Source organism: Promicromonospora sp. NPDC019610 (assembly GCF_044389365.1).
Taxonomy (GTDB): Bacteria; Actinomycetota; Actinomycetes; order Actinomycetales; family Cellulomonadaceae; genus Promicromonospora.
The window spans coordinates 1,250,537-1,362,894 of sequence record NZ_JBIRXX010000002.1 but is presented as its reverse complement, the minus strand read 5'-3'; the positions used below and the strand labels follow the sequence as shown (position 1 = coordinate 1,362,894).

Here is a 112,358-nt window from a genome sequence, read left to right as displayed (position 1 = left end):
TGATCAGCACGGCCCGGTTGCGGAGGATCTGGGTCAGCTCGCTGCGTGCGATGGAGAGCATGGTGGTTGTCTTCCCTTTCTCTGGTCAGGCGGCGACGGGGTCGGCCTCGATGGCGCGGAACACGTCGTCGAGCCGGGTCGGAGCGGCGGACAGGCCCACCAGCTCGACCGAGTGCGCGTGCGCCCAGTCGAGGAGCAGCTTGAGGTCCTGCTGCAGGTCGAACGTCTCGATCTGGTAGGAGCCGTCGGCGAGCGGCGCGGCCTGCAGCAGCGGCGCGGGAGCGCCCGCCGGCAGCGCGAACCGGATGGCCGCCGGCAGGGTGCGGGTCAGCTCGGCCACGGTGCCCTGGTGGCGGAACGTACCGTCGTGCATCAGGCCGATGCGGTCGGCGCGCTGCTGCGCCTCCTCCAGGTAGTGCGTGGTCAGCACCACCGTGGACCCGTCCTCGCGGAGCTGCTCGACGGCGTCCCACAGCGCGTCGCGCGACTGGATGTCCAGCCCGGTCGTGGGCTCGTCCAGGAAGACCAGCTCGGGCCGGCCGTAGACGGCGGTGGCGAAGTCGAGCCGCCGCTTCTCGCCGCCGGAGAGCTGGGAGACCCGGGTGTCGGCCTTGCGGGTGAGGTCGACGACGCCCAGCACCCGCTCGGCCGAGTCGGCGCGGCCGCTGAGCTTCCCGATCAGGCGGACCGACTCGGCCACGGTGAGGTCGGGGGAGAACCCGCTCTCCTGCAGCATGATCCCCATGCGGGGCCGGACCGCGCGCCGGTCGGCGGGGTCCTTGCCGAGCACGCGCACCGTGCCCGACGTCGCCCGGCGGTGCCCCTCGACGACCTCCAGAGTCGAGGTCTTGCCGGCGCCGTTGGTGCCCAGCAGCGCGTACAGCTCGCCCTGCTCCACCTGGAACGAGAGGTCCTTGACCGCGTGGAAGTCGCCGTAGGTCACGTTCAGCCGGTCGATGTCGATGGCGGGGGTTGTGGTCATGCCCTCCAGCACACCCGCTGCGGGCGACCCGGGCCAGTGTGCTCACGTCAGGTCCGCGGCATGACATCCCGGGGCGGAACACATGACGCAGCGTCACTGCTGCGCCCGCGCGCGGCGACCATACTGGGAGGCGTTCCCTGCCCGCCGACGAGAAGACCCACCCATGAACGCCGGATCTGCTCGCCCGGGGCGCGGCCCGTTCCCCGCGGCCCCCTGGTCGCCCGCCGCCACGCGGCTCTCGCGGCGAAGGTTCCGCACGCTCAACCTGTCGATGATGCTGCCGCTGCTCGTCGCCGTCGGCGTGTTCATGCTGGTGCGCCAGGCGCAGACGCCGCTGGACGTCGTCGTCCTCGGGCTCGGCATCGTGGCGGTGGTGGTGGCCTTCGAGCGCTGGACGGTCGGGGAGATCAACCGGGTCGCGCTGCCGTGCCTCCTGGTCGCCGCGGCCGTCTGGCCCTACGGGGTGCTGGTGATCGACGGCGACCCGCAGGCCGCCTACTACGCGCTGGCCGTCATCGCCGGCATGAGCGTCGCCCAGCTCCCGCGCCACCGCGGGGCCGCGGCCGTCGCGGTGGCCGCGTACGTCGCCGGCGTCGGGGCGCTGGGCCTGGCCAGGACGCCGGACGCCGGGGTGGACACCCTGCTCGCGAACGTCGTCATCCCGACCGGCGTCACCGTGGTGCTGATCGGCCTGATGTTCCCCAACAAGGGGTTCTACGACGTCATGGCGGAGCTGGAGGAGGCGCGCGAGCGCGACGCCGAGCTCGCGGTGGTGCGCGAACGGATGCGGTTCGCGAGCGACCTGCACGACATCCAGGGCCACACCCTGCACGTCGTCAAGCTGAAGATCGCCCTGGCCCAGAAGCTGCTGCACAGCGACACCGCGCGCGTGGAGCAGGAGCTGCGCGAGATGTACACGCTGGTGGGCGACACGATCGCCCAGACCAAGGAGCTGGCCTACGGGCAGCGCAAGCTCAACCTGTCCGCCGAGCTGGAGAACGCGCGCAACCTCCTGGAGGCGGCGGGCATGCGCGTGCGCGTGGACCGCCGCGCCGAGGCCGGTGCCCGCGCGACCGACCTGCTGGCGCAGGTGCTCCGGGAGACGACGACGAACATCCTGCGGCACTCACGGGCCACGCTGGTCCGCATCGAGCTCACGGGGCACAGCCTCACCGTGGTCAACGACGGCGTCACCGACGACACGCTCCCGGAGCTGCGCGGGCTCGCCACCCTCTCCCGCCGCGTGGCGGACGACGGCGGCGAGCTCACCGTGCGGATCGAGGACGGCAGGTTCGTGACAGCCGCGGCTTTTCCTGAATGAACACCGTCCCGCGCCGCACGCGCCGCGCCGCTACGCCTGCGCCGTGACGCCGGCGGGCCGCCCGAACGGCCCGTCCTGGGCGAACGCGTGGTCGGCGAACCGCTCGCCGATCAGCCGGTGCGTCACGGTGTCGGGGTGCAGCGCGTCCGGCAGGGGATGGACGACGGCGTCGTCCGCCCCGTACAGGGCGGTGCCGTCCAGGTAGTGCAGGTTCGGGTCGTCCGCGCGGCGCTCGACCACCGAGGCCAGCGCGTCGCGGACGACCCGCAGGGTGAGCTTGCCCTGGTGCTGCTCCTCCGGGCGGCCCGTGGCGACGAACCGCACCTGGTCGGTGCCGAGGGTGGCCGGGTCGACGGCGCCCGGGCCGGGAGTGTCCTCGTGGATGCCGCAGAAGATGGGCGAGACGAGCAGGAGCGGCGTGGTCGGGTGCCCGTCCCGGATCGTGTCGAGGAACCCGTGCACGGCCGGCACGAAGGTGCGCAGCCGCATCCCGTCGAGGTTGACGACGTTGATGCCGAGCTTGACGCTGATCAGGTCCGCGGGAGCGTCCCGGATCGTGCGCGCGACGAACGGGTCCACGAGCGCGTTGCCCCCGAACCCGAGGTTGCGCAGCTCGACGTCCCCGCGGCGCGCGGCGACCGCGGGCCAGATCTGGGTGGGCGTGCCGGCGTTCGAGCCGTGGCTGATCGAGCTGCCGTGGTGCAGCCACACCCGGCGGTCCGGCTCCACCGGGGTGACCGGCTCGTCGGTGCGCAGGCCGACCAGCTCGACCGACTCGTTGTGCGGCAGCCAGATCTCGACGAGCTTGTCCCCGGCGGGCAGGCCGTCGAAGGTCGTGATGTGCGAGGGGCCGGGGATGAACTCGGTGCCGCCGGTCTGCAGGTCGGCCAGGATCACGTCGCCGTCGGCGAGCGGGCTGCTCGCCACGACGGCGCCGTCGACCACCAGGTCGACGCTGCCGCGCGGCCGGTCCGCGCCGCGGTAGGCGAGCCGCGACGGGTGGGTCTCGAGCGCGACGGTGCGCGCCGCCGTCCGGAAGGCCACGCGGACGCCGGAGGGCTGTGCCTCCATCATGAGCAGGTGCGGGTCGGGGAACTGCGTGCGGGCCCACTGTGGGAGCCGGTGCGGGCGCAGACCACGGGACGTGGTCTCGACCTCGGCCGCGCCGTGCACGAGGGACGGGGTCAGGGGTGTGCTGAGCATGGGATGTTCCTTGTTCACTCGGTGGGCCAGGCCCGCAGGAGGGCGTCGAGCGCGACGATCGTCCGGCGCCACGACACCTCGGGATCGGGTTGGCTGTGGTCGAAGCTGCCGATGCGCTCCAGGGTGAGGTATCCGTTGATCGTGCTGCCGAGCAGCCGGGTCACGTGCACGCGCTCGCCGGGCGGGATGTCGTAGCCGCGCAGGACGGCGTCGGTGAGGGCGACGATCGACCGGGCGGCGTCGGAGGCGACCACCGTGGGCCCGGCCCGGCGCTGGAGCGCCTGCCACCGGCCCGGCGACTGCCGGGCGAACGCGCGGTGCGCCTCGGCCAGGCCCTCCAGCGCGGGCAGCCCGGAACGGCCCGCGACCGCCTCGGCGACCCGAGCGGTCAGGTCTGCCAGGGCGACGGCGCTGACGCCGTCGAGGAGCGCCGCATGGTCCCGGACGTGCGAGTACAGGCTGGGCGTGCGGACGCCGAGGCGGCGGGCGACCGCCGAGAGCGTGACTGCCTCCAGCCCGCTCTCGTCGGCCAGCGCCGCCGCCTCGGCGATCACCGAGGCGGACGTCAGGGGTGTGCGGGTCATGCCCCAAGCCTACACCCTTTAGGCGTTTGCCTACTGTCCTTCGGCCACCGCGACCCGGCGCCGCATGCTCGCGGGCCGCAGCCAGGTCGCGGTGCGCCACAGCCACTCCACGGGGCCGTAGACGAAGTACCGGAGCCAGAGCCGGCTGAGCACGGACTGCACCACGATCAGCACCAGGGCCAGGACCACCACCGGCGCCGCGCTGGTCATGTGGCCGAAGTCGACGACCAGCGCGATCAGCGCGACCACGATCGCGGCGCCCACGTAGTTGGTCAGGGCCATGCGGCCCAGCGGCTCGAAGAAGGCGGCGATCGCCCGGCGTGCCGGCGTGCGCCAGAGCAGCGCCAGGCCGGTGGTGTACAGCACGGCCATGACCAGGCCGGCGACCGAACCCGCCGTCGAGAAGCGGGGGTCGCCGCCGGGCGTACCGAGCTGCCAGATGAGGGCCGGCACCGTCAGCACGGCGGCGCTCGCGAACACGATCGCGACCGCCCGGCCCGAGGACTCCAGGGCTCGCGGCAGGCCGTAGGCGGCGGCCCCCGCGCCGAGCAGGATGACTCCCGGGACGGAGGCGAGCCCGCCGCCGAACATCGCGTAGGCCACGACCGTGAGCGCCACGCCGCCAGCCAGCGTGACCCAGCGCGGGGCGAACGCCACGACGGGCAGCATCAGCAGTCCGACGACCCCGTACTCGATGAGCACGTTGCCGGGGTAGGCGATCATCAGCAGCCCACCGATGACCGACAGCGCCAGGAGCCGGCGCACCAGCACGAGCACCGGCCGCTGGGCGCGGGACCGGGCGCCGTCGAGCACGATCCAGAGGCTGATGCCGAACAGGAACATGAAGATGGGCACGAACCGGGTCTGCACCGTGAGGTAGAGCGCGTCGAGCACCGGGTCCTGGACCGGGGCGCCGCCCTCCATCACGCGGGCCATGCCGAGCCGGGTGATGTCCACCGCGTTGACCAGCAGGATCCCGAGCACGGCGAAGCCCCGCAGCGAGTCGATGAACCGCCAGCGGGGGCGGGCGGTGCCGGTCGGGGTGGGGGCCGCGAGGGCCGTGTCGGGTGCGCTCATGACGGCCATCCAAACAAGTGGGGGACGGCGGCGTCGTCCGACCCCGAGACGATCTTCTGCGTGGGGGAGTAGGGGTGAACCCTGGGTGAATCCCCGAGACACAATCCATGCGTTCGACGAGAACCGACCCGCCCCGACGAGTAACCTCTAAGACCTCGCCTCGTCCGGACACCAGCCACCTCGTTGCCCGAACCGTCGCGGGCAGCGAGCGGCTCCGTCCCTCGACCGAAAGCAGGCCGCATGGATGTCTCGCCGCTCGTCTGGACGCTCACGGTCGCAGGGATCGTGCTGCTGCTCCTCTTCGACTACTTCTTCCACGTGCGCAAGGCGCACGTCCCCGGGCTGAGAGAGGCCGCGATCTGGTCCTCGATCTACGTGGGGATCGCGCTGCTCTTCGGGGTGGGTGTGCTGGTGCTGGGCGGGGTCGCCGCGGGGTCGGAGTACTTCTCCGGCTACATCACGGAGAAGGCGTTGTCGGTCGACAACCTGTTCGTCTTCCTCATCGTCATGACGAGCTTCCGCGTGCCGCGGGAGGACCAGCAGAAGGTGCTGCTGTTCGGCATCACGTTCTCCCTGGCGGCGCGCACCGGGTTCATCTTCCTCGGGGCGGCCCTGATCAACTCGTTCGCGTGGGTGTTCTACATCTTCGGGCTCATCCTGCTGGTCACCGCCGGCAACATGCTCAAGCCGGAGAGCTCGGAGTCGCGGCACGAGGAGAACATCGCGGTGCGGGTGGCCCGCAGGCTGTTCCACACGAGCCCGGACTACGACGGCGACAAGCTGTTCACGATCCACGACGGCAAGCGGGCGCTGACCCCGATGCTCCTGGTGATGGTGGCGATCGGCGGCACCGACCTGCTGTTCGCGCTCGACTCGATCCCCGCGATCTTCGGCCTGACGCAGGACGTGTACATCGTGTTCACGGCCACCGCGTTCTCGCTCCTGGGCCTGCGCCAGCTCTACTTCCTGCTGGACGGCCTGCTCGACCGGCTGATCTACCTCTCGTACGGGCTGGCCATCATCCTCGCCTTCATCGGGGTCAAGCTCGTGCTCCACGCGCTGCACGAGAACAACGTGCCGTTCATCAACGGCGGCGAGCCGGTACCGGTCTTCGAGATCAGCACGGGTCTGTCCCTCGCGGTCATCCTGGGGGTGATCACGGTGACCGTGGTCGCTTCGCTGTGGAGCAAGGCAGGGCGGGCGCAGACGGCGATCGCCAACGCCCGCCGGCACGCGACGGAGTACCTGGACCTCGGCTACACGGCCGACCACGCCGAGCGCATCCGGGTCTACGCGGCGCTCTGCGAGGAGGAGACGACGATCAAGAACCTCGGCGAGAAGTACCGGCAGAAGGCCCGCGACGAGAGCGAGCTCATGGACCTCCTGCACCGGGCGCACGCCGAGCACGACGAGTCTGTTCGCCGGGCCGTCCGGGACGGGACGGCTTAGCGCAGCACTCTTTCCGGGGCCGTCCTGAGGTGCGTGCCATAGATCACGACTCCGACGAACACTAGTCCGCCGACGAGATTTCCGAGCACGGTCGGCAGCTCGTTCCAGATCAGGTAGTCGGCGATCGTGAAGTTGCCGCCGAGCATGAGCCCGATCGGGAAGAGGAACATGTTGACGACGGAATGCTCGAAACCCATGTAGAAGAACACCAGGATCGGCATCCACATCGCGATGACCTTGCCCGGCAGGCTGTCGGACATCATGGCGCCGACGACGCCGGTCGAGACCATCCAGTTGCAGAGGATTCCGCGCACGAAAAGGGTGAGCATGCCGGCTGCGCCGTGCTCCGCATAACCCACGGTCCGGCCCTCACCGATCACACCGATCGCCTGGCCGACCTCGCTCGGCGGGCTGGAGAAGCCATAGGTGAAGACGACGGCCATGAGCAGGGCGGTCGTCAGGGCCCCGGCGAAGTTTCCCAGGAAGACGAGCCCCCAGTTGCGGAGCACCGCCGCTCCCGTCACGCCGGGGCGCTTGTCCAGCCACGCGAGCGGGACGAGCGTGAACACGCCGGTCAGCAGGTCGTAGCCGAGCAGGTACAGCATGCAGAAGCCGACCGGGAAGAGCACGGCGCCCACAAGCGGCTGGCCGGTCTGCACGCTGACGGTGACGGCGAAGGCGGCGGCCAGTGCGAGGATCGCACCTGCCATGTAGCTGCGGATGAGGGTGTCGCGCGTGGACATCAGCGCCTTGGACTGGCCGGCGTCGACCATCCGGATCGCGAAGTCCTTGGGGGTTACGTAAGACATGAGGGGCTCCGTGTCGAGGTCTGGGTCACCACTGGTACTTCAGGAACTTGCCGTCGATGGTGACGCGCACGCGGTCGCCGTCCGGGTCCTCGCGCCGGGAGATCTCGACGTTGCAGTTGATCGCGCTCATGATCCCGTCGCCGAACTCCTCGTGGATGGCCTCCTTCAGGGCCGGGCCGTAGACGTCCAGGAGCTCGTAGAAGCGGTAGATCGTCGGGTCTGCGCGGAGGGCGTCGCCGTTCAGGCGGTACGGCTGCTCCTGGAGGGCGACGACGGTGTCCTCGTCGAGATCGAGCAGCCGGCCCACGGCCTCGGCGACGTCGGCGGGGACGGGGTGCGAACCCAGGAGCGCGGCGATGGTCCACAGGAGGGGGCGGTCGACCTGTTCGGCGATCTCCGCCCAGGTGGTTCCTGACCGGCGCAGGGATGTACGGACGTCCTGCGTCGCGGCCTCGCGTGTGCTGTTCCAGGTGGTCATCTGATCTCCGGTCGGAAAGGGGCGGCCGGGTACCGCCCGTGTGCCTTCATCTCAGCGAACGGGCACAGCGCACTCCTAGGCCGTTTGCGAACGGTGATGCGCAGAAAGCGCAGCCGCAGCGTCCTTTTACCCGCGTGAAACGTCGGCGCAACGGCTGCGGGATCGCCGTCCGCGTACCGTCCCCGGGAGAACGGAGGAGCCGATGGCCGGACTGGCGCAGTACCCGCCGACACCCACCGCCGAGCACGCCGCGGACCGGTTGCTGCTCGCGGACGTGGTCAGCGAGGCTCCCGTCCCGTTGTGGGTCATCGGACCTGAGGGATCCGTGGTCGTCGCGAACAGGGCAGCGGTCTCTTTCCTCGGCTACCGGAACGAGCTCGATCTGGTCGGTGGTCCCAGTCATGAGCTGCTCCACAGCAACCGGCTCGACGGGACCTCGTATCCACCCGACGAGTGTCCGATCATCTGCGCGCGGGGACCGGAGCATCAGGGCGAGGAATGGTTCGTGACCCGTGCGGGAGACCCACGCCCGGTGCGCTGGTCGACGAGAAGGCTCAACGGCACGGGCGCGACGGTCCTGAGCTTCACGCCCACGGCCCCCGACGCCGCACGGCACAGTGCCGAAGAACGTCTGCGCGACTCGGCGCCGGCGTCCGCTCGCCTCCGGTCGCGGGCCGTGCTGCGTGACGGGTTGTACGCGATCATCCACGAACGGTTCGCGGACCCCCTGTTCTCCGTGGCCGACCTCGCCGCCGAGGCGCACCTGTCGGTGCGGTCGCTGCAGGCCCTGTTCGCGGACGTCGGGCGATCACCCGCGTCCGAGGTGCGGCGGATCCGTCTCGAGTTCGCGCACAGCATGCTGGAACGGGGGCACGGCGTGCAGACGGCGTGCCAGCGCTCCGGGTTCCTCGACCCCGGCTCGTTCGGACGCGCCTTCCGCCGGCGCTTCGGCTACGCCCCGAGCCTGGTGCGTCCGACGGCGGGCTGATCCCCGTGCGGGGCTTCCGAGACGCGCCGACACGCGGCAGACTCTGGGGCCAGGAGCCCGACGACGGGAGGCGTGGCGATGGTGCTCGACGCGAGCGCCGGGACGGTGCCGGCAGCGCCGGAGCCTGGTGTGCCACCGGCGGGCGCCGACCGGCAGGCCGCGCGGTCCGCGGAGCTGCTGGCCCTGGTGCGGCGGCGCGGCCGGATCGAGGTGAGCGAGTCGGCCCGGATGCTGGCCGTCTCCCAGGAGACGGTGCGCCGCGAGCTGCGCAAGCTGGAGGCGCAGGGCCTGGTGCGGCGCAGCTACGGTCTCGCCTTCCCGGTGGAGACCAGCTCGTTCGAGACGGCGCTGTCCCAGCGTCGGGAGAGCTTCCCGGAGGAGAAGGCGCGGATCGCCGCCGAGGTGGCGCGGCGGCTGGGGGAGGCGCGGACGATCTTCGTCGACGAGGGGTTCCAGCCGTTGCTCGCGGCGCGCGCCCTGCCGACCGACCGCGAGCTGACCCTGGTCACGTCGTCCCTGCCGGTCGCGACGGAGCTGTCGGCCCGGCCCAACGTGCAGGTGATCATCATCGGCGGGCGGGTGCGGGGCAAGACCCTGGGCGTGGTCGACGGCGCGGCCGTGGACATGCTGCGCACCTTCCGCCTCGACCTCGGGCTGATCGGCGCGAACGGTGTGACCGTCGAGGACGGCCTGACCACGCCCGACCCGGCGGTCGCGAGCGTCAAGGCCGCGGCGATCGAGGTGAGCCGGCGCCGCATCTTCATCGGGGCGCACCACAAGTTCGGCGTGACCAGCTTCGTGCGGTTTGCCGGCCTGGACGACTTCGAGGCGATGATCACCGGCACGCAGCTCGGCCACGCCCGCGCACGGGCGTTCCACGCGGCCGGGGCGGAGATCGTCCAGGTCTGAGGGCCTGACCGGTCGACCCCTCGGGGCCAGCAGTTCGTGCCCGGTGCGGGATGCGTTTTCCCCGGTGACGGCGCGGCGTAGAACCGGTCAGAACGGACCCTCGGCGTCGGCCGTGCGGGCGTCCGGCGCCCGTGCCGGCCCCGCCGTCGGGCCCCGGGCCCCCGCCCCGCTGTGCGATACCACAGTCTCGCTGACCGTTTGGGTTTCACCCTCGTTGACCCGGTGTGTGGCCCGGCCCACGATGTGCGGCACCACGACACCTCACGACGACGTGACCAGAAGGGTCGAAGCAATGATGCTCACGAGAACTGCGCGCCGCCAGGCCGCGCCCACCGGCCTCGCGGCCGCGGCGCTCGCGCTGGCGCTGACCGCCTGCGCCGGAGCGGGAGGCGGCGGGAACGGCGACGCCGCCGGACAGGACGGCGGTCCCGTCGAGCTCACGCTCGCGACCGTCAACAACCCGCAGATGAAGGACATGGAGGAGCTGAAGTCCGCCTTCGAGGAGGAGCACCCGGACATCACGGTGAACTTCATCCAGATGGAGGAGAACGACCTGCGGGACGCCGTCACCAAGGACGTCGCGACCGACGGCGGCCAGTACGACATCGTCACCGTCGGGTCCTACGAGGTGCCGATCTGGGCGCAGAACGGCTGGCTCACCGACCTGACGGGCGACCTGGAGTCCGACGCGGACTACGACGTCGACGACCTGTTCGAGCCCGTCAAGGACGCCCTGACGGTCGACGACTCCCTGTACGCCGTCCCGTTCTACGGCGAGTCCTCGATGCTCATGTACAACAAGGAGATCCTCGACGCGGCGGGCGTGACCATGCCCGAGCACCCGACGTGGCAGGAGGTCGCCGACATCGCCCGCCAGGTCGACTCCGACGACGTCGACGGCATCTGCCTGCGCGGCAAGCCGGGCTGGGGCGAGGTCTTCGCACCCCTGACGACGGTGGTGAACACGTTCGGCGGGAGCTGGTTCGACGCCGACTGGAACGCCCAGGTGGACCAGCCCGAGTTCGCCGAGGCCGTCCAGTTCTACGTGGACCTGGTCGAGGACGCCGGCGAGGCCGACCCCGTCTCCACCGGGTTCACCGAGTGCCTGAACAACGTGAGCCAGGGCCGGTCCGCGATGTGGGTCGACGCGACGGTCGCGGCCGGCCTGCTGGAGGACCCGGAGTCGTCGCAGGTCGCGGGCAAGATGGGCTACGCCCACGCCCCGGTGGTCGAGACCGAGGAGTCCGGCTGGCTGTGGTCGTGGAACCTCGCGATCCCGGAGACCACGCAGAACCGCGACGCCGCGGTCGAGTTCGTGAAGTGGGCCACCAGCAAGGAGTACCACCAGCTCGTCGGCACGGAGCTCGGCTGGAGCCGGGTGCCCCCGGGCGCGCGGAACTCGACGTACGAGATCCCGGAGTACGAGGAGGCCGCGGCGTCGTTCGCGCCCATCACGCGGGACATCATGCTCGCCGTGGACCCGGAGCAGCCGGGCGTGGCGCCGCAGTCGTGGACCGGCATCCAGTACGTCACCATCCCGGAGTTCCAGGACCTCGGGAACCGAGTCTCGCAGGACCTGGCCGACGTCTTTGCCGGCCGCAGCGAGCTCGAACCGGTGCTGGAGCGGGCCCAGGGTCTCGCCCAGGAGGCGGGCGACGCCCAGAAGTAGGGACGCCCCAGAAGCAGGACGCCCAGAGAAGGAGGAGGAAGGAGGCCCCATGACCGTTCTGATGTCCGCCCCGACGCGCCGTCGGCCCCCGCGGACGACGCCCACCGGCGAGCAGAGCCGCCGACGCCGGCTGGCCGTCTCGCGCGCCCTGCTCTGGCCGGCGCTGGCCACGTCGATCGTCCTGACCCAGATCCCGTTCGTGCTGACGATCTACTACTCGCTGCAGCGCTGGAACATGCTGCGGCCCGGCGACCGCGGGTTCACGGGCCTCGACAACTACGTGAGCGTGCTGCGGGACGGCTCGTTCCTGTCCTCGCTCGGCGCGACGGTCGCGGTGACCGGCACCTCCGTGGTGGCCTCGACCCTGCTCGGCATGCTGTTCGCGGTGCTGCTGGACCGCAACTTCGTGGGGCGCGGCGTGGCGCGGACCCTGATGATCACGCCGTTCCTCGTGATGCCCGCCGCCGCGGCCCTGGTGTGGAAGTGGTCCATCCTGGACGCCGCCACCGGCATGGCCAACTGGGGCCTCGGCCTGGTCGGCCTGCCGCCCGTGGCCTGGAACACCGAGCTGCCGATGCTCACCATCATCCTGGTGCTGACCTGGCAGTACACGCCGTTCGCCATGCTGATCCTGCTGGCCGGGCTGCAGGCGCAGGACCGGGACGTCCTGGAGGCCGCCGCGGTCGATGGCGCCGGGGCGCTGCGCACGTTCGGCTCGATCACGCTGCCGCACCTGCGCCAGTACGTCGAGATCGCGGTGCTGCTGGCCTCGATCATGCTGCTCCAGGTCTTCGACCCCATCGCGATCATGACCCGGGGCACGGGCGGCACCAAGACCCTGTCCTACCTGCTCTACGAGCGGGCGTTCGTCGGCCTGGAGGTCGGCGAGGCCGCCGCGTACGGCGTGATGACCGTGCTCGTGACGATCGTCGTGGCGTCGGTCGCGCTGCGCACCCTCTTCAAGGTCTTCTCCACGGAAGGGATCGACCGATGACGTCCTCGCGCCTGCGCGCGGCCCTGATCACCGCGGCCACCTGGGCGCTCGTGCTGATGTTCTTCTTCCCCGTGGCCTGGATGGTGTTCACGGCCTTCAAGCCCGAGCACCAGGCCGCCACGATGCCGCCGACGTTCGCCCCCGACCTCACGCTCGACCAGTTCGACGCCGTCTTCGCGCGCGACATGCTGCCGTACCTGATCAACTCGCTCAGTGCGAGCCTCGGGTCCACGCTGCTCGTCCTCGTGCTGGCCGTCCCGGCCGCCTACGCGCTGAGCATCCGCCCCGTCGCCAACGTGCGCGACGCCCTGTTCTTCTTCATCTCGACCCGCTTCATGCCGGTGGCCGCCTCGATCATCCCGGTCTACCTCCTGCTGCAGTCCGTGGGCGGGCTCGACAACATCACCTGGCTGACCATCCTCTACGTGGGCGTCAACCTGCCCATCGCGGTGTGGATGATGCGGTCGTTCCTCGCCGAGGTGCCGCGCGAGGTCATCGAGGCGGCACAGCTCGACGGCGCCCGCCTCGGCACCGAGATCTTCCGCGTGGTGCTGCCCATCGTGCTGCCCGGCGTCGCCGCCGCGGGCCTGATCTGCTTCATCTTCGCGTGGAACGAGTTCTTCCTCGCCAACCTCCTCACGGCCCAGGTGGCGCGGCCCACCCCGCCGTTCCTCACCAGCTTCGTGGACGGCCGCGGCCAGTTCCTCGCCGTCCTGTCCGCGGCCGCGACCGTCGCCATCGTCCCCGTGGTGCTGGCGGGCTGGATCGCGCAGAAGCAGCTCGTCCGCGGCCTGGCGATGGGGGCGATCAAGTGACGCTGGACCTCGCCGTCCCGCTCGGCTCCGCGGCGGACGCCGCGCCCGCCGTCAGCCTGCCGCCCTACGACCGCGCCGGCGTCCGCGTCGGGATCGTGCACCTGGGTGTCGGCGGCTTCCACCGCGCGCACCAGGCGCTCGCGGTCGACGAGCTGCTGCGCCGCGGCGAGGCCCGCGACTGGGGCATCTGCGGCGTCGGCCTGCTGCCCGGCGACGCCGCCATGCGCGACGCGCTGCGGGCGCAGGACGGCCTGTACACGCTGGTGACCAAGCACCCGGACGGGCGCCTCGACGCGCGGGTGGTCGGCAGCATCGTGGAGTACCTGTTCGCGCCGGACGACCCGGAGGCCGTGCTGGAGCGCATGGCCCACCCCGACACCCGCATCGTGTCGCTGACCATCACCGAGGGCGGCTACGGGTTCGACCAGGTCACGGGCGAGTTCGACGCGACGGCGCCCGCCGTCGTCGCCGACGCCCGGCCGGGGGCCGTGCCGGCCACCGTGTTCGGTTACGTGGTGGAGGCCCTGGCCCGACGGCGGGCGCGCGGCCTGCCACCGTTCACCGTCATGTCCTGCGACAACGTGCAGGGCAACGGCGAGAAGGCCCGGACCGTCTTCGCCGCCTTCGCGGCCCTGCGCGACGCCGACCTCGGCCGGTGGGTGCACGACGAGGTTGCGTTCCCCAGCTCGATGGTGGACCGGATCACGCCCGTGACCACGGACGAGGACCGGGCCCTGGTCGCCGAGCGGCTCGGCGTCGCGGACCGCTGGCCCGTGGTGGCGGAGCCGTTCTTCCAGTGGGTGCTGGAGGACCGCTTCCCGCTGGGCCGGCCGCCGCTGGAGCACGCGGGTGTGCAGCTCGTGGCCGACGTCGAGCCGTACGAGCTGATGAAGCTGCGGCTGCTCAACGCGAGCCACCAGGCCATCGCCTACTTCGGGTGGCTGAGCGGCTACCGGTACGCGCACGAGGCGATGGCCGACCCGGTCGTGGCGCGGTTCGTGCGCGACTTCATGGACCGCGAGGCGACGCCGACCCTGCGCCCCGTCCCGGGCGTCGACCTCGACGAGTACAAGGCCACGCTCGTGGAGCGGTTCGGCAACCCGGAGGTGCGGGACACGCTCGCCCGGCTGTGCGCGGAGACCTCGGACCGCATCCCGAAGTGGCTGGTGCCGATCGTGCGCGAGCAGCTGCTCGCCGGCGGCGAGATCGTCCGGTCGGCGGCGATCGTCGCGAGCTGGGCCCGGTACGCCGAGGGGACCGACGAGCAGGGTGAGCCCATCGACGTCGTCGACCGGCTCGCGGACCGGCTCGTGCCGCTCGCCCGCGCGCAGCGGGGCGACGCCGCTGCCTTCCTGCGCAGCCCCGACCTGTTCGGGTCGCTCGTGACCGAGCCGCGCTTCGTCGCGGCCTACCTCGACGCGCTCGGCTCGCTGCACCAGGCGGGGGCGCGCGCGACGCTGGAGGCCCTGGTGGCGGGGGCGGCGGGGGCGGCGGGGACGGACCACCCCTGACTTTCGTCAGGGGCGGTCCGGACACCCGACCGATGTGCCCGGAGCTGGCCGCTCCCTAGCGTGCCGGACATGGAACGCACACCCCTGACCAGGCATCTCACGGCGGCGCTGCTCGCGCTGGGCCTCGCGACGGCGGGCCTCGCCCCCGCCGCGGCCGGCGCTCGTGCCGCGGAGCCGGGCCTGCCGGCCGCGCCCACCCCCGAGGCGATCGACACCTACCTCGCCGACCTCACCGAGGCCTCGGGGGTGCCCGGCCTGTCCGCCGTGGTGACCCACGACGACCGGGTCGTCCACGCCGCCGGGTACGGGCACGACGCGGACGGCTCCCCGGTCACCGCCGACACCCCCATGCGGGTCGCGTCGGTCACCAAGTCCTTCACCGCGACGGCGGTCATGATCCTCGCGGAGGACGGCCGGATCGACCTCGACGGCCCGGTCACGGACCAGCTCCCGGAGCTGCGGATGGCTGACCCGCGGGTCGACGAGATCACCGTCCGCCAGCTCCTGGACCAGACCTCCGGGCTCGCCGACACCAGCGTCGACGTCGCCGACCTGGCCGAGGCGACGTCCCGCACCGACTACGTCGCCCGGCTGCACGACGACGCCCTCGCCACCGACCCGGGTACCACCTACGCGTACTGCAACGTCAACTTCGACGTCGCCGCCCGGCTCGTGGAGGTGGCCTCCGGCCGGCCGTTCGGCGACTTCCTGGCCGAGCGCGTGTTCGGGCCGCTCGGCATGTCCGGCAGCGCCACCCGCGACGACGTCGTCCGGCCCGCCGACGGGTACACCTCCCTGTTCGGCTGGTGGGTCCCGCGCGAGGAGCCCCGGTGGTTCGACGACACGGGCAGCGCCGGCGTCATCACCACCGCCGCCGACCTGGGACCGTGGCTGATCAGCCAGACGGGCCACGGCCGCCGACTCGTTCCCGACGCGGACCTCGACGCGATGCACACGCCCTCCGCCGTCGGCGAGTACGGCCTCGGCTGGCACACCGAGGACGACGGGACCCGCTGGCACTCCGGCTTCGTCATGACCTACCGGGCCGTCGAGTGGATCGACCCCGCCACCGGGTACGGCATCGCGGTGCTGACCAACGGCGCGGGGCTCACCGACGTCACCCGGACGGCGCTCGACGGACTGGTCGCGCTGACCCGCGGCGAGGCCCCCGTGCCCCCGGCCGGGTCCCCAACCCTCGACCTCGGGCTCGCAGCCGTGCTGCTCGCCTCCGCCGCGCTCGGCGTCGTCGGCGTGCTGCGCGCGCCGCGCTGGGCGACGCGCCGCGCGGGCCGGGCCTGCTGGGCCACCGGGCTACGGCTGGCCTGGCTCGTGCTCCCCGCCCTCGTCCTCGCCCTCCTGCCGGCGCTCGCGACCTTCCTCACCGGCGGCCGCACCTTCCCGTGGCCCTCGCTGCTCTACTTCGGGCTGCCCGTGGTGCTGGTGCTGCTGGTGGCGGCGCTGGCGGGGCTCGCCGTGCTCGGCGCCCGGCTCCGGGCGCTGCTCCGGGGACTGCCCCGGACTCTGTCCCGGCGGCGCCCGGTAGGGTCGGCCGCGTGACCGAACACCGCCCCGACCGCCACGAGGTCGCCGGCGGCGTCGCCCTGGCGGCCCTCGCGGTGCTGGCGGTCCTGAACAGCGTCGGGGCCGACGCGCTGCCGCTCTGGCGGCAGCTCGTCTTCCCCGCGCTCGCGCCGCTCGCCTACCTGCACGGCAGGTACGTGCGCACCCGCGGCGCCGGCTGGCCGCTGGGTGGCGCGGCGGTCCTGGCGGCGGCGCTCGCGTCCGTGGACGTCGGTGCGGCCGCCACCGGGGCCATGCTCCTGGCCGTCTTCGTCGTGGCGCCGTGGCTGGCGGGCCGCAACCGCCGGCAGCAGGCCGAGCTGGCCCGGCTCGCCGCGGAGCGGGTGGCCCGGCTCGAACGTGAGCGGGAGCTGGTCGCCCGCAGCGCCCGGGCCGAGGAACGCGCCCGGATCGCGACCGAGCTGCACGACCTGGTGGGGCACGACCTCGCGCTCATCGCCGTGCGGGCCGGGGCGCTGGAGGTCTCCGCCGGCCTGGCCCCCGCCGACCGGCACGCGGACCGCGCCGCGGTCGCCGGGATCCGGGTCACCGCGACGGAGGCCACCGACCGGCTCCGCGGCGCGCTCGGCGCGCTCCGGGACGGGCCGGCCGGGGACGGGTCGCTCCTCCCGCCGCACGAGACGATCGCGGCGCTGGTCGCGCGGGCGGCGTCGGCGGGGCTGGACGTGCGGCTGGACGGCGCGCCGGACGCGGCGTCCGGCCTCGCGGGGAGCAGGGCCGGGAGCCTGGCGGAGCAGGCCGCGCACCGGGTGGTGCAGGAGGCGCTCACCAACGCCGCCCGGCACGCGCCGGGAGCCGCGGTCACCGTGCGCGTCCGGCGGGACGAGGACGCGGTGCGGGTCGAGGTGACCGACGCCGGGGGAGCGGCGGCAGGCCCCGGCCCGGGCGCAGGCCGGGACCCGGGCCAGGGCGGCAGCGGCCTGCTCGGCCTCGCCGAGCGGGTCCGGCTCCTGGGCGGGACGTTCGGCGCAGGGCCTGCGGGCGACGGCTTCGCCGTGCGCGCCCGCATCCCGGCAGCGCGGGAGGTCGCGTGATCAGGGTCCTGCTGGCCGACGACGACGCCATGCTCCGGGTGGGGGTCGCCGCCATCCTCGGCAGCGACCCCGAGATCGAGGTCGTCGCGGAGGCCGGGGACGGCGCGCAGGCGGTCGGGCTCGCCCGGCGGCACCGGCCCGACGTCGTCCTGCTCGACGTCCGGATGCCGACCATGGACGGTCTCGAGGCCGCTGCCGAGCTGCGGCGCGCGGTCCCGGAGTCCGCGGTCGTCGTGCTGACGACGTTCGACGAGGACGACTACGTCGCCCGCGCGCTGGACGAGGGCGCGGCCGGGTTCCTGCTCAAGGCCGCCGACCCGCGCGAGCTGATCATCGCCGTGCGCGCGGTGGCCGGGGGCGCCGCGTACCTCTCGCCGCGCATCGCGCACCGCATGATCACGCGGTTCCGTACCGGTCGCCCTGCCCGGCGGCGGGCAGCGAGCGAGCGGGTGGGCGTGCTGACCCCGCGCGAGACGGAGGTGCTCGCCCTGGTCGGCCAGGGGCTGGCCAACCAGGACGTCGCGGCCCGCCTGCACCTCTCCGAGGGCACCGTCAAGGCGCACGTCAGCACCATCCTGGCGCGGCTCGGGGTCCGCAACCGGGTGCAGGCGGCGATCCTCGCGTACGAGGCGGGGCTCGCCGGGGGCGGCTGAGGCCTGCTCAGCCGCCGGCTCGGCTCAGTCGCTCTTCTTGAAGACGTCCTTGACGTTCTCGCCGGCCTTCTTGAGGGAGGCCTTGGCCTGGTCCGTCCGGCCCTCCGCCTCCAGCTCCTCGTCGTCCGTGGCCTTGCCCGTGGCCTCCTTGACCTTGCCCGTCACGTCCTCGGCAGTGTTCTTGAGCTTGTCGTCGATGCCCATGGGTCCTCCTCGTCAGTGCGGTCGATCGTGCTCCTTCACCTTCACCCGGCTGCCCGGCACTCGCCACGGGAGCGGGGTATGCCCCGAAATCGGACCCATCCGGGCGGGACGTCGTTCCGAACCGTCTGTGTAGCCGAACAGAACGGAGAAAACGCCATGACTCAGTCCATGTCGCAGACGCGCACCCGCGGGGTGTCCCAGTGGCTCGCCCTCATCATCGGTGCGGTCTACCTGCTCGTCGGAGCCGCGGGGTTCCTCGTGACCGGGTTCAGCGGCTTCGCCGAGCACGATCACAGCCAGACGCTGCTCGGGTTCGCGATCAACCCGCTGCACAACATCGTGCACCTCCTGATCGGGCTCCTCGGCGTGAGCCTGTCGTCCACGCTCGGCCGGGCGCGCACGTTCGGCTGGCTGCTCGTGGCCGGGTACGGCGCCGCGTTCGTGTACGGCCTGATCGCGGTGGGCAACCCGGACATCAACGTTCTCAACATCAACGCGGCCGACAACGGGCTGCACGCCCTGAGCGTCCTGGCCGGCCTGGCCATCGCGCTCTGGCCGCACCGCAAGACCGCGTCCGCCGCCTACTAGGCCGGGACCCGGCCGGGGCCCGCACAGGCCTCGGACGGGCCGGCGCGCGACCCCCGTCGTGCGCCGGCCCGTTGTCATGTGCGGTCCCGGGTACCAGAGTGATGACCCATGGAACCGGTGCGGCGTCGGCTGGTGGTCGAGACCGCCTTCGTGCTGGGCGTCCTGGTCAAGGGTCTGGACGGCCTGGTAGAGCTCGTGGCCGGGACCGCGCTGCTGGTGCTGCACCAGGACCGGATCGTCGCGCTGACCCGGGCCGCCGTCGCGGAGGAGCTGCGGGAGGACCCGCACGACCTCGTGGCCCACCTGCTCCTGAACGAGGCGACCGGGCTCGACCACGGCGCCGCCGTCGCGGGCGGCCTGTTCTTGCTGCTGCACGGCGTGGTCAAGGTGGCGATCGTCGCCGCGCTCCTGGCGGGGTCCCGCCGGGTGTACCCGTGGGCCGTCGGCGCGCTGAGCGTGCTGCTGGCCGTGCAGCTCGCCCAGCTGGTGCTGAGCCCCGGCATCGGCGTCGCGGCGCTGGTGCTGCTCGACGCCCTGATCCTGGCGCTGACCTGGCACGAGTGGCGCATCGGCCGGTCCTTCCGCGACGCGTGGCGCAGCGTGGTGCACGGCTGGTTCCCGGGCGCGTCCCCACCCGCGTCCCCACCCGCGTCCCCGTCCGCGGGCGCGTGACGCACATCCGTACGGTGCCAGCGCGTGCTGCCCGACGTCGCGTACCGCCGTGCTGAGCCGCGCGCACGAGGCGCCCTCGATGCATGATCGACTGTGGCCACCTCGCAGCAGCGCGTCCCGCCGCCGTCCGTCCCGATGCCCGCCCCGGACCCGTCGGTCCGGGAGGCCGAGGACGTCGCCGCCGACCTCGGCGTCGACCCCGCCACCGGCCTGACCGCGGCCGAGGCCGCCCGCCGCCTGGCCGCCGACGGCCCCAACGAGCTGCGCTCGCGGCCGCCCGTGCCGCTGTGGCGCAAGGTGCTGGACCAGTTCCAGGACCCGCTCGTGGCGCTGCTGCTCGTCGCCGTGGCCATCTCGCTGGCCGTCTGGTGGGTCGAGGACGCGCACGGCGTGCCCGTCGACGCCGTCGTGATCGCCGCGATCGTCGTGCTCAACGCGGTGCTCGGCCTCGTCCAGGAGAGCAAGGCCGAGAGCGCCGTCGCAGCCCTGCGGACCATGACCGAGGCGATGTCCACGGTGCTGCGCGACGGGCGCCGCGTCACCGTGCGGTCGGCCGAGCTGGTGCGCGGCGACGTGCTCGTCCTGGCCGAGGGGGACGCCGTCGGCGCGGACGCCCGCCTGCTGAGCGCGACCGCCCTGCGGGTCCAGGAGTCCTCCCTGACGGGCGAGAGCGAGGCGGTGCTCAAGGACGCCGCCGCGCTCGCGGCCCCGGCGCCGCTCGGCGACCGGTTCGACATGGTCTACAAGGGCACCGCCGTGGCCCAGGGCGTGGGGCGCGCCGTCGTCGTGGCCACCGGCATGAGCACCCAGATGGGCGACATCGCGCGGCTGCTCGACTCGACCGAGGAGGAGGTCACCCCGCTGCAGCGCGAGATCGCGCACGTCAGCCGCGTGCTCGGCCTCACGGTGATCGGTATCGCCGTGGTCGTGATGGTCCTCGCGGCCGTCGTCAACGAGGTGCGCACCCCGGCCGACCTCGTGACCGTGCTGCTCCTCGGCGTCTCGCTCGCCGTGGCCGCCGTGCCCGAGGGCCTGCCAGCGATCCTCTCCGTCGTCCTCGCCGTCGGCGTGCAGGCCATGGCGCGGCGCAACGCCGTCGTCAAGAAGCTGCACTCCGCCGAGACGCTCGGCTCGGCGTCCGTCATCGCGTCGGACAAGACCGGCACCCTGACCAAGAACGAGATGACCATCCAGCGGGTCGTCACGGCGTCGGGCGAGGTCATGCTGACCGGCGTCGGCTACCGGCCCGAGGGGGAGGCACTGGCTCGCGGGGGCGTTGCCGGGGACGGCGACGGTGACGGCGACGCCGGGCCCCTGACCGACGAGCGGCTCACCCGCGAGGCGGTCATGGTGCTCGGGGGCGGCTCCCTCGCCAACGACGCCCAGCTCGTCGAGGCCGACGGCGGGTGGACCGTCCAGGGCGACCCCACCGAGGCCGCCTTTCTCGTGGCCGCGCACAAGCTCGCCGGCACCGTGGACCGCGTCGCCGGGTTCGAACGGCGCGGCGAGGTGCCGTTCACGTCCGAGCGCAAGCTCATGTCCGCGCTCGTGGACCCGCCCGGCGACGGCGCGTGGGCGCTCGTCACCAAGGGCGCGCCCGACGTGCTCCTGCCGCGCTGCACCGACCTCCAGGTCGGCGACGAGACCGTCCCGCTCGACGACGACCGGCGGGCCGCGGCGCTCGCCGCCGTCGAGCGCCTGAGCCGGCAGGCGTACCGCACGCTCGGCGTCGCCTACCGGCGGGTCCCCGAGGACACCGGGCCCGAGGGGCTGGAGGAGCACGAGTCCGACCTGGTCTACCTCGGCGTGGTCGGCATCATCGACCCGCCCCGGCCCGAGGTCGCCGCCGCGGTCGCCGAGGCCCGCCGGGCCGGCGTCCGCGTCATGATGATCACCGGCGACCACCCGGTCACGGCCACCCGGATCGCGACCGACCTGGGCATCGTGGAGCCCGGCGCCCGCGCCGTCACCGGCACCGAGCTGGACCGCCTGGACGCCGCCGGGCTGCGCGAGACCACGCGCGGCGTCTCGGTCTACGCGCGCGTGGCCCCGCAGAACAAGCTGCAGATCGTGGACGCGCTCCAGGCCGACGGGCACGTGGTGGCGATGACGGGCGACGGCGTGAACGACGCGCCCGCGCTGAAGACCGCCGACATCGGCGTGGCCATGGGCATCACCGGGACGGAGGTGACCAAGGAGTCGGCCAAGATGATCCTCGGCGACGACAACTTCGCCACGATCGTCGCGGCCGTGCGTCAGGGCCGGATCATCTTCGACAACATCAAGAAGTTCCTGCGCTACCTGCTCTCCTCGAACATGGGCGAGGTGTGCACCGTGCTGCTCGGCGTGGTGCTGGCCGGGGTGGTCGGCCTGGAGGGGGCCGCCGGGGGCGAGGCCGTGGTCGTGCCGCTGCTGGCGACCCAGATCCTGTGGATCAACCTCGTCACCGACTCCGGGCCGGCGCTCGCCATGGGTGTGGACCCGGAGACCGACGACGTGATGGCCCGGCCGCCGCGCGGCCCGGACGAGCGGATCATCGACGGCCGCATGTGGACCGGCGTGCTGAGCATCGGGCTCGTCATGGGCGTGGCCACCCTGCTGACCATCGACATCTTCCTGCCCGGCGGCCTGGTCGAGGGGAGCGACGACCTCACCGTCGCCCGCACCGCCGGGTTCACCACCCTGGTCCTGGCCCAGCTCTTCAACGTGCTCAACTCCCGCTCCGAGACCACGAGCGCGTTCCACCGCATGTTCGTGAACCGGTGGCTCTGGGGCGCGATCGTGCTCGGGGTGCTGCTCCAGGTGGCCGTCGTCGAGGTGCCGTTCCTGCAGGTGGCGTTCGGTACCTCTGGGCTCGACCTCGCGCACTGGGCGGTGGCGGTCGGGATGGCGTCGTCGGTGCTGTGGTTCGACGAGCTGCGCAAGGTGGTGTGGCGGTGGCGGCAGCGCTCCGGGGCGTGAGCCGTGGGTCATGGGGTGACGGCGGGGTCGGGCGGGTGTGTGTACTCGACCGGCTTTCCGGTCCGGTGCGCGTAGCTGATCTCGCGGCGCGTGGACTCCCCGGTGTAGCCGCCCGGGTTGACCACCACGACGCGGTCGGCGAGGTCGATCTTGGCGAGGTGCAGTGCGCCGAGCGCAGTCTTTTGTTCGTCGGTGAGCTGGTCGCCGGTGGTCTGGTCGTTGGTGGTTCGGTAGTTGGGGGTCCGGTCGCCGGTGGTCCGGTCGTCGGGGTGCCCGAGCTCAGCGGGGGCGAGGACGATCGCCCCGGCCAGGGTGAGGTCACGGTTCGCCGCGCGAAGCTCCTGGACGAACCGGGCCGAGCCGCACAGGCACACGATCTGCGGCCGTGATTCCATCGGACCTCCTTCGCCGGACTGCGCCGCCCTCTGGTGCGCTGCGTCATATTGGAGCGGTCAACCCTGACCATCCGCATCCGGGCCGAGCCCGTTTACGCGGCGGGCAGAAGAACGAGCGCATGTCAGTGGCCGAGCATAGGATCGAACAAATGTCCGCTGCAATGGTGTACGTGGGTAATGTTTGGCTGCGTCCAGGTTTGGGGGAGGTGTCAGCATGGGCAAGCAGGAGACAGGCGGCGGTGGGGGCTGGGCGACATCCCTGAAGGACCGCAAGCCCGGCGGGATGCTCACGCGGGAGGGTGTCCCGGTCGGGCCGGATGGCGACCCCAGGGCGATCCCGCCCGGCGGGCTTGCTCTGCCCATGGCGGCCGACGACGATCCGGCAGCCGGCACCATGCCCGACGACGCGTGGCTCGCCGGCTTGTTTGCCGAGGGCGACGCCCTGTTCGGAGACGGTGGCCATCGGCGCGTTCCGGACATCCCAGACGGGCGGGACTCGTACGGCCGGGCGTCTGACGGTTTGGCGTCTGACGGTTGGGTGCCTGACGGTTGGGTGCCTGACGGTTGGGTGTCTGGCAGCGCGGCGTCGGGCGGCCGGGCCGCCTTGTGGCCGGATGAATCGCTGCGGCGGGCACTCGGGGGTGCGCCCGGTGCTGAGCTGGCATGGGTCGTCGCGGCGAGCACGGGAATCGGAGCCGCGTCGAGTGACGGTGAGGACGGCGGATCCGCTGGTGCACTCCCGGCGGGGTGTGCCGCGATCGGAGACGGTTCCGGACGGCTTGTGGGTCTGTCCGGTGATGTGCTGGCCGAGCAGCCCGGCGATGCCTCTGCCGAGCAGCCCGGCGATGCCTCTGCCGAGCAGCCGGGGGATGCTCTGGCGGAGTTGTCCGACGATGCTCTGGCCGATCTGATGAGCGCCTGCGCGCGCCTGCAGTCGTGGGCGGCGGGTGTACAGGCGCTGGCAGTTGCGGAGCGGGCCGCGCGGGAGACGAGTCCGTTGGCGCACAGCTCGTTGGTCGGGCAGGTGACTGCCGAACTGGTGATCACTCAGGCTGAGGGGCCGGAGGTGGTGGTGCGCGCGGAGTCGGGTGCGGAGCATCCGACGGTGATCGCGGCGCTGGTCCAGGGGCGGATCGATGTGCGTAAGGCGCACACGCTGCTGCGGTCGGCGGCCGACCTGACGGTGGCCGAGCGGGGCGAGGCGATCACTCGGTATCTGCCGCAGGCCCCGTACCGGACGTGGCGGTGGTTGCGGAACAAGCTGTTGGCGTTCGCGAAGGCGCGGCACGGCGCGGAGGAGACCGCGAGGGCCGCGGCCGAGCACCGCAACGTCCAGATCGATCGGTCGGACAACGACATGGGCTGGGTGTCGGCGTATCTGCCTGCGGTGGATGCTGCGGCGGTGTGGGGTGTGGTGGACGATCTGGCGCACCAGCTGCGGTACACCGCGGGTGAGGAGCGGACGTTGGGTCAGCTTCGTGCGGACTGTCTGACCGGCATCGTGACGGGTCGGCTGCTGCCGGGGGACCGCTTCACGGTCAACACCCAGGCCGGGGGAAGCACGGAGGCGAATGTGACCCCGACGACGTCGACAACCGACACGAACATGAGCGCCGACGGCGCCACTCCGGTCTGTGGCTGCGGCGGTCGCGAGCCTGAGGCGCAGGAGACGGTGGTGCGGGTGACGCCCACGCGTCCGGTCGTTCGTGTCACGGTTCCGGCGAGCGCGCTCCTGGGTCTGGATGATGCCCCGGGTGAGCTTGATGGGTTCGGTCCGATCCCGGCGGAGACGGCGCGGCTGATCGCCCAGGACGCGACCTGGCAGCGACTGGTGACCGACCCGGTGACGGGAGTTCTGGTCGACTACTCGTCCCAGGCGTACACGCCGGGCAAGGTGCTTCGGTCGGCGGTGGAGGCCAGGGACGGGACCTGCACGTTCGTCGGGTGCGACACCCCGGCGACGACGTGCGACCTGGACCACATCGAACCCTTCGACCACGAGTGGAGAGAGCGGGCCGGGGCTGCGGGCAAGAACCAGCCTGGACAGACGAACGCCTCGAACCTGCACGCGCTCTGCCGCCGGCATCACCTGCTCAAGACCCATGCCGGCTGGGGTGTCGAACGCGACGCGGTCACCGGGATCACCACGTGGACCACACCCGCGGGCAGCACGCACGCACGGCCGCCCACGATCCTGGACACCCGGGTCGACCTGGACCGGGCCGACCCGGGTACCAGCCAGGACTCGACCCTGCGTGCTCTCACCGGGCGCCGCTTGCCTCGTGCCTACGGCACGGCCGGACCGGCAGCGGATGCCATCGAGCCGTCCGCGCCGGGGGTGCCACCGTTCTGAACGAGTGGACCGATCCGGAGTACGACGCCTACCCGGAGGGCGACCGGGACCGGCGCGCCCTGCTCCGGGAGGTCCCCCGCGAGGGGGCGGTCGCGGCCGGCCTCCCGGTCGACGGCCGCCACCTCACCCTGCCCGGCCTCCGGGCCGCCCTGGCGGACGGCGAGCGGGCGCTGCTCCTCGTCTCCCTGACCGCGATGCCCGGGTTCGACGTGCCGCACCGGGTGCCGTGCCACGCGGCGGTGCCCGGGGCGGTGGTGCTGGAGGACCCCTGGATCGGCACCACGGCGGGCGAGACCTGGGTGGACGCGCACCTGCTCCCGGTCGCGGACGCCGCCGTCGACGCCATGTCCCGCAGGGAGGAACCCGGGTGCCGGGCGGCGGTGCGGATCAGCTGAGCCCGGCGAGCTGCTCCCGCGCCGCGTCGGCCCGACGGCGGTCGCCCAGCGCCTCGCGGATCTCCACGACACGCTCCAGCGCGGCGGCCGCCTCGGCCCTCCGCCCGGACGCGGCGAGCGCCAGGGCCCGCGCGCGCAGGTACATGGCGCGGTGGGCGGGCACGTCGAGCTCGTCGACGGCGGCTGCGGCGGCGTCCGCGGCCGCGAGCGCGCCCGTGCCGTCGCCGAGCTCGACGAGGTTCTTGACGATCGCGGACGCCGCGGCGACCCGCGTGGTCAGCGCGATGTCCCGGGGGAACCGGTCCGGCTGCCGGTCGAGCAGGTCGATCGCGGCCCGGTCGGCGCCGATGGCGTCCGCACGCCGCCCGAGCAGCGTGAACGCCTCGGCGAGCATGCGGTGCGTCTGGAGCAGTCCGGCCGCCTCGTCGGCCTCGGCGAAGCACCGGCGGGCCTCCTGCGCGTCACGCACGACGTCGCCGGGGGAGCCGAGCAGCAGCTCGCACCAGCCCGTGTAGTACAGGGCCCAGCCCTCCTGGGCGCGGTTGCCCGCGCGCCGTGCGACGTCCCGGGCGCGCCGGGCGTGCCCCAGGCCGCGCGCCGGGTCGTCCCGGGTGTAGAGCTCGGCCCAGCTCAGGTACCCGAGCTGGGTGGCCAGCAGGTCGTCGTCGGCGAGGCGCTCCGCTGCCTGGACGGCGAGGTCGTAGACCTGGTGCCACTGGCCCCACTGCGCCCACAGGTCGGAGAACCAGTGCAGCGACTCGGCCACCCGGACCACCAGGGCGTCCTCCTTGTCGGCCGCCGCGGCGCGCAGCGCGTGGAACCAGTGGTCCGCCTCGTCGTGCAGCCAGGCGCTCGCGGCCGCGCGGGTCGACAGGTCGGCCAGCCCGGGCCGGTCCGGCCCGTGCCCGCGGGCGGGCTCGAACCAGAGGCCGGCGTCGACGGTGGTCGTCAGGATCCAGTGCCGCAGGCGCGCCGCGTGCCCGGCCTCCGCGTGCGGGCCCTCGTCCTGGCGGAGCCGGTCCCGCGCGTAGATCCGCAGCAGGTCGTGCAGGTGGTACCGGTCGTGGGTGGCGGCCTCCAGCAGGCCGAGGTCCACGAGCTCGTCGAGCAGGTCCACGGCCGGGTGCCGGCCGGAGTCGGCCAGGACCGCGCCGAGCTCGGCGGTGAACGTGGGCCCCGTCAGGACGCCGAGGCGCCGGAACAGGGTGCGCGCGGCGTCGGAGAGCTGGTCGTAGGACATCGCGAACGCCTTGCGCAGCTCGAGGTCGCCCGCGCGGAACCCGTCGAGGCGGTGGTCCTCGGACACCAGCCGGTCCGCCAGCCGGCCCGCGGTCCAGGCGCGATGGCTCGCCACGCGGTTGCCGGCGATGCGCAGGGCCAGCGGGCAGCCGTCGCAGAGGTCGGCGAGCCGGTGCAGGTCGGCCTCGGGCGCCTGCGCGGCGGGGATGATGCGGCGCAGGAGCGTCACGGCGTCGTCGTGCGCGAGCCGGTCGAGCTCCACGCGCAGGGACGCGTCCAGCCCCGCCAGCGGACGGCGGGCCGTGACGATCACCGCGGAGGGCCCGGTGGCGGGCAGGGCCGGGCGCACCTGCTCCTCGCCGGCGGCGTCGTCGAGGACCACCAGGACCCGCCGGCTGTCAAGGAGGGAGCGCCAGAGCGCGGCGGCGTCGTCCAAGCCGGGCGGCACCGACCGTACGGCGGGCTCGCACGCCTGGATCAGGCGGCGCAGCACCACGAGCGGGTCGAGCGGGCGCCCGCCGAACCCGCCCAGGTCGATGAACCGGACGGAGTCGAACCGGTCGCGCACGTCACCGGCGGCGCGCACCGCGAGCGACGTCTTGCCGAGCACCGCGGGTCCGGACAGCACCACGAGCGGCGACGGCGCGTCGCCGGTGCCCGACGTGACGTGCGCGCCGATCGCGGACAGCTCGGCGTCCCGGCCGACGAGGTCGGCGACGGCGCGGGGGAGCGGCAGCGGGGCGACGACGCCGGCCGGGGGCCGGTGCCGGCCCGCGCGGGCGGCCGCCAGCAGCGCGGCACGGTCGGCGGGCGCCAGGCCCAGGCCGTCCGCCACGAGGTCCACGGTGCGCCGCTGCGGACCCAGGCTGGCGCCGCGCTCGATGTCGCTGATCGTGCGGTCGCTCACCCCGGAGAGCTCCGCGAGCCGTTCGAGCGTCAGGTCGGCCTCGTGCCGGAACCGGCGGAGCAGCGGGCCCAGCGCGTCGGTCATCTCTCCCCATTCCTGCGTGCTTCCTTCGTGGACGCAGTCACCGGTGACGGCCTTGGATCGAAGTGTCTCATCGTGGCGGCCGTGCTCCCGCGGTCGTCCCGCGGAAAGGAACCTCCATGTCATCCACTCCCACCGTCGTGCTGGTGCACGGCGCGTTCGCCGACGCCGGCAGCTGGACCCCGGTCACGCGCGCGCTGCTCGACCAGGGCTTCCGGGTCGTCGTCCCGCCCGTGCTGAACCGCTCGCTGACCGGCGACGCCGCGTACGTGCGGTCCGTCGTCGAGGCGATCGACGGCCCCGTGCTCCTCGCCGGCCACTCCTACGGCGGCGCGGTGATCACGGTGGCCGGCGCGGCCGAGAACGTCGTCGGCCTGGTCTACGTGGCGGGCTACGCGCTCGCCGAGGGCGAGAGCCTGGGCGAGCTGCAGGGCGGCTTCCCCGACTCCGACCTCGCGGCCCATCTCGTCTACACGCCGTACCCGGTCGACGGCGGCGAGCCGGGCACCGACGTGTCCGTGGCCGTCGACGCGTTCCCCGCGGTCTTCGCCGCCGGGGTGCCGGACGACGTCGCGACGGTCCTCGCCGTGTCGCAGCGCCCGCTGTCGGCCGTGGCCTTCGGCGAGGCGGCGCCGATCGCCGCCTGGCGGACCAAGCCGTCGTGGGGGATCGTCGCGGCCGCGGACCACACGATCAACCCCGACGTCGAGCGCTTCGGCTACGAGCGCGCCGGCGTGCGCGAGAGCGTCGAGCTCGACGCACCGCACCTCGTGATGCTCACCCACCCCGCCGAGGTCGCCGCCCTCATCGCGCGGGCCGCGGGCCAGACCGCCTGACGGCACCGCCCGCCCCAGCACACCAGCACCACCCCCGGAACGAAGGAACCACCATGACCGCCAACCCCCACAACCTGTCCCTGGAGCCCGCCGCCCAGGCGTTCGCCGAGGCCACCGACAACCCGCCGTACCTGTACCAGCTCGCGCCCGAGGAGGGCCGCAAGGCCGTCGACGACGTGCAGTCGAGCGAGATCTTCAAGCCCGAGGTCGACGACGTGTGGGTCACCGTCGAGGGCGGGCCCACCGGCACCGTGCCGGTGCGGGTCGTCCGGCCCGCGGGCGCGCAGGGCCCCCTGCCCGTGGTGCTCTACGTGCACGGCGCCGGCTGGGTGTTCGGCGACGCGCACACGCACGACCGCCTCGTGCGGGACCTCGCGATCGGCGCGCAGGCCGCCGTCGTCTTCCCCGAGTACGACCGGTCGCCCGAGGTGCGCTACCCCGTCGCCGTCGAGCAGGCCTACGCCGTCGCGCAGTGGGTCACCAAGGAGGGTGCCGACCAGGGGCTGGACGGCAGCCGCCTGGCCGTGGCCGGCGACTCCGTGGGCGGCAACATGTCCGCCGCCCTCACCCTGCTCGCCAAGGAGCGCGGCGACGTCACGTTCCGGCAGCAGGTGCTGTTCTACCCGGTGACCGACGCCGCGTTCGACACCGGCTCGTACCGCGAGTTCGCCACCGGGTACTTCCTCACGCTGGAGGGCATGCGCTGGTTCTGGGACCAGTACACGACCGACCCGCAGGAGCGGGACCTGATCACCGTCTCGCCGCTGCGTGCCACCGAGGAGCAGCTCGCCGGGCTGCCGCCCGCTCTGGTCATCACCGCGGAGGCCGACGTGCTGCGCGACGAGGGCGAGGCCTACGCCGCCAAGCTCCGCCGGGCCGGCGTCGAGGTGACCAGCGTCCGGTACGGCGGCGTCATCCACGACTTCGTCATGCTCAACGCCCTGCACGACACGCACGCCGCCCGCGCCGCCGTCACCCAGGCGTCCGCGACGCTCCGGTCCGCCCTCCAGGACTGACCGGGCCGGCACCGACCGAGCCTGGCGCGGGGAGGGACGCCGCACCGCCGGCGCCCTCCCCGCGCCGACCCGCGCGGGCCGTGACAGTCTGCCTCGGGGGGCACACGCACGCGGCACGCGGGCCTCGCCGTCCACCGGACCCGGGAGGCACCGCATGACCGCACCGAGCGCAGCGGCGGAACCGCAGACGCTGCCGCAGGCCAGGGTCTGGGCCATCTTCGCCGGCCTCATGCTCGCGATGCTGCTCGCCGCCCTCGACCAGACGATCGTCGCCACCGCGCTGCCCACGATCGTCTCCGACCTCGGCGGCGCCGAGCACCTGTCCTGGGTCGTGACGTCCTACATGCTGGCCAGCACCGCCACCACGGTGCTGTGGGGCAAGCTCGGTGACCTGTTCGGCCGCAAGACCCTCTTCATCGCCTGCATCCTGATCTTCCTGGTCGGGTCGATCCTGTCCGGCACGTCGCAGACGATGGGCCAGCTCATCGCCTGGCGCGCCGTGCAGGGCGTGGGCGGCGGCGGGCTCATGGTGCTGTCCCAGGCGATCATCGGCGACGTCGTGCCGCCGCGGGACCGGGGCCGCTACCAGGGGCTGTTCGGCGCGGTCTTCGGCGTCTCCTCGGTCGCCGGCCCGCTGCTCGGCGGGTTCTTCGTCGACAACCTCGACTGGCGCTGGGTCTTCTACGTCAACATCCCCGTCGGGATCATCGCGCTGGTCGTCGTCGCCTCGGTGCTGCCCCGCATCATCACGGACACACGGCCCCGCATCGACTACGCGGGCATCATCCTGCTCGCCGCGATCTCGACGGCGGTCGTGCTGGTCACCAGCCTGGGCGGCACCACCTGGGAGTGGAGCTCCGCCCCCGTCTACGCCATGATCGCGCTCGCGGCCGGTGGGCTGGTCGCGTTCATCGCCGTCGAGCGGCGCGCGCCCGAGCCCGTGCTGCCGCTGCACCTGTTCCGCAACCGGGTGTTCTCCGTCTCCGCGGTCATCGGGTTCGCGGTCGGCTTCGCGATGTTCGGCGCCATCACCTTCATCCCCCTGTACCTCCAGACGGTCAAAGGCTCCACGCCCACCGAGTCCGGCCTGGAGATGACCCCGATGATGCTCGGGCTGCTCATCACGTCCATCGGGTCCGGCCAGCTCATCTCCCGCACCGGGCGCTACAAGGTCTTCCCGATCGCCGGCACGGCCGTCACGGCCGTGGGGCTGTACCTGCTCTCGCTCATGGACCAGGGCACCACCACGCTCGAGGCGGGCCTGAGCATGTTCGTGTTCGGCGCCGGGCTCGGCATGGTCACCCAGGTGCTCGTCATCGCGGTGCAGAACGCCGTGAGCTACCGCGACCTGGGCACCGCCACGTCCGGCACCACGTACTTCCGCACCATCGGCTCGTCGGTGGGCGTCGCCGTGTTCGGCACGATCTTCGCCAACCGGCTCGCGGCCGAGGCCGCGACCTCCGTGCCGGACGCCGCCCAGGGTGTCTGCGGACCCGCGGCGCTCACGGCGTCCACGCAGGCGCTCGCGCAGTGCCCGCCCGACGTGCAGACCTGGTTCCTCGACGCGTACACGAGCGCGCTGCACGTCGTCTTCCTGGGGGCGGTGCCCGTCGCGGCGCTCGCGTTCCTCCTCACGTGGCTGCTGCCCGAGGTGGAGCTGCGCACGGCCACGCGGGGCGGCGACGACGAGGCCGGCCACGCGACGGGCGCCACGTTCGCGCTCCCGTCGTCGCGCACCTCGCTGGAGGAGCTGCGCCTGATCCTGTGGCGCCGCGTCGGCAAGCGGGACCCGCTGCGCGTCTACGACCTCGTGGCGCAGGACGTCGGCCTGACGCCCGGCCAGGCGTGGATGCTCACCCGCGTCTCGCTCAAGCGCACCCGGTCCGTGCGGCTCATGGCCGAGCGGACCGGGCGCGCCGAGGACGTGGTGCGGGACGTCGCGGACACCCTGGCGACCCGCGGGCTCGTGACGGTCGACGGCGACACGGTCCGGGCGCTGCCCGCCGGCGACGTCGTCGCGGAGGCGATCCGGGAGGCGGAGCGGGAGCGGCTGCGGCGGTACGTCGAGCAGTGGCCCGGCGGCGACGAGCCGGAGGTCACCGAGCTGGTGGACCAGCTCACGCACCAGATCCTGGCCGACCGGACGGACCAGGCCGGCACGCCCGCCGGCTGACCTCCGGACCCCGGCCTCAGGTGCGCGACGGGACCACGGCTACCGGGCAGGGCGAGTGGTAGATCAGGGCCTGGCTGGTCGAGCCCAGCAGCAGGCCGCGGAACCCGCCCCGGCCACGGGATCCGACCACCACGAGCTGGGCCTTCGCGGCCTCGTCGAGCAGCGCCCGGTTCGGGGCGTCCCGGACCAGCACCTGCTCCACGTGCACGTCCGGGTGCCGGGCCTGTTCCTCGGCCAGGGACGCCTCCAACAGCTCGGCCTCCTGCTGCTCGATCACCGGCCACGGCCCCAGCTCCAGCTCCCAGCCGTTCGGTACGGGCAGGTCGCTCCAGGCGCGGACGGCGACCAGCGGTGCGTGGCGGGCGTCGGCGGCCTCGAAGGCGAAGGAGAGCGCCGGCCGGCCGGCCGGTGATCCGTCCACGCCGACGACCACGGGCGCGTCCGCGGCGGCCGTGGCCGCCCGCTCGCCACGCACGACCACGACCGGGCAGTACCCGTGGGCCGCGAGCGCCACCGCCGTGGACCCGATGACCAGTCCGCTGAAGCCGCCGAGCCCGCGCGAGCCGAGCACCATCAGGTCTGCCGACGCCGAGTGCCCGATCAGGCGCGCGGCCGCCGAGCCGGTCGCCTGGAGCAGCTTCGTGCGGACGCCGGGGGCGGCCTCTTCGGCGTCCGCGGCGGCGGCCTCCAGCCAGCGGTGGCCCTCCTTGACGAGCTCGTCCTCGTAGGACCCGAGCGCCGGCGCGTGGGGCACGGCGGCGGGGACCGGTGTCCACACGCTGAGGAGCACGAGGGGCACGCCACGGCGGACGGCCTCCTGTCCGGCCCACCGGACGGCCTGCGTGCTCGACGCCGATCCGTCCACACCCACCACGACCGGCCTGCTGGTTGCTTCCGTCATCGCTACGCGCTCCTCACGGACGTCCGGTGACCACCACGACCGTTCCTTCTTAGCACCGCGGGCGCGTTCCCGAGACCGGGAGGGTGGTCGTGGCCGTCACCGGGGGTCGCGCGGCAGCCGCACCGTGAACGTGGTCCCGGTCGCCGTGTCCTCGTCGGCGACGCCCTCGTCGGCCGTGCGCGACCGGACGGCGATGCTCCCGCCGTGCTCGGTCACGATGGCGTCCGCGATCGAGAGGCCCAGGCCGGTCGACCCGCCGTTGCGGTTGCGTGCCACGTCGCCGCGCGTGAACCGGTGGAAGAGCGAGGGGCGCAGCCCGGCGGGGATGCCGGGCCCGTCGTCGGTGACGTGCAGGACGACGGCGTCGCCGTCGCGCAGGAGCCGCACGCGCACCTGCGTGCCCACCGGGGTGTGGGTGCGCGCGTTGGCGAGCAGGTTGGCCACGACCTGGCGCAGGCTGGCCTCGTCCCCGGTGACGACCAGCTCGTCCGACCCGTGCGCGTCGTCGTCCGGACCGCCGCCGTCCTGACCGCCCGGCAGCTCCAGCCTCCAGCCGTGGCCGGGGCTGGCCGCGTGGGCGTCCATGACGCCGTCGACGGCGAGCGCGGCCAGGTCGACGGGCGCGCGGTCGAGCCCGCGCCCGGCGTCGAGCCGGGCCAGGAGCAGCAGGTCCTCGACGAGCCCCGTCATGCGCACGGCCTCGGACTCGATGCGGTCCAGGGACCGCGCCGCGGTGGGCGGGAGCTCCTCGGGGGCGCGGTGCACGAGCTCGGCGTACCCGCGGATCGACGCCAGGGGCGTGCGCAGCTCGTGGCTCGCGTCCGCCACGAAGCTGCGCACCTGCGTCTCCGAGTCGTGCCGGGCCTGGAGCGACAGCTCGACGTTCTCGAGCATGCGGTTCAGCGCGGCGCCGACCTGCCCGACCTCGGTCCGCTCGTCCGTGAGGGTCGCGGGCACACGGGGGATGGCGTCGATCGCGCCGCGGGAGAGCTCGAGCTCGGAGACGCGGCTCGCGGCGTCCGCCACGCCGTCGAGCGGCCGCAGGGAGCGGCGCACCAGCCACGCGCCGACGCCGACGGCGGCCAGCAGCGCGGCGACGCCGAGCGCCACCTCGACCAGCACGTAGCGGTGCACGGTCGCGTCGACGGTCGCGGTGCTGGTCGCCACGACCAGCGGCTGGTCGTCGTCCGTGGTGACGTGCACCGCGCGGAAGGTGCCGAGGCCGTCGAGCCGGACGTCGTGCGGGTGCCCGTCGGTGGGGACGGCCAGGAGCTCGGCGATCTGGTCGTCGTCGAGGGCCTCGCGCTCCAGCGAGGTCGTGACGTGGTCGGCGAGCACGGGCTCGCCGTCCACGTAGCGCACGACGGCGCTGCCGGGGCCCAGGCCCGGCGGGAACGCGGGCCGGGTGGTCGTGCCGGAGGCCTCGCCCGGCGCGGGCACCGGCAGGGCGGGGAGATCCCCCGGCTGGAGGTCGGTGGCGTCGTCGCCGGGGGCGGTGTCGCGGAGCTGGATCTGCACGGGGCCTTGCGTCAGCCGCTGGCTCGCCTGCTCCAGCTCGGTGTCGAGCTGGCTCAGGAGCTGGGAGCGCAGCACCGCCGTCGACGCGACGGCCAGGCCCACCGTGACCACGAGGACGACGGCGGCGAGCACCAGCACGAGGCGCCGCCGCAGCGCGGTGGGCCGGCGGGGCGCGGTGGGCGCGGTGACGTCAGGCACGCGCCTCGTCCGTGACCTGGGTGGGCCGCAGCACGTACCCGACGCCGCGCAGCGTGTGGATCATGGGCTCGCGCCCCTTGTCGATCTTGCGGCGCAGGTAGGACACGTACAGCTCGACGATGTTCGCCTGCCCGCCGAAGTCGTAGTTCCAGACCCGGTCGAGGATCTGCGCCTTGGACAGCACGCGCCGCGCGTTGCGCATGAGGTAGCGCAGCAGCTCGAACTCGGTGGCCGTCAGGTGGATCTCCTCGCCCGCGCGCCACACCTCGTGCGCGTCCTCGTCGAGCGCCAGGTCGCCCACGGACAGCACGCCGTTGCCGCTCTGCGCCGCCGCACCCCGCCGCCGCAGCAGCCCGCGCAGCCGGGCGACCACCTCCTCCAGGCTGAACGGCTTGGTCACGTAGTCGTCGCCGCCCGCGGTGAGGCCCTTGACCCGGTCCTCGACGGCGTCGCGCGCCGTGAGGAACAGGACCGGGACGCGCTCGCCGTGCTCGCGCAGCCGGCTCAGCACCGTGAGCCCGTCCATGTCGGGGAGCATGATGTCGAGCACCACGATGTCCGGGGCGGAATCGCGGACCGCGCGGAGCGCCGAGGCGCCGTCCAGGACGGCGGTGACGTCCATCCCCTCCAGGCGCAGCGCGGACGTGAGGAGCTCGGTGAGGTTGGGCTCGTCGTCGACCACGAGGACCCGGACGGGCGACCCGTCCGCGCGCGTGGGACGGGGCTGGAAGGTGCCGGCGGGTGCGGAGGTCATCGCACCAGCGTGCGCCGCGATCCCGTGCTGTTCCTGGGCCGAACCTGTGCGTTGGCTATGCGTCCGGGCCGGGCGCCGCGAACGTGGAGTCGATCCACGTTCGCCTCCACGTTTCCAGCGGACACAAAGATTCACCCGGCAGGGTCGGCTTCCTCAGTGTTCATCTGCTGGTCAGACGCCGTTCATGTCGGCGTCCGGCCGCCGACGAGAGGAACGGACCCGTGCGACCTCAGTCCGCGAGCTCGGCCCGCACCGCGACCGCCAGTCGGCTGCACGCCTTCAACCGGTTCGAGATCAAGTATCTCGTGCCGCAGGACCAGGCCGACGAGCTCCGCGCCGAGCTGGTGCGGCACATGGACGTCGACGCCTACTCCGGCGACGCGGGCTACCCGATCACGAGCGTCTACTACGACACGGCGCACCTGAAGTTCTACTGGGAGAAGATCGAGGGCCTGAAGTTCCGGCGCAAGCTGCGCGTCCGGCACTACGGCACCGCCGACGACCTGACGCCCGAGTCGGACGTGTTCGTGGAGATCAAGCAGCGCGTCAACCGGGTCACCCAGAAGCGGCGGGTGTCGCTGCCCTACCGCGACGCGCTGGCGCTGTGCTCGCCCGAGGGCTACGAGCCGACGGGCGCGATCAGCACCCGGGAGCGGGCCTTCCTGGACGAGGTGTCCACCCTCGTGGGCGAGCTCGACCTGCGCCCGACCGTGACGACCGGCTACCACCGCGAGGCGTGGGTGGGGCGCGAGGCGGACCTGGGCCTGCGCGTCACCCTCGACCATCGGCTGCGCGGCCGTGACCGCGACTTCCACCTCTCCTCCGAGAGCGTCAACAAGCTCACGCTGCCGCCGCGCCTCTCGGTGCTGGAGGTCAAGGCGAACGAGCGGGTGCCCGGCTGGGTCACCGACCTGACGGCCCGGATGAGCCTCGACGTCGTCCGGATCTCGAAGTACTGCCAGAGCGTGCAGGCGTTCGGTCTCGCGCCCCGCTCGACGATGCACGCCCCCGACGAGGTCGACGCGATCCTGCTCGACCCGACCACCCCCACCGGCGTCGCCGACGCCACGACCCGAAAGAGTGTTCTCGCCCGATGAATCTCCAAGACCTCAGCGGAACCTTCTCCGTCTTCGACGTGACGATGACGCTGGTGCTGTCGTTCGTCCTGTCCGCCGCCATCGGCTGGGTGTACAAGCGGACGCACCGCAACATCTCCTACAGCCAGTCCTACGTCCAGACGCTCGTCATCATCGGCATGGTCGTCGCCGTCATCATGCTCGTGGTCGGCTCGAACATCGCCCGCGCGTTCGCCCTGGTCGGCGCCCTGTCGGTGATCCGGTTCCGCAACGCGATCAAGGAGACCCGCGACGTCGGATTCATCTTCCTGGTGATGGCGATCGGCATGGCGGTCGGCACCCGGTTCTACCTGCTGGCGGCCGCCGCGACGGTGGTCATCCTGCTCGTCGTCTTCCTCATGCAGCGGTTCGACTGGTTCAAGCTCGACATCCAGCGCCAGGTGGTCAAGGTTCAGGTACCGCCGGAGTCCCGGTACCAGCAGGACGTCGCCGACGTGCTGGTCCGGATGACGCGTGAGTTCGAGCTCGTCAGCGTCGAGACCGTGCGCGGCGGGGCGCTCACCGAGCTGTTCTACTCCGTGCGCCTCAAGCCGGGGGTCACCACGGCCGAGATCATCGAGGCGCTCAGCGAGATCAACTCCGGTCAGAAGGTCACGGTCCTCACCGGCTACGACCAGTCCGACATGTGAGGAGGGCGACCATGACCCTGGCAGACCTGCGCAAACGCCTCCCGGTGCGGCTGCGCCAGCACTGGATCCCACTGACCGCCGGCCTGGCAGGGGTCGTGGTCGCCCTGACCATCTTCGGCGACGTCACGGTCCGGCCGTACTCGACGAGCTCGGCCGCCGTCACCGACGAGGAACGCATCACCCAGGACATCGAGGGCACGGTCGACCTGTTCGACGACTCCGTGAGCCACGAGATCTCGCTGTCCTACTCCCAGGACGACTACGACCGCATGCTCGACACGTACTTCGCCGAGGGGGAGAAGGAGTGGATGACGGCCGACCTGACGGTCGACGGCACCACCATCGACTCCGTCGCGGTACGGCTCAAGGGCAACTCCACGCTGTCGTCGCTGGTCGACGACCGCCCGGGGTCCGAGACCCGGGGCGAGCGCGCCCCGGGCGGGATCGGCGGGGGAACGGGCGGCGAGATGCCGGAGGGCGGCCAGATGCCCGGCGGGGGTCAGATGCCGGAGGGCGGTGGCGAGATGCCGCAGCTGCCCGAGGGTGGGCAGATGCCCGGTGGCGACGGTGGTGCCGCCGGTGGCTTCGCCGGCACGGGCGCCTCGCTGACCACGGAGGAGCCGGAGAACCTGCCCCTGCTGGTCAGCTTCGACGAGAACCAACCCGGCCGGGCCTACCAGGGCATGACCGAGCTCTCGATCCGACCGGCGAGCGCGGCGAGCACGTCGTCGCTCAACGAGGCCGTCGCGCTGGAGCTCACCGAGCAGTCGGGCCAGCCCACGCAGGACTGGTCGTTCACGACCTACGCCGTGAACGACCGGCCGACGACGACCCGCCTCGTCGTCGAGAACCCCGACCCGCAGTACGCCGCCGAGCTCGACGGCGACGGGGTGCTCTACAAGCTGCTGTCCACGAGCTCGTTCACCTACCAGGGTGACGACCAGACCGAGTACACGGACGACTTCAAGCAGGTCAACCTCAACGGCAGCCAGGACCTGCAGCCGCTCGTGTCGTTCCTCGAGTGGCTCGACCGCGCCTCCGACGAGGAGTTCGCCCGCGACCTGGACCAGTGGCTCGACGTCCAGTCGTTCGCGACGTACCTGGGCACCCAGGACGTGCTCGGCAACTTCGACACCATGTCGGGCCCCGGCCGGAACGCCTACCTCTACTACGACCTCGACACGAAGCTGATCAGCGTCGTGTCGTGGGACCTCAACCTTGCACTGGGCGGCATGTCGATGCCGGGCGGCATGGGCGGCGGTGCCGCGGGCCCCGGTGGCGACGCCGCCCAAGGGGCCGGTGGAGGCGGGATGCCCGAGGGCATGGAGCTCCCGGAAGGAATGGAACTTCCGGAAGGCATGGAGCTGCCGGAGGGCTTCGAACCGCCCGAGGGCTTCGAGCTCGGGGGCGAAGGCGGGGGCCCCGGCGGCGGCATGGGCGGGGGCATGATGGGCGAGAACGCCCTGGTGACCCGGTTCGAGGAGAACTCCGACTTCGCCGCCCTGATCGACCAGGCCGTCGGCGACCTGACGACCGAGTGGATCGACAGCGGCAAGGCCGCCCAGCTCGTGGCCGAGGTCGCCGCGCGCGTCCCGGTCACGGACGCCGTCGACCAGGCGACGATCGACGCCGACGCCGAGACCGTGCGGGGCGAGCTCGTCGCCACGGACGAGGCCACGGACGACGCAGGTGTTGCTGACCCGGCCGGCGGGTCCGCCGCAGGGAACGGGTGACCGAGCACCGGGTGCCTGCGCCGCCGCCGGCGTCGCGCAGAGCACGTTCTTCAACTACTTCGGCAGCAAGGACGCCGCCATCCTGGGGCGCCCGCCCCACCCCACGCCCCAGGCGGTCCAGGCGTTCGTCGACGGCGACGGGCCGCTGCTCGGCGACCTGCTCACCCTCCTGGTGACGGGCGCGCTGGACGCCGTGGGCAACCTGGAGCTCTTCCGGCGCAGGTTCGAGCTGATCGACGGCAACCCGGAGCTTCGCGCGCGGGAGCTGGACCGGTCCGAGGCGTCCGGCTCGTGGCAGCACGACGCCGTCGAGCGCCGGCTGCGCCGGGACCCCCGCCTGACCACGACCGAGATCGCCGAGCGTGCCCACATGACCTCGGCGCTCGCCGCGAGCATCGTGCGGCACGCCCTCTGGTCGGCCCGGCGGACACCCGCGGCGGAGTGGACCGAACACCTCCGGCGCAGCCTCGGGCGCGCGCACAGCCTCCTGGTCCGGGAGCTCCCGCCGCGGACGCCGCTCCGCCGTACCCGGCCGCGAACGTCCTAGTGCCCGCCGGAGACCACGACGAACAGGCCCGTGGCGACCGCCGCGACGACGAGGGCCAGGCAGAGGACCGCTCCGGCCAGCCGCGCGGGGCCGGGGCGCGGGATCGCGACGGCGACGGCGTCGTCCGGCGAGGTCCGGCGGGCCGCCGCACGGGCCGCGGCCTCCTCGCGCTCCCGGGCCGGGCCCGCCAGCAGGCGCAGCCCCAGCGCGAACAGCGCGGGGATGCCCGCGCCCACCAGCACACCGGCCACGAGGACCTGGCCCAGCGCGCCCCACTCGATGAAGTCGCTCATCAGTTGTCTCCCTTCGACGGGGTGTCGGCACCCGGGGTGCTGATCGTCCCCACGGACTCGATGGCCGGGCCGACGGACGACGCCGTCACGAGGGCGGGCACCGGGCCGACGCGCTCGCCGCCCGCCTCGCCCGTCGTGGCGGCGACGGACTCGATGGCCGCGCCCCGGTCCTCGTCCCACTCCTCGTTCACGTTGGTGTGGTCCACCGGCTTGCGGCGCGAGACGAGCCAGATGGCCGTGGACGAGATCACCAGCACGCCGAAGACGGCGAGCGTGCCGGCCGTGCCGCCGATCACGGACTCGATCCAGTGGCACAGCGCGCCCACCAGGCCCGCCGCCGGGAGGGTGAGCATCCAGGCGACGAACATCCGCCCGGCCACGCTCCAGCGCACCTTCGCGCCCGGCATGCCGACGCCGGAGCCGAGCACCGAGCCGGTGGCGACGTGCGTCGTGGACAGCGAGAAGCCGAAGTGGCTGGAGAGCAGGATGACGGCGGCCGACGACGTCTCGGCGGCCATGCCCTGCCGGGTGTCGATCTCGACGAGCCCCTTGCCGAGCGTGCGGATGACCCGCCAGCCGCCCAGGTACGTGCCGAGCGCCATGGCGATCGCACAGCTCAGGATCACCCACAGGGGCACGTCCGAGTCGGCGGGCACGGCGCCGCCCGCGATGAGCGCGAGCAGGATGATGCCCATCGACTTCTGCGCGTCGTTGGTGCCGTGCGCCAGCGAGACGAGCGAGGCGGAGCCGATCTGGCCCCAGCGGAAGCCACGGTTGGTCAGGTCCTGCGGCACCCCGCGGGTCAGCTTGGCGACGCACCAGGTGCCCAGGCCCGCGACGGCGATCGCGATGAGCGGGGCGAGCAGGGCGGGCACCAGCACCTTGGACACCACGCCGGTCCACAGCACGCCCGAGGTGCCGACGGCGGCCAGCACGGCGCCGACCATGCCGCCCACGAGTGCGTGCGAGGAGCTGGACGGGATGCCGAGCAACCAGGTGAGCAGGTTCCAGACGATGCCGCCGACCAGGCCGGCGAGCACGACGGGCAGGGTGATGACACCGGCGTCGACGATGCCCTTCGCGATGGTCGCGGCGACGGCGAGCGAGAGGAACGCTCCGACGAGGTTGAGGACGGCGGACAGCGCGACGGCTGTCTTGGGCTTGAGCGCACGGGTGGCGATGGAGGTGGCCATCGCGTTCCCGGTGTCGTGGAAGCCGTTCGTGAAGTCGAAGGCGAGCGCGGTCACGACGACGAGCGCGAGCAGGAGCGTTTCGGTCACGGCCCCGATTTTGCGAGGCGAACCTTGGGGTGATCTGCGTTTTCCACTGGTATCAAGGCGATGTTCCTTCATCGTTCATCTGATGTTCACCTGGGAGCAGTCTCGATGGAGTGGGCAGGGCCGGCGCTCCGGGTTCCAAGGGGGGCGCCCTCGAGCCGCCGGGCGTCCGCGTTGCGCCGTGCCCAGGCCACCTGGCGCACGTCGATGAACGCGCGGATGCACCCGGGGCACCGGTCGATGTGGGTCTCGAAGCGGCGCAGGCTGCGCGGCTCGAGGCGTCGGTCGAGGTAACCCGGGATCGCCGCGCGCGTGGACCGGCACTCCTGCTGGTCGAACCGCGCAGCCTGATCGAATCGCACAGCACCGCTGGACGTCACGTGAACCTGCCCCCTGCGCACACGTTGCCCGGTTTCTACCGGCTGACAGCAGTCTCGCCCTGGATGCGGAAGCATCGAAATTTAGCTGTGATATCACCTGTTTCATCCGGGTCCGGCGGTATCAGTCCCCGGCCGGGCGCCCTCTTGGCAGGTAGCGGTACCTCCCGATCCCTCCGCATGCAGGTGATGTGCCATGACCACGACCATCGCCCCGCCGCCCGGGCCGGTTCCCGGGGCGGTCACCGGCGACGTCGACCGGATGCGCGCCGCGCTCGCGGCCCAGATCCCGGCCAAGACGACCAAGAACCTGCTGATCGGCACGTGGAACCTCCGCGCCTTCGGCGACCTCACGCACAAGTGGCAGTCCGCCCCGGACGACAGCCCCAAGCGGGACTGGCACGCGCTGGCCTGCATCGCCGAGGTGGTCCAGCGCTTCGACGTGACGGCCGTCCAGGAGACCCGGCGGGACACGACGGCGCTGTTCGCGCTGCTGAGCCTGCTGGGCCCGCGCTACCAGGTCATCGCCTCCGACGTCACCGAGGGCGGCCCCGGCAACGGCGAGCGCCACGCCTACGTCTACGACTCCGGGCGCGTCCAGGCCTCGGGCCTGGTCGGGGAGCTGGTGCTGCCCAAGGACGCGCGCAACGACGACGTCGACCAGTTCGCCCGCACCCCGTACGCCGCGGGCTTCGTGCGCGGCGCGACCGAGTTCATCCTGACCACGGTGCACGTGCTGTGGGGCGAGGCGCCCGCCGACCGGGTCGGCGAGCTGACGGCGTTCGCCACGTGGATGCGGGGCTGGGCCGACCGGCCCGACGACTGGAACCACAACCTGCTGGTCCTGGGCGACTTCAACCTCGACCGGCTCGACGACCCGCTCTTCGCGGCGTTCGTCTCGACGGGGCTGTGGCCGCCCGCGGAGCTCGGCGCGGTGCCGCGCACGATCTTCGACGACGACAAGGACCACCACCAGTACGACCAGATCGCCTGGTTCAGCGACCCCACCCGCCCCGGCGCGCCGTCGCTCCTGGACGGCCTGACCTACACGGGGCACGGCGGCAGCTTCGACTTCCTCCCGCACGCGCTGCGGGACCTGACCAAGGGCCAGGTGTCGTGGCGCCTGAGCGACCACTACCCGCTCTGGCTGGAGTTCCTGGCCTGAGCCGCCCGCGCCCGAGCGGCCGGCGGCAGGGGGATCGCGACGGTGGGATCGCCGAGGATGACGGTGCTGGCGCGGTCGTGGGCCGTCACGCGGCTGTAGACCAGCAGGTCGAGGCTGGGCTTCGCCGCGGCCCCGAAGGTGGTCTGGTACTCCTTCTCGGCGAGCTGGTAGCCCTGCAGCAGGGCACCGATGGGCCGGTACCAGGGCTCCATGGCGTAGCCCACCGGCTTGCCGAGGAACAGCCGCGCGTACAGTGCCTCGCGCAGCTGCGCGGTCAGCGGTTGTGCGTTCGGCGGAAAGCTCAGCGTCCAGTTGAACGTGGGCTCGACGTGCCCGACGAACGCGCGCAGCGGCTTCTTCGCGCCGAGCAGCGCCCGGGGGAGCGGCGAGGTCAGGGCGCCGAGCGCGGCGACGCCGTCGAACGTCCGGGCCAGGTCGCCGTCGAACAGCCCGGCGTAGGCCGAGGGGCTGTCCGCCCCGGCGGAGCAGCAGGCCTGGGCGAACCAGATCGCGCCGTCGGGCTGCCAGGCGCGTAGCAGGGTCTCGGGGTCGAGCGCTGCGTGGTCGTGGTCGACCGGTTTGCCGAGGTCGGCGCGCAGCCGCGCCGGGTCGGTCAGCGGCCCGGTCTGGCCGTGGCTCGTGGTGACGACGACGGCGGGCCGGGCCGTCGTCAGCGCGTCGGTCAGCGCGGCGACCGTGGCGGGCACCGCGCGCCCGTCGACGAAGGTCGGCGTCAGCTCGGTGTCGGCGCTCAGGTCGCCGCTGAGCGGCTCCGCGACGACGTCGCGCATCAGGGTGGTGATCTCGCCCATCCGGTGGTCCACCGCCCAGACCACGGGCCGGGACCACTGGGCCGCCGAGTCCCGCCACTCGCCGAGCAGCGCGTCGACGTAGCGCGTCAGGGCGGGGCCCGTCAGGTCGAGCCGGCCGACGTGCCGCACCGGGTTGAGGATGTACTGCACCCGCCACGGGACCTGCTCGGGGCTGCCGTAGATGAGCAGGAAGGCCGGCAGCTCCCCGGCGTCGGCGCCGGCCGGGGCGGCCGGCACGAAGGGCTGGGCGTCGCCCGCGTAGTCGGTCAGGGTCCACAGCGCGTAGCCGCCGGCGGGCCGGTACCGGAACACCCGGCCGGAGCGCGCCGCGACCAGGCGCCGGATGTCGGCGGGCAGGTCGCTCATGGCCACGAGCTCGTCCCGGGTGGCGCCGTCCGGCTCGCGGGCCACCAGCCCCCAGCCGACGTCGGGGTGCCGCCAGTCCCACGGGTCGGCCGGGGCGGGCCGCGCCGTCCGCTCGGCGACCGTGAACTCCTGGGTGAGCCAGGGCCGCACGTCCTGGGCGAACCGCCCCCCGACCGGGGCGGTGCCCGACCACGCGTCGGTGGTGATCTCGTAGCCGGGGTCGACGGCGGGGGCGGTGCCGGGAGGGATGCTCACGACGGCTCCGCCAGGGCCTCCGGCGTGACGCCGAGCAGCGCGGCGAGCTCGGCGATCCGCTCCGTCGCGCCGGCGCGGAACGCCACGCCCTGGCCCGGTGGCAGCGTCGCGAGCAGGCTCTGCAGCGCCGCGACCTCCAGGCGCCAGGTCCGGGCCTGCTCCGGGTCGACGCGCGGCGCGCCGTCGTCCCGCGCGGGCGTGAGCTGGAGCTGGAACTCCTCCCAGCGCAGGTAGAGCGCCGGCAGGGTCCACTCGCGGCCCTGGTTCCGGGCCTGTGTGGGCGACAGCCCGGCGCCCAGCTCCGTGACCAGCCGGTTGCGGGCCGCCACGGTCAGGGCCGCCCAGTCCAGGGGCGCCGACAGCGTCGCGCCCGCCTTGGTCCGCGTGGTCAGCTCGCCCAGCAGGGCGCCGTACAGGCCCTGCGTCAGCGTGCTGGCCACGGCGCTCCGGATCGGCTCGCGCATGCCGACGGCGGCGGGCGCGACGCCCTGGGTGACGAGGTCGCGAGCGAGGGACGTCGCCCCGTCCCCCGACGAGGCGGCGCCCTCGCAGCAGTTGAGGACGACGAGCCAGGGGCCGCCGTCCGTGTCCCAGACGAACTTGGCGAACTGCTCCTTCTCCAGGGCCAGGCCGATCCCGGGGGTCGCCGAGGCCCAGTCCTGCTTGAGGGCGAGCCGCACGTGCGGGACGGGCTCGGTGGAGCCGTGGCAGAACAGGTGCAGCACGTGGGGCTTGAACTCGCCCACCAGTGTGACGAGGTCGTGGTGGTCCGGCGGCACCAGGTGCACGCCCGCGATCTCGGGGGCGGTGCCGGCGTCGACCTCGGCCTGCAGGCTCGTCGCCAGCTCCTCCTCGCTGACCACGACCAGGAGGCGGGCCATGCCCGGCCCGGCCTCCAGGGCGGCGGCCCGCAGCTCGCGCAGCTCGGCCGCGGCGCCCAGGCCCAGGCACGACAGGAGGGCCATGATCCGCAGCGGCGGTTCGAGCTGGTACAGGGGCACCGGGGGCGCCGTCGTCCGCACCACGCGGGCCAGCGCGTACTTGTCCTCCAGCGCCAGGTACGGCCCGCCGCCGGGGAACCGGAGGGCCTCCCACGGCAGGCTGTCCGCGCCGCTGCGCGGCAGGATCTCCGCGTAGACCGGGAACCGGCGGTCGGCGCTGTGCAGGGCCACGGCGAGCTGGTCGCCGAGCTGCTCGTGCGCGGCGAGCGCCTGGAAGAGGCGGTCGCCCTCGCGGGCGTTGACGTCGGCGTCCTGGGCCGGGGTGTCGGCTGCCCCGCCGCCGTCGCCCCCCGCGGCGTCGGCCGGGCAGTCGAAGGTCCGGTCGAGGGCCTGGTCGTCGACGGGTTCGACCAGCCGCACCAGCGGCGTGGTCGCGCCCTCCTCGCCGAAGGCGGAGAGCTGGAAGACGACGCGGCTCATGGGGCACCCTCTTCCGGTGGTGCGGGCTCCTCGGGCGGCGGGGGAGCTGCCTCCTCGGGGTACGCGAGGTGCACGTGCTGCTCCAGCAGGGCGGAGACGTTGTTCAGCGCGTCCACCGCGGCCTGGTCGACCGGGAGGTCGGCCGTGTAGGGGAGCCAGCTCATCTGCAGCTGCTCGATGCTGCGCGACGCCGAGGCGACCCAGGAGTCGCCGTCCACCTCGACCGCGGCCTTGCGCGTGGCCTCGTGCAGGAACGCGGACCGCCCGTCCGTGCGGAGCATGAGCCCGTCGGTGAGTGTGCGCAGGTCCGTGGTCAGCGGCTCGCCGGGGGGCTCCGGGTCGGGGGTGACCTCGACGAACAGCGGGTGTACCCAGGCGCTCATCGCCGGGAACGGCGCCGCCAGCGGGGCGGACGGCGTCAGCGCCGTGCGCAGGCTGCGGCCGAACTGCTCGCCGCCCGGGTCGGCCGCGACGTCGTGCACGGCCGTGACCCCGGGCCGGGACTGGGCCACGTAGTCGGCGAGGTCGCGCAGTCCCGCGGCGCTGTCGCTGCCCGGCGGGTCGGACAGCGCCAGGCCCACGGCCCCGACCCGCGTGAGCAGCTCGATCACCTCGACGGCCTCGACGAACGTCGCGGGGCCCTCGTCCGTCGTCGGCGACCCGGCCAGCGCCAGCGCCCCGCGCCCGTCGGACAGGTGCCCGTGCGCCACGAAGTGCACGACGTCGAGCCGGCCGCCCTCGACGGCGGCCAGGATCCAGGTGAGCCACGGGTTGGCGATCGCGTGGGGACCGGCGGGAGGAACGGCCGCGCGCCGCGCGGCGGCGTCGCGCTCCACCGGCACGTGCACGACGACGTCGCCGCGCCCCAGCATCGGGCGGACGGCGTCGCACGTGGCCGCGTACCGGTCGGCGTCGGTGAACAGGTGCACCGTGACGTGCCGGCCCGGGGTGTCGACGTACTGGTGGGCGAGCTGCGCGACCACCTGGGCCGGGTCGAACCGGACCGCCGGGAAGGGCGAGCTGGAGCAGATCGCGACGTCGAGCTGCACCCCGGGCTTCTGCGGGCGCACGGGATGGAACGGCAGCCGGAACAGGGGCCGGCCCAGCCCGGCGAGCAGCCGCTCCCACGGCAGCACGTGCACCAGGCCGCGCGGCACGGGGAACTCCAGCCACAGGGCGTTGTGCGGGGGCAGCGGCGACGTGCCGAGCTGCTCCGCCGCCGTCGCGAGCTGGGTGACGACCGCCACGGGGACGGTCAGGTCGGCGTCCCGCACGTGCTGCACGGCGCTGGCCGGCAGGCCGAGGTCCGCCAGGGGGCAGCGCGCGACCTCGGTGGGCCGGCGCCGCCCGCGCACCGTGGCGAACACCGCCTCCGAGGTGGCCAGGTCCACGCTGATCCGCAGGGTCGGCAGGTCGATCTCCGACCGCAGGGTCTTCGCCATCGACGACCCCCTCACCCGTCCGCGTGCGCCGCGGCCCGGATCTGGCTCAGCAGCGCCCACGCGGTCTGGTCGGACTGGACGGCGCCGTGGCCCGGGATGCACCACGTGCCGTCCACGCCGATCACCTCGTACCGCCCGTCGACGGCGTGCTCGCCGATCGGGTAGTGCTGGCCGACGTCGGGCATCCGGTCGATCTGGAGCGCCTCGGCGCCCACGCCCCGCGGGCCGTAGCCGCCGAGGGCCGCGAACCGCGACGGCGGCAGCCCCGCGATCTGGGCCTCGCCGAGGTCCGCCCGGCGCCGGAGCGCAAGGTGGAACACGCGCGTGAGCGGCAGGTCGTGGGCCGACCGGGTGGTGATGACCGGGTTGCGCACCCGGTCGAACGCCGGCCGGTACCCGCCGGGGTGCCCGTCGACGTCGCTCGCGAAGGCCCAGGCGGACAGCGCGGGCTGCAGCAGCAGCACCGAGTCGACCGGCCGGCCGGTCCAGGGGCCGTTGCACACGGCGGAGAGCACGACCCGCCCGCCGTACGAGTGGCCCACCAGGTGGATCCGCGCGGACGTCTCGTCGGCCAGCCGGCGCAGGGCGGCGGCCACGCCGGCGCCGCCCACGCGGCCGGCCCGGTCCTTCATCTGGCGCACCGTGGCCAGGCGGATCCCGGAGCGGATCAGCTCCAGCGGGTTGAACCCGGCGACGCGGGGAGCGGCGGCGGGGGTGTCCTCAGGGCCGGCGTCGTCAGGGATGATGCCGCCGGGGCGCACCGGCTCCGGCTCGATCCGCGCGAGCGTGTCCTCCCAGACGGCGCGGAGCGCGGGCCCGTCCGTCCGGGCGCCCGCCGCGCCGGTCTCGTCCGCGTCGGCGACGGGCAGGTGCGCGAGGATCTCGGCGGCCAGGTCGGCGCGGTCCCCGCCCACCTCCGGGTCGGCCGGTGCGGGGTCGGTCAGCGCGGGGTCGGCCAGCAGGGCGTGCAGCTCGCCGCTCAGCTCCGGTCCGAGGTCCGTGCCCAGCACGGCGAGCTCGTCCGCGAGCTCGCCGACCAGGCCGTCGCCGCCCGCCGCGATGTCAGGTCCCTGCTCCCACGGCATGACCAGCGCGGCGCTGGGCCAGAACACGCCCACGTACACGGGGCGGAACGGGCGGTCCGCGGCGGGCGGGTGCGCCCGCAGCACCGTGTCGAGGTGGTCGAAGAAGTCGTCGTACCGCGAGGTGGCCGCCAGCCAGTCGTTGTTCCAGCCGTGCGAGAGGACGACGAGGTCGGTGGCGTTCCGTGCGTCCTCGACCAGGGCTTCCAGGGACCGGGGCGACGTCAGGGTGCCCCGCGCGTCGAACTGGAGCACGTACACCGGCACCGGCCCGTGCGGACCCTGCCGGACGGTCCAGGGGATGTTCGTGGACATGGCACCATCGCCTCTTCTGCCGCTGCCCCCTGCCAACAGCTCTCATAGGTGCGGAGCCGACGCCCTTCGTGTTGATACCGCTCCGGAGCGACCTCACCCGGGTGCCTGGACGGACGCCGCCACGAGCCACGCCGTGAGCAGCACGACGGCGAGCATGAGCGCCGTCTCCCGGTGGGCGCTGCGGCGCAGCGCCTCGCCCGCGGTGCGCGACCGGCCGGCGTGCCGCACCACCGCCCGGCGGCGTGCCGTGAGCCGCGGGACGACGCGGAGGTGGTTGTGCGTGCCGATCGCCGCGACCAGCACGACCACGGCGACCTTGGCCAGCAGGAGCAGCCCCCAGGTGCTCTCCCAGAGCTGCGCCGGGCGGTCGAGGATCCCGACCGCGAGCAGCACCCCGGCCACGCCGACCACCGCGAGGGAGAGGCCTGCGACCACGGAGAAGCGGGCCCCCAGCAGCGCGGCGTCCAGGTCGCGCCCGTCCCGACGCCGGGCCCGGAGCAGGAGCGTCAGCGTGACGACGCCGCCCACCCAGACGGCGGCGGCCGCCAGGTGCGCCACGTCCGCCGTCACCACGAGCCACCGGGGCTCGACGGTGTTGCTGTGGCCGCCGAGGACCTGCCCGGCGCCGGCGAGGGCGGTGCCGAGCGCCGCGGGCCACGCGCCGGGCAGCGTGCGCCAGGCGCCCACCGCGACAGCGACCCCGCCGGCGGCCTGGAGGCCCACGTCCCAGCGCGTCGTCCCGGCGAGCGAGTCCCCGATCGCGGACGGCGAGCCGGCGGCGGCGAGGTCGCCGTGCGCCACGAGCACCGCGCCCGCCAGGACACGCACGACGAGGCCGCCGAACAGCAGCACCCCTGACCAGCGGACCAGCCGCAGCACGTGCGGCACGTCCGCCTCGTCCCGCCCGCGCAGCACGAGGCCGGCGAACGCCAGGGCGCCCCCGGCGACCAGGCAGCCCCACAGCGCGGCGGCGCCGCCGAGCCGGGCGACGGCCCCCGCGGCGTCGGTCGCGGGGGTGCCCATCGCGGCCGGGTCGTGGCCCATGTCGTGACCCGTGCCGTGGCCCGTGTCGTGGTCCGAGCCGCTCATGCCGCTCATGTCGTGGCCGGTGCCGCCTTCGGGCGTCTCGCTCGCGGCCGCGCCCGCCACGGTGAAGCCGAAGGTGCCCTCCAGGGGGTGGCCGTCCTGCGCCGCGGCCGTCCAGGTCACGGTGTACGGGCCGGTGGCCAGGGGCGCGGCCGGGACCGCGACCAGCACCAGGCCGTCCTCGGCCGGGGCGACGTCGGCGGGCACGACGCCGTCCGGGCCCTCGATCACCACGCCGTCGCCGAGCACGCTCACCGGCAGGGTGAACCGCAGCGCGACCTCGGTGACCGGGCCGGGGGCCGTCGACCCGGCGGCGGGTACCGACGACTCCAGGCGCGTGTGCGCGGCGGCGGGAGGCGCGCAGCAGAGCGTCAGGACGAGGGAGGTGAGCAGGGTGAGCAGCGTGGCCGCCGCCCCGGTGCGGACCGCGCGAGGGCGCGCTCCGGTGAGCGAACTGCGCATGGGCAGGCTCCTTCGGGAGGGGGTGGTGCGCCGGCGACCGCCGGCGCACCACCCGGCGGTCACATCGAGGCGAGGAGCTCTTCCATCGTCTCGATCTCGGCGGCCTGCGTGTCGACGATGGTCTGCGCCATCTCGACCGCGGCCGCGTCCTGACCGTCCTCGACCTGGGCCTGCGCCATCTCGACGGCGCCCTCGTGGTGCACGATCATCTGCTCCAGGAACAGCCGGTCCGCCGCGGGGCCGGTGGCGGCGGCGAGCGCCTGGAGGTCCTCGTCGGACATCATGCCGTCCATCCCGGCGTGGCCCCCGTGGTCGCCGGTGGGCTCGGCGCCCCAGGTGTCGAGCCAGCCGTCGAGCGTCTCGATCTCGGGGGCCTGGGCCGCCTTGATCTCGGTGGCCAGCTCGGCGACCCGGGGGTCGGCGTCGGGCCGGGCCAGGACGGCGTCCGCCATCTCGATCGCCTGCTCGTGGTGCGGGATCATCATCTGCGCGAACATCACGTCCGCGTCGCCGTGCCCGGCGTGCTCGCCGGCCGCGGTGTCCTGGCCGGGTTCCGCGGAACCCGCGCAGCCGGTGAGGGCCAGGGCGGCGGACAGGGCGATCGCGGGCAGAAGGGTGCGCTTCATGGGGTCTTCCTCTGGTTTCGTCTCGGGGTAGCACTCACCGGCGCGACGGCGCTGGGGCACGGTCGCGCTCTCGGGCCGGCGCGGGGGTGCGCGCCGGGGCCGGGTCTACGTCCGGGAGATGCAGAGCTGGTGCAAGGAGGGGGCCGCGGGGTCGCGGAGGCCGGCGAACGCCGGAGCCAGGGACGCCGCGAGCTGGAGCGGGGCCCGCCACAGCAGCCGCCGTGCGGGCGCGACCAGTGCGAGGAGCGCGACGAGGACCATGAGGCACATCGCCATCGCGGCGTCGTGCCCGCCACAGCCGTCGCAGCAGGAGCCGTCGTCGCCGGCCGCGTGGTCGTCCGTCGCGGCGGCCCGGACCAGGACGGGTCCGGTGCCGGCCTGCACCGTTGCCGTCTTCGCCGTGCCGTCCTGTGCGAGCTGCTCCGACACGACCGCGGTGTCCTCGTGCGGCACCGCGTGCCCGTGCGAGGTCGGCGAGCCGCTCATCGAGTGCATCGTGACGACGCCGAGGATCACGGTGAGGATCGCCAGCGCTCCGACCAGGCCCTGCCGAGGCCCGGTGAGGGCCGAGCGGAGGAGCGGGAGCAGGCGCACGCAGGGAGGCTACCCGATCTGCGGGGGGTCACGAAGCACCTCAGCAGGCGCCGCCCGGATCGGCCGTGGGTCCCTGACGTGCCTCGCCGTCGGGTGACGGGCTCAGGTGGTCGAGCCGGACGTCGTCGGACACCGGGACCGACACCACTCCGGCGTCCGCCGCCGACCAGGCGCGCGGGATCAGCACGTACCGGCCGCCCGAGGCGGCCATGAGGACCAGGCCGTCGTACCGGTAGCGGAACCCGTCCGCGCCCGCCGGGCACGCCGTCGCGGTGACACCCGGCCCGACGATCTGCAGGTCCACGGTGCTGCGCAGCACGACGGACGAGTCCCGCGGGAGGCCGTCGGCGAACTGTGCGGCGCGTGCGTAGCCCACCGCCGCGGAGTAGTCCGCCGCGGCCCAGAACAGGGCCACCGCCACGAGCGCGAACATCGCGCCCCACTCGGCGAGCCGTGCCGTCTGCGACGGCGGGACCCAGGACTCGTCGTCACGGCGGCGCATCGCGCGCCGGCGGCGCACGGCCAGACCGAGCAGCAGCACCCCGCCGGCCAGGCAGAGGGGGGCGACCCACGACGGCACCCAGGCGGCCAGCCCCGCCCCCGGCCGGAACGCCTGGACGAGCCCGAACAGGGCCAGGACCGCTCCCACCAGGCCGGCCACCCGCACGACCCAGCGGTCGACGTCGGGCCGGGAGCCCCCGGCGCGGGACCCGCCCCTGACCCACAGCGCCACGAGCACGCCCGTGGCCACCACCGCGAGCGGGATGAGGAGCCCGTCCTGCGCGAGGTAGAGGTAGTCGGTCGTGGTCAGCCCCAGGGTCGAGACGTCCACGCCGAAGTACTCGAAGAAGAACGTGATCTGCTTGCGGCCGAAGAAGTACAGCAGCGCCGTGATCAGGGTGACGGGCGCGATGACCTCCGTGGCGACCCGCACGATCCGGCCGATGTCCCGGCCCACGTCGGCCGGTGCGTCCTCGTCGGGCACGCTCCTCTCCCGACCGCTCATCCCGGGTTACCCCTGGCCGCCCTCGGCGGGGCTCTCGTCCGTGCCGGTCGGCTCGTCGGTGGTTTCCTCGGTGCTTCCGTCCGTGCCGCCGTCCGTGGTCTCGTCGGTCGGACCGCCGTCGGTGCCGTTCTCGCCGTCGATGCCGTTCTCGCCGTCCGCACAGTCGTCGGGGTCCCCGAACAGCGTCAGGGTCTCGCCGATCTCGATCACCTCGCCGAACGCCGGGTCGGAGCCGGAGTAGATGCAGTCGCTCACGGCGGGCTCGAAGGTGATCTCCACGCACAGGTCCCCTTCGGGACACTGGTCCGCCAGCGCGCCTGCCGCGAGGTCGGCGATCTCGGACACGGTCTGGTCGCCGCCGGCCCGGTCCAGCGGGCTGCCGAGCCGGATCGGCGAGGGCTGCGCCCCGCCGCCACCGCCTCCGCCGCCGCCGCCACCGCCGCCGCCGCCGTTGTCGCCACCACCACCGCCGTCCTCGCCGCCGCCGCCGTTGTCGTCGGTGCTGTCGGTCTGCTCGGTGTCGTCGCCCGCGGAGTCGTCGCCGTCCCAGGTGCAGGCCGCTCCCGCCGGGAGCACGAGCGCCGCGAGCAGGGCCAGCGGTGCGGCCCGGCGCCACACCGCACGTCGTGTCGTCTGGTGTCTCATCAGGCGCACCTCCTCGTCCGCCTACCCGGAGGGAGTCGCGCCGGACACCACGTGATACGGCCCGCGGCTCCGTTCCGCGTGTTTCGCGGGTGAACCGCGCCGATGAGTTCCGCCGCGCCCCGCCGTCAGCCACGGAGCACCGACCCCACGAAAGGAACTCACCATGGTCACCACGCTCCGCACCTTCAGCGGCTTCTCGGTGGACGACGTCGACGCCGCCCTCCGCTTCTACCGCGACACCCTCGGCCTGCCCGTACGGGCCAACGACATGGGCGGCCTCCAGATCGACCTGACCGAGGGCTCGTCGGTGTTCGTCTACCCCAAGGGCAAGGACCACACCCCGGCGTCGTACACCGTGCTGAACCTCGTGGTGCCGGACATCGACGCCGCCGTCACGGAGCTGGAGGCAGCCGGGGTGAGCCTGCTGCGGTATCCCGGCTTCGAGCAGGACGAACGCGGCGTGGCCCGCAGCACCGACCCCGCCCAGGGGCCGACGATCGGCTGGTTCACCGACCCGGCGGGCAACGTCTTCGCGCTCATCCAGGAGTGACGGCCCGGAGTGACGGCCGAGTCCGCGGCCGCGCGTTTATCACCCGGGTAAGTCGCCCGCGGGGCCGATCCTGGCCTGCGGCCGCGGCCCGGGCGGCGGATGCTGGCTGAGGGCGGGGCCGGCGGGCGGCCCCGCGGGGCGTGCCTCGCCGAGGCGGGCCCACCGGACGGCGAACGGAGACGGAAACGTGCCGAAGATTGTCACTGATGACGGCGTCGAGATCTTCTACAAGGACTGGGGGACCGGGCAGCCCATCGTCTTCAGCCACGGCTGGCCCCTGTCGGCCGACGACTGGGACGCCCAGCTGTTGTTCTTCCTGCACCAGGGCTACCGGGTCATCGCCCACGACCGCCGCGGGCACGGCCGGTCCACGCAGGTGGCCGACGGTCACGACATGGACCACTACGCGGACGACCTGGCCGCGCTGACCACCTACCTCGACCTGCACGACGCCGTGCACGTGGGCCACTCCACCGGCGGCGGCGAGGTGGTCCACTACATCGCCCGGCACGGTGAGTCGCGCGTGGCCAAGGCCGCGATCATCGCCGCCGTGCCGCCGCTCATGGTGCAGACCGAGGCCAACCCCGGCGGCCTGCCGAAGAGCGTGTTCGACGACCTGCGCGCCCAGCTCGCGGCGAGCCGGTCGGAGTTCTACACGGCCCTGCCCGCCGGCCCGTTCTACGGGTTCAACCGACCCGGCGTGGAGACGCGCGAGCCGCTGGTGCGCAACTGGTGGCGCCAGGGCATGCAGGGCGGCGCCAAGGCGCACTACGACGGCATCGCGGCGTTCTCGGAGACGGACTTCACCGAGGACCTGCGCAAGATCACCGTGCCGGTGCTGGTCATGCACGGCGACGACGACCAGATCGTCCCGTACGCCAACGCGGGCCCGCTGTCGGCCGAGCTGCTGCCGAACGGCACGCTGAAGACCTACCCGGGCTTCCCGCACGGCATGCCGACCACGCACGCCGACGTGATCAACGCCGACCTGCTGGAGTTCATCCGCTCCTGAGCTACCGGGCTGCCTGCCGCCTGGCCTCGCGCAGGATCTCCTCCTCAGTGCGTCGCGGCGTGTGCCGGGGCAGCGAGCTGTAGCCGAGCCGCATCAGCATCTGCGGCGCCGCCTCCAGCGACAGCACCCGGCACAGGTCGTGCCGCGTCGTCGGGTTCTCCAGCACCGTCGTCGCGAACGACGCGTGGACGAAGTAGGTGATCGCGACCAGCAGCAGGTGCTCCAGCGCCTGACCCGCGGCGACCCAGTCCCGCGGGGTGTCCCCGGGGGTGGAGAGCACGGCCATCGTCGAGTGCTGCTCGAACTGGGCGCTGCCCCGGCTCGCGAGGAACCGCCGGACCGGCGCGCCGTCGTCGACGGCCGCCGGTCCCAGGAGCTCCGCGGGGATGCCGTCGGCGCGGTCCGCGTCCGTGGCGGTCCACGCCAGCTCCTCGCCCCGGGTCGCCGGGTCCTCCGCCGCGAGCGCCTCCGCCCGGCGGACCAAGGTCATCACCTCCGCACGCGCCGGCTCGGACGGCTGGACGGGGCGCAGCTCCGCGCCCTCGTCCCGCGCCGCCTGCCCGATCGCCAGCAGCACGTCCGTGAACAGCGGCTGGTCGTCGAACGGGACCCGCGACGTCGTGCGCCGCGCGATCGCCACGGCCAGCTCCAGCTCGTCGGTGGTGGGCACCGGTCCCGGCTCGAGCCGCATCGTGGCCACCAGCAGCGGGTCGTCCCGGGCGGGCAGCACGTGGACCGTGGCGCTCAGCGACTCCCGGCGGGCCGCCGTCCGGGCGTTGAACAGGAAGGCCCCGCAGCTGATCAGCATCTCCCGGCCCAACGGGTCCGAGTGGCGCAGCTGTCGCGCCGGGTCCGCCCGCACAACCACGGTCCGGCCCGTGACCTCCACCCGCCACGGCTGCGTGTTGTGGACGCTCGGGGCACTCGCGGCGGCCCGCAGGATCCGCTCCACCCGCGAGTCGACGACGTCCATCGATCCAGTCTTCGGGGTGGGTGGTCGCGGGGCACGGGCCAAAGGTCCTGCCGACGTGGGCCTGACGGCCCTGACGCCCGACCGGCCGGGGAACAAGCGTGGAGGGAGAACCAAAAGGAGGTGGCCACGATGCGGGCACTGGTGGTCTACGAGTCCATGTTCGGCAACACGGAGGCGATCGCGCGGTCGATCGCGGACGGGATCGAGGCGTCGATGCACGCCGACGTCGTCGAGGTGAGCGCGGCACCGGCCACCGTGCCGGCCGACGTCACGATGCTGGTCGTGGGCGGGCCCACCCATGCGTTCAGCATGTCCTGGCCGTCGACGCGGCGCGACGCCGCGGGGCGGGCCACGTCCGTCATCTCGCGCGACCGCGGCATCCGCGAGTGGCTCGGGGCGCTGCCCGGGGTGACGACGAAGACGGTGGCGACGGCGTTCGACACCCGGGCGACCTCGCGGCTGACCGGGTCCGCCGCGCGCGCGGCGAGCCGCCGGCTGGACCGGCTGGGCTTCCCCCTGATCGCCTCGCCCATGAGCTTCCGGGTCACCGACGTCACCGGGCCGCTCGTGGACGGTGAGCTCGACCGTGCCTACGGCTGGGGCAAGGCCCTCGGCTCCGACGTGGTCGTGCAGAAGCCGACGAGGCCGCTCGCCCGGTCACCGCACATGAACCTGTACCGCCGCCCGTACCCGCAGGGCCAGCTGGGCGAGGCGTGACCATGACCGCCGACCAGCGGGCCGCCCCGGTCGTCGTCGCCGTCGACGGGAGCGAGCGCAGCGCGGGAGCCGTCGGGTACGCGATCACGGAGGCCCGGATCCGGCGCAGCGGGGTGCGCATGGTCCACGTGGTCCCGGCGCCGCTGCCCGAGAGCGGGCTCTGGCCCGCCGAGGCGGGCGACATCGCCTACCTCGAACGGGCGGGCCGCGGGACGGTGGCCCGGGAGGCGGAGGCAGCACGCGCCGTCGCCCCGGAGGTGGACATCGAGCCGGTGCTCGCCCTCGGGCCGCGCGTCGCCCAGCTCGTCGCCGCGGGGGCCTCCGGCGGCCTCCTCGTGCTGGGACGCGAGACGCGGCACGGCGCCGAGCGCCTGGTCGCCCGGGCCACGACCGCCGAGGTCGCGGCGCGCGCCACGGTCCCCGTGGCGGTGGTGCCCGCACAGTGGCGGGACAGCGGGCACAACCGGATCGTCGTGGGGATCAAGACGTTCACCAGCGCCGGTGAGCTGCTGACCCGTGCGCTCTCGGTCGCGGCCTGCCGGCACGCGATCGTGCGGGTCGTGCACGCCGTCGAGGTCCCGGACCTGGCCGCCGACCTGGGCATCGCGGACTCCTACGCCGGCGAGTCGGTCACGGCCGCCACCCGGCTGCTGGAGACGGTGGTGCACGACTGGGCCGTCGTCTACCCGGGTGTGGCGGTGGAGACGTCGGTGGTGCCGGGCCGCCCGGACGAGGTGCTCGTCGAGGCGGCGGCCGACGCGGACGTGCTGATGGTCGCGCGGCACCACCGTGGGCTGGGGCGCACCGCCCGGCTCGGGCGGACGCCGCGGGCGATCCTCAACGTGTGCGACACCCCGGTCGAGGTGGTCCCGCTGCGCTGGAAGACCTCGGGCGTGCCGATCGTCCTGGAGAGCGACGGGGAGATCCTGAAGACCTGACGCGCCGCCGCGCGGCAAACCTGCGATGGTGGGGATGCTCAGGACTCGGCGCGGAGGACGGTCAGCGATGGACGACTACCTGTGGGTGCTCAAGGACGACGAGCTCGACCTGGTGCGCGAGCTCGAACCCAAGCGGTTGAAGGCGCTCGACGAGGACGCGCTGCTCGACCTGCACCGCCGCGTGCGGCGGGCGCGCAACAAGCACGTCAAGAACTACCGCCGCAAGGCGGCCCGCAACGTCGAGGAGCTCGGCGCGCGCGGCAACGCCGCGCCCAAGGGCGGCAAGGCGCGCTGGCGGGCGGCCGCGTTCGAGGAGGCGCTGTCGATCGTCAGCGGGCGGCTCGCGCACGTCGCGCACGTGCAGGCCGAGGCCCTGAAGGACGAGCGGCTCGCCCAGGCCCGGGCGGGCAGGTCCTCCGGGCCGGGCACGGCGGACCGGCCGGGCGGCACGAAGGTCGGGCCCGGTCGGGCCCGGAGCCACCAGAAGACGACGGGCGGCAAGAAGCGCGACGCCTCGACCCGGGCGCAGGGCGCACGCCGGCAGGGCAAGCGCGACAGCAGGTAGCGGCTCGGCCGGCGCCGTGACCTTCGGTGCGGACCCGCGGGGGCGTTGTTACGGTGTCGGGCATGTTCTCGGACCCGAGTCGCCGGCGTGCCGCCAGGCGCGTCCGGCCAGGTGACGGCAGCCCGCTCCCTCGGTTCCGGTGGTGGCAGCCGTTCACCCGCTCGCTGTTCCACCTGGACCTCGGCGTCGGGGACGGTCGTCGCGAGACCTGGTCGGTGGACATCCGGCACGGGGGCGACGACAACGGCACGGTGTGGGCCAGGCTCTACCTCGACGGCCGGCTGCAGGCCACGTCGAAGCTCCCGGCCCGCTTCCCGGTCACCGGCGGCGTCATCGAGGTGGTCACCAGCGGCTTCGGCCTGCGGCGCTGCCACTACGTGTCCGACGACGGGACCGAGCGCCAGCTCGTGCCGGACGCCGCCTCGGCCGAGGGCCGCCGTGCCCGCCTGGAGCAGGAGCACCCGGTCGCGGGCCGGTCCATCGGGCTGGTCTCCGTGGTCGTCCTCGTGATCGGGCTGGTCCTCGGGGTGCCGCAGATCGTCGAGGAGATCTCCCAGATCCCGCCCGTCGCCGAGCGGCTCGGCACCACGTTCACCTCCCCGGTGCGGCTGCCGGCGTGGCTCAACCTCTCGATCCTGGTGGCCACGCTGCTGGCCAGCACCGAGCGCGCCCTGCGCCTGCGCTACAACTGGCTGCTCGACGGCGGGCTGTTCGACGGCGACGCGTAGTGGGCCGGGCGGCTCGGCATCCGGGTGAACTCGCGCGGCCCGGCGTCCGAGCGCACAGTGGACAGTGCCGGCACCGGTCCGTGCCGGCACGCCGGCGGCGCGCGTCGACGACCGACTGACGCACGGGAGGCGTCATGACCTACCAGATCGGCTACCTCGTCGGCAGCCTCGCCAAGGGATCGATCAACCGCACGCTGTCGAAGGCGCTCATCGCCTCGGCGCCCGACGATCTCGCGTTCACCGAGATCCCGATCGGCGACCTGCCGCTGTACAGCTGGGACTTCGACGCCGACTTCCCGCCGCAGGGCCGGGCGTTCAAGGCCGCGGTCGAGGCCTCGGACGGGCTGCTGTTCGTCTCCCCGGAGTACAACCGCTCGATCCCGGGTGCCCTGAAGAACGCCATCGACTGGGGCTCGCGGCCCTGGGGCCAGAACTCCTTCGCCCGCAAGCCGACCGGCATCATCGGCGCCTCGCCCGGCGGGATCGGCACGGCCGTCATGCAGTCGTCGATGCGCAGCGTGCTGAGCTTCCTCGACGCGCCGCAGCTCAACGCTCCCGAGGCCTACATCACGTTCGACGCCGCCGACTTCGGCCCGGACGGCACGGTGGTCAACGAGACCACGGCGGCGTTCCTGCGGCACTACATGGCGGAGTACTGCGCGTTCGTCCAGCGGGTGCTGGCCGCCAACGCCCCGGGGCACATCGGCGACGAGGACCCCGCCTCGACCAAGTAGCCGCCGCCGGAGGCCGCGCTCAGCCCACGGCCTCCGGTGCCGGCCGGACCTCGCGGAGCCACACCTCGCTCTGCGTCACGTGGGCGGCGGCCGCCACGGACGCCGCGACGGGGTCGCGCGCCGTCAGCGCCCGCAGGATCGCGCGGTGCCCGGCGTCGGAGACGCGCTTGGTCTCCGGGGTGAGCACCGGGTACGCACGCGAGCGGGAGCGCAGCACCGACACGAGCGCGCCGAGCGACTCGTTGCCGCACAGTCGCACGATGCCCATGTGGAACTCGTGGTCGAGCGCCGACTGCTCGTCGACGTCCTCGCTGGCCTCCAGGCGGTCGAGCAGGTCGCCCAGGCGGGCCAGCGTCGGGTCGTCGCAGCGCGCGGCGGACAGGGCGACGGCGTGCGCCTCCAGCACCCGGCGCAGCTCGTACAGCTCCAGGATCGACTCCAGCGGGAGCAGGCCGACCGTGAGCGAGAGCGTCTGGATCATGTCGGCGGCGCGCAGCTCGCCCACGTAGGTGCCCGCGCCCCGGCGCGTCTCGACGACGCCCAGGGCCGAGAGGGTGCGGATCGCCTCGCGGATCGACCCGCGCGAGACGCCGAGCCGCTCGCTCAGCTCGCCCTCGCTGGGCATCCGGTCGCCCGGCTGGAGCGAGCCGTCGGCGATCAGGGTCCGCAGCCCGTGCAGGGCCGTCTCGACTGCGCTCACCTCGTGCATCCCACCAGGATCGCAGGTTCCCGTGCCGGGCGGGACATTTCGCGCCCGTAAAACCTGTCCTACAGGTCTGTGTCATCTACGCGGAATCTCTGGTGCTGCCGGGCTCGGCCTGCCATGGTTGTCCGACAAATCCCGAGAGAGGTGTTGATGGACCAGACACGCACGGTGCCCGCCCCGGCGCCCGTCCGGCTCGCGTCCGGCCGTCCGGCGCGCGCGGCCTGGCCGCTGGACGACGCGGTGGTGCACCTCAACCACGGCTCGTTCGGCGCGGTGCCCACCGAGGTGCTGCGCCACCAGGACGAGCTGCGCCGCCAGGCGGACCTGAGCCCCGTCGGCTGGTTCCCGCGGGTCGCTGAGCTCGTCGCCGCGGCGCGCGAGGAGGTCGCACCGTTCGTCGGCGCCCGGCCCGCGGACACGGCGTTCGTGCCCAACGCCTCGGCCGCCGCGACGGTGGTGCTCAACGCGCTCCGGCTCGCCCCCGGCGACGAGATCCTCGTGACCGACCACGGCTACGGCGCCGTCACCATGGGCGCACAGCGGCTCGCCCGCCGCTTCGGCGCCCGGGTGCGCACGGTCACGATCCCGCTCGCGGCGAGCGCCGACGACGTCGTCGAGCGCTTCCGGGCGGAGCTCACCGACGCGGTGCGCCTCGTCGTCGTCGACCAGATCACCTCGCCCACCGCCCGCCTGCTCCCGACCGCCCGGATCGCCGAGCTCGCCCACGAGCGCGGCGCCCGCGTGCTGGTCGACGGCGCGCACGCCCCCGGCCTCGTGCCCGACGCCGCGGCCGCCGCCGGCGGCGACTGGTGGTTCGGCAACCTGCACAAGTGGCCCTGCGCGCCCCGCGGCTCGGCCCTGCTCGTCACGCGGGCCCCCGACCGCGACGACCTCTGGCCGCTCATCGACTCGTGGGGCGCCGAGGAGCCCTACCCGCGGCGGTTCGACGCGCAGGGCACCCTCGACGCGACCAGCTACCTCGCCTCCGGCCGTGCCATCGAGTTCGTCGAGCGCGAGCACGGCTGGGCACGAGCACGCGAGACGATGACGGCCCTCGCGGACCACGGCGCCGCCGTCATCGGCGCCGCTCTGCAGCCGCACGTCGACGCCCCGGTGGCCACCGACGTCGGCCTGCCCGTGGTCTCCATGCGCCTGCTCCGGCTGCCCGACGGGCTGGGCCGGGACCGGCGCGACGCCGACGAGCTGCGCCTGCGCCTGCTCGACCTGGCCGGCGTCGAGTCGGCCTTCACGAGCATCGGCGGCGTCGGCTACCTGCGCCTGTCCGTGCACCTGTACACGGAGCAGCGCGACTTCGACGCGTTCGTCGAGCGGGCCGTGCCCCAGATCCTGGCGTTCGCCGAGGAACGCCGCCGCGCCTGACGCGGCATCAACACCCCGAGCAACCGACCCACGAGCCTGACCGACAAGTAAGGAGAGGTGCGCACATGAACCGCACCCGAGCTGCCGTCACCGCGAGCCTGGCCACGATGGGCCTGCTCGCCCTCACCGCGTGCTCCGGCGGCGGGTCCGCCGCCGACGGGACCGTCCGTCTGCAGATGGTCGAGAGCCTGACCAACCCGGCCCGGACCGCGCTGATCCGCGAGCTGCTGGACGAGTTCGAGGCGGAGCACCCCGGCGTCACCGTCGACCTGGTGTCCCCGCCCACCGACCAGGCCGACCAGAAGCTCCAGCAGATGCTCCAGGCGGGCAAGGGCGTCGACGTCCTGGAGGTGCGCGACAGCACCGTCGGCGCCTTCAGCAACAACGGCTGGCTCCACGACCTGTCCGACGACGCCACGGCGTGGGCCGGCTGGGACGACCTGACCGACAACGCGCAGGCCGTCACCGCGGAGGACGGCGCCCGCTACTACGTGCCGTACGGCTTCTACGGGCTGTCGCTGTTCTACCGCACCGACCTCGTCGAGGAGGCGGGCTTCGACGGGCCGCCGGCGTCGTGGGCGGACCTGCTGGAACAGGCCTCCGCGATCCAGGACCCGGGGCAGAACACCTACGGCTACGCGTTCCGCGGCGGCCAGAACGGGTTCAGCAACGTGGTGGCCGCCGTCGAGGCGTACACGATCGACGACCTCGACGTGGAGAACGCCTACCTGCTCGCGGACGGGTCGACGATCTTCTCGGCGCCCGAGGCGCAGGACGCCGTGGACACCTACTTCTCCCTGTTCGAGGAGGCGGCGCCGCCGTCGGCCGTCTCGTGGGGCTACCCCGAGATGGTGGAGGGCTTCACCAACGGTTCGACGGCGTTCCTGCTGCAGGACCCGGAGGTCATCGCCACCGTGTCGCAGTCGACGACCATCACGCAGGAGCAGTGGTCCACGGCCCCGCTGCTGACCGGGCCCACCGGCAAGGCGGCGCAGCCCCTCGCGACCGCGGGCTGGGGCGTGGCCGAGGCGAGCGAGCACCAGGAGGAGGCGACCGACCTGGTCGAGTTCCTCTCGGGGGCGGAGCCCGCGACCCGGTTCGCCCAGGAGAACAGCCTGGTGCCGATCATCGACGGCGCGGGCGAGGACCCGTTCTACGCCGAGGGGCCGTGGGCGAGCTACGTCGCCATGACCGACGACCCCGAGACGTACGTCAACGTGGTGCAGCCGCGCGGCGTGAGCTGGTGGACGGAGTGGGAGCAGAAGGCGGACCAGGACGTCCAGGCGGTGCTGCTGGGCAGCATGACGACGAGCGAGCTGCTCGACGAGTGGGACACGTTCTGGACCGAGAAGTACGCCGCGGAGCAGTGACGTGACCGCCACCGCCGTCCGGCCCCCGCGGGCGCGAGCCCCGCGCGGGCCGGTACGCCGCCGGGCCTTCGGGCGCCGGCAGGCGCTGACGATCCTCGGGTTCTTCGCGCCCGCCATCGTCTTCGTCTGCTGGTTCACCTACTGGCCGATGCTGCAGGGCGCCCAGATGGCGTTCCGCGACTGGAACCTGTGGGACCTCACGTCGACGCCCTGGGTGGGTCTGGGCAACTTCGCGACGATCCTCGCCGACCCGGTCTTCCCCGTGGTCGCGCGCAACACGCTGGTGTGGGTGGTCGGCTCGATCGTGCCCCAGCTCGTCATCGGGTTCCTGGTCGCGCTGGCCCTGTGGCGCCGGTTCCGCTTCCGCGGGCTCTACCAGGCGCTGATCTTCTACCCGTGGGCGGTGTCCGGCTTCCTGGTCGGCATGCTGTTCCGCTGGATGTTCAACGCCGAGTTCGGCGTGGTGAACGACCTGCTGATGAAGGCGGGCGCCATCGACGCGCCCCTGCCGTGGCTCGCCGACCCGAGGCTGGCCATGGTCGCCGTGATCGTCGCCAACGTCTGGTACGGCGTGACCTTCTTCGCGATCATGATCCTCGCGGCCCTCCAGTCCGTGCCCGACGAGGTGCTGGAGGCCGCGGCCATCGACGGGGCGGGCACGGTGCGCCGGCTCCTCTCGATCGTCGTCCCCTACATCTGGACGACGCTCGCGCTGACCGTGCTGCTCCGGGCCATCTGGACGTTCAACTCGCCCGAGATCATCTACGCGATGACCGCCGGCGGGCCTGCGGGCCGCACGCACATCGTCACCACCTGGATGATCGAGTACACCCAGCAGGGCAGCTACGGCCTGGCGAGCGCGATCGGGCTGGCCGTCATGGTCGTCCTGTTCGTGTTCTGCGCCTTCTACCTGACGGCGATGCGGCGGGTGAACCAGCGATGACGGCTCGTGTCGCCCGCGTCACGGGGCTCTCGCTGTGGCTGGTCATCACCCTGTTCCCGCTGTACTGGGTGGTCGTCACCTCGTTCAAGTCGCCCGGCTCGATCAACCGGTGGCCGCTGGAGTACTGGCCGTCCGAGTTCTCGACCGCCAACTACACCGACCTGTTCGCGACGTCGGCCTTCGGCACGTTCCTCGGCAACTCGCTCGTGGTCGCGCTCGTGGCCGGGGCCACGGCGACGCTCATCGCCCTGCTCAGTGCCTACGTGCTGGCCCGGTTCGAGTTCCGGGGCAAGGGCGCGGTGCTCGGGGCGTTCCTGCTCACGCAGATGATCCCGGCGTTCATCGCGCTCGGGCCGCTGTACGCGATGCTCGCCGACCTCGGCCTGGTGGACACCAGGCCGGGCCTGGGGCTGGTCTACGTGGCCATGTGCATCCCGTTCTCCACCGTGATGCTGCGCGGGTTCTTCGAGAACATGCCGGACGCGCTGGAGGAGGCCGCGATGATCGACGGCTGCTCGCGGCTCGGCGCGCTGTTCCGCGTGCTCGTGCCCGTCATGGCGCCCGGCATCGCCGCCGCGTTCATCTTCAACTTCGTGAACTGCTGGAACGAGCTGTTCCTGTCCGTGGTGCTGATGAACTCCGACGCCAACAAGACCGTCCCGGCCGCGCTCAACGGCTTCATCTCGACGTTCAACATCGCCTGGGGCCCGATGTCGGCCGCCGCGGTGCTCACCGTGCTGCCCACCATGGTGCTGTTCGCCCTGGCGAGCCGCTGGATCGTGGAGGGCCTGACGGCGGGGTCGGTCAAGGAGTGAGGTGGGGCTCAGCGCTCGACGAGGATGCCGTCCTCGTCGCTCCAGAGCCGGGCGCCCGGGCGGAACGTGACGCCGCCGAAGGTGACCTCGGCGTCGGCCTCGCCCGCGCCGGTCTTGGTGCTCTTGCGTGGGTTGGTGCCCAGGGCCTTGATCCCGATCGGGATCTCGGCCAGCGCCACGCGGTCGCGGACCGCGCCGTGGACGACCACGCCCGCCCAACCGTTGTCGGCGGCGATCCGGGCGATCATGTCGCCCAGCAGGGCTCGCTCCAGCGAACCGCCGCCGTCGACGACCAGGACGGCGCCGTCGCCCGGCGTCGAGACGATCGACTTCAGCAGCGCGTTGTCCTCGAAGCAGCGCACGGTGCGTACGGGCCCCTCGAACCGGGCGACGCCGCCGTGGAGCTGGAACTGGACGGGTACGGACTGGACCGTCTCGCCGAGTTCGTCGTAGAGGTCGGCCGTTGCGGGCATGGGCATCCTTTCGCGGGGAGCTCGTCGCCTGGAGCGTAGCGTCCCGACGGGCGGCGTGAGCAGCGCCGGGCGCCCCGGTCGGTGACCTGGGCGCCCGGCGCGGGGTACCTCAGCTCGTCGCGCGAGCGGCGTTCTCGATGACCTTCGCCGTCTCGGCCGGGTGGGAGACGTAGCCGGCGTGCGAGGCGTCGATCGTGGTGGTGTGCGCGTTCATGCGCTCGGCGAAGAAGCGCTGCGCCACGGGGGACAGGGCGTGGTCCTGGGCCGAGACCTGGTACCAGCTCGGGATCGTCTTCCAGGCCGGCTCGACCGTGGACTCCTCCTCCAGGACGGCGACGTTCGCCGGGCGCTGGGTCGCGGCCATGAGGCGGGCCTGCTGCGCGGGCAGGTCCTGGGCGAAGATCTCGCGGAAGTCCGCGGGGTCGATGGTGGCGTCGACGCCGCCCGGGAACGGGCGCAGCACCAGCGACTCGGGCTCCAGCTCGCTGCCGGGGTACTGGGCCGGGTCGTTGAACTGGCCGACGGTCTCGCCCTTGTCGGGGGCGAAGGCCGCGACGTACACGAGGGCGTCGACGTTGTCGGCGCCGGACGCGGCGTTGGTGATGACACCGCCGCCGTAGGAGTGGCCGACCAGCACGACGTCGCCGTCGATCGAGTCGACGACGCTGCGCACGTAGGCGGCGTCCGACGCGAGGCCGCGCAGCGGGTTGCCGACGGCGATCACGGGGTAGCCGTCGCGCTGCAGCCGGTCGATCACGCCGCCGAAGCCGCTCGCGTCGGCGAAGGCACCGTGCACGAGGACGACGGTGGGCTTGGTCGTGTCGCGGTCGGGGCGGTGGCCGCTGTCGGCCTGGGCCGCGCCGGCCCCGATACCGAGGGCGAGCGCCGCGCTCGCGGCGATGCCGATCGCCGCACCGAGCCGGCGGGTGGAGGTCCTGAGCTTCATGGGTATGCCTCTCGTACACGTCTAGGTAGACTGACTAGTAACTCCACCGTACGTCCGATCGGTCCGAGATGCAAAAACCGTCGCGCCTACGCGCCTAGCAGCGGGATGCCCGCGTAGGCCCGCGCGTCGTGCGCCGGCACGATCCGCACGTCGGGCGGGAGCGCCGCCACCCGGGCCAGGTCTCGCCGGACGCGCGCCGGGTCGCTGTCGGCGAGCAGGCGCATCACAAGGGGCCGTTGCGCCCCGCGCTCGATCCCGTCGAGCTGCCAGGCGAGGTCGCCGACGAAGGCGAACCGCTGGCCCGGCCCCGCGGTGACGAGCACCGCGACCGACCCGGTGGTGTGGCCCGGTGTCGGCACGATCACGACGGAACCGTCCCCGTGCAGGTCGTGGCTGGCCGGGAAGCCCAGGTGGGGCGGGCCGTCTAAGGCGTACACCCGCAGGTCGTGGCCCGGGACGACGCGGCCGAACACCCGGTCACCCCGGCTGTCGGCCGCGTACCGCAGCTCCTCGGCGGTCACGAGCACCGGCACGTCGAGCGAGTCCAGGCCGCTGACGTGGTCCCAGTGCGAGTGGGTCAGGATCACGCCGAGCAGCCGGCCGCGGTCGTGGCCGGCGGCGTCGAGCTGCTGGCTCACGGTCGCGCCGAGGTGGTGGGGGGAGCGCCGGAAGGCGGGCAGCGAGCGGATGTGCTCCTCGGCGTGCGCGCCGAACCCGGCGTCGATCAGGACGTCGCCCTTCGGGTGCCGGACGAGCACGGCTGTGGCGGCGAACTGCCGGCGGTCCCGGAAGCGGCCGCCCTGGAAGGCGAGGGCGGCCGGGGTCTCGTACGTGCCCGTGGGGAGCTGGAAGACCTCGACCCGCGCGGGGGTCTCGGCGGGCGGGGCGGCATTGTTGGTCATGCATGTCAGTATTGAACGATGTGTTCAACAGTGTCAACGCCGTCCAGTACTCGTAGGATCGCGCCATGACGAGCGAGACCACAGCCCTGGACCCGCGTATCGCCCGCACGCGGCGCGACGTCGTCGCCGCGACCAGCGCGCTCCTGCTCGACGAGGGCTGGGACGCCGTCACGCACGCCGCGGTGGCCCGGCGCGCCGGGTACTCCAAGGCGACCGTCTACACGCACTGGCCCACCCGGCTCGACCTGATCAGCGCGTCGATCGAGCAGATCTGCGACGAGGCGGACCACCCGGCGGCCACCGGAGACCTGCGGGCCGACCTCCGCGCCGGCCTGGCCGACTTCGCCGACGACCTCACGCGCGGGCACCTCGACCGCCTGCTGGCGGGCGTCGTCGAGCGCGCGGGCGACAGCGAGGTGGTCGGCCGGCTGCGCACCCGGCTCTACGAGACGGGGACCAGCGGGCTGCGCGCCGTCCTCGAGTCGCACGTCGCGCGGCGCGACGTCGAACCCACGCTCGCGCTCCTGACGGGGGCGGTGCTCGTGCTCGTCACGTTCGAGGGCCGGCCGGTGGGTACCGCGGCGATCGACGACCTCGTCGACCGGGCGCTGGCCACGACGTCACCGCGGGCGAGCTAGGCGGACCGGTTCGGCCCGGGCCGACGCGGCTCAGCGCAGCGTCACCGTCACCTGGCGGGTCTGCCCGTCGCGCAGGACCTCCACCGCCACCTCGTCGCCGTCGGCGGCGTGGACGACGACCCGCGCGAGCGTCGCGTCGGTCGGCGCGGCCTCGCCGTCCAGGCCGGTGATCAGGTCACCCACCCTCAGGCCGGCGGCCTGCGCGGCCCCGTCGTCCGCCACGGCGGTGACGACGAGGCCCGGCGGCACGCCGAACCGCGCGGCGGCGGACGGCGGGAGCGCGGAGACGGTCATCCCGAAGGACGGGTGCGCGACCCGGCCGTGCTCGATCAGCTCGTCGGTGATCGCCCGGACCGTGCCCACGGGCACCGCGAACCCGATCCCGACGCTGCCGCCCACGGGCTGCCCCGCACTGTCGGGCACGGTCGAGATCGCGGTGTTCACCCCGACCAGGCGCCCGTCGCAGTCGACCAGCGCGCCGCCGGAGTTGCCGGGGTTGATCGAGGCGTCCGTCTGGATCGCCCCGGTCAGGACGGTGGTGCCGCCCTCGCCGGTGGGCACCGTCACCGAGCGGCCGGTCGCGCTGACGATCCCCGCCGTCACCGTGCTGGACAGCCCGAGCGGCGCGCCGAGGGCGACGACCGGCTCCCCGATCGCGACGTCGTCCGAGCCGGCCAGCTCGATGGCGGGCAGCGCACGCCCGGGCTCGACGTCCAGCACGGCGAGGTCCGTCTGCGGGTCGCGTCCCACCAGCTCGGCGGGCAGACGCTCGCCGTCGGCCAGGATCACCTCGATCCGGCCGTCGGGGACGGCCGGCGTGATGACGTGGTCGTTGGTGACCACGGCGCCGTCGGCGGTGAGGATCGCGCCGCTGCCCGTGCCCGACTCCGCGCCCGTCGCGCTGATCGTGACGACCGTCGGCAGGACGCGCGGGGCCACCTCGGCCACGTCGCAGCTGCCCACCGGCTCGGCCGCGTCCGGGTCCGCCGCGAGCCGGGCGCCGAGCACGCCTCCGGCCAGGCCCAGCACCAGGGCCGCGAGGGCGGCCCCGGTGACCAGCACCGGGCCTCGCCAGCGGTAGCGCCGGTGCTCGGGGGACGGCTGCGCGGACATCGTTCCTCCCCGGGGATGGTCGCGCACGGGCGTGCGGTGCCGGGCGCGGGAGCGTCTTCAGGCTCGCACGGGAACGGCCCGGTGGCCCGTCGTCAGGCCGCCGCGCGCAGTCGCCGTCCCGCCCGCAGCACCGTCGCGCGGGCCAGCTCGTCGAGGGCGTCCACGAGCACGACCTCGGGCAGGAGGCCCGGGGGCGTCGCCTCCGCCGCGACGGACAGCTCGGTGCACCCGAGCACGATCGCGCCGGCGCCGCGCGACCGCAGGTCGGCCATCACGCCCGCCAGCACGGTCAGGTCGCCGCCGCGGCCCGCCTTGACGCCGTCGTAGATCAGGGCGGTCACGGCCGCCTGGCCGGCGACGTCCGGCACGAGGGTCTTGACGCCGTGGGCGCTGAAGGCGTCCAGGTAGACGCCCGACTCGATCGTCCCCTCGGTCGCCAGCAGGCCGACGGCCTCCGGCCGCGCCCCGCTGGAGCGACCGGTCCAGGCGCCGCACACCGCCGACACGGTCGCGTCCACGGCCGTCAGCAGCGGGGCCGACGTCGCCGCGGCGACCGCGCCGGCGAAGGCGTGCGCCGTGTTGCACGGCAGCACGAGGAAGTCGGCCCCGAGCCCGGCCAGCCGCCGCGCGTCGGCGGCGAGCACCGGCCCGGGGTCGTCGGCGGAGCGCCCCAGCACGAACGCCGTCCGGTCCGGGACGGTCGCGTGCTGGAGCACCACCATGTCGACGTGGTCCTGGTCGCGCGCCGCGTCGGTCAGGCGCACGACGCGCTCCATGAACAGGACCGTCGCGAGCGGCCCGACCCCGCCGAGCACGCCGACCAGCGTGCCCGCGACGCAGGCGCCCGGTCTGCCGCCGTCGTCAGGCAACGTCGCGCCCCCCGGACGGGACGGGCTCCTCGGGGCTCCCGTTCGTCTCGCCCGGCTCGGGCGCGGGGTGGTACTGCGAGAACTTGCGCACCTGGTTCAGCTCGGCGAGGCGCACCCAGGCGTCCCGGCGGGGCGACCGGTCCCGGCCGTACTTGAGCGGGTGCACCGTGCGGGCGCGGCGCACCTCGGCGCGCACCTGCTTGTCCTGCACGTACCGGTCCAGGAGGAAGCCGGGGACGATCCGGTACAGCACCTCCAGCGGCTCGGTGGCGGGCGGCCAGAACCCGGTCAGGTGGTCGCCCATCCAGTAGGCGGCGGGGTTCAGCCCGCTCGCCGTCAGGTAGTAGTTGGAGCGCCCCGTGCGCGGGTTCAGCTCGAAGAAGTGGCCGACGCCGGTCCGGGGGTCCACCTTCACGTCGAAGTTCGCGAACCCCGTCCAGCCCAGGTGCTCCACCAGCCGGCGGGCGTCCGCCTCGACCTGGGGGAGCGGCCCCGTGAGGATCGCGGCGGGGTTGCCCAGCGTCCCCGGTGTGTGCTCCTCCAGGAGTACCCGGCCGCCCCACGCCATCCGCACCGCGCCCGTGCGGTCGGAGTAGGTGGTCATGATCCGCATCTGCGAGTCGTCGCCGGGCACGTACTCCTGGATGATCATCGGCCGCCGGTAGCCCGCCTCCCCGGCTGCCGTCAGCAGCGCGGTCAGCTCGTCGCGGTCCCGCACCATGTGCACCTTCGCCTTGCCGGGGAACGAGACCTGGTGCCAGGCCGTGTTGTCGCCGGGCTTGGCGACCAGCGGGTAGCGCAGGTCGAGGTCGCCGACCGGCTCCCCGCCGTCGCGCACCTCGGTGCGGGGGTGCGGCACCCCGACCTCCTGGCACAGCTCGGAGAACCGCCGCTTGTCCATCACCCGGTCGAGCAGGTCGACCGACGGGTAGGGCACGACCACCACGTCCTCCAGGCGCTCGCGGTGCACCGCGAGCGCCCGCACGTACCAGTCCACGCAGGTGAGCACGATGACCGGGCCCGGTCCGGCGGCGGCGACCCGGCGGATCAGCTCGACCAGGACGTCGGGTTCGTCGAGGCGCGGCTCGACGACGTTGCGGATGATGCCGGAGTGCGCGACGTTCGGCGTCGGGCGGATGGACACGACGGTCGACCGGACCCCGTAGCCCTCGTGGAAGGCGCGCGCGAGGCTGTAGGCGCCGGCGTCGCCACCGAGGATGACTGGGTGCACCGCTTTGTTCCTCATGTCATCTCACACGTCCGGGGCGCGGGAAACGTTGTGTCACAGAGCGGGTGAAGTGGAAAAGTCGGACACCTGGGGGAGCTGGGAACGGCGATGGCCCGGCCGTCGGCCGGGCCATCCACCGTCCTGCTGACGGTTCCCGTCGCCTACCGGGCGAGCTGCGCGCGCAGCGCGTCGGCGTCCATCAGGTACCACATGTGCTTGAACCGGCCGTCCTCGACCTCGTAGAACGCGGTCTCGGCGAAGGTGACGGTCGCCCCGGTGGGGGCGAGGCCGTTCCACTCCCGCTCGGGCGTCCCGGTGTCGACGAGCCGGGCGGCGACGTGGCCGCCGTCGACCAGGAGCTCCTTGATCTCCCAGGTCAGGTCGGGGACGGCGTCGGTGTGCCGGCGGAACTCGGCCACCATGTCGTCACGGGCGACCGGGGTGCCGTTCATGATGACCTCGTCGTGCGCGAACTCGTCCATGCGGTCGAAGTCGCGCTTGTTCGCCAGGTCCACGTACCGCCGGTAGAAGTCGCGCAGCTCCTCCGGGGTCATGCCCGCGCTCACGGCGCGACCGCCACGGACGGGGTGGGCACGAGGCGGGTGTTCTTCATTGCTCTTCCGATCTGTCGGTTCGGCTGTCGGTGGGTCCCACCGGCCAGGTGCCCCGAGTCTCGCCCCGCGGCGTCCGGAGCAAAATGAACCTGTCGAGCCTCGTACTGGCAGGGCTACCCTCGACCGCCCACCTGCGTGATACGACTGACGCATGGTCGTGAACTCCGCCGAGCTCGCCAGCAGCCTGCGCGCCTGGCGTGACCGGGTCTCGCCCGCCGAGGCGGGCCTCGTCGCCGGCGGGCGACGGCGCGTGGCCGGTCTGCGAAGGCAGGAGGTCGCCCAGCTCGCGGGGCTGTCGGTCGAGTACCTGGCCCGCCTGGAGCAGGGCCGCGCCGGCCATCCGTCGGCGTCCGTGCTGTTGTCGCTGGCCCGCGTGCTGCGGCTGTCCGACCCGGAGCGTGCGCACCTGTTCCGCCTCGGGGACCAGGCAGAGCCGCTCTCCGGGCAGATCAAGCGGCACATCACGCCCAGCGTGCAGCGCATCCTGGACCGGCTCACCGACACGCCGGTGACCGTCGTCGACGCGTCGTGGCACTGCGTCACGTCGAACGCGCTGGCGTACGCCCTGACCGGGGACACGTCCGCCCTGCCGCTGCGGGAGCAGAACCTGGCGTGGATCATCTTCACGCACTGGCCCACCCGCTACCTGCGCACCGACGAGGAGGAGCACCTCCTGCGCCTGGAGGTGGTCGCGGACCTGCGGGAGGCGTGGGTCCGGTACCCGGAGGACACCGAGCTGCGCGAGCTCGTCACGGACCTGAAGGAGGTCAGTGCCGACTTCGCGGAGCTGTGGGAGCGGCGCCTGCCCCCGCAGCCCGCACCGGGTCACCGGACGTTCCTGCACCCGGAGATCGGCCCGATCACGCTCGACAGCGACTTCCTCACCGTCCGCGACAGCGACCTGCGCCTCATCGTCTACACCGCCGCACCCGGTACCGAGGCCGCCGGGCAGCTCGACCTCCTCGCGACGATCGGGCTGCAGCAGTTCAGCTGACGGCCCGGGCGCGGCCCGCCTCAGGCCAGCTCGAGCACGATCCCGTCCGCCGACTCCCGGCCACCGGGTCCGTGGTCGCGGACGATGGCGACGATCTCGTCGAACAGCGTCGGTCCCTCGCCGCGCCGCGCGGCGTCGAGCCGCGCGGCGATCGCCGCGCGGTTCGACGGGTCGACGTCCGGCAGGATCCGCTCCAGCCGCCGGGCCGTCTCCGGGTGGCCGAGCGCCGCGCGGGACGCCTCCGAGCTGGTCCACCGCAGGGTCCAGCCGCCCGCCGGCGTCCCGTACCCGCCGCGGAGCACGTCGTTGAGGGCGTCGAGGTTTCCGCGCCAGGTGTACCCGCTCAGCAGCCGGGAGAACTCGCGGGCGAAGCCGTCGAGGTCGTCGAACCGCGTTCCGTCGACGACGAGCACGGGGAGGTCACGAGTCATGGTTCGAGGCTATCCGTCCTGCTCAGGGCCGGGCCCGTGCGCGGCGTCCGGCCCGGGGCGGGGCCGGACGCCGCGCACGGGGCCGGGTCACATCCGGTAGAAGTCGCCGTAGTGGTTGGGCGAGAAGTAGGTCACCCCGGTGGTGCGGTCCAGGATGAGCCGGTAGGACTGGCGCGCGGCGCCGCACGCGCGCGGCGTGACGTCGAACTCGAGGTAGGAGTGGCCCGTCGGGAGCTCACCCTCGTAGTTGTTGTAGGTGCCGCCCGCGAAGTTGCACTGGCCGTTGGGCCAGCTCACCCAGCCGCGGCTGCTGGGGTAGCCCTTGGAGCTCCAGATCGACTTCGAGGAGTACGCCTCGGTGCAGCCGCTGTGCGTGCAGGAGCCGTAGACGGTCGCGTTCGCCGCGGGGGCGACGGTGACGCCGCCGGCGACGAGGCTGACCATGGCGGACAGGACGACGAGCATTCTGATCAGGCTGGACACGGTGCTGGTCTTGGTGCTGGTCTTGGTGCTGGTCTCGGACACGCGGATCTCCCTCTCGGTGGGGGAACTATTCGGACGAATCCTCGCCCACGCGGCCGACGCGGACCCGACGACGCACCGACGTGCGGGTGAATTTTTCCTTTCTGTCCCGTCGGGCGCGTCCGGCGGAGATTCCGGGCCGTTCGTCCCTGGTGCGGCGGACGGCGCACGAGGGACGCTGACCGGGTAGACGCGCCCGCACCCGGAGCGTGGGTGCACCGAGCGCCTGTCCACGGGAGCCGTCATGACCACCCACACGAACAGCCGGGCCGCATCCGCCACCGGGAACACGTCCGCCCGGGCGCCCGGGGCGCGGTTCGTCTACGACCTGTCCGAGGGGGACGCCGGGATGCGGGCGCTGCTCGGCGGCAAGGGCGCCGGTGTCGCGGAGATGCGGCGCATCGGCCTGCCCGTCCCGGACGGCTTCACCGTCACCACGGCGGCGTGCGTCGCAGCGATGGAGGACGGCGGTACGTGGCCCGACGGGCTGTGGGACGAGATCCGGATGCACCTGGCGAATCTGGAGCGCCGCACGGGACGCACCCTCGGGGCGGCCGAGCGGCCGCTGCTCGTCTCCGTGCGCTCGGGCGCGGTGGTCTCGATGCCGGGGATGATGGACACGGTCCTCAACCTGGGCATGTCGGACCAGGCGGCCCGCGGCCTGGCCGCCGAGTCGGACGACCCGCGCTTCGCCTGGGACACCTACCGCCGGTTCGTGCAGATGTACGGCACGGTGGTCGAGGGCGTGCCGGGGCAGGCCTTCGAGGACGAGCTGGCGGCACTCAAGGAGCGCCGAGGGGTGCGGCGGGACGCCGAGCTGACGGCGGACGACCTGCAGGAGCTGGTGACGACGTTCCGCGGCGTCGTCCGCCGGAATACGGGCCGTGACCTGCCGACCGAGCCGCACGAGCAGCTCCGCCGGGCGGTGGACGCGGTGTTCGGCTCCTGGAACAGCCCGCGGGCGCGCGTGTACCGCGAGCTGAACGACATCCCGGACGACCTCGGTACCGCCGTGAACGTGATGCAGATGGTGTTCGGCAACAAGGGCGACACCTCCGCGACCGGCGTGTGCTTCACGCGCAACCCGGCCACGGGCGCCCGGGAGCGGTACGGGGAGTTCCTCCTGGACGCCCAGGGGGAGGACGTCGTCGCGGGCATCCGCACACCGCTACGCCTCCCGCAGCTGGAACAGGTGCTGCCCGGGGTCTACACGCAGCTCCTGGACACGATGGACCGCCTGGAGCAGCACTACCAGGACATGCAGGACATCGAGTTCACGATCGACGACGGCACGCTGTACCTGCTCCAGGTGCGCACCGGCAAGCGCACCGCGGCGGCGGCCCTGAAGGTGGCGCGCGACCTGGTCGCCGAGGGCGCGATCGACCGGCGGACCGCGCTGCGGCGCATCGACCCCGCCCAGCTCGACCAGCTCCTGCACCCGACACTCGACCCCGACCGAGTCCCGACCCCGCTCACGCACGGCCTGAACGCGTCCCCGGGCGCCGCGGTGGGCACCCTCGTGTTCGACGCCGACACCGCGGCCGAGCGCGGCGGGGTCGGCGAGCACGTCGTGCTCGTGCGGTGGGAGACGACGCCCGACGACATCCACGGCGTCGCCGCCGCCCAGGGCGTGCTCACCGCGCACGGCGGCATGACGTCGCACGCCGCGGTGGTCGCCCGCGGCATGGGCAAGCCCTGCGTGGCCGGCGCGGGCGAGCTGCGCATCGACGCCGCCGCGCGCACCCTCACCGTCGGCGACACCGTGCTCACCGAGGCGGACACCGTCACCGTGGACGGCACCACCGGGTACGTCTACCGGGGCGCGCTCCCGCTCGTGCCCCCGCAGATCACCGAGGACTTCTCCACCGTGCTCGGCTGGGCCGACGACGTCCGGCGCCTCGGCGTGCGCGCCAACGCCGACACCGGTGCGGACGCCGCCCGGGCCCGCGAGCTGGGCGCCGAGGGCGTGGGCCTGTGCCGCACCGAGCACATGTTCCTCGCCGCCGACCGGCTCCCCGTGGTGCGCCGCATGATCCTGGCCGACGACGCCGCCGAGCGGCAGGCCGCCCTCGACGAGCTGCTGCCCGTCCAGCAGGCCGACTTCGAGGAGATCTTCACGGCGATGACCGGCCTGCCCGTCGCCGTCCGGCTCATCGACCCGCCGCTGCACGAGTTCCTGCCCGACCTGGTCGAGCAGTCCCTCCTGGTGCAGCGCCTGGAGACGGACGGCGCGGCGGACGTCGCACCCGGCGAGCTGGACCAGGCCCGTACGCTCCTGGCCCACGTGCGGCGCCTGTCCGAGGCCAACCCCATGCTGGGCACCCGCGGCGTGCGCCTGTCGCTCCTGCACCCGGAGATCGGCGTCATGCAGACCCGTGCGATCATCCGCGCGGCGCTCGCGGTGCGGGGGCGGGGCCTGGACCCGCGCGTGGAGATCATGGTGCCCCTGGTAGGCTACGCCGAGGAGCTGCGGCGGATGCGCCAGATCGTCGTGGCCACCGCGGGCGAGGAGCTCGCCGCCGGGGCGGCGGACCTGGACTACCGCGTCGGCACCATGATCGAGCTGCCGCGTGCCGCCCTGACCGCGGACGAGATCGCCGAGCACGCCGACTTCTTCTCGTTCGGCACCAACGACCTGACGCAGACGACGGTGGGCATCTCGCGCGACGACGCCGAGGGCTCGTTCCTCGCCGCCTACCTGGAGGCGGGCGTCGTGCGGACCAACCCGTTCGCGTCCCTGGACGCCGACGGCGTGGGCGAGCTCGTCCGGATCGGTGTCGAGCGCGGGCTGCGGACCCGGCCCGGGCTGGAGACGGGCGTGTGCGGTGAGCACGGCGGCGACCCGGCGTCGATCGCCCTGCTCGACGGGCTCGGCGTCGACTACGTGTCCTGCTCGCCCTACCGCGTGCCGGTCGCGCGGCTGGCCGCCGCGCAGGCCCGGCTCGACGGCGTGCCGGGCGGGGAGTGACGCCGGGCAGGAGTGACGCCGCGGCCCTACGCCGTCGTGCCCATCGGGCGGCGGGGCGCGTGCTCCGGCCACGGGATGTTGCCGAGCCGCAGCAGCATCTGCGGGTAGCCGCCCAGGCCGAGGGCGCGCCGCAGGTCGTGGCGGGTCGTCGGGTTCTCCAGCACGGTGGTCGCGAACGACGCGTGGACGAAGTAGGTGGCGGCGACCAGCAGCGCGTGCTCCAGGGCCTGACCGGCCATGACCCAGTCCCGGGGCGAGTCGCCGGGCGTGCTCAGGACGGCGAGCGTGGAGTCGCGCTCGAACGGCTCCCGGCCCACGCTCTCGTGGAACCGGCGGGCCGGGGCGTCGGCGTTGCTCGGCGCCCGGCCGAGGTACGGCGTGGGGATACCGTCGTCGCGCCCCGACGCGGCGCGGGTCCACGCCGCCTCCTCGTCGCGCCCGGCCAGGTCCTCGGCCGCGATGGCCTCGGCCCGCCGCACGAGCTCCAGCACCTTCGGCCGGTCGGGGTCCGTGGGCTGGATGGTGCGCAGCCCGGCCCCCTCCCGGTCGGCGGCGCGCTGGACGGCGACCAGCACGTCGGAGCGGACGGGCTGGTCGTCGAAGGGGACGCGCGCCGTCACGCGGTGCCCGATCGCGACGGACAGCTCGAGCTCGTCCTCGCTGGGGTCGTCGCCCGGCTCCAGCGTGAGCTCGGCGACGAGCAGCTCGTCGTCCGGGTCGGGGAGGACCGTGACCACCGTGTTCAGCGACTCGCGTCGGGCGGCCGTCCGGGCGTTGAACAGGAAGGCCCCGCAGCTGATCAGCATCTCGCGGCCGTGCGGGTCGGCGTGCCGCAGCTGCCTCGACCGGTCGGCGCGGATCCGGACCGTGCCGTCCGCGACCTCCACCTGCCACGGTTGCGTGTTCAGGACGCTCGGGGCGTCTCCGGCCGCGCTCAGAATTCTCTCCAGCCGGGTGTCGACGACGTCCATGGCCGGTCTCCTCTCTCGTTCTCCGCCCAGCGCACCACCGCTCCGGTCCGGCCGGAAGGGAAGGTGGTCCCGTCTTCACCTGGCCTTGGTCCCTCGCGGGCGGGCGCGGGGCGCGGCACCGTGGACACCATGGGAAGTCCGCCGCGCGCGGTGCTGGACCTCGCCGTCGTCGACGCCGTGGTGCTCGACACGGACGGCGTCATCACCGACACTGCCCGCACCCACGCCGCCGCCTGGAAGCGCGCGTTCGACGAGCTGCTCCGGGAGCGGGGCCGGCGGACCGGCGTCGTCCTGCCGCCGTTCGACGCCGTGGGCGACTACCTGCGCTACGTGGACGGCCGGGCGCGGGCGGACGGCGCCCGGGCGTTCCTCGACTCCCGCGGGATCACGCTCGACCCGGACGGAGCCGGCGGCGAGCAGGGCGGCGAGCAGGGCGACGGCACGCTGGATGCCCTGCTCGACCGGAAGACGCGGTACTTCCTCGACGAGGTGCGGGCGCACGGGGTCCGGGTGTTCGCCTCCACCGTGACCCTCCTGCACGAGCTGCGGCGGCGCGGCGCCGGCATCGCGGCGGCGTCGGCGAGCCGCAGCTGCGGGCCGGTCCTGGAGGCGGCCGGCGTGGCCGGCGACGTCGACGTGCGGGTGGACGGTATCGACGCCGCCCGGCTCGGGCTGCCCGGCAAACCCGACCCGGCGTTGTTCCTGGAGGCCGCCCGGCGGCTCGGCGTGCCGCCCGGCCGCTGCGCCCTGGTCGAGGACGCGCTGGTCGGGGTGGAGGCGGGCCGGCGCGGCGGGTTCGGCACGGTCGTCGGCGTCGACCGGCAGGCGCGGCTCCGCGGGGCGATGCTGGAGCGGGGCGCGCACGTCGTGGTGCGTGACCTGGCCGACGTCGCCGTGGTCGGGAGGCGCAGTGGAACCCGGGATCCTGTCGTATGAGGGCTTCGACCCCGCGGCCGAGGGGCTGCGCGAGGCGCTGTGCACCCTGGGCAACGGGTACGTCGCCACGCGGGGCGCAGCCCCGGAGTCTGCGGCGGACGGCGTGCACTACCCGGGCACCTACGTCGCGGGCTGCTACGACCGCCTGACGTCGGTGGTGGCGGGCCGGGAGGTGGAGAACGAGGACCTGGTCAACACGCCGAACTGGCTGCCGCTCCGCTTCCGCACCCCCGGACAGGACTGGTTCACCCTCGCCGGGGGACAGGTGCTGGACCACCGGCAGGACCTGGACACCCGGCGCGGGGTGCTGACCCGGTCCACCCGGTTCCGTGACCCGGACGGCCGGGTGCTCGCCGTCACCCAGCGCCGGCTGGTGTCGATGCACGACCCGCACGTGGCCGCCCTGGAGACCACCTTCGTCGCGGAGAACTGGTCCGGGCCGCTCGACGTGTGGGCGGGGCTCGACGGCCGGGTCGTCAACGCCGGCGTGGCGCGCTACCGGGACCTCGACGGGCGGCACCTCGTCCCCGTCGCCGAGGGGTACGACGAGCGCGACGGCGTCGTCTGGCTCCAGGTGCGCACCGCGTCGTCGCAGATCCGCATCGCCCAGGCGGCGCGGCTGGTCGTGGACGGCGGTCCGGCGCCCGCCGACGCCGAGCGCGCGCCGGGCCGGTCGGCCGTCCGGGTGCGGCCGGAGCTGGTGCGGGGCGTGCCGCTGACCGTCGAGAAGCGCGTCGCGCTGTACACGTCGCAGGACCGGGCGATCTCCGAGTCGCTCGCCGCGGCGCGGGAGCGCGCCGCCCGCCTCCCGCCCTTCGCGGACCTCCTCGCCGACCACGTCGCAGCCTGGGACCGGCTGTGGCGGACGAGCGCGATCGTCGTCCCCGGCGAGCCTCAGCAGGCCCTGGACCTGTACGTCTTCCACCTGCTGCAGACCCTGTCCGAGCACACCGCGCACCTCGACGTCGGCATGCCGGCTCGCGGGCTGCACGGGGAGGCCTACCGCGGCCACGTCTTCTGGGACGAGCTGTTCGTGTTCCCGTTCCTGCTGCTGAGCTTCCCGCGGGTCGCCCGCTCCCTGCTGATGTACCGGTGGCGCCGGCTGCCGCGGGCGCGGCAGGCGGCCGCGGAGGCCGGTTACCGGGGCGCCATGTACCCCTGGCAGAGCGGCAGCGACGGCCGCGACGAGACGCAGCGGGTGCACCTCAACCCGGCGTCCGGCCGGTGGGTCGAGGACCACTCGCACCTGCAGCGGCACGTGGGGATCGCTGTGGCGCACAACGTGTGGCAGTACTACCAGGCCACCGGCGACGTCGCGTTCCTGCACGGGTACGGCGCCGAGATGCTCGTGGAGATCGCCCGGTTCTGGTGCAGCCTGGTCACCTACGACGCCGCCACCGACCGGTACGACCTGCGCGGCGTCATGGGCCCGGACGAGTACCACGATGCCTACCCGGGCGCCGCGCGGCCCGGGATCGACAACAACGCGTACACGAACGTCATGGTCACCCGGCTGCTGCGGTACACCCTGGACGCCCTGGCGCTGCTGCCCGAGCACGAGCGCGCGGCCCTGCGTGAACGGCTCGCGCTGGGCGACGACGAGATGGACCTCTTCGAGCGGGTCGGCCGGCGCATGCGGGTGGTGTTCCACGGCGACGGGGTGATCAGCCAGTTCGAGGGGTACGACCAGCTCGCGGAGCTGGACTGGGCCGCCTACCGGGCCCGCTACCCGGCGATCCGCCGGCTCGACCGGATCCTGGAGGCCGAGGGCGACTCGGTCAACCGGTACCAGGCGTCCAAGCAGGCGGACGTGCTGATGCTGGTCTTCCTCCTGGGCGAGCGCGGACTGATCGACGCGCTCGCGGCGCTCGGCTACCCGTTCGACCGCGCGGCGCTGGACCGCACCGTGGACCACTACCTCGCGCGGACCAGCCACGGGTCGACGCTCAGCGCCGTGGTCCACGCCTGGGTGCTGGCCAGCCGCGACCCGAAGGCCTCCTGGCGCTTCTTCCGCGAGGCCCTCGACAGCGACCTCGCCGACGTCCAGGGCGGGACCACCGCGGAGGGCGTGCACCTGGGCGCGATGGCCGGCGCCGTCGACCTGGTCCGGCGCTGCTACACCGGTCTGGACCTCTCCGACGGCGTGCTCCGGCTCGCGCCCCGGCTGCCGCCCGGGATGGCCGAGCTGAGGTTCCGGCTGCGCTACCGCAACCACTGGGGGATCGAGGTGCGGTGCGCCGACGACGCCGTCCGCGTCCGCCTGGCGCGCTCGCAGCAACCGCCGATCACCGTGGCCGTCGACGGCGAGGAACGGGTCCTGGCGCCGGGGGAGACCTGGCGGGTGAGCCGGGCCGGAGCGCGGTGACGCGGGAGCGCGGTGACGCCGGAGCGCGGTGACGTCAGAGCACGGTCAGGTAGTCGCGCGGCTCGTCGGTCCCCGTCCGGGCGGCGCACGGATCGTCCGCCCGGGGCGCGTCGAGGCAGGCGATCGCGGCACGCTGCTTGGCACGGTCACAGTCCACGGCGAGGACGTTCGCCGGCGGGTCGTCCGTGCCCCAGGTGCGGGGCACCCAGGAGTACAGCGGGCAGCGCAGCCGGGCCGCCACGCGGCGGGCCGCCCGCATCGCGCGCACCAGGTCCGGGTGGCTGTCGGGGGCGCTCGCGTCGATCGTCAGCACCCCGTCGACGGGGCCGGCGACCGACCGCAGCTCGGCCGCGAGCACCTCCGGCGGGTTCCACTGGAGCTGCGCCGCGCGGTGCTCGAGCAGCGTGGCCTCCCGGGCGCCGAGCAGGCCGGCGGCGCGCAGCAGCTCGGCCGCCCGGACGGGACGGCGCCCGCCCTCCGCGGCGGCACACTGGTCGTGGGTCAGGCAGATCACCTGCACGGCCGTGCCGGCGTCGGCGAACGCGGCGATGACGCCGCCGAGCGTCACCGTGGCGTCGAACGGGTGCGCGCACACCACCAGCAGCCGCCGGGTCTCCGGCAGAGGTGAGCGCTCCCCGGCCGGTTCGGCAGCGGTCTGCGCGACGTGCGGCGTGATGTCGACGACGACCTCGGGTCCCATGGCTGTCCTCCTCGGTTCGGTCCGGGCCTACCGCTGCAGGTGCACCGGGCGGTGCTCGATCTCGGCGATGTCGTCCGACGTGGCCCGCAGGAGCCGGTCGGCCAGCTCCCGCAGTGCGCGGGCGGCGGCGAGCTCCTCGCCGATCTCGGGGACGGCGGCGTCCTCGGGGTTGCGCCGGGCGCGCCCGTAACCCTCCAGCGAGGTCCCGGCCGACGTCGTCAGCACGGCGTGCGCCCCGGTCAGGCGGCCGTCGCGCACGAGGTCGTCGGCGTCGAACAGGTGGATGACGACGTTCCAGGTGTGGGTCATGGCTCTGCTCCCGTCGGTCGGCGACGCCGGCCCGTGCCCTTGCCGCCGGCGGCCGCCTCAGCCTCTCGCCCTCAGCCTCTCGCCGCGCCGGGCCGTCCGGCCAGGGACCAACGACCCTCCGCGCCGGGACGGAAGCCCGGTGGCTTGGGTCGGACCCTCAGCCGAGCCCGAAGACGATGCGGGCCGGCACCCGGCCGGCGAGCACGTCGTCGATCGACTCGTTGACGTCGTCCAGCTTGCGCTCCAGGGAGACCACCTCGGTGCGCCCCGCGGCGTGCAGCGCGAACACGTCGGCCAGGTCGTTGCGCGTACCCACGATGGACCCGATGACGGAGATGCCCTTGAGCACCGTGTCGAAGATCGGCACCTGCATCGTGCCGCCCGCCGGCAGCGCCACGCAGACCAGGCGGCCGCCCCGGCGCAGCGAGCGGAAGGCCTGGTCGAACGACGCCGACGACGCCGCCAGCGCCACCGACACGTCCGCCCCGCCGAGCCGCTGGATCGCCTCGGCCGGATCCTCGCGGGCCGCGTTGACCACGTGGTCCGCGCCGAGGCTCCGCGCCAGGTCGAGCTTGTGGTCCTCGACGTCGACGGCGATCGTGAACGCGCCCGCGATCTGCGCGTACTGCAGCGCGAGGTGACCGAGCCCGCCGATGCCGAAGACGGCGACGGACTCCGCCGGCGCCACCCGGGCGACCCGGATCGCCTTGTACGTGGTGACGCCCGCGCAGGTCAGGGGAGCGGCGTCCAGAGAGGTGACCTCGTCGGGCACCGGCGTCGCGAACGCGGCCGGTACCACGGCGTACTCGGCGAACGCGCCGTCCACGGAGTAGCCGGAGTTCGTCTGCTCCTCGCACAGCGTCTCCCAGCCGGAGATGCAGTACCGGCACCGGCCGCACGCGCCGCCGAGCCAGGCGATCGCCACCCGCTGCCCGACGTCCCTGCTGGTCACGGCCGACCCCAGCCGCTCGATCCGGCCCACGCCCTCGTGGCCAGGCACGAACGGCGGCGTCGGCCGGACGGGCCAGTCGCCGTGCGCGGCGTGGATGTCGGTGTGGCACAGCCCGCTGGTCTCGATCCGGACCAGCACGTCCTCCGGGCCGGGCTCCGGGACGGGTACGTCCATGACCTGCAACGGGGTGGTGAACGAGGTGACGACAGCGGCTCTCATGATGACTCCTGGTGACTCCGTCCGGAGACGTGACGAGTTGACGGTCCCTCCAGACCACTTCCTGCGGCCAGGGCGGAGCAGAGGCAAAAGTCCTGCGGCACGTCGGCGAAGGTCCCGTCGGCATCACCCCACGGTGCGCCGGTGGACGGGCCTTTCGGCCCTGTGTCACCACGCCGCCCCTGACTACGTTCGGTGGCATGGCCGTGGCCGACGACGTCGTGCCGAGCGATCCCCGTGAGCCGCTCGTCCCGCTGATGCGTCACCTCCGCACCCGGCCCGAGGGGCTGACGGGACGCGAGGCGGCGCGCCGGCTGCTGGTCTACGGACCCAACGAGCTGGAACGCCGGCGGAGCCGGGACTGGCCCGGACAGCTCCTGCGCCAGCTCACCCACCCCCTGGCGCTGCTGCTCTGGCTCGCCGCCATCCTCGCCTTCGTGTCGGGCACCACCGTGCTCGGCGTCGCGATCATCGCGGTGATCGTGCTGAACGCCGCGCTCGCGTTCGTCCAGGAGCAGCAGGCCGAGCGGGCCGTGGAGGCGCTCGCGGCCTACCTGCCGGCCACCGCGACCGCGCTGCGGGACGGCACCCGGGCCGAGGTGCCGGCGCGGGACCTCGTACCGGGCGACGTGCTCCTGGTCGAGGAGGGCGATCGCGTGTCTGCGGATGCGCGGCTGATCGACGGCGGGGTGGAGGTGGACCTGTCCACGCTGACCGGCGAGTCGATGCCGGCCTACCGGTCGGCCGAGCTGACCGACCTGAGCGGGCCCCTGCTGCAGGCGCGCGACCTGGTGTTCAGCGGGACGAGCTGCACCGAGGGCGAGGCCCGGGCGGTGGTGTTCGCGACCGGGATGCACACCGAGCTGGGGCGCATCGCCGCGCTGTCCCAGCGGGTCGAGCCGGAGGAGAGCCCGCTGGAGCGGCAGGTGAAGCGGGTCGCGTGGCTCATCGCGGTGGTGGCGGTCGGCGCGGGCGCCGTGTTCCTGCCCCTGGGCACGCTGGTCGCCGGCCTACCGCTGTCCGAGGCGTTCAGCTTCGCGATCGGGCTGCTGGTCGCGAACGTGCCGGAGGGGCTGCTGCCCACGATCACCCTGGCGCTGGCCGTCGGGGTGCGGGTGCTCGCCCGCGGCGGGGCGGTGGTGAAGCGGCTGTCGGCGGTCGAGACGCTCGGTTCGACGACGGTGATCTGCACCGACAAGACCGGCACGCTGACCCGCAACCAGATGGCGGTCACGAGCATCTGGACCCCCGCGGGACCGGTCCCGCTCGACGGCGTCCCGGGGCGGGCGTCGGTGCCCGTGCCGGCGGCCCTGGCCCGGGCGATGGCGGCGTGCTCGAACGCCGCGCTCGACGAGGTCCGGCCCGACGTGGGCGCGGGCGACCCGACCGAGGTGGCGCTGCTGCGCGCGGCGCGCGGGCTCGGCGCCGACGTGTCGGTTCCGAGGCGCACCGCTCACCGGGTGCGCCAGTTCCACTTCGACCCCGGTCTGCGGATGATGTCCACGGTCGACCGGGCCGGCGACCACGTCGTCGTCCACGCGAAGGGGGCGCCGGAGGAGGTGCTGGCGCGGTCGGCCGGCATCGTCGGGCCCGGGGGAGCGGAGCGGGCGCTGACCGCGGAGGACCGCCGCGCCCTGGCGGACGTCGTCGCCGGGTACGCGCAGCAGGGGCTGCGGCTGCTCGCCGTCGCGTACCGCGTGCTGCCCGACGGCGCGCCGCCGCCCGAGCGGCGCGAGGACGCCGAGCGCGACCTCGTCCTGCTGGGGGTGGCGGCCATGGCCGACCCGCCGCGGCCCGAGGTGGCCGGGGCCGTCGCCCGCTGCCACACCGCCGGGATCCGGCTGATCGTGGTGACCGGCGACCACGCGCTCACCGCGGCGGAGATCGCGCGGCAGGTCGGCATCGCGCGGCAGGACACCACCGTGCTGACCGGGGCCGACCTGGAGGAGATGAGCGAGAGCCGGCTGGACGCCCTGCTCGCCACGGGCAACGAGCTGGTCTTCGCCCGCAGCTCCCCGGAGATCAAGCTGCGCATCGCCGACGCCCTGCGTGCGCAGGGCAACGTGGTGGCGATGACGGGCGACGGCGTGAACGACGCGCCCGCGCTGCGCCGCGCCGACATCGGCGTCGCGATGGGGGTGACGGGCACCGACGTGGCCCGTGAGGCCGCCACGATGGTGCTCACCGACGACAACTTCGCGACGATCGTGACCGCCGTCGAGGCCGGCCGCCGGGTCTACGACAACGTGCGCAAGTTCATCGTCTACATCTTCGCGCACGCCACGCCGGAGGTGATCCCGTTCCTGTTGTTCGCGCTGTCCGGGGGCGCGATCCCGCTGCCGCTGACCGTGCTGCAGATCCTGGCCATCGACCTCGGCACGGAGACCCTGCCCGCGCTGGCGCTGGGCCGCGAGCGGGCCGAGCCGGGCCTGATGGACCGGCCGCCGCGCACGCGCGGGGAGAACATCATCACCGCCCCCATGCTCGCACGCGCATGGGGGCTGCTCGGCGGCGTCTCCGCGGCACTGGTCCTGACCGGGTTCTTCGTGACGCTCGTGGCCGGCGGGTGGAGCCCGGGCGCCCCGGTCGACCCGGGCACGCCCCTGCACCACGTGTGGCAGCAGGCGACCACCATGACGTTCGCCGGGATCGTCGCCTGCCAGATCGGGACCGGGCTGGCCTCCCGCACGCAGTTCGCGTCGCTGCGGTCGATCGGCCTGCTCAGCAACCGGCTGCTGCTGTGGGGCATCGCGGCCGAGGTGGTCTTCGCCGCCGCGCTCGTGACGGTCCCGGCCCTGCAGCGCGTGTTCGGCACGGCGGTGCCGCCCGCCCAGAGCCTCGCGCTCCTGGTGCCGTTCCCGTTCGTGGTGTGGGGCGCCGACGAGGCGTGGCGGGCGTGGCGGCGCCGGCGGGCGCGGCGTGTGCCGACGCGTGTCGGGCCGCACGACGCGATGGACACGCCAGGACGGCCGCAGAGCCCGTTGCCCTCGGGCTCCTGAGCCGTGACGGCCCGCGCCGTGCCGGACCGACCTGGGCGTCCTCCTCAGGCGAAGGACAGGAAGAGCTTTTCCAGCTTTTCCATGTCGCCGTCCCCGTTCTCCCCGTCGGCCAGGCATTGCTTCAGGCCCGTGGAGATCACGGCGAAGCCGGCCCGGTCGAGGGCCTTGGAGACTGCGGAGAGCTGGGTCACCACGTCGACGCAGTCGGCGCCCTCGTCGACCATGCGCACCACCGCGGCGAGCTGGCCCTGGGCGCGCTTGAGCCGGTTGGCGACCTTCTTCATCTCGGTCGGGTCGAGGTCCATGGCGAGCCCCCTCAGCGGCCGAACAGGCGGGTCAGGAACGAGCCCTTGGCCGGCTCCGCCGCGTGTCCCTCGCACCGGTCACGCCGGGGTACGCCGGCCATCACGTCGTCCACGTGCTGGCCGCAGCCGGCCCAGGTCGTCCTGCCGCAGGTCGTGCAGGTCACCGCTCGGCACATGTCGTTCTCCTTCTGTCGAGGTTTTGGTCGAGAATACCCCGGGGGGTATAGTCGCCGTCAAACCAGGGAGGAACTTCATGAAGATCGTCATCGTCGGGGGAGTCGCGGCCGGCATGTCGGCCGCGACCCGGCTGCGCCGCCTGGCCGAGAGCGCGGAGATCGTCGTGCTCGAGGCCGGTGATCATGTCTCGTACGCGAACTGCGGGCTCCCGTACTACGCGGGCGGCGTCATCGAGGAGCGGGACGCGCTCCTGCTGCAGACGCCGGCCTCGCTCGCCGCACGGTTCCGGATCGACGTGCGCGTGCGGCACCTGGTGACCGACGTCGACGCGCAGGCGCACACCCTCGTGGTGCGCGACCTCGAGACGGGGCAGGAGCACGTCGAGACGTATGACCGGCTCGTGCTGAGCCCGGGCGCCCGACCCGTGGTGCCGTCGGTGCCCGGCATCGAGCGCGCGCTGGTGCTGCGTGACGTCGCCGACGTCGACCGACTGGTCTCCGCGCTCGGAGCAGACACCACGGATGGCGACACCTCCGACGGCCGAGCCCGCAGCGCGGTCGTGATCGGCGGCGGGTTCGTCGGCCTGGAGATCGCCGAGAACCTCGTCCGGCGCGGCCTGGCAGTCACCCTCGTGGAGCTGGCCGACCAGGTGCTCACGCCCTTGGACACCGAGCTGGCCGTCCGGGTCCGTGACGAGCTGGAGGCGAACGGCGTGGCCGTACGCACCTCCACCCAGGTCTCTGCGTTGACCCCGGGCACGGCTGTCCTGGCCGACGCAGCGGGTACGGTCGTGGACGAGGTGCTTGCCGACGTGGTGCTCGCCGCCGTCGGCGTCCGCGCGGACACGGAGCTGGCCGTCCTGGCGGGCACGGAGCTGGGGCCGCGCGGCGGCATCCTGGTCGACGAGGACTTGCGCACCTCGGTGCCTGACGTGTTCGCGGTGGGCGACGCCGCGGTCAAGCGTGATGCCCTGGCCGCCGCCGACGACCCGGAGCCGTACAGGCTCATTCCGCTCGCCAACCTTGCCAACCGGCACGGGCGGCACGTCGCGGACGTGATCCTGGGCCGGACCGGCATGCGACCTTCGCTCGGCACGGCCGTCGTCGGTGTGTTCGGGCTGACCGCCGCGACCGTGGGGCGCAACGAGACGCAGCTGCGCGCCGAGGGCCGCCCCTACCAGGCGATCCATACGCACCCGAGCCAGCACGCCGGCTACTACCCGGGGTCGAGCCCGTTGGCCCTCAAGCTCCTCGTGGACCCGGACACCGACCTGATCCTCGGCGCCCAGGCAGTCGGCCGCGACGGCGTCGACAAGCGTATCGACGTGCTCGCCACCGCCATGGCCGGCGGCCTGACCGCCTCGGACCTGGCGGACCTGGAGCTGGCCTACGCACCGGCTTACGGCTCGGCCAAGGACCCGGTCAACATGCTGGGCTACGTCGCGGACAACCTGCGCACCGGCACGACGCGCAGCGTGCAGTGGCACGAGCTCGACGAGCTCGTCCACGACGGCGCGACGCTGGTCGACGTCCGCACCCCCGCCGAGCACGCGGACGGCGCCGTGGAGACGGTGCGCGACGGCGAGCTGTCCGCCGCGGTGAACATCCCCCTGGACGAGCTGCGGGCACGGGCCGGTGCCGAGATCCCGGCCGACCGCCCCGTCGTCGTGCACTGCCAGGTGGGCCAGCGCGGCCACACCGCAGCCCGCCTCCTGACCCAGCTGGGCTACGACGTCCGCAACCTCGACGGTGGCTACCTCACCTGGCGGGACGCCGAACGAGCCCGGAACAGTCAGGTGGACGCGGCGCAGCGTCGCACGATCATTCCCCGCTCGCCGGCCGGGCTCAGTCGTTCGACGGTGTGACGGGGCGCCGGGGTGTGTGTCCCGGCATCTTGCCGTAGCCGAGCCGCATGACCATCTGCGGTGCCGCGTCGAGGGTGAGCGCCCGACGCAGGTCGTGACGGGTCGTGGGGTTCTCCAGGACGGTGGTGGCGAAGGACGCACGCACGAAGTAGGTGGTGGCGACGAGCAGCACGTTCTCCAGGGCCTGCCCTGCGGCGATCCAGTCGCGCGCGGTGTCATCGGGCGTGGTCAGGACCGCCATCGTCGAGTGCTGCTCGAACGGCACGCTCCCCGCGCCCGCGAGGAACCGACGGACCGGCACCCGCTCGTCGGCGGGGCGCGGACCCAGCAGATCCTGAGGGATGCCGTCGTCGCGGTCCGGCGCGGTGGCGGTCCAGGCCAGCTCCTCCTCGCGCGCAACAGGGTCCTCTGCGGCGAGGGCCTCGGCCCGGCGCACGAGCCGGACCACCTCGTCCCGAGCCGGCTCGGAGTGCTGGATCACGCGTAGCTCGGCACCCTCCTCGTGCGCTGCCGCCTCGACGGCGTGCAGCACGTCGCTGAACAACGGCTGGTCCTCGAAGGGAGCCCGCGTTGTCCGGCGGCGCTCGATCGCCAGCGCGAGCTCACGCTCGTAGGCGTTCGGGTCGCGGCCGGGCCGCAGCTCGATCGTGGCGACGAGCAGCTTGTCGTCCGGGTCGGGCAGCACCGAGACGTCGGCGACCATCGACTCCCGACGTGCGGCCGTCCTTGTGGTGAACAGGAACGCTCCGCAGCTGATCAGCATCTCGCGGCCGCTCGGGTCGGAGTGCAGCAGCTGGCGCGCCGGGTCCGCGTGCAACGTCACGGTCCGGCCCGAGGTGTGCACCCGCCAGGGTTGGGTGTTGAGCACGCTCGGCGAGTGCACGGCCGCCTGGAGGATCCGCCGTACCCGAAGGTCGGTGTCCATGGTGGTGCTCCCTTCCCTTGTTCCAGTCTCAGCGCGAAGCCTTGACCGGTGCACCGGCCGAAGGTCCTGCGCACGTGGGGCCGACGGCCCTGCTGCCAGCACGACTGGTGCGGCAGGCTCAGGAGCAAGGAACCTCCATGGATGCCGCGAGCACGCCCGTCCGTCCCGGCCCGGGAACAGGAGCAGATCATGAGCACAGTCCGTGAAGCACCCGCCAGACCCGCCGCGCACTCCGGCTCGGGCGAGTCCGCATCATCAGGGTTCGTGCCCGGGCCCTGGCAGGACCACGTGGACGTGCGTGACTTCGTCCAGCGCAACTACACCCCGTACGAGGGCGACGCGGCCTTCCTCGCGGGGCCGACCGCCCGCACCAGGCAGGTGTGGCGCACGGTCAGCGAGCTGTTCCCGGAAGAACGGGCCAAGGGTGTGTACGACGTCGACCCGCACACTCCCGCGGGCATCACGGCCCACGCCCCCGGCTACATCGACAAGGATGCGGAGCTGGTCGTCGGCCTCCAGACCGACGCGCCGCTGCGGCGCGCGATCATGCCGAACGGTGGCTGGCGGCTGGTCGAGACCTCCCTGAAAACCTACGGCTACGACGTGGACGAGTCCGTCAAGGAGATCTTCACGAAGTACCGCAAGACGCACAACGAGGGGGTCTTCGACGCCTACTCGCCGGACGTCCGCGCCGCGCGCCGCAGCCACATCATCACCGGTCTGCCCGACGCCTACGGGCGTGGACGGATCATCGGCGACTACCGCCGGGTGGTCCTGTACGGCGTCGACCGGCTGATCGACGCCAAGCAGGCGGACAAGCGCGACCTGGACGCGCAGCCGTTCAGCGAGAAGGTCGTGCGCGAGCGGGAGGAGCACGCGGAGCAGATCCGCGCGCTGGGCGAGCTCAAGGACATGGCCGCGACCTACGGCTACGACATCTCCGGTCCGGCCACGACCGCCCGGGAAGCCGTACAGTGGCTCTACTTCGCCTACCTCGGTGCGGTCAAGGAACAGAACGGTGCGGCGATGTCGCTGGGCCGGACGTCGACCTTCCTCGACATCTATCTCCAGCGGGACCTCGACGCCGGGCTGATCACCGAGGAGCAGGCGCAGGAACTCGTGGACGACTTCGTCATCAAGCTCAGGATCGTCCGGTTCCTGCGGACGCCGGAGTACGACGCGCTGTTCTCGGGCGACCCGACCTGGGTCACGGAGACCGTGGGCGGCATGGGTGACGACGGGCGCACCCTCGTCACACGGACCTCGTTCCGGTACCTGCAGACCCTGTACGACCTCGGTCCGGCTCCCGAGCCGAACCTGACCGTGCTCTGGAGCCAGGCGCTGCCCCGCGGGTTCAAGGACTTCTGCGCGCAGGTCTCGATCGACACGAGCGCCCTGCAGTACGAGTCGGACCGGCAGATCCGCACCGCCTGGGGCGACGACGCCGCGATCGCGTGCTGCGTCTCCCCGATGGCGGTCGGCAAGCAGATGCAGTTCTTCGGCGCGCGCGTGAACCTCGCCAAGGCCCTCCTGTACGCCGTCAACGGCGGGCGGGACGAGGTCAGCGGCGAGCAGGTCATGCCCGCCTTCCCACCTGTGCCGGCGGGACAGCCGCTCGACTACGACGACGTGCTCGGCCGGCTCGACACGACCATGAGCTGGCTGGCGGCCACCTACGTCGAGGCGCTGAACGTCATCCACTACATGCACGACAAGTACGCCTACGAGCGGCTGGAGATGGCGCTGCACGACCGCACCGTGCTGCGGACGCTCGCCTGCGGCATCGCGGGGCTCGCGGTCACGGCCGACTCGCTCAGCGCCATCCGCTACGCGCAGGTCGTGCCCCTGTTCGACGAGCGCGGGGTCGTGGTCGACTACGACGTGCGCGGGTCGTACCCGGCGTACGGCAACGACGACGACCGCGCCGACACGATCGCGGTCGAGCTCGTCGAGTCGTTCATGGACAAGGTCCGGCGCCGTCCGACCTACCGTGACGCGGTGCCCACCCAGTCGGTCCTGACGATCACCTCCAACGTCGTCTACGGCAAGGCCACCGGTAACACGCCCGACGGGCGGCGGGCCGGCGAGCCGTTCTCGCCGGGCGCCAACCCGATGAACGGCCGCGACACGCACGGCATGCTCGCCTCGGCGCTCTCGGTGGCCAAGCTGCCGTACAGCCAGGCGCAGGACGGCATCTCCCTGACGAGCACCGTGGTGCCGTCCGGTCTCGGCCGGACGCGCGAGGAGCGGGTCGGGAACCTGGCCGGACTGCTGGACGCGACGGTGGGGCTCGACGGGTACCACATGAACGTCAACGTGCTGAACCGGGAGACCCTTGAGGACGCCATGGAACACCCCGAGAACTACCCGCAGCTGACGATCCGGGTGTCGGGGTACGCGGTCAACTTCGTCCGGCTCACGCGCGAGCAGCAGCTCGACGTGCTGAGCAGGACATTCCACGGGGGACTGTGATGACCACCGTCGGGTCGCCGAACCTCGTCCCGTCACAGCGGTCGCGGCGCCTGCTCGCCGCGGAGCGGTCGGGGGAGCTGGGCTCCGTGCACTCCTGGGAGCTGGTCACGGCCGTGGACGGGCCGGGCACCCGGCTCACCGTGTTCCTGGCCGGCTGCCCGCTGCGCTGCCTCTACTGCCACAACCCGGACATGCTCCAGCTGCGGGACGGGGCCCCGGTCACGGCCGCGGACCTGCTGCTGCGGGTGCGCCGCTACCGGCCGCTGTTCCGGGCGACCGGCGGTGGCTTGACCCTGTCCGGTGGCGAGGTGCTGCGCCAGCCCGCCTTCGCCGCGCGGGTGCTGCACGGAGCGAGGACGCTGGGCGTGCACACGGCACTGGACACCTCCGGAAACCTCGGTACGAACCTCACCGACACGATGCTCGCCGAGACCGACCTGGTCCTGCTCGATGTGAAGTCCGGCGACCCCGACACCTACCGGCGCGTCACGGGCGGCGAGCTGGCGCCCACCCTCGCGTTCGGACGACGCCTGGCCCGGGCCGGCCTGCCGGAAGGTGGCGGTCGCGCCCCGGAGGTCTGGATCCGGTTCGTGCTGGTCCCGGACCTGACCGACGACCCCGGCAACGTCGAGCGGGTCGCCTCCTACGTCGCGGACCTCGACAAGATCCGCCCCGGCACCGTGAGCCGGGTCGAGGTCCTGCCCTTCCACCAGATGGGGCGCTACAAGTGGGCCGCGCTCGGGCGACCCTACGAGCTCGAGACGACCCGGCCGCCTTCCGCCGAGCTGACCGAGCGGGTGCGCCGGCAGTTCCGGGTGCACGGTCTGACGACGTACTGACCGGGTCCCGGCCGGCCGAACTCAGCGAGCGATGAACCCCTCACATCACCCACCCGGGGCCGTCGGGTGCCGGTGGGTTCACCCGCGATGGGTCCTGGACGATGCGCGATGGCGGGCCCCGTCGATCCGGGCAAGACTGCGAGCATGCGGCCGTTGCGCGCGGTGACGCGCTACCCGGCGATCACGGCGACCGCCGTGGTGCTCGCCGTGGTGCTCGTGCTCCTGGCCGACGGCGAACCCGTCGCGGCACGGTGGGTCGCGACGGGCTGGGTGGCCGGGTTCGTCGTGTGGACCCTCGTCGGCATGGTGCGTGACGTGCTGCGCGGGCGCGTCGGGCTCGACATCCTTGCGGTGGTGGCCATGGTCGCGACCCTCGCGGTCCACGAGTACGTCGCCTCCCTCGTCATCGTGCTGATGCTCGCGGGCGGCGAGGCGCTCGAGGACTTTGCGGCGCGTCGGGCTCGGCGCGACCTGACTGCGCTCCTGGACCGGTCGCCCCGCACCGCGCACGTGATCGACGACCCGCGCTCCGCGGGCTTCGACGGCGTGCGGGACACGGAGGTCGACGACGTCGTGGTCGGCGACGTCCTCCTGGTCCGCCCGGGGGAGATCGTGCCGGTCGACGGCGTGCTGCTCGACGGCGGGGGCACGTTCGACGAGTCGTCGCTGACCGGGGAGAGCCTCCCCGTGGGCCGGGAGGCCGGCGACGAGGTGCTGTCGGGCGCCGTGAACGGGACCCGGGCGGTGCGGCTGCGGGCGGCGCGGCGCAGCGCGGACAGCCAGTACCAGCAGATCGTCGCCCTGGTCGAGGCGGCCCAGGAGTCCCGCGCCCCGGTCGTGCGGCTCGCCGACCGGTTCGCCGTGCCGTTCACCGCGGTCTCGCTGGTGCTGGCCGGTACCGCCTGGGCGCTCTCGGGGGACTCCACCCGGTTCGCCGAGGTGCTCGTGCTGGCCACTCCCTGCCCGCTGCTCATCGCGGCGCCGGTGGCGTTCCTCAGCGGGCTGTCCCGGGCCGCCAAGCTCGGCGTGATCATGAAGGGCGGCACGGTGGTCGAGCAGCTCGCGGGCCTGCGGTCCGCCGCGTTCGACAAGACGGGGACGCTCACCCAGGGCCGGCCCGACCTCGTCGCGGCGCGCCCCGCCGCGGGATTCACCAGCGACGAGCTGTTGCTCCTTGCCGCCTCCGCCGAGCAGTACTCGTCCCATGTCTTCGCCGACAGCGTCCGCCGGGCCGCCGCCGCGCGCGGCCTCGACCTGCTCGCGGCCGACGACGCCGAGGAGGTCGCCACGAACGGCGTCGTCGCGACGGTCAAGGGGCGCCGGGTCGTCGTCGGCAAGCCGGGCTACGTGCGCTCCGTCGCCCCGGACGCCGTCGTCGCCCCGCTCGGCCCCGGCCAGGCCGCCGCGTACGTCGCGGTCGACGGGCGGTTCGCCGGGACCCTCGTCCTCGCGGACGACCCCCGGCCCGAGTCCGCCGCCGTCGTGTCCTGGCTGCGGGAGAACGGCGTCGAGCACGTCACCATGCTGACCGGGGACGCGCGGCCCACGGCCGAGTCGGTCGCGCGGCAGGTCGGCGTCGACGACGTGCGGGCCGAGCTCCTTCCCGGCGAGAAGGTGCTGATCGCGGCCGGGCTGACCCCGCGACCGCTGATGATGGTCGGCGACGGCGTCAACGACGCGCCGGTGCTGGCGGCGTCCGACGTCGGCGTCGCGATGGGCGCGCGGGGCGCGACGGCCGCCGGGGACGCCGCCGACGTGGTGCTGCTCGTCGACTCGCTCGGCGGCCTCGTGGACGCGGTGTCCGTCGGCCGGCACACCCTGCGCACGGCCCTCGCGGCCATCTGGCTCGGCATCGGGCTGAGCCTCGCCCTCATGGTCGTGGCCATGACCGGCGTCATCCCCGCCGTGACCGGTGCCCTCGTCCAGGAGCTCGTCGACCTGGCCACGATCCTGTACGCGCTGCGCGCGCTCGGCGGGCCGCCCACGGGCCTCGTACCCGGCGCGACGCACGACGACGGATGAACGGTCGGGTCCCGAGCCGTGCGGGGTCTGGGCCGAGCCCGAGGACGACGCGGGCCGGCACCACCCCACGACGCGCATGCAGATGGACGGGCCCTTCGGCCCTGTGTCCCGCCGGCGCTCGTGGCTACGTTCGATGGCATGGCCGTGGCCGACGACATGGTGCCGAGCGACCCCTGTGAGCCGCTCGTCCCGTTGATGCGTCATCTCCGCACCTGCGGGGGGCGAGGACCCTGGCCGAGCGGCTGACGGCGGCTGACGCCTTCAACTTCGAGCTGGACGCGCGCGACCACGTCAACGCGTTCCTGATGGCGGGCGTGCTCGCCCCCGGCGGGTGCGTCGGGCCCGACGGCGACGTCGATCTCGACCTGCTGCGGCGCGCGCTCGCCGAGCGGGTCCCCGGGGTGCCCCGCCTCGCCCGGCGGGTCCGGCGTGCCAGACACGCGCTCGTCTGGGAACCGGTGCGCCTCGACCTGGCCGCCCATGTGCGACAGGTCGCCTCGGTCGACGGCCGGGGCGGGTTCGAGGCCCTGTGCGCCCGGCTCGTCGTCACCCCGCTCCCGCTCGACCGCCCGCTCTGGGAGCTGCTGGTGGTCCCGGGGGTCGCCCCGGCGCGTGCCGGGATCGTGCTCCGCGTGCACCACGCGATGGCCGACGGCGTCGCGGCGGTCCGGCTCGCGCAGGCCCTGATGGATCCTGTGGCGTCGGACCGGGCGACTGACTCGGTGGACCCGGTGGCGGGCCCGCCGACCGACTCGGCGGATCGTGTGGGCGGGGACGGGGGGACGAGGCCGGCGCGCGATCGGGTACGGGCGGTCGTCTCCGGGGTCTCGCGGACGACGGCGTTCCTCCGGCGGGCGGTGCCGCCCACCGTGCTGCTCGGCCGGGTCGGCCGCCGACGGGCGGTCGCGTTCGTCGACGTCGACCTCGGCCGTCTCGCCGCCGGCGCCCGGACCGCGGGGGCGACCGTGAACGACGCGCTGCTCGTCGCGGCCGCCGCGGCGGCGCGCTCCGCGCTGCTCGCCCGCGGGGAGGAGGTGCCGGACGTCCTGCCCGCGAGCGTGCCGGTCGCTCTGCCGCACCGCGGTCGGTCGGGGAACGCGACCGGCGTGATGCTCGTGCCGATGCCCGCCCACGAGGCGGACCTCGCACGGCGCCTGCGCCGCGTCGCCGCGTCGACCCGCGCCGCCAAGGACGACGCCCGCTCGCGCGGCACCTACGAGCTGACGCGCACTCATGTCGGGACCTGGGTCTTCGCGCGGCTCGCGCGCCGGCAGCGCCTCATCGTCATGTTCGTGACGAACGTGCGCGGCCCGCGCCGCCCGCTCGCCCTGGCGGGTGCCCGCGTCGAGCGGATCTGGCCCGTGGCCGCGCTCGGCGGCAACGTACGGCTGGGCGTCGCGGCGATCTCCTACGACGGCGTGCTGCGTTGCGCCGTGCACTGCGACGCGGACGCGCTCCCGGCCGCCGTCGTCGCCCGGACCCTCGGGGACGAGCTGGCGGAGATCGCCGCACTCGGCTGACGCGCCTGGGTCACCGGTCCCCGGGGCCCCTCAGGCGCCGCCCTCGGCGTCGAGCGCCTCGGTGAGGAGCGCGACGAGCGCTTCGAGCTGGACGTCCGTCGAGGACGCGGCATCCTCGTCGCCTGCCCCGTCGAGGGCCCGGGCGGCGAGGTCCGACTTGCTGTCGATCAGTGCGGCGATGGTCGAGTCGATCGTCTGGGCGGCGATGATCCGCCAGGCGGTGACGGGCTCGGACTGGCCGATGCGGTGGATCCGGTCGATGGCCTGGGTCTGCTCGGCGTAGGTCCAGGACAGCTCGGCCAGCACCAGGTTGGAGGCCACCTGGAGGTTCAGCCCCACCCCGGCCGCCGTCAGCGAGCACACCACGATCGACACGTCGGGGTCTTCCGTGAACGCGGCGATGGCCTTCTCGCGCGCCCGGGGCGTCTGGTCGCCGCGGATCGAGGCGTAGCCGATGCCGCGGTCGGCGAAGATCTGCTCGGCCTGGTCCATCACGTCGACGTGCTTGGCGAAGAACACCACCTTGCCGACATTGCGAGCGAGCTGCGCGGCGTAGTCGGCGGCCAGCGCGGCCTTCGCCTGGCCGATCCGGCGGACCATGGTGAACACGTTCTCGCCCTTGGCCTTGGAGCTCGAGTCCTTCAGCTCGGCCGCCGCCACCCGGCGGGCGAGCTCGACGTCGACGCCGTCCAGCTCGACGTCGACGTCGTCCACGACCGAGCTCTCGGCGCGCGCCGCCAGGGCGGACCGGTAGCGGTCGACCAGACGGCGGGCGAGCGCCTCCTCGGCGGCCCGGATCGAGCGGCCGGCCGCGCCGTCGAGCTCGACCGGCATGTCCGCCACGCGGCGGGCCGGGATGTCGGCGACCACGTCGGCCTTGCGGCGGCGCACGATGCCCATGTCGATCACGCTGGTCCGGGCGGCGGCGTAGAAGCCGGGGTCGGCCGGGGTGAGCCCGGTCTCCTCGAGGGCGCCCAGCAGCGGGCCGAGCGGCTTGGCGTCGTCGATCCAGCCGAGGTACTGCCAGATCGCCCGGAAGTCCTCGATGTCGTTGATCAGCGGGGTGCCGGTCAGCGCCATCAGGAGCGGCCGGCCGGCCCGGGCGCGGATGCGCTCGGAGAGGGCGAGCACGTGCTGGGAACGCTGGCTGCCCTTGTTCTTGATGAAGTGCGCCTCGTCCACGACCATGCCGCGGAAGCCGAGGTCGCCGAGCCAGCCGACGTGCCGGTCGAGGAGCTCGTAGTTCACGATCACGACGTCGGCGAACCCGTCGACGCGCTCGCCGTCGCCGTGGACCACGGTCGACCGGCGCCGCGGCGTCCACAGCTCGACCTCGTGCGCCCAGTTGGTCTTGACCACGTTGGGCGACACGACCAGCAGCGGGTAGGCGTCGGCCGCCTGGGCGGCGAGCAGCGCCTGGGCGGACTTGCCCAGGCCGGGCTCGTCGGCGAGCAGGAAGGTGCGGTGCCCGCGGGCCGTGGCCTCGACGACCTGGGCCTGGTGCGGCATCAGCTGCCGGCCCGCGGGGGCGGACAACGAGCGCGGCTCGGGCAGGGGCATGCACGCGGCCGCGCCGGGGCCGGCGTACTCGAAGGACCGGAAGAGCGGTTCGAGCAGCTCCCAGCCGGCCAGCCGGAGCACCCGCGGGGCCTGCCGCTCGGCCGCGGCCTCGAAGTCCGGTGCGAGGAAGGGGTTCGCGAGCTGGCGCGAGATCACCGAACGGGGCACCACGCGCTTCTCGGTGCCGGGCGCCGCCGCGGCAGGCGGGGGCGGCGGGGGCTCCTCGGGCGGCTCCAGGCCGCCGGCACGCATCATGTTCGCCTTGAAGTCGCGCGCCGCGTCAGAGACCCGGGCGTCCTCGGCGAGCAGCTCCAGGAGCGAGGTGTCGCGGGCGGCGATCTTCGCCAGCAGCGTCCCCACCGCGTCGAGCTGCTTGAGCTGCTTGGCCCGTTGCGGCTCGCTCAGGGCGCCGTCCTCGCGGACCCGGGTCCGCTCCTCCCGCATGAGCAGCGCGACGACCTGGAACTTCGTCCGCGTCGCGGGGCGCGTCGGCGGTCTGCGGACGGCACCGTCGACCTCGCGGGCGGCCTCGGCCAGCACCGGGATCATCCCTTGCTCCGCGGGACGCGGGGCGCGTCGGCGCTGCGCGCCGGACCCGCTCCGTGCGCCCGACCCGCTCCGGGCGCGGCCGGACCGGCGTTGGCCTGCTCGAGCCACATCTTCTCCTTCGCTGCATGCGTACTGCGACCACGGCGGTACCGCGCCACGCCCGCACGCCCAGGCCCGGCCGGGGGCCGGCTGGTCGGGCCGTGGGCGGGTGGCCCCTGGCCGGGGCGTTCCGGTCGGCCGCGGGATCACCGCGGCGTCCCCCGCCCGCGGCCCCGTACTCACGACGGCCCCGTGCTCACGATGATGGTGACACGGCGCCCGACGTCTCCGCGAACCACCGCGGACGGTGGTCATGGCCCTGCACGATCACCGGAGAACTCGCAGTCTACCGTCGCGCGCGTCCCGGACCGGACCGGCGTCGGCGCCCCGGCGCGCCTCCGCGATGGTGGTGGCGCAGCTCATCGCCGTGTCCGGTGCGGCCACGGCGCCGGTGCGCCGCAGGTGCGTCTCGCCCCACACGCGGACCCCCTCGACGACGGGCAGCACCGTGGCCCCGTACGGGGTGAGCCGGTAGATCACGGGCGCCGGTACCGGTCCGGTCACGTCGCGCTCCACGAGCCCGTCGGCCTCGAGCTCGCGCAGCTGCTCGGCCAGCACCTTGGGCGTGATGGGCGCGGCCCGGCGGCGCAGGCCGGCGAAGTGGGACTCGCCGTGGGCGAGCCAGTAGAGCAGGGTCAGCTTCCACTTCCCGCCGATCGCGGTGAACGCCGCGGCCATCGGGCAGCCCGGCAGCGGGTTGGGGCGAGAGGGGTTACCCACAGGTGCCTTCTTGTTCACGGCCGCGCTCCGCTCGATAGTCGAAATATGACCATTTCACACCGAAGAATCCTCAGCGCAAGCCTGTCCGCCGTCCTCCTGCTGCTCGCGACGGCGGCCTCCGGCGCCGCCGCGCCGTCCCCGGTCCCGCTGTCTCCCGCCGCACCCGCTCCCGCGTCGTCGGCGACCGCCGACGGCCAGCGCGACTTCGACTGGGAGATCGGCACCTGGCGCACCTCCGTGCGGGTCCTCGCCGACCCGCTCTCGGACTCCCCGGACGAGTGGCTGGAGTTCTCCGGCACCAGCACCGTGCGTCCGCTCGCGGACCGGCGGGCCAACGTCGTCGAGCTCGCGGTGTCGGGTCCGGCCGGCAGCATCGACGCGATCAACCTGAGGCTGTACGAGCCGCAGGCGCAGCGGTGGAGCCTGACCTTCGTGAACCTGCGCGACGGCCTGCTGACCCCCGCGGTGTACGGCGGTTTCCGCGACGGCGTCGGCGAGTTCTACGGCGACGACCGCCTGGGCGACCGCCCGATCAAGGTGCGGTTCCTCGTCACCCGCGTGGGCCGGGACGAGGCGAGGTTCGAGCAGGCGTTCTCGGCCGACGGCGGGGAGACCTGGGAGACGAACTGGGTCGCCGTGGACCACCGGGTCCGGCGCTGAGGCCCCCGGGCTCCGGGGCTCCGGGGTTCCGGGGATCCGCCCGGTCCGCGCCCAGCGTTCGCGCAGGTGCGCGGCCCGCGCCACGATGTTCGGGGGACAGGAGCAGCATGACCATGAGCGTCTCGGGTTGGCCTTCGGCGGCGTGGTGGCGTCCGGCGGTGCGGGTGGCGGCCGTGCTGGCGCCGCTGGTCGTCTGCGTGATCCTGTACACGGTGCGGGACGACGTCGCCGCCGCGACCGACGTGCTGGTCCTCGTGCTCCTCGTGGTCGCCGCCGCGGCCACGGGGGACCGGCCGGCGGCCCTGCTCGCCGCCGTCTCGGCCGGGGTGTGGTTCGACTTCTTCCTCACCGAGCCCTACCTGCGCTTCGTGATCGCCGACGCCGAGGACATCGAGGCGGCGGTCCTGCTCGTCGTGATCAGCCTCGCGGTGACCGAGATCGCCCTGTGGGGCTACCGCCAGCAGGGGCGGGAGGCTCGGCGCTCGGGCTACCTCGAGGGGGTGCTCGGCACCGCCCGCGCGGTCGCCGAGGGCACCACGCCCGCCAGGACGGTGGTCGACGTGGTGGCGCGGCAGATCACCGACGTGCTGGAGGCCGAGGACTCGCGCTGGGTCGAGGGGCCGGTGGGCGACGTCCGGTTCGCCGTGCTGGACCACGACGGGGCGCTGACCCGCAACGGCCGGCCGGTCGACGTCGACCGGATCGGCCTGCCCGTCGACGAGTACGTCGCGATCCCGGTCCGCCGAGGAGCGGAGGTCGTCGGCTACTTCCTGGTCACCGCGGTGTCGCACGCGGTCTTCCCGACCCGCGAGCAGCGCCGGTTCGCCGTACTCATGGCGCAGCAGGTCGCCGCGCTGTAGCCCCCGCGCTCTGTATGCCCCCGCGCTGTAGCCCCCCGCGGGGAGGCTCGGCGCCGTAATAGTCAATCAGTTTGATTTACACTGACGACGCGCGGTGCGCGCCGTCTCGTGACCCGGCGAGGCGTTCACGACTGGAGGACGTGTGGCCGAGCCGATCAACCTGCGGGCGACCGCGACCGCGCCGGGGCGCCCGCTGCGCCACTTCTGGAGCACCGTGGTCGGTGCGGGGCGCGCGAACGAGGGCCTCCGGGCCGACTGGCAGCGTCACCTCGCCACGGTGCGCGAGGAGTGCGGGTTCGACTACGTCCGCTTCCACGGCCTGCTGCACGACGACATGTTCGTGTACACCGAACGCGCCGACGGCACGCCCGTGCTGAACTTCCAGTACGTCGACGCGCTGTTCGACGCCCTGCTCGACGCCGGCGTGCGCCCGTTCGTCGAGCTCGGGTTCAGCCCGCGGGCGCTCGCCCGTGAGACGGAGACCGTGTTCTGGTGGGGCGCGCACGGCGCCCCGCCGACCGACCCCGACCGGTGGTCCTGGCTGGTGCGCTCGCTCGTGGCGCACTGGGTCGACCGGTACGGCCAGGCCGAGGTGCGCGAGTGGTACTTCGAGGTCTGGAACGAGGCGAACCTGCGCGGCTTCTTCCGCGGCACGCGCAGCGAGTACTTCGCGCTCTACGCGGCGTCCGCCCGCGCCGTGAAGTCGGTCGACGCCGCCCTGCGGGTCGGCGGCCCCGCGACGTCCAACTTCGTGCCGGACGCCCGGTTCGACGGCGAGACCGAGGACTTCCAGGTGCACGAGGCGACGCTGGGCGCCGACCTGGACGCGCTCGAGTGGAAGCCGGTGTGGCTGGAGGCTTTCCTCGCGTTCTGCGCGGACGAGGGCCTGCCCGTCGACTTCGTCTCGACGCACCCGTACCCGACCGACTGGGCGCTCGACGAGCACGGCCAGGGCCGGCGGCTGACGCGTGAGGCCGACGCGACGCCGAAGGACCTCGCGCTGCTGCGCCGCCTGGTCGACGCGAGCCCGTTCCCCGACGCGGAGATCCACCTGACCGAGTGGAACTCGTCCTCCTCGCCCCGCGACTTCACGCACGACACCGTCCCGGCGGCGGTCTACGTCGTCCGGTCCGTCCTGCGCTCGATCGGCACGGTCGACTCCCTGGCCTACTGGACGTTCACGGACGTCTTCGAGGAGGGCGGCGCCGGCGACGAGATGTTCCACGGCGGGTTCGGGATGCTCACCCTCCAGGGCGTGCCCAAGCCGACGTTCCACGCCTACCGCATGCTGAACGCGCTGGGCGGGACGCTCCTGGCGGCAGGCGACGACGGCGTGGTCACGCGCGACGAGGCGACCGGCCGGGTCGCCGCGCTCGTGCACCACTACCCGCACCAGGTCACGCGCTCCGTGCCGGCCTCGTTCGACGACCGCACCGTCGCGGACGCCACGGAAGCGGTCGGCTCGGTGCGCGACACCGAGATCACCGTCGACGGGCTGGCGCCGGGCGCGGTCGTCGAGCTGGAGACGCTCGACCCGTCGAACGCCAACCCCGTGGCCGCGTGGCGCGCGATGGGGGCGCCGTCGTCGCCCACGCGCGAGCAGACCGCGGTGCTGGACGCCGCCGCCCGCGCGACGCGCCGCGAGTCGCTCGTCGTCCCCGCGGACGGCGTGCTGCGGGTCGAGCGCTCGCTCGCGCCCTGGTCGCTCCTGCTCGTGCGTCAGGTCGCCTGAGTGCGCCCGACAGCGTGCCCGAGTGCGAAGATGTGCGGGAGCGGGCCCCCGGGTCGCCCGCCGGCCGGTCATCGAGCAGGAGGTATGGCGTGACGATCGACCAGTCGGCCACGCCGGCGACCGTCCGGCGGGGCACCAACCTCCCGCGCATGGGTGACTTCAACGAGTCGGTGATCCTCGACGCGGTGCGACGCGCGCCCGACGGGCTGAGCCGCGTGGAGCTCGCGGGCGCGACGGGCCTGTCGGCGCAGACCGTGTCCAACATCTGCCGGCGCCTGCTCGATGCGGGGCTCCTGGCGGAGACCGGCAAGAAGGGCGGGCGCGCGGGCAAGCCGCGCACGGTCCTCCAGGTCGTGCCCGGCGGTCGGTACGCCCTGGGCGTGCACCTCGACCCGGCGGTCGTCACGTACGTCGTCCTCGACCTCGCGGGCCGGGTGGTGCACAGCGTGCACCGGCCCACGCCCGCCGTCGTCGACCAGGAGTCGACGATCGCCGAGATGAGCGACACCATCGAGACCGTGATCGAGGAGTCGGGGGCGGCCCGCGACCGGATCCTCGGCCTCGGCCTCGCCGTGCCGGGCCCGGTCGACTTCTCGACCGGTTCCGTCGTCGACCCGCCGCAGCTCAAGGGCTGGGGCCGGGTGCCGTTGCGGGACCGGCTCGTCGAGGCCACGGGGCTGCCCGTGCTGATGGACAAGGACGTCATCGCGGCCGCGGTGGCCGAGCGCTGGGCGGGCGCGGCGACGCACTCGGGCAACTTCCTCTTCTTCTACCTGGGCACGGGTTCCGGCATGGGCGTGGTCGCGGACGACGTCGTGCTGCGCGGCGCGTCCGGGAACGCCGGCGAGGTGGGCGGGCTCGACGCCAACTGCACCACGCGCGCGCTCGTCGACGAGGCCGTGGCGGCGGGCGTCCTGGAGGTCGCCCCGGCGCCCGGACCGCAGGCCGTGGCCGAGCAGCTCGCCCGGCTCGCCGACCTCGCGGCGCAGGGGGAGCGGGGCGCCCAGGTGATCATCGACCGCTGGGCGCGCCGCGTGGGCACCGGGGTCGCGGCGGCGGCGACGCTGCTCGACTCCGAGCTCGTGGTGTTCGGCGGGCCCATCTGGCCGCTGCTGTCGGAGCGGTTCCTGGCGGTGGTCGAACCGGTGATCACGAGCTGGCCGTTCGTCGAGAAGATGCACGAGATCCAGGTGGTCAACACCCGGCTCGGCGAGGACGTCGGCGCGGTCGGCGCGGCCTGCCTCGTGCTCGACCAGACGCTCTCCCCGCAGCCGCACGCGCTCCTGATCGGCTGACCGCCCGTGGCCGGGCCGGGCCGGCCCGGCCCGGTGTCAGACGCTCAGGTCACCCGGGTGACCTGAGCGCCTGACACCGGAGGGTCACGCGCGGTGCGCGCTCCCGTCGGTGGCCCGCAGCAGTGCCCAGCGGTCGTGCTCCAGCGGGGCGCCCACGGGGTACCGGCGCGCGGCCCGCTCGTCGAAGTCGACACCGAGCCCCGGAGCCTCCGAGGCGAGCAGGTGCCCGCCGGCCGGGACCGGGGCGCCCGGGAACACCTCCAGCGTGGCATCGCGGAACGTCGCCGCCTCCTGGACGCCGAACGCGGGGGAGGAGATGTTGAGCGCCATGTTGGCCGCCATGCCCACCGGCGTCACGTCGCCCGGCCCGTGGGGCGCCGTGCGGACGCCGAACATCTCGCACACGGCCACGAGCTTGCGCGCCGGGGTGAGCCCACCGAGCGTCGGGACACGCAGGCGCGCGAAGTCGATCGAGCGGCCGGCCAGCAGGGGCAGGTACGCGCGCGGGTCGTGGTAGAGCTCGCCGACCGCCAGCGGCGTCGTGCCGGCGGCCCGGAGCTCCGGGAAGTGGGCGGCGTCCTCGGGGGCGAGCGCGTCCTCCAGGAAGTACAGCCGGGCGTCCTCGACGGCGCGGACGAACTGCCGTGCCTCCGCCGGGGTCATGCGCTCGTGCGCGTCGTGGAGCAGCTCGACGTCGGGGCCCACCCGGTCGCGGACGTCCGCGAGGATCCCGGGCACGTGCCGCAGGTAGGCCAGCGTGTCCCAGCGGTCGGTCCGGGCCCGGCGGCGGGCTGCCTCCGCGGCGTCGCGCGGGGCGGTGCCGTAGGTGTCCCGGCCGGGCACGGCGACCTGGACGCGCACGTGCCGGTAGCCGCGGCCGACCGCGTCGAGCACCTTCTCGGACACCTCGGCCGCGTCGGCGCCGTCGACGTGCGTGTACGCGTCGGCGTGCGCCCGCGCCCGGCCGCCGAGGAGCTGGTGGACGGGCAGCCCCGCGACCTTGCCCTTGAGGTCCCACAGGGCCACGTCGAGGGACGCGAGCGCGTTGTGCTCGATCGACCCGCCCCGCCAGTACCCGCTGTTGAGCAGCAGGCGGTGCAGGTCCTCGATGTCGGCGGGGTCCCGGCCCACGAGCAGGGGTCCGAGGTACTCGTCGATCAGCGTGCGGGTCGCCAGCGGGCGCTGCGGGTCGCTCGCGTCGCCGAGCCCGTAGAGCCCGGGCTGATTGGTCTCGACACGGGTGACCACGTAGGGGCAGCCCTGCGGGCCGGTGAGGAAGGTGCGCACCGCGGTGACGCGCACGCCGTCGGCGTCAGCGCCGACGGCGGTCCAGGGCGCCGGGGCGAGCACGTCGGGACGGGGGGTGTCGCGGGCGTCGGCGTCGGCTGCCTGCAGGGGTGTCATCGGTGACCTCGATCCGGGGACGAGCGGTGCGCGCGAGGGCGTTCCCGCGCGCCGGACGGGCACCGGCGGCGGCGCCCGTTGACACTGTACATCGAATTGATTTATCTTCCGAGGGTCCGCGACACCGCCCGGTGCCGCCTGATGACCGAGAGGCACAGCCCGTGATACGACACCGACGTCGTCCGACCTCTGCACGACTGACCATCGCCGCCACGTCCGCCCTGCTCGTCGGCGCGCTCGCCGCCTGCAGCGGGCCGGTCGGCGGTGCCGCCGGGGGCTCGCAGGAGAGCGACCCCGACACCCTGACCATGTGGACCTTCAAGCAGTCGCACGTCGCGCCGCTGCAGAACGCCGCGCAGTCCTTCGAGGAGAAGACGGGCATCGCCGTCGACGTCCAGGCGTACACGCCGGACGACGCCTTCATCACCAAGGTGCAGGCAGCGGCACAGACCGGCGACCTGCCCGACGTACTGGAGGTGCACACCCACGGCGACGACTTCACGTTCGGCGGCGCGGGCCTGCTCGAGGACCTCTCGGACGACGTCGACGACGAGTGGACCTCGCGGTTCCTCCCTGCCGTGGCGAACGACGGCACCGTCACCGACGCCTACTACGAGCAGTCGCTCGCGGAGGGCTCCAAGACCGCCGGGATCGAGAAGGGCCAGCGGTACTCCGTGCCGCTGACCATCGGCACGTTCGGCATCGTCTACGCGAACAAGGAGCGGCTGGAGGAGGCCGGGATCACCGAGGCCCCGACCACCTGGGAGGAGTTCGTCGCCGCGCTCGACGCCGTGCAGACCGCCCGGCCGGACGACGGCGGCGTGAGCATCGGCTTCCAGTCCTCCACGACGGGGCTGGAGTGGCTCATGCAGCCCATGGCCTACGGCCAGCTCGGCAAGGAGGACTTCGGCGCCCTGTTCGGGCAGGACCCCGCGAAGAACTTCGCGTCGGACAACGGCACGAAGGTGCTGGAGGCCTACAGCCAGGTCCAGCCCTACTGGATGCCCGGCACGCAGTCCCTGACGATCGACGACGCCGACATCGCGTTCGCGCAGGGCAAGTCGTCCTTCGACATCGGCGGCACGTTCACCCTGGCCTTCCTCGACCAGAACGGGATGGACCCCGAGAACATCGTCACCTTCCCCGTGCCTGCGCCCGAGGACGGCGCGATCGACGACCTGGAGCTCGCGCCCTTCGGCCTGACCGGGCTCTCGGTCTCGGCCTCGACGGACAACAAGGACGGCGCCCTGCAGTGGATCGAGTACCTCTCGGAGACCGACGTCGCGGCCGCCTTCGCGCAGGACGCGCTCGACGTGCCGCCGGTCGACCTGGGCGACGACCCGACCACGACGGTCGGCCCGGTGCTCGGCGCCATGATCGGCGCCTTCGGCGAGGGGGAGAACGCGTACAACCCCGGCGACACCTCGTACCGCCCCGCGGCGTACGACGCCGCGCAGATCGGTGACGCCGTGATGGAGCTGACCCCGCTGGAGACGAAGGACGTCACGGCCGTGGGCAAGGACGTCGCGACGCTCGTCGACACCTTCTGGTCCCAGTCGAAGTGACGACGTCGACCGCGCTCGCCGCCGCCGTCCCCACCCGGGACGGCGGCGGCGGCCGGCGGGGCCGCCGCCGGCACCCGGTGCACCACCGCGGCCAGGAGGTGGCGTGGGGCTACGTCTTCATCGCCCCCGCGCTCCTGCTCTTCCTCGTCATGGGCGTCTACACGCTCTTCTTCAGCGCCCAGCTCTCGTTCGTCCGCTGGAACGGGCTCACCCCCACCTGGGAGTGGGTCGGCCTGAAGAACTACGCCGACCTGCTGTGGGCGAGCCCGGTGTACGCGCCGGTCGTCCACCGGGCCGCCCTGAACACGCTCGGCGTGATGGTCGCCGTGCCGCTGCTGACCGTCCTGGTGTCCTTCCCGCTCGCGGTGGTGCTCAACCAGGCCCGGCGGTTCGCGGGCGTGCTGCGCTCGGTGTACTTCGTGCCGTACGTGACCGCGGGCATCGCGGTGTACATGGCCTGGCAGTACGTGCTGGAGCCGAACGGCGCCGTCAACCTGCTGCTGCGCACGGTCGGGCTGGGCAGCCTCGAACAGCCGCAGGGCTGGCTCGGCAACCCCGCCACCGCGATGCCGACGCTCGTCGTCATCATGGTCTGGTCGGGCGTGCCCGTGGCGATGCTGCTGTACCTGACGGGGCTGCAGTCCATCGACCCCTCGCTCCTGGAGGCCGCGCAGCTCGACGGCGCCGGCTGGTGGCGCACCAACCTCTCGGTGGTGCGGCCGCTGCTGGCCGGCACCACCGCGGTGATCACGCTGCTGAACGTGCGCGAGGCGCTCCAGGGCTTCCAGATCTTCCTGATCATGACCAACGGCGGCCCGGCCGGGCGCACCAACGTGCTCGGGCTGGAGACCTACGACCTGGCCTTCCAGCAGGAGCTCGCGCCCACGCTCGGCCTCGCCAGCGCCCTGGGGTGGCTCCTGTTCTTCGCCGCGCTCGCCGTCGCGATCGTCAACCAGCGCGTCACCCGGGAGAAGCCATGACGACCGTCACCGACACCGCGGTCCCGGACGCGCCGGCCGTCCCGCGGACGCCGCGCCGCCGTCGTACCCCCGCGAAGGTGCTCGTCGCCCGCACCGTCGTGGCGGTGCTGCTCGCGGGCTACGCCGTCGTGAGCCTGTACCCGTTCCTCTGGATGGTCTCGGCGGCCTTCAAGACCCAGCAGGAGGTCATCCAGGGCGGGCACCTGATCCCGCACGACCCCACGATCACCACGCTCGTGGACACCTGGGCGCAGCTGCACTTCTTCGACTACTTCCTCAACAGCCTCAAGGTCACGGGGCTGACGACGCTCGGCGTGGTGGTCGTCTACTCCGCCGCCTCCTACGCGTTCGCCGTGCTCCGGTTCCCGGGCCGGCAGGCCTTCTTCCGGCTGTTCCTGGTGCTGCTGTTCGTGCCCGGCGTGGTCACCCTCCTGCCGATCGTGCTGCTCGAGAACCAGATGGGGATCCTCGGCACGCACCTGGGCCTGATCCTCCCGTTCGTCAACGGCACCGCGCCGCTGTCGATCCTGCTGCTCACCAACTCGTTCCGGTCCCTGCCGGACGAGCTGCGCGACGCCGCGCGGGTCGACGGCGCCGGCGAGCTGCGGATCTTCACCCGGATCTACCTCCCGCTCGCCCGGCCCGCCCTCATCACGGTCGCGCTGCTCACCGCCATCCCGACGTGGAACGAGTACCTGCTGTCCCGGGTCTCGCTCAACGACCCCGCCACGTTCACGCTGCCCATCGCGCTGCAGCAGCTCCAGTCGTCCAACGTCGTCCAGTACAACCAGCTCATGGCCGGCGCCCTGATCGTGGTGATCCCCGTGATCATCCTGTTCCTGGCCACCCAGCGGTACTTCGTCAACGGGCTCGCCGGCGCGGTCAAGGGATGACGCACCACCCGCCGGCCCCCACCGCACGACAGATCGGAACCCACCACCCCATGAACCACACCCTGCCCCTGCCCCCGACCGGTCGCGCCGGTGCGCTCCGCCCCGGCGACGCCGTGCTCGTGACCGGCGCGGCCGGCGGCATCGGCCGGGTCGTCGTCCCGGCGCTCGCGGCGGCCGGCTACCGCGTCGTCGCGACCGACCGCATCCCGTTCGACGCGCCGTCCGCGCAGGCCGTGCTGGTGGGGGACACGCGGGACCCGGAGTTCGTGGGGACGGCGTTGCGGGCGGGTTCGGGGGCAGGCTCCGGGGGCGTGGCGGTCGACGGCGTGGTGCACCTCGCGGCGATCGCGTCGCCGGGGCAGGTGCCCGACGACCAGACGTTCACGCAGAACGCGCAGGGCACCTTCTGCGTGCTCGACGGCGCGGGCCGGGCGGGTGTGCGCGTCGCCGTGGCGGCGTCGTCCTTCTCGGCGTACGGCTACCCGTGGGCGGGGCGGCACCTGTCGCCCGCGTACGTGCCGGTCGACGAGGCGCAGGAGCCGGTCGCGATGGACGCCTACGCGCTGTCCAAGCTGGCGTCCGAGCAGGTCGGCGCATACGCCGCGCGCCGGTACGGCCTGCCGACCACCCTGCTGCGCATCCCGTTCGTCGGCACGGGGGACCGGCTGCGGGAGATGGTCGAGCTCGCCCGCCGCGACCCGGGGGCGATGCGGCAGGAGCTGTGGACCTGGCTCGACACGCGGGACGCCGCGGGCGTGGTGCGCGCCGTGCTGGAGTCCGGCGTGGACGGCTACCACGTGGTCAACGTCGCGGCGCCGGACACGACCAGCGAGGTGCCGACCGCGGAGCTGCTCGCCCGCTTCCACCCGGAGACCCGCGTCGCGCGCCCCCTGGAGGGCACCGCGACCGTCATCGACACGACGGCCGTCCGCGAGCTCTTCGGCTTTGTGCCCGTGCACTCGTGGCGCACGGGCGACGCGCTCGACCCCGGCGTCACGGCGGCCGCCGAGGGCCTGGCTGTCTGACGGCCGCCCCCAGACCCGCACGACCCGCACGACCATTCATGTCAGTCCGAACAAAGGTGTTGAGGATGAACAGGTACGCAGGAAGAGCCCGGGTGCTGGCCACGGCCGCGGCCGTGGCGCTGACGACGGCGGGGCTCGTGGCCCCGGCCGCCGCCGCCCCCGCCGCCGGGCCCCTGGTCGACGTCGACCGGTACCCGGCGGGGGTCGGCGCCGACCTGTCGGCCACCCCGCTGACCCACGGGATCGCCGTCGCCACGGCGCCCACCGCGGGCGGCCACGAGACGGGCGAGCACGCCGGGCGCGCCTACTGGCGCATCGACGGGGCAGCGGGCGCGGACCGCCTCGCGCTGGACCTCGCCGACGAGTACGTGGGCCGGCTCGACGGCACGCCGGGTTACCTCGTCGTGGACCACCGGGCCGGCGAGGCCGTGGTCGCCACGGCCGGCGGCACCGAGACGCCGTCCGGCACCCCGGAGGCGGACGCCGACGGCGACGGCTGGACCACCACCGTCGTGGTGCTGCCCGCCGGCACCCTGTCGGCGGGCGGGACGGGCGCGGCAGGCGCCGAGGTCGAGCTCGCGGGCGCCGACGGCGAGCTGACCGTCGCGGCCGTGCGCGTCGTGGCGCAGGGCACGAGCGTGGACCTCGGGCCGGCGGTGGCCGAGCGCGGCATCACCGTCCGGGCGGGGGACGACACCGCCGGCCTCGTGACCGGCACCGCCGACGGCCGCGGGTACTGGCAGACCGGCCGCGCCCGGGGCACGAACTTCGTCTACGCCAACGTCTCGGACGCGTACGCGCGCGACGTGCGCGACCGCGTGCTGGTCGACGCCACCGTGCAGCAGGGCGGCGGCTCGATGTTCCTCCAGTACGACTCGCCGGGGGACACGATCCCCGACATGTTCCGCCCGTCGGCCCGGATCGAGCTGGCCGACGACGGCACGTGGGCCTCGCGGTCGTGGCTCCTTCAGGACGCCCTGCTGACCAACCGCTCCAACGGGTCGGACTTCCGGCTCTCGGTCGAGGGCTCCAGCCAGGACGTGCGGATCGACTCGCTCGCGGTGACGGTCGTGCCGCGCACGGTGGACCCCGCCGTCGGGCTGCGCCAGCTCGTGGAGCAGGCGGACGTGGCCCACTTCGCCGCGCGCGAGGGCGGGCGCGACGGGCAGTTCCCCGCCGGGTCGCGGGCCGGGCTGCGCGCCGCGATCGACGCCGCGCAGGCCGTGCTGGACGACACCGCCGCGTCCGGACCCGAGATCGACGCCGCGACGGACGCGCTGCAGGACGCCCTGGAGGCGTTCCTCGCCGCCGAGCGCACCACGGACCTCGCCCGCGGCGCCGCCGCGACCGCGAGCTCCACGAGCGCCGGCACGCCCGGCGCGGTGACCGACGGCACCGGTTCCGCGTGGGTGTCCGGGCGGGACGAGGCCACGGCCTGGGTCCAGGTCGACCTGGGCGGGCCGACCACGCTGGACGAGGTCACCGTGGACTGGACCGCGGACTACGCGCACGTCTACCGCGTCCAGGTCTCCGACGACGGCAGCGCGTTCCGCACCGTCGCGACCGCCGGGTCGCTGGGCGCCAACCCGCTCCGCACCCGCTTCGCGGAGACGACGGTGCGCTACGTGCGCCTCGCCCTGGACGAGCTCGCCACGCAGCGCGGCGCCTACGGGCTGACCGCACTGGAGGTCCGCGACGTGCGCCCGGTGCGCCTGGAGCCGCGGGCCGTGTCCACGGTGTTCCCCGCGGACGACGTCGTGGTGGCCGACCTCGACGCCACCGAGCTCGGCGCCGACCCCACGGGCGCCGAGGACTCCACGGCAGCGATCCAGGAGGCCCTGGCGACCTGCCGGGACGCCGGGGGCGGCACCGTGTGGCTGCCCGCCGGCACGTACCGGGTGAGCGACACCCTGGAGGTGTACGCCTACTGCACGCTGCGCGGCGACCACCGCGACCTGGACGAGCAGCCGGTCGGGACCCCGGGAGCGCCTGCCGGGCTCGGCACCGTGCTGGAGGCGCACCTGCCCTCGGGCGACGACGGCCCGCCGCTGCTGCGCGTGGGCGGTTCGGCCGGCGTCGTCGGCCTGACGACGTACTACCCGGACCAGGACGCCGCCGACCCCGTGCCCTACGGGTGGACCGTCGAGGTGCCCGGGCTCGCCTGGCTCGGCAACGAGAACTACATGCTGGGCACCGTGCAGGACCTGACGTTCCTCAACTCCTACCGCGGCATCGGCATCTCGACCATGCGCAACGACCGCGGCGAGGGGCCGGGCGCCCAGGGGCACGAGCTCGCGAACGTGCGCAACGTGTCCGGGACGGTGCTGTACGAGGGCGCCGCCGGGTACAACGGGGCCGACGTCGGGGTCTGGGAGGACGTGCGCCTCGACAACGGCTACTGGGCCTCGGCGGGCGCGGCCTACGGCGCGCCCGACCGGGCGGTGCTCGACGCGTGGACCCGCGCCCACGGGACGGGCTTCGTGCTTGCCGACCTCGAGTGGGACCAGTTCGTGGGCCTGCACGCCGCCGACTACGGGGTCGGCATCAAGCTCGTCAAGGGGCCGCGCGCCTCGTTCACCGGCGTGTTCGTGGACGCCGAGATCGTCGACACGGACATCGCCGTGCTGGCGGAGAACTCCGACCAGCGCTGGGGGTCCGCCTTCGCCTCCAGCACCCTGGAGGGCTCCGTGGCGGCCGTGCGCAACACCTCGGCGGGCTACGTGAAGCTGACGGACACCGCGGTCAGCGGCGCGCTCGAAGGGACGGTGCACACGCTCGACGGCCCGGCCGAGGTGCCGCAGCCCGGACCGGCCCGCCCGGCCCCGCGGCCCGCCGACCGGCTCTGGGACGTCACGGCCGCGCCGTACGACGTGCCGCGCACCCCGAAGCAGTTCTCCGACGTCGACGCGACCGCCGGCATCCAGGCCGCGCTCGACGACGCCGGGCAGGCCGGCGGCGGCGTCGTGTACCTGCCGGCCGGCTGGTACACCGTGCGCGGGCACCTCACCGTCCCGGCCGGCGTCGAGCTGCGCGGCTCGTCCGCCGTGCCGAACCGCACCTCGCTCGTGGAGTCCTCGGGCACCGTGCTGGTCGCGTACGAGGGCCGCCAGGAGGGCACCGACGACGACTCGGTCGCCGCGGCCGCCGCCGCACCCGCCGTCGTCACCCTCGCCGGCCGGGACGCGGGCGTGCGGGGCCTGCGGGTGCTGCACCCGGAGAACAACCCGGCGTCCCCCGACGGCGCCGTGCCCTACCCGTTCGCCGTGCGCGGCGACGCCCCGGGCGTCTACGTCGAGAACGTGGGCCTCGACAACGCGTGGAACGCCGTCGACCTCACCGATAACGCCGACGGGTTCCTGGTGCGGCGGGTGCTCGGCATCTTCCTCGACCAGGGCGTCCGCGTGGGCGCGGCGTCCGACGGTGTCGTGGACGGCGTGCTGTCCAACGGCAACGTCGTCACCCGCAACGCCTACGGGCTGCCCGGCGCGGTCGAGGAGGCCAACCTCTTCGCCCAGGTCATCGACGGGATCAGCCGCGAGCGCGAGGTGCTCGTGCACGCCGTCGGCGCGCAGGACCTCCAGGTCCGCAACACGTTCGCCTACGGCTCGCGCGACGGGATCGTGGCGAGCGACGGCGCGACCGTGACGGCCTTCAACCTCGGGACCGACAACCTCGGCCCCGGCGGGCACACGGTCGACGCGGACGCGTCCAGCGCCGTCACGGTCGTCAACCTCATGCGCTACAACGGCACGACCAGCCGCGGCGACGTCACGATCGTCAACCCCATGGCGATCAACA

General features: G+C 73.7%; 101 protein-coding genes (2 of these 101 running past the window's edge). 55 read left to right on the top strand and 46 right to left on the bottom strand.

Going from position 1 to position 112,358, the window contains the following annotated elements:
- A protein-coding gene (locus tag ACH45N_RS17735) for an ABC transporter permease (RefSeq protein WP_397396199.1) crosses the window boundary here: on the bottom strand, positions 1-61 show its 5' portion. It extends 659 nt beyond the left edge of the window; 61 of the gene's 720 nt are visible here — the first part of the coding sequence; the start codon lies at positions 59-61; the stop codon falls past the left edge of the window.
- A gap of 24 nt (positions 62-85) precedes the next feature.
- Complete coding sequence (locus ACH45N_RS17730; protein ID WP_397396197.1) at positions 86-982, bottom strand: ABC transporter ATP-binding protein; 897 nt, start codon at positions 980-982, stop codon at positions 86-88.
- A gap of 163 nt (positions 983-1,145) precedes the next feature.
- On the opposite strand from ACH45N_RS17730, the gene ACH45N_RS17725 reads away from it, so the two are divergent.
- The gene (locus ACH45N_RS17725; RefSeq protein ID WP_397396195.1) at positions 1,146-2,303 is read left to right on the top strand and encodes a sensor histidine kinase; all 1,158 of its coding nucleotides are present in this window, start codon (positions 1,146-1,148) and stop codon (positions 2,301-2,303) included.
- Between the two features lie 30 nt (positions 2,304-2,333).
- Here ACH45N_RS17725 and ACH45N_RS17720 read toward each other — a convergent pair whose 3' ends face one another.
- Genes ACH45N_RS17720 through ACH45N_RS17710 form a run of 3 tightly spaced genes read right to left on the bottom strand, consistent with a single transcriptional unit; the run spans position 2,334 to position 5,167 of the window.
- On the bottom strand, positions 2,334-3,506 hold the full coding sequence (locus tag ACH45N_RS17720) for a GDSL-type esterase/lipase family protein (protein ID WP_397396193.1): 1,173 nt from the start codon (positions 3,504-3,506) through the stop codon (positions 2,334-2,336).
- 14 nt (positions 3,507-3,520) lie between these two features.
- Positions 3,521-4,090, bottom strand: coding sequence for a TetR/AcrR family transcriptional regulator (locus tag ACH45N_RS17715; protein WP_397396191.1), 570 nt, complete (start codon positions 4,088-4,090; stop codon positions 3,521-3,523).
- 30 nt (positions 4,091-4,120) lie between these two features.
- Positions 4,121-5,167, bottom strand: coding sequence for a DUF418 domain-containing protein (locus ACH45N_RS17710; protein ID WP_397396189.1), 1,047 nt, complete (start codon positions 5,165-5,167; stop codon positions 4,121-4,123).
- Positions 5,168-5,407: 240 nt separating this feature from the next.
- Between ACH45N_RS17710 and ACH45N_RS17705 the strand changes: the two genes are divergently transcribed.
- Positions 5,408-6,616, top strand: a complete 1,209-nt coding sequence (locus tag ACH45N_RS17705; RefSeq protein WP_377227744.1) for a TerC family protein — start codon at positions 5,408-5,410, stop codon at positions 6,614-6,616.
- On the opposite strand, the gene ACH45N_RS17700 is transcribed toward ACH45N_RS17705, so the two are convergent.
- Complete coding sequence (locus ACH45N_RS17700) at positions 6,613-7,425, bottom strand: formate/nitrite transporter family protein (RefSeq protein WP_397396187.1); 813 nt, start codon at positions 7,423-7,425, stop codon at positions 6,613-6,615. The two genes, ACH45N_RS17705 and ACH45N_RS17700, sit on opposite strands and share 4 nt — an antisense overlap.
- Positions 7,426-7,450: 25 nt before the next feature.
- Positions 7,451-7,903 carry a cyanase gene (gene cynS / locus ACH45N_RS17695; protein ID WP_397396185.1) on the bottom strand — a complete coding sequence of 151 codons (453 nt, stop codon included), beginning with the start codon at positions 7,901-7,903 and terminating at the stop codon, positions 7,451-7,453.
- A gap of 202 nt (positions 7,904-8,105) precedes the next feature.
- Between cynS and ACH45N_RS17690 the strand changes: the two genes are divergently transcribed.
- The 9 genes from ACH45N_RS17690 (at position 8,106) to ACH45N_RS17650 (ending at position 18,057) form a co-directional block, all read left to right on the top strand.
- Positions 8,106-8,891, top strand: a complete 786-nt coding sequence (locus ACH45N_RS17690) for a helix-turn-helix domain-containing protein (protein WP_397396183.1) — start codon at positions 8,106-8,108, stop codon at positions 8,889-8,891.
- 78 nt (positions 8,892-8,969) lie between these two features.
- Positions 8,970-9,800: a DeoR/GlpR family DNA-binding transcription regulator gene (locus tag ACH45N_RS17685; RefSeq protein WP_397396181.1), complete on the top strand. Its 831-nt coding sequence runs from the start codon at positions 8,970-8,972 to the stop codon at positions 9,798-9,800.
- A 295-nt stretch (positions 9,801-10,095) separates the two neighbouring features.
- Entirely contained in the window at positions 10,096-11,469 is a 1,374-nt protein-coding gene (locus ACH45N_RS17680) for an ABC transporter substrate-binding protein (RefSeq protein ID WP_397396179.1), read from the top strand.
- A gap of 49 nt (positions 11,470-11,518) precedes the next feature.
- Positions 11,519-12,463, top strand: a complete 945-nt coding sequence (locus ACH45N_RS17675) for a carbohydrate ABC transporter permease (protein ID WP_397396177.1) — start codon at positions 11,519-11,521, stop codon at positions 12,461-12,463.
- Positions 12,460-13,278 (top strand): carbohydrate ABC transporter permease, encoded by an 819-nt coding sequence (locus tag ACH45N_RS17670; protein WP_397396175.1) that lies wholly within the window; start codon positions 12,460-12,462, stop codon positions 13,276-13,278. The genes ACH45N_RS17675 and ACH45N_RS17670 overlap by 4 nt, the downstream gene beginning before the upstream one ends.
- A 2-nt stretch (positions 13,279-13,280) precedes the next feature.
- Positions 13,281-14,789: a mannitol dehydrogenase family protein gene (locus tag ACH45N_RS17665; protein ID WP_397397497.1), complete on the top strand. Its 1,509-nt coding sequence runs from the start codon at positions 13,281-13,283 to the stop codon at positions 14,787-14,789.
- 69 nt (positions 14,790-14,858) lie between these two features.
- Positions 14,859-16,346, top strand: coding sequence for a serine hydrolase domain-containing protein (locus ACH45N_RS17660; RefSeq protein ID WP_397396173.1), 1,488 nt, complete (start codon positions 14,859-14,861; stop codon positions 16,344-16,346).
- Positions 16,343-17,404, top strand: a complete 1,062-nt coding sequence (locus tag ACH45N_RS17655; protein WP_397396171.1) for a sensor histidine kinase — start codon at positions 16,343-16,345, stop codon at positions 17,402-17,404. Before ACH45N_RS17660 ends, ACH45N_RS17655 begins: the two co-directional genes overlap by 4 nt.
- Positions 17,401-18,057, top strand: a complete 657-nt coding sequence (locus tag ACH45N_RS17650) for a response regulator (protein ID WP_397396169.1) — start codon at positions 17,401-17,403, stop codon at positions 18,055-18,057. The genes ACH45N_RS17655 and ACH45N_RS17650 overlap by 4 nt, the downstream gene beginning before the upstream one ends.
- Before the next feature lie 24 nt (positions 18,058-18,081).
- Here ACH45N_RS17650 and ACH45N_RS17645 read toward each other — a convergent pair whose 3' ends face one another.
- On the bottom strand, positions 18,082-18,261 hold the full coding sequence (locus ACH45N_RS17645; RefSeq protein ID WP_377227764.1) for a CsbD family protein: 180 nt from the start codon (positions 18,259-18,261) through the stop codon (positions 18,082-18,084).
- Positions 18,262-18,417: 156 nt separating this feature from the next.
- On the opposite strand from ACH45N_RS17645, the gene ACH45N_RS17640 reads away from it, so the two are divergent.
- The 3 genes from ACH45N_RS17640 to ACH45N_RS17630 all read left to right on the top strand — a co-directional run bounded on the left by ACH45N_RS17640 (position 18,418) and on the right by ACH45N_RS17630 (position 22,482).
- Positions 18,418-18,849, top strand: coding sequence for a DUF4383 domain-containing protein (locus tag ACH45N_RS17640; protein ID WP_397396167.1), 432 nt, complete (start codon positions 18,418-18,420; stop codon positions 18,847-18,849).
- Between the two features lie 108 nt (positions 18,850-18,957).
- Positions 18,958-19,521 (top strand): DUF2127 domain-containing protein, encoded by a 564-nt coding sequence (locus ACH45N_RS17635; protein ID WP_397396165.1) that lies wholly within the window; start codon positions 18,958-18,960, stop codon positions 19,519-19,521.
- A 135-nt stretch (positions 19,522-19,656) separates the two neighbouring features.
- Positions 19,657-22,482, top strand: a complete 2,826-nt coding sequence (locus ACH45N_RS17630; protein WP_397397495.1) for a cation-translocating P-type ATPase — start codon at positions 19,657-19,659, stop codon at positions 22,480-22,482.
- A gap of 8 nt (positions 22,483-22,490) precedes the next feature.
- On the opposite strand, the gene ACH45N_RS17625 is transcribed toward ACH45N_RS17630, so the two are convergent.
- Positions 22,491-22,877, bottom strand: coding sequence for a hypothetical protein (locus ACH45N_RS17625; protein ID WP_397396163.1), 387 nt, complete (start codon positions 22,875-22,877; stop codon positions 22,491-22,493).
- Positions 22,878-23,091: 214 nt separating this feature from the next.
- On the opposite strand from ACH45N_RS17625, the gene ACH45N_RS17620 reads away from it, so the two are divergent.
- A complete protein-coding gene (locus tag ACH45N_RS17620) occupies positions 23,092-25,230 on the top strand; it encodes an HNH endonuclease (protein ID WP_397396161.1) in 2,139 nt (712 codons plus the stop codon).
- Positions 25,227-25,625, top strand: coding sequence for a peptidase C39 family protein (locus ACH45N_RS17615; protein WP_397397493.1), 399 nt, complete (start codon positions 25,227-25,229; stop codon positions 25,623-25,625). Before ACH45N_RS17620 ends, ACH45N_RS17615 begins: the two co-directional genes overlap by 4 nt.
- Here ACH45N_RS17615 and ACH45N_RS17610 read toward each other — a convergent pair.
- The gene (locus ACH45N_RS17610) at positions 25,618-27,855 is read right to left on the bottom strand and encodes a helix-turn-helix domain-containing protein (protein ID WP_397396159.1); all 2,238 of its coding nucleotides are present in this window, start codon (positions 27,853-27,855) and stop codon (positions 25,618-25,620) included. The two genes, ACH45N_RS17615 and ACH45N_RS17610, sit on opposite strands and share 8 nt — an antisense overlap.
- 116 nt (positions 27,856-27,971) lie before the next feature.
- On the opposite strand from ACH45N_RS17610, the gene ACH45N_RS17605 reads away from it, so the two are divergent.
- The 3 genes from ACH45N_RS17605 to ACH45N_RS17595 all read left to right on the top strand — a co-directional run bounded on the left by ACH45N_RS17605 (position 27,972) and on the right by ACH45N_RS17595 (position 31,877).
- Positions 27,972-28,688 (top strand): alpha/beta fold hydrolase, encoded by a 717-nt coding sequence (locus tag ACH45N_RS17605; protein ID WP_397396157.1) that lies wholly within the window; start codon positions 27,972-27,974, stop codon positions 28,686-28,688.
- Between the two features lie 53 nt (positions 28,689-28,741).
- A complete protein-coding gene (locus tag ACH45N_RS17600; RefSeq protein WP_397396155.1) occupies positions 28,742-29,704 on the top strand; it encodes an alpha/beta hydrolase in 963 nt (320 codons plus the stop codon).
- A 154-nt stretch (positions 29,705-29,858) separates the two neighbouring features.
- Positions 29,859-31,877, top strand: a complete 2,019-nt coding sequence (locus ACH45N_RS17595; RefSeq protein ID WP_397396153.1) for an MDR family MFS transporter — start codon at positions 29,859-29,861, stop codon at positions 31,875-31,877.
- Between the two features lie 16 nt (positions 31,878-31,893).
- Here the strand turns inward: ACH45N_RS17595 and ACH45N_RS17590 are convergent, their stop codons facing one another.
- The 3 genes from ACH45N_RS17590 to ACH45N_RS17580 all read right to left on the bottom strand — a co-directional run bounded on the left by ACH45N_RS17590 (position 31,894) and on the right by ACH45N_RS17580 (position 35,248).
- Entirely contained in the window at positions 31,894-32,778 is an 885-nt protein-coding gene (locus tag ACH45N_RS17590) for a universal stress protein (protein WP_397396151.1), read from the bottom strand.
- A gap of 96 nt (positions 32,779-32,874) precedes the next feature.
- The gene (locus tag ACH45N_RS17585) at positions 32,875-34,494 is read right to left on the bottom strand and encodes a sensor histidine kinase (protein ID WP_397396149.1); all 1,620 of its coding nucleotides are present in this window, start codon (positions 34,492-34,494) and stop codon (positions 32,875-32,877) included.
- Complete coding sequence (locus tag ACH45N_RS17580) at positions 34,487-35,248, bottom strand: response regulator transcription factor (RefSeq protein ID WP_397396147.1); 762 nt, start codon at positions 35,246-35,248, stop codon at positions 34,487-34,489. The genes ACH45N_RS17585 and ACH45N_RS17580 overlap by 8 nt, the downstream gene beginning before the upstream one ends.
- Before the next feature lie 221 nt (positions 35,249-35,469).
- Between ACH45N_RS17580 and ACH45N_RS17575 the strand changes: the two genes are divergently transcribed.
- Genes ACH45N_RS17575 through ACH45N_RS17560 form a run of 4 tightly spaced genes read left to right on the top strand, consistent with a single transcriptional unit; the run spans position 35,470 to position 39,293 of the window.
- On the top strand, positions 35,470-36,345 hold the full coding sequence (locus ACH45N_RS17575; protein ID WP_397396145.1) for a polyphosphate polymerase domain-containing protein: 876 nt from the start codon (positions 35,470-35,472) through the stop codon (positions 36,343-36,345).
- A complete protein-coding gene (locus ACH45N_RS17570; protein ID WP_397396143.1) occupies positions 36,342-37,013 on the top strand; it encodes a DUF4956 domain-containing protein in 672 nt (223 codons plus the stop codon). Before ACH45N_RS17575 ends, ACH45N_RS17570 begins: the two co-directional genes overlap by 4 nt.
- 11 nt (positions 37,014-37,024) lie before the next feature.
- Positions 37,025-38,746 (top strand): CotH kinase family protein, encoded by a 1,722-nt coding sequence (locus tag ACH45N_RS17565; RefSeq protein ID WP_397396141.1) that lies wholly within the window; start codon positions 37,025-37,027, stop codon positions 38,744-38,746.
- The gene (locus ACH45N_RS17560) at positions 38,703-39,293 is read left to right on the top strand and encodes a hypothetical protein (RefSeq protein WP_397396139.1); all 591 of its coding nucleotides are present in this window, start codon (positions 38,703-38,705) and stop codon (positions 39,291-39,293) included. Before ACH45N_RS17565 ends, ACH45N_RS17560 begins: the two co-directional genes overlap by 44 nt.
- On the opposite strand, the gene ACH45N_RS17555 is transcribed toward ACH45N_RS17560, so the two are convergent.
- The 3 genes from ACH45N_RS17555 to ACH45N_RS17545 form a co-directional block, all read right to left on the bottom strand.
- Positions 39,290-39,586 (bottom strand): hypothetical protein, encoded by a 297-nt coding sequence (locus tag ACH45N_RS17555; protein WP_397396137.1) that lies wholly within the window; start codon positions 39,584-39,586, stop codon positions 39,290-39,292. The genes ACH45N_RS17560 and ACH45N_RS17555 overlap by 4 nt on opposite strands.
- Positions 39,586-40,866, bottom strand: coding sequence for an anion permease (locus ACH45N_RS17550; RefSeq protein WP_397396135.1), 1,281 nt, complete (start codon positions 40,864-40,866; stop codon positions 39,586-39,588). Before ACH45N_RS17550 ends, ACH45N_RS17555 begins: the two co-directional genes overlap by 1 nt.
- 86 nt (positions 40,867-40,952) lie before the next feature.
- Positions 40,953-41,225 carry a zf-HC2 domain-containing protein gene (locus ACH45N_RS17545; protein ID WP_397396133.1) on the bottom strand — a complete coding sequence of 91 codons (273 nt, stop codon included), beginning with the start codon at positions 41,223-41,225 and terminating at the stop codon, positions 40,953-40,955.
- 211 nt (positions 41,226-41,436) lie between these two features.
- Here ACH45N_RS17545 and ACH45N_RS17540 point away from each other — a divergent pair, with 211 nt between their 5' ends.
- Positions 41,437-42,405, top strand: coding sequence for an endonuclease/exonuclease/phosphatase family protein (locus tag ACH45N_RS17540; protein WP_397396131.1), 969 nt, complete (start codon positions 41,437-41,439; stop codon positions 42,403-42,405).
- On the opposite strand, the gene ACH45N_RS17535 is transcribed toward ACH45N_RS17540, so the two are convergent.
- From ACH45N_RS17535 to ACH45N_RS17495, 9 genes are all read right to left on the bottom strand, one after another.
- A complete protein-coding gene (locus ACH45N_RS17535; RefSeq protein ID WP_397396129.1) occupies positions 42,375-43,838 on the bottom strand; it encodes a hypothetical protein in 1,464 nt (487 codons plus the stop codon). The genes ACH45N_RS17540 and ACH45N_RS17535 overlap by 31 nt on opposite strands.
- Complete coding sequence (locus ACH45N_RS17530; RefSeq protein WP_397396127.1) at positions 43,835-45,259, bottom strand: CHAT domain-containing protein; 1,425 nt, start codon at positions 45,257-45,259, stop codon at positions 43,835-43,837. Before ACH45N_RS17530 ends, ACH45N_RS17535 begins: the two co-directional genes overlap by 4 nt.
- Positions 45,256-46,701, bottom strand: a complete 1,446-nt coding sequence (locus tag ACH45N_RS17525; RefSeq protein WP_397396125.1) for a hypothetical protein — start codon at positions 46,699-46,701, stop codon at positions 45,256-45,258. Before ACH45N_RS17525 ends, ACH45N_RS17530 begins: the two co-directional genes overlap by 4 nt.
- A gap of 11 nt (positions 46,702-46,712) precedes the next feature.
- Positions 46,713-48,098, bottom strand: a complete 1,386-nt coding sequence (locus ACH45N_RS17520) for a hypothetical protein (RefSeq protein ID WP_397396123.1) — start codon at positions 48,096-48,098, stop codon at positions 46,713-46,715.
- 93 nt (positions 48,099-48,191) lie between these two features.
- Positions 48,192-49,646 (bottom strand): CopD family protein, encoded by a 1,455-nt coding sequence (locus ACH45N_RS17515; RefSeq protein ID WP_397396121.1) that lies wholly within the window; start codon positions 49,644-49,646, stop codon positions 48,192-48,194.
- A 59-nt stretch (positions 49,647-49,705) separates the two neighbouring features.
- Positions 49,706-50,272, bottom strand: coding sequence for a DUF305 domain-containing protein (locus ACH45N_RS17510; protein ID WP_397396117.1), 567 nt, complete (start codon positions 50,270-50,272; stop codon positions 49,706-49,708).
- 105 nt (positions 50,273-50,377) lie between these two features.
- Complete coding sequence (locus tag ACH45N_RS17505; protein ID WP_397396115.1) at positions 50,378-50,866, bottom strand: DUF6153 family protein; 489 nt, start codon at positions 50,864-50,866, stop codon at positions 50,378-50,380.
- A gap of 40 nt (positions 50,867-50,906) precedes the next feature.
- Positions 50,907-51,851: a hypothetical protein gene (locus ACH45N_RS17500; protein WP_397396113.1), complete on the bottom strand. Its 945-nt coding sequence runs from the start codon at positions 51,849-51,851 to the stop codon at positions 50,907-50,909.
- Positions 51,852-51,878: 27 nt separating this feature from the next.
- Positions 51,879-52,517: a hypothetical protein gene (locus tag ACH45N_RS17495; RefSeq protein ID WP_397396112.1), complete on the bottom strand. Its 639-nt coding sequence runs from the start codon at positions 52,515-52,517 to the stop codon at positions 51,879-51,881.
- A 163-nt stretch (positions 52,518-52,680) separates the two neighbouring features.
- On the opposite strand from ACH45N_RS17495, the gene ACH45N_RS17490 reads away from it, so the two are divergent.
- Entirely contained in the window at positions 52,681-53,067 is a 387-nt protein-coding gene (locus ACH45N_RS17490; protein ID WP_397396110.1) for a VOC family protein, read from the top strand.
- Positions 53,068-53,254: 187 nt separating this feature from the next.
- The gene (locus ACH45N_RS17485; RefSeq protein WP_397396108.1) at positions 53,255-54,079 is read left to right on the top strand and encodes an alpha/beta fold hydrolase; all 825 of its coding nucleotides are present in this window, start codon (positions 53,255-53,257) and stop codon (positions 54,077-54,079) included.
- Between the two features lies 1 nt (position 54,080).
- Here ACH45N_RS17485 and ACH45N_RS17480 read toward each other — a convergent pair whose 3' ends face one another.
- Complete coding sequence (locus tag ACH45N_RS17480; protein ID WP_397396106.1) at positions 54,081-55,052, bottom strand: Acg family FMN-binding oxidoreductase; 972 nt, start codon at positions 55,050-55,052, stop codon at positions 54,081-54,083.
- A 129-nt stretch (positions 55,053-55,181) separates the two neighbouring features.
- Between ACH45N_RS17480 and ACH45N_RS17475 the strand changes: the two genes are divergently transcribed.
- The 5 genes from ACH45N_RS17475 to ACH45N_RS17455 all read left to right on the top strand — a co-directional run bounded on the left by ACH45N_RS17475 (position 55,182) and on the right by ACH45N_RS17455 (position 58,734).
- The gene (locus ACH45N_RS17475) at positions 55,182-55,769 is read left to right on the top strand and encodes a flavodoxin family protein (RefSeq protein ID WP_397396104.1); all 588 of its coding nucleotides are present in this window, start codon (positions 55,182-55,184) and stop codon (positions 55,767-55,769) included.
- Between the two features lie 2 nt (positions 55,770-55,771).
- Positions 55,772-56,707 (top strand): universal stress protein, encoded by a 936-nt coding sequence (locus ACH45N_RS17470; protein ID WP_397396102.1) that lies wholly within the window; start codon positions 55,772-55,774, stop codon positions 56,705-56,707.
- A gap of 67 nt (positions 56,708-56,774) precedes the next feature.
- A complete protein-coding gene (locus ACH45N_RS17465; protein ID WP_397396100.1) occupies positions 56,775-57,272 on the top strand; it encodes a hypothetical protein in 498 nt (165 codons plus the stop codon).
- A gap of 62 nt (positions 57,273-57,334) precedes the next feature.
- Positions 57,335-58,000 carry a hypothetical protein gene (locus tag ACH45N_RS17460; protein WP_397396098.1) on the top strand — a complete coding sequence of 222 codons (666 nt, stop codon included), beginning with the start codon at positions 57,335-57,337 and terminating at the stop codon, positions 57,998-58,000.
- A gap of 134 nt (positions 58,001-58,134) precedes the next feature.
- On the top strand, positions 58,135-58,734 hold the full coding sequence (locus ACH45N_RS17455) for an NADPH-dependent FMN reductase (protein ID WP_397396096.1): 600 nt from the start codon (positions 58,135-58,137) through the stop codon (positions 58,732-58,734).
- Between the two features lie 19 nt (positions 58,735-58,753).
- Here the strand turns inward: ACH45N_RS17455 and ACH45N_RS17450 are convergent, their stop codons facing one another.
- Complete coding sequence (locus ACH45N_RS17450; protein ID WP_397396094.1) at positions 58,754-59,443, bottom strand: FadR/GntR family transcriptional regulator; 690 nt, start codon at positions 59,441-59,443, stop codon at positions 58,754-58,756.
- Positions 59,444-59,590: 147 nt separating this feature from the next.
- On the opposite strand from ACH45N_RS17450, the gene ACH45N_RS17445 reads away from it, so the two are divergent.
- The 4 genes from ACH45N_RS17445 (at position 59,591) to ACH45N_RS17430 (ending at position 63,948) form a co-directional block, all read left to right on the top strand.
- Positions 59,591-60,820 (top strand): aminotransferase class V-fold PLP-dependent enzyme, encoded by a 1,230-nt coding sequence (locus ACH45N_RS17445; protein ID WP_397396092.1) that lies wholly within the window; start codon positions 59,591-59,593, stop codon positions 60,818-60,820.
- 65 nt (positions 60,821-60,885) lie between these two features.
- On the top strand, positions 60,886-62,190 hold the full coding sequence (locus tag ACH45N_RS17440) for an ABC transporter substrate-binding protein (RefSeq protein ID WP_397396090.1): 1,305 nt from the start codon (positions 60,886-60,888) through the stop codon (positions 62,188-62,190).
- A 1-nt stretch (position 62,191) separates the two neighbouring features.
- Positions 62,192-63,133 (top strand): carbohydrate ABC transporter permease, encoded by a 942-nt coding sequence (locus ACH45N_RS17435; protein ID WP_397396088.1) that lies wholly within the window; start codon positions 62,192-62,194, stop codon positions 63,131-63,133.
- Positions 63,130-63,948 (top strand): carbohydrate ABC transporter permease, encoded by an 819-nt coding sequence (locus tag ACH45N_RS17430; RefSeq protein ID WP_397396086.1) that lies wholly within the window; start codon positions 63,130-63,132, stop codon positions 63,946-63,948. The genes ACH45N_RS17435 and ACH45N_RS17430 overlap by 4 nt, the downstream gene beginning before the upstream one ends.
- Positions 63,949-63,956: 8 nt before the next feature.
- On the opposite strand, the gene rraA is transcribed toward ACH45N_RS17430, so the two are convergent.
- The 3 genes from rraA to ACH45N_RS17415 all read right to left on the bottom strand — a co-directional run bounded on the left by rraA (position 63,957) and on the right by ACH45N_RS17415 (position 66,269).
- The gene (gene rraA / locus ACH45N_RS17425) at positions 63,957-64,421 is read right to left on the bottom strand and encodes a ribonuclease E activity regulator RraA (RefSeq protein WP_397396084.1); all 465 of its coding nucleotides are present in this window, start codon (positions 64,419-64,421) and stop codon (positions 63,957-63,959) included.
- 109 nt (positions 64,422-64,530) lie between these two features.
- Positions 64,531-65,367, bottom strand: coding sequence for an alpha/beta fold hydrolase (locus ACH45N_RS17420; protein WP_397396082.1), 837 nt, complete (start codon positions 65,365-65,367; stop codon positions 64,531-64,533).
- A gap of 86 nt (positions 65,368-65,453) precedes the next feature.
- The gene (locus ACH45N_RS17415; RefSeq protein WP_397396080.1) at positions 65,454-66,269 is read right to left on the bottom strand and encodes an MBL fold metallo-hydrolase; all 816 of its coding nucleotides are present in this window, start codon (positions 66,267-66,269) and stop codon (positions 65,454-65,456) included.
- 65 nt (positions 66,270-66,334) lie between these two features.
- Between ACH45N_RS17415 and ACH45N_RS17410 the strand changes: the two genes are divergently transcribed.
- A complete protein-coding gene (locus tag ACH45N_RS17410; protein WP_397396078.1) occupies positions 66,335-66,907 on the top strand; it encodes a TetR/AcrR family transcriptional regulator in 573 nt (190 codons plus the stop codon).
- A 30-nt stretch (positions 66,908-66,937) separates the two neighbouring features.
- On the opposite strand, the gene ACH45N_RS17405 is transcribed toward ACH45N_RS17410, so the two are convergent.
- The 4 genes from ACH45N_RS17405 to ACH45N_RS17390 form a co-directional block, all read right to left on the bottom strand.
- Positions 66,938-68,020, bottom strand: coding sequence for a S1C family serine protease (locus ACH45N_RS17405; RefSeq protein WP_397396076.1), 1,083 nt, complete (start codon positions 68,018-68,020; stop codon positions 66,938-66,940).
- Positions 68,021-68,112: 92 nt separating this feature from the next.
- Complete coding sequence (locus tag ACH45N_RS17400; protein ID WP_397396074.1) at positions 68,113-68,889, bottom strand: aspartate/glutamate racemase family protein; 777 nt, start codon at positions 68,887-68,889, stop codon at positions 68,113-68,115.
- Positions 68,882-70,120 (bottom strand): carboxylate--amine ligase, encoded by a 1,239-nt coding sequence (locus ACH45N_RS17395; RefSeq protein ID WP_397396072.1) that lies wholly within the window; start codon positions 70,118-70,120, stop codon positions 68,882-68,884. Before ACH45N_RS17395 ends, ACH45N_RS17400 begins: the two co-directional genes overlap by 8 nt.
- Before the next feature lie 158 nt (positions 70,121-70,278).
- Positions 70,279-70,683: an ester cyclase gene (locus tag ACH45N_RS17390; RefSeq protein WP_397396070.1), complete on the bottom strand. Its 405-nt coding sequence runs from the start codon at positions 70,681-70,683 to the stop codon at positions 70,279-70,281.
- A gap of 199 nt (positions 70,684-70,882) precedes the next feature.
- Between ACH45N_RS17390 and ACH45N_RS17385 the strand changes: the two genes are divergently transcribed.
- On the top strand, positions 70,883-71,725 hold the full coding sequence (locus ACH45N_RS17385) for a helix-turn-helix transcriptional regulator (protein WP_397396068.1): 843 nt from the start codon (positions 70,883-70,885) through the stop codon (positions 71,723-71,725).
- A 20-nt stretch (positions 71,726-71,745) separates the two neighbouring features.
- Here the strand turns inward: ACH45N_RS17385 and ACH45N_RS17380 are convergent, their stop codons facing one another.
- On the bottom strand, positions 71,746-72,156 hold the full coding sequence (locus ACH45N_RS17380) for a barstar family protein (protein WP_397396065.1): 411 nt from the start codon (positions 72,154-72,156) through the stop codon (positions 71,746-71,748).
- Between the two features lie 87 nt (positions 72,157-72,243).
- Entirely contained in the window at positions 72,244-72,681 is a 438-nt protein-coding gene (locus ACH45N_RS17375; protein ID WP_397396063.1) for a ribonuclease domain-containing protein, read from the bottom strand.
- A gap of 241 nt (positions 72,682-72,922) precedes the next feature.
- On the opposite strand from ACH45N_RS17375, the gene ppdK reads away from it, so the two are divergent.
- Positions 72,923-75,646, top strand: a complete 2,724-nt coding sequence (gene ppdK / locus ACH45N_RS17370) for a pyruvate, phosphate dikinase (RefSeq protein WP_397396061.1) — start codon at positions 72,923-72,925, stop codon at positions 75,644-75,646.
- Between the two features lie 26 nt (positions 75,647-75,672).
- Here the strand turns inward: ppdK and ACH45N_RS17365 are convergent, their stop codons facing one another.
- Positions 75,673-76,617, bottom strand: coding sequence for an Acg family FMN-binding oxidoreductase (locus ACH45N_RS17365; protein WP_397396058.1), 945 nt, complete (start codon positions 76,615-76,617; stop codon positions 75,673-75,675).
- 129 nt (positions 76,618-76,746) lie between these two features.
- Between ACH45N_RS17365 and ACH45N_RS17360 the strand changes: the two genes are divergently transcribed.
- Complete coding sequence (locus ACH45N_RS17360; RefSeq protein WP_397396056.1) at positions 76,747-77,553, top strand: HAD family hydrolase; 807 nt, start codon at positions 76,747-76,749, stop codon at positions 77,551-77,553.
- Entirely contained in the window at positions 77,528-79,918 is a 2,391-nt protein-coding gene (locus ACH45N_RS17355) for a glycoside hydrolase family 65 protein (protein ID WP_397396054.1), read from the top strand. Before ACH45N_RS17360 ends, ACH45N_RS17355 begins: the two co-directional genes overlap by 26 nt.
- Positions 79,919-79,952: 34 nt before the next feature.
- Here the strand turns inward: ACH45N_RS17355 and ACH45N_RS17350 are convergent, their stop codons facing one another.
- The 3 genes from ACH45N_RS17350 to ACH45N_RS17340 form a co-directional block, all read right to left on the bottom strand.
- On the bottom strand, positions 79,953-80,618 hold the full coding sequence (locus tag ACH45N_RS17350) for a PIG-L deacetylase family protein (RefSeq protein ID WP_397396052.1): 666 nt from the start codon (positions 80,616-80,618) through the stop codon (positions 79,953-79,955).
- 27 nt (positions 80,619-80,645) lie between these two features.
- Positions 80,646-80,927, bottom strand: coding sequence for a dsRBD fold-containing protein (locus tag ACH45N_RS17345; RefSeq protein WP_397396050.1), 282 nt, complete (start codon positions 80,925-80,927; stop codon positions 80,646-80,648).
- A gap of 157 nt (positions 80,928-81,084) precedes the next feature.
- Entirely contained in the window at positions 81,085-82,098 is a 1,014-nt protein-coding gene (locus ACH45N_RS17340; RefSeq protein ID WP_397396048.1) for a zinc-dependent alcohol dehydrogenase, read from the bottom strand.
- Between the two features lie 197 nt (positions 82,099-82,295).
- On the opposite strand from ACH45N_RS17340, the gene ACH45N_RS17335 reads away from it, so the two are divergent.
- Positions 82,296-85,094: a cation-translocating P-type ATPase gene (locus ACH45N_RS17335; RefSeq protein WP_397396046.1), complete on the top strand. Its 2,799-nt coding sequence runs from the start codon at positions 82,296-82,298 to the stop codon at positions 85,092-85,094.
- Between the two features lie 44 nt (positions 85,095-85,138).
- Here ACH45N_RS17335 and ACH45N_RS17330 read toward each other — a convergent pair whose 3' ends face one another.
- Both ACH45N_RS17330 and ACH45N_RS17325 read right to left on the bottom strand, forming a co-directional pair.
- The gene (locus tag ACH45N_RS17330) at positions 85,139-85,399 is read right to left on the bottom strand and encodes a metal-sensitive transcriptional regulator (RefSeq protein WP_397396044.1); all 261 of its coding nucleotides are present in this window, start codon (positions 85,397-85,399) and stop codon (positions 85,139-85,141) included.
- Positions 85,400-85,410: 11 nt separating this feature from the next.
- Entirely contained in the window at positions 85,411-85,575 is a 165-nt protein-coding gene (locus ACH45N_RS17325; protein ID WP_397396042.1) for a hypothetical protein, read from the bottom strand.
- Positions 85,576-85,652: 77 nt separating this feature from the next.
- On the opposite strand from ACH45N_RS17325, the gene ACH45N_RS17320 reads away from it, so the two are divergent.
- Entirely contained in the window at positions 85,653-87,440 is a 1,788-nt protein-coding gene (locus ACH45N_RS17320) for an FAD-dependent oxidoreductase (protein ID WP_397396040.1), read from the top strand.
- Here ACH45N_RS17320 and ACH45N_RS17315 read toward each other — a convergent pair.
- A complete protein-coding gene (locus ACH45N_RS17315; protein ID WP_397396037.1) occupies positions 87,421-88,365 on the bottom strand; it encodes an Acg family FMN-binding oxidoreductase in 945 nt (314 codons plus the stop codon). The two genes, ACH45N_RS17320 and ACH45N_RS17315, sit on opposite strands and share 20 nt — an antisense overlap.
- Before the next feature lie 189 nt (positions 88,366-88,554).
- On the opposite strand from ACH45N_RS17315, the gene pflB reads away from it, so the two are divergent.
- The 4 genes from pflB to ACH45N_RS17295 all read left to right on the top strand — a co-directional run bounded on the left by pflB (position 88,555) and on the right by ACH45N_RS17295 (position 95,218).
- Positions 88,555-90,837, top strand: coding sequence for a formate C-acetyltransferase (gene pflB / locus ACH45N_RS17310; RefSeq protein WP_397396035.1), 2,283 nt, complete (start codon positions 88,555-88,557; stop codon positions 90,835-90,837).
- Complete coding sequence (gene pflA / locus ACH45N_RS17305; RefSeq protein WP_397396033.1) at positions 90,837-91,676, top strand: pyruvate formate-lyase-activating protein; 840 nt, start codon at positions 90,837-90,839, stop codon at positions 91,674-91,676. Before pflB ends, pflA begins: the two co-directional genes overlap by 1 nt.
- Before the next feature lie 144 nt (positions 91,677-91,820).
- Positions 91,821-93,698, top strand: coding sequence for a heavy metal translocating P-type ATPase (locus ACH45N_RS17300; protein WP_397396030.1), 1,878 nt, complete (start codon positions 91,821-91,823; stop codon positions 93,696-93,698).
- 212 nt (positions 93,699-93,910) lie between these two features.
- On the top strand, positions 93,911-95,218 hold the full coding sequence (locus ACH45N_RS17295; RefSeq protein WP_397397491.1) for a wax ester/triacylglycerol synthase domain-containing protein: 1,308 nt from the start codon (positions 93,911-93,913) through the stop codon (positions 95,216-95,218).
- Between the two features lie 30 nt (positions 95,219-95,248).
- Here the strand turns inward: ACH45N_RS17295 and ACH45N_RS17290 are convergent, their stop codons facing one another.
- Complete coding sequence (locus ACH45N_RS17290; protein ID WP_397396028.1) at positions 95,249-97,327, bottom strand: DEAD/DEAH box helicase; 2,079 nt, start codon at positions 97,325-97,327, stop codon at positions 95,249-95,251.
- Positions 97,328-97,693: 366 nt separating this feature from the next.
- Positions 97,694-98,146 carry a winged helix-turn-helix transcriptional regulator gene (locus ACH45N_RS17285; RefSeq protein WP_397396026.1) on the bottom strand — a complete coding sequence of 151 codons (453 nt, stop codon included), beginning with the start codon at positions 98,144-98,146 and terminating at the stop codon, positions 97,694-97,696.
- Positions 98,147-98,191: 45 nt separating this feature from the next.
- Between ACH45N_RS17285 and ACH45N_RS17280 the strand changes: the two genes are divergently transcribed.
- The 4 genes from ACH45N_RS17280 to ACH45N_RS17265 all read left to right on the top strand — a co-directional run bounded on the left by ACH45N_RS17280 (position 98,192) and on the right by ACH45N_RS17265 (position 102,693).
- A complete protein-coding gene (locus ACH45N_RS17280) occupies positions 98,192-98,806 on the top strand; it encodes a hypothetical protein (RefSeq protein ID WP_397396024.1) in 615 nt (204 codons plus the stop codon).
- Between the two features lie 113 nt (positions 98,807-98,919).
- Positions 98,920-99,666, top strand: a complete 747-nt coding sequence (locus ACH45N_RS17275) for a DUF4118 domain-containing protein (protein WP_397396022.1) — start codon at positions 98,920-98,922, stop codon at positions 99,664-99,666.
- A 142-nt stretch (positions 99,667-99,808) separates the two neighbouring features.
- On the top strand, positions 99,809-101,398 hold the full coding sequence (locus ACH45N_RS17270) for a beta-xylosidase (protein WP_397396020.1): 1,590 nt from the start codon (positions 99,809-99,811) through the stop codon (positions 101,396-101,398).
- An 89-nt stretch (positions 101,399-101,487) separates the two neighbouring features.
- A complete protein-coding gene (locus tag ACH45N_RS17265; protein ID WP_397396018.1) occupies positions 101,488-102,693 on the top strand; it encodes an ROK family transcriptional regulator in 1,206 nt (401 codons plus the stop codon).
- Between the two features lie 84 nt (positions 102,694-102,777).
- Here the strand turns inward: ACH45N_RS17265 and ACH45N_RS17260 are convergent, their stop codons facing one another.
- On the bottom strand, positions 102,778-104,097 hold the full coding sequence (locus ACH45N_RS17260) for an enolase C-terminal domain-like protein (protein WP_397396016.1): 1,320 nt from the start codon (positions 104,095-104,097) through the stop codon (positions 102,778-102,780).
- 161 nt (positions 104,098-104,258) lie between these two features.
- On the opposite strand from ACH45N_RS17260, the gene ACH45N_RS17255 reads away from it, so the two are divergent.
- The 5 genes from ACH45N_RS17255 to ACH45N_RS17235 form a co-directional block, all read left to right on the top strand.
- Positions 104,259-105,662 (top strand): ABC transporter substrate-binding protein, encoded by a 1,404-nt coding sequence (locus ACH45N_RS17255; protein ID WP_397396014.1) that lies wholly within the window; start codon positions 104,259-104,261, stop codon positions 105,660-105,662.
- A complete protein-coding gene (locus ACH45N_RS17250; protein ID WP_397396012.1) occupies positions 105,659-106,642 on the top strand; it encodes a carbohydrate ABC transporter permease in 984 nt (327 codons plus the stop codon). Before ACH45N_RS17255 ends, ACH45N_RS17250 begins: the two co-directional genes overlap by 4 nt.
- Positions 106,639-107,535 (top strand): carbohydrate ABC transporter permease, encoded by an 897-nt coding sequence (locus ACH45N_RS17245; protein WP_397396010.1) that lies wholly within the window; start codon positions 106,639-106,641, stop codon positions 107,533-107,535. Before ACH45N_RS17250 ends, ACH45N_RS17245 begins: the two co-directional genes overlap by 4 nt.
- A gap of 50 nt (positions 107,536-107,585) precedes the next feature.
- On the top strand, positions 107,586-108,560 hold the full coding sequence (locus ACH45N_RS17240) for an NAD-dependent epimerase/dehydratase family protein (RefSeq protein WP_397396008.1): 975 nt from the start codon (positions 107,586-107,588) through the stop codon (positions 108,558-108,560).
- Positions 108,561-108,625: 65 nt separating this feature from the next.
- Positions 108,626-112,358, top strand: the 5' portion of a protein-coding gene (locus ACH45N_RS17235; protein ID WP_397396006.1) for a glycosyl hydrolase family 28-related protein. The gene runs 524 nt beyond the window's last position; only the first 3,733 of its 4,257 coding nucleotides appear in the window; it begins with the start codon at positions 108,626-108,628; the stop codon falls past the right edge of the window.

What these genes read in the sequence shown, in the direction of transcription:
- ACH45N_RS17730 (WP_397396197.1), bottom strand. Translation starts at nt 982, where the DNA reads ATGACCACAACCCCCGCCATCGACATCGACCGGCTGAACGTGACCTAC.
- ACH45N_RS17725 (WP_397396195.1), top strand. Translation starts at nt 1,146, where the DNA reads ATGAACGCCGGATCTGCTCGCCCGGGGCGCGGCCCGTTCCCCGCGGCC.
- ACH45N_RS17720 (WP_397396193.1), bottom strand. Translation starts at nt 3,506, where the DNA reads ATGCTCAGCACACCCCTGACCCCGTCCCTCGTGCACGGCGCGGCCGAG.
- ACH45N_RS17715 (WP_397396191.1), bottom strand. Translation starts at nt 4,090, where the DNA reads ATGACCCGCACACCCCTGACGTCCGCCTCGGTGATCGCCGAGGCGGCG.
- ACH45N_RS17710 (WP_397396189.1), bottom strand. Translation starts at nt 5,167, where the DNA reads ATGAGCGCACCCGACACGGCCCTCGCGGCCCCCACCCCGACCGGCACC.
- ACH45N_RS17705 (WP_377227744.1), top strand. Translation starts at nt 5,408, where the DNA reads ATGGATGTCTCGCCGCTCGTCTGGACGCTCACGGTCGCAGGGATCGTG.
- ACH45N_RS17700 (WP_397396187.1), bottom strand. Translation starts at nt 7,425, where the DNA reads ATGTCTTACGTAACCCCCAAGGACTTCGCGATCCGGATGGTCGACGCC.
- cynS (WP_397396185.1), bottom strand. Translation starts at nt 7,903, where the DNA reads ATGACCACCTGGAACAGCACACGCGAGGCCGCGACGCAGGACGTCCGT.
- ACH45N_RS17690 (WP_397396183.1), top strand. Translation starts at nt 8,106, where the DNA reads ATGGCCGGACTGGCGCAGTACCCGCCGACACCCACCGCCGAGCACGCC.
- ACH45N_RS17685 (WP_397396181.1), top strand. Translation starts at nt 8,970, where the DNA reads ATGGTGCTCGACGCGAGCGCCGGGACGGTGCCGGCAGCGCCGGAGCCT.
- ACH45N_RS17680 (WP_397396179.1), top strand. Translation starts at nt 10,096, where the DNA reads ATGCTCACGAGAACTGCGCGCCGCCAGGCCGCGCCCACCGGCCTCGCG.
- ACH45N_RS17675 (WP_397396177.1), top strand. Translation starts at nt 11,519, where the DNA reads ATGACCGTTCTGATGTCCGCCCCGACGCGCCGTCGGCCCCCGCGGACG.
- ACH45N_RS17670 (WP_397396175.1), top strand. Translation starts at nt 12,460, where the DNA reads ATGACGTCCTCGCGCCTGCGCGCGGCCCTGATCACCGCGGCCACCTGG.
- ACH45N_RS17660 (WP_397396173.1), top strand. Translation starts at nt 14,859, where the DNA reads ATGGAACGCACACCCCTGACCAGGCATCTCACGGCGGCGCTGCTCGCG.
- ACH45N_RS17645 (WP_377227764.1), bottom strand. Translation starts at nt 18,261, where the DNA reads ATGGGCATCGACGACAAGCTCAAGAACACTGCCGAGGACGTGACGGGC.
- ACH45N_RS17640 (WP_397396167.1), top strand. Translation starts at nt 18,418, where the DNA reads ATGACTCAGTCCATGTCGCAGACGCGCACCCGCGGGGTGTCCCAGTGG.
- ACH45N_RS17635 (WP_397396165.1), top strand. Translation starts at nt 18,958, where the DNA reads ATGGAACCGGTGCGGCGTCGGCTGGTGGTCGAGACCGCCTTCGTGCTG.
- ACH45N_RS17630 (WP_397397495.1), top strand. Translation starts at nt 19,657, where the DNA reads ATGCCCGCCCCGGACCCGTCGGTCCGGGAGGCCGAGGACGTCGCCGCC.
- ACH45N_RS17625 (WP_397396163.1), bottom strand. Translation starts at nt 22,877, where the DNA reads ATGGAATCACGGCCGCAGATCGTGTGCCTGTGCGGCTCGGCCCGGTTC.
- ACH45N_RS17620 (WP_397396161.1), top strand. Translation starts at nt 23,092, where the DNA reads ATGGGCAAGCAGGAGACAGGCGGCGGTGGGGGCTGGGCGACATCCCTG.
- ACH45N_RS17610 (WP_397396159.1), bottom strand. Translation starts at nt 27,855, where the DNA reads ATGACCGACGCGCTGGGCCCGCTGCTCCGCCGGTTCCGGCACGAGGCC.
- ACH45N_RS17605 (WP_397396157.1), top strand. Translation starts at nt 27,972, where the DNA reads ATGTCATCCACTCCCACCGTCGTGCTGGTGCACGGCGCGTTCGCCGAC.
- ACH45N_RS17600 (WP_397396155.1), top strand. Translation starts at nt 28,742, where the DNA reads ATGACCGCCAACCCCCACAACCTGTCCCTGGAGCCCGCCGCCCAGGCG.
- ACH45N_RS17595 (WP_397396153.1), top strand. Translation starts at nt 29,859, where the DNA reads ATGACCGCACCGAGCGCAGCGGCGGAACCGCAGACGCTGCCGCAGGCC.
- ACH45N_RS17590 (WP_397396151.1), bottom strand. Translation starts at nt 32,778, where the DNA reads ATGACGGAAGCAACCAGCAGGCCGGTCGTGGTGGGTGTGGACGGATCG.
- ACH45N_RS17580 (WP_397396147.1), bottom strand. Translation starts at nt 35,248, where the DNA reads ATGACCTCCGCACCCGCCGGCACCTTCCAGCCCCGTCCCACGCGCGCG.
- ACH45N_RS17570 (WP_397396143.1), top strand. Translation starts at nt 36,342, where the DNA reads ATGAATCTCCAAGACCTCAGCGGAACCTTCTCCGTCTTCGACGTGACG.
- ACH45N_RS17565 (WP_397396141.1), top strand. Translation starts at nt 37,025, where the DNA reads ATGACCCTGGCAGACCTGCGCAAACGCCTCCCGGTGCGGCTGCGCCAG.
- ACH45N_RS17555 (WP_397396137.1), bottom strand. Translation starts at nt 39,586, where the DNA reads ATGAGCGACTTCATCGAGTGGGGCGCGCTGGGCCAGGTCCTCGTGGCC.
- ACH45N_RS17540 (WP_397396131.1), top strand. Translation starts at nt 41,437, where the DNA reads ATGACCACGACCATCGCCCCGCCGCCCGGGCCGGTTCCCGGGGCGGTC.
- ACH45N_RS17530 (WP_397396127.1), bottom strand. Translation starts at nt 45,259, where the DNA reads ATGAGCCGCGTCGTCTTCCAGCTCTCCGCCTTCGGCGAGGAGGGCGCG.
- ACH45N_RS17525 (WP_397396125.1), bottom strand. Translation starts at nt 46,701, where the DNA reads ATGGCGAAGACCCTGCGGTCGGAGATCGACCTGCCGACCCTGCGGATC.
- ACH45N_RS17520 (WP_397396123.1), bottom strand. Translation starts at nt 48,098, where the DNA reads ATGTCCACGAACATCCCCTGGACCGTCCGGCAGGGTCCGCACGGGCCG.
- ACH45N_RS17515 (WP_397396121.1), bottom strand. Translation starts at nt 49,646, where the DNA reads ATGCGCAGTTCGCTCACCGGAGCGCGCCCTCGCGCGGTCCGCACCGGG.
- ACH45N_RS17510 (WP_397396117.1), bottom strand. Translation starts at nt 50,272, where the DNA reads ATGAAGCGCACCCTTCTGCCCGCGATCGCCCTGTCCGCCGCCCTGGCC.
- ACH45N_RS17495 (WP_397396112.1), bottom strand. Translation starts at nt 52,517, where the DNA reads ATGAGACACCAGACGACACGACGTGCGGTGTGGCGCCGGGCCGCACCG.
- ACH45N_RS17490 (WP_397396110.1), top strand. Translation starts at nt 52,681, where the DNA reads ATGGTCACCACGCTCCGCACCTTCAGCGGCTTCTCGGTGGACGACGTC.
- ACH45N_RS17480 (WP_397396106.1), bottom strand. Translation starts at nt 55,052, where the DNA reads ATGGACGTCGTCGACTCGCGGGTGGAGCGGATCCTGCGGGCCGCCGCG.
- ACH45N_RS17475 (WP_397396104.1), top strand. Translation starts at nt 55,182, where the DNA reads ATGCGGGCACTGGTGGTCTACGAGTCCATGTTCGGCAACACGGAGGCG.
- ACH45N_RS17470 (WP_397396102.1), top strand. Translation starts at nt 55,772, where the DNA reads ATGACCGCCGACCAGCGGGCCGCCCCGGTCGTCGTCGCCGTCGACGGG.
- ACH45N_RS17465 (WP_397396100.1), top strand. Translation starts at nt 56,775, where the DNA reads ATGGACGACTACCTGTGGGTGCTCAAGGACGACGAGCTCGACCTGGTG.
- ACH45N_RS17460 (WP_397396098.1), top strand. Translation starts at nt 57,335, where the DNA reads ATGTTCTCGGACCCGAGTCGCCGGCGTGCCGCCAGGCGCGTCCGGCCA.
- ACH45N_RS17455 (WP_397396096.1), top strand. Translation starts at nt 58,135, where the DNA reads ATGACCTACCAGATCGGCTACCTCGTCGGCAGCCTCGCCAAGGGATCG.
- ACH45N_RS17450 (WP_397396094.1), bottom strand. Translation starts at nt 59,443, where the DNA reads ATGCACGAGGTGAGCGCAGTCGAGACGGCCCTGCACGGGCTGCGGACC.
- ACH45N_RS17445 (WP_397396092.1), top strand. Translation starts at nt 59,591, where the DNA reads ATGGACCAGACACGCACGGTGCCCGCCCCGGCGCCCGTCCGGCTCGCG.
- ACH45N_RS17440 (WP_397396090.1), top strand. Translation starts at nt 60,886, where the DNA reads ATGAACCGCACCCGAGCTGCCGTCACCGCGAGCCTGGCCACGATGGGC.
- ACH45N_RS17430 (WP_397396086.1), top strand. Translation starts at nt 63,130, where the DNA reads ATGACGGCTCGTGTCGCCCGCGTCACGGGGCTCTCGCTGTGGCTGGTC.
- rraA (WP_397396084.1), bottom strand. Translation starts at nt 64,421, where the DNA reads ATGCCCGCAACGGCCGACCTCTACGACGAACTCGGCGAGACGGTCCAG.
- ACH45N_RS17420 (WP_397396082.1), bottom strand. Translation starts at nt 65,367, where the DNA reads ATGAAGCTCAGGACCTCCACCCGCCGGCTCGGTGCGGCGATCGGCATC.
- ACH45N_RS17415 (WP_397396080.1), bottom strand. Translation starts at nt 66,269, where the DNA reads ATGACCAACAATGCCGCCCCGCCCGCCGAGACCCCCGCGCGGGTCGAG.
- ACH45N_RS17410 (WP_397396078.1), top strand. Translation starts at nt 66,335, where the DNA reads ATGACGAGCGAGACCACAGCCCTGGACCCGCGTATCGCCCGCACGCGG.
- ACH45N_RS17405 (WP_397396076.1), bottom strand. Translation starts at nt 68,020, where the DNA reads ATGTCCGCGCAGCCGTCCCCCGAGCACCGGCGCTACCGCTGGCGAGGC.
- ACH45N_RS17385 (WP_397396068.1), top strand. Translation starts at nt 70,883, where the DNA reads ATGGTCGTGAACTCCGCCGAGCTCGCCAGCAGCCTGCGCGCCTGGCGT.
- ACH45N_RS17380 (WP_397396065.1), bottom strand. Translation starts at nt 72,156, where the DNA reads ATGACTCGTGACCTCCCCGTGCTCGTCGTCGACGGAACGCGGTTCGAC.
- ppdK (WP_397396061.1), top strand. Translation starts at nt 72,923, where the DNA reads ATGACCACCCACACGAACAGCCGGGCCGCATCCGCCACCGGGAACACG.
- ACH45N_RS17365 (WP_397396058.1), bottom strand. Translation starts at nt 76,617, where the DNA reads ATGGACGTCGTCGACACCCGGCTGGAGAGAATTCTGAGCGCGGCCGGA.
- ACH45N_RS17360 (WP_397396056.1), top strand. Translation starts at nt 76,747, where the DNA reads ATGGGAAGTCCGCCGCGCGCGGTGCTGGACCTCGCCGTCGTCGACGCC.
- ACH45N_RS17350 (WP_397396052.1), bottom strand. Translation starts at nt 80,618, where the DNA reads ATGGGACCCGAGGTCGTCGTCGACATCACGCCGCACGTCGCGCAGACC.
- ACH45N_RS17345 (WP_397396050.1), bottom strand. Translation starts at nt 80,927, where the DNA reads ATGACCCACACCTGGAACGTCGTCATCCACCTGTTCGACGCCGACGAC.
- ACH45N_RS17340 (WP_397396048.1), bottom strand. Translation starts at nt 82,098, where the DNA reads ATGAGAGCCGCTGTCGTCACCTCGTTCACCACCCCGTTGCAGGTCATG.
- ACH45N_RS17335 (WP_397396046.1), top strand. Translation starts at nt 82,296, where the DNA reads ATGGCCGTGGCCGACGACGTCGTGCCGAGCGATCCCCGTGAGCCGCTC.
- ACH45N_RS17330 (WP_397396044.1), bottom strand. Translation starts at nt 85,399, where the DNA reads ATGGACCTCGACCCGACCGAGATGAAGAAGGTCGCCAACCGGCTCAAG.
- ACH45N_RS17325 (WP_397396042.1), bottom strand. Translation starts at nt 85,575, where the DNA reads ATGTGCCGAGCGGTGACCTGCACGACCTGCGGCAGGACGACCTGGGCC.
- ACH45N_RS17320 (WP_397396040.1), top strand. Translation starts at nt 85,653, where the DNA reads ATGAAGATCGTCATCGTCGGGGGAGTCGCGGCCGGCATGTCGGCCGCG.
- ACH45N_RS17315 (WP_397396037.1), bottom strand. Translation starts at nt 88,365, where the DNA reads ATGGACACCGACCTTCGGGTACGGCGGATCCTCCAGGCGGCCGTGCAC.
- pflB (WP_397396035.1), top strand. Translation starts at nt 88,555, where the DNA reads ATGAGCACAGTCCGTGAAGCACCCGCCAGACCCGCCGCGCACTCCGGC.
- pflA (WP_397396033.1), top strand. Translation starts at nt 90,837, where the DNA reads ATGACCACCGTCGGGTCGCCGAACCTCGTCCCGTCACAGCGGTCGCGG.
- ACH45N_RS17300 (WP_397396030.1), top strand. Translation starts at nt 91,821, where the DNA reads ATGCGGCCGTTGCGCGCGGTGACGCGCTACCCGGCGATCACGGCGACC.
- ACH45N_RS17290 (WP_397396028.1), bottom strand. Translation starts at nt 97,327, where the DNA reads ATGATCCCGGTGCTGGCCGAGGCCGCCCGCGAGGTCGACGGTGCCGTC.
- ACH45N_RS17280 (WP_397396024.1), top strand. Translation starts at nt 98,192, where the DNA reads ATGACCATTTCACACCGAAGAATCCTCAGCGCAAGCCTGTCCGCCGTC.
- ACH45N_RS17275 (WP_397396022.1), top strand. Translation starts at nt 98,920, where the DNA reads ATGAGCGTCTCGGGTTGGCCTTCGGCGGCGTGGTGGCGTCCGGCGGTG.
- ACH45N_RS17260 (WP_397396016.1), bottom strand. Translation starts at nt 104,097, where the DNA reads ATGACACCCCTGCAGGCAGCCGACGCCGACGCCCGCGACACCCCCCGT.
- ACH45N_RS17245 (WP_397396010.1), top strand. Translation starts at nt 106,639, where the DNA reads ATGACGACCGTCACCGACACCGCGGTCCCGGACGCGCCGGCCGTCCCG.
- ACH45N_RS17240 (WP_397396008.1), top strand. Translation starts at nt 107,586, where the DNA reads ATGAACCACACCCTGCCCCTGCCCCCGACCGGTCGCGCCGGTGCGCTC.